Below are 115,343 nucleotides of genomic sequence, written 5' to 3'. Positions count from 1 at the left end.
TGTATGGCTTGAATGTTTTGAAATCCTTTTGCGTTCAATTCTTTTACTGCCTCTTCACCTTTCGCAAGATCACGTGTTCCTAAATAAACAAATAATCCTTTTTCTGAAAGCTGTTTGGCTATTTCTAAACCGATGCTTCTATTTGCGCCTGTAATAAGTGCTGTTTTCATTTTTTATCTTTTTAAAATTATCTGAAGCAAAGTTCAGTCTATAAAAAACAAAAACATTTGCCATATGACAAAAAGCGATTTTAACGGATGTTTTTTCTAATTCTGCTTAAAGAAGATTGTGTGATTCCGAGATAAGAAGCCAAATACGAAAGCGGCACTCGATTAATGACATTTGGGAACATTTTCATAAAAGACAAATAACGAGTAGTAGCATCTTCAGCAACCAAAGGACTTCTTCTGGCAACTTTTTGAATCAAAGCCTTAGAAATGATTTTATGAACAATAGTGTCCCAGCCAATAATAGTATCCAATAGTTCTTGCCAGTCTTTCTTTGAAAACACAATTATTTTACAATTTGTAACGGCTTGAACATAACAAGATGAACAAATTTCATTATCAAAACTTTCTAAATCTACGACTAGATTATTTTCTTCGATGAAATATTTTGTAATTTCTTCGCCTTTATTATCGTAATAGCAAACACGCATAATTCCGTCTATAATAAAACCGACTTCAACAGCAACTTTTCCAGCTTCTGCAAAATAATGCTCTTTACGAATTTCTCTTTCTTGGGCTTTTGAGGCAATTAAATCAATTTGCTGCTGATTTAAATTGCCAAACTGTAATATATAATTCACTAATTCTTTCATGTCCGAAAGTTAGGCATAAGTTTTTATTGAAAATTTGCCATATGGCAAAAAAGAATTAAACTTCCTAAACATTTTTATAGACATTCGGATTGTAAAGTTCCATGTAAACTTCTGGATTTGGGACATGTTTGAAACCATATTTTTTATACAGCCATTCTGCAGTAGAAGTTAATAAAATCCATCGCCTTAAGCCTTGTAAATTAGGATGTGACATAATGCAATCCATCATTTCTTTAGAAAGTCCTTTTCCGCGGTAATTATCCAAAATATAAACATCTCCTAAATAGGCAATAGTCGAAAAATCAGATATGATTCGAGCAAAACCAATTTGTTTTTCTCCATGAAAAAGTCCGAAATTTAACGAATTATCAATTGAGATTTTTACTTTTTCTAACGGAATATTATCGCTCCAACCTGAATCTTTAGATAGAAAATCATGTATTGCTGCAATGTCAAGTTTAGATTTATCTGTTGTAATAAGAAACTCTCCAAACGTGTGTTCTATTATTTGCATTATTTTGTTTTTTCAAATTAAATGTTTCGAATCAAATTACATTCCTGGCCAGTACAGAAAATTAAACTTATGTCCGTCTGGATCTGAAAAACCAAAAGTGTAGCCAACTTCAAAATTCTCTGGTTCTGAGAAAATGGTTCCGCCTATTTCTTTTATTTTTTTGTACCAAAGATCTACTTCTTCTACACTATTTGCCGACAAAGAAAATATAATTTCATTTTCGTTATTGGCATTTACAAGTTTTCCTTTAATAGCATCTTCTAATCTTTTGGGAGCGAAAAAGTTAATTACAAAATCATTTTCTCCAAAAACAAAACTTACCAATTCTTTCGTTTCTTGCCCGTTTTGCTTGAAACCCAAATTGGTATAGAATTGAATTGTTTTTTCTAAATCGTGAGAAACCAAGTTGCCCCATATCATTTTAGTTTTCATAAGCTTAGTTTTTATAGATAACTAAATTAAGCAATTAATTTGGGAAAACTTGGTTTCTTTAAATTGTTTTAAAAAGCAATTCCAAACTGGAAACCTACGGTAAAACTGGCAGGATGGTCATTTCCAAATCGAACAGGCAGCGGAACAGCAACATAGTAACTGCAACTGCTGCTTTTAATTATTGTTTTATTAAAAACGGGTGTAAAACCATATCTTCCGCTACTTTCAAAAGCGGCTCTACCTGCAAAAGTGTAACCTTTTCCTAGAGCAACTAAAACTCCGGGATGAAATAGCAAATTGGTTACTTTACTTGTGCCCTGATCGTCTTTTATATTGGGAACAACTTCAAAAGAGAATCCGATTTTTTCGTTTTTCCAGATATTAATACCTGTAGGGAAACCAACAGCATAATAATCTCTAAAATTTACTGTAGTTTCGTCTTTGTTAATAGTAACTATTGGATGCATTATACCAAAATATCCCGTTATTTTTGGATACGTGGTTTGAGAAAAAGCTGTAAAACCTGCAAGCAATACAGCAAAAAAGAAAGTGTGCTTCAATGACATTGTTTCTAGTTTTGATTAGTCTAACAAAACTAAAAATGTTCCCTTTTAAAAAATAGAACTCAATTTACCTTTTGTATCTGGTTTACTTTTTTGCCTTTTTTCTATAAGAGGAAGGATTTTTTCCTGTATGGAGCTTGAAAATTCGAGTAAAATGGCTTTGGTCTGAAAAGCCTGTCATGTAAGCTATTTCTGTTAGATTATGAGACGAGTTTTCAATAAGATGGATGGCTTTTTCAATGCGAAGTTTTCTAACATAATCGCCAAAATTTAAATCCTCAAAATGCTTTGAAAATTCTCGAGATAGATAAGACGGATTTAAATCTAATTCGTTTGAGATTTTCTTTAAATCAAAAGTAAACTGAGCATCAATCTGATCCTGAATGATATTTTTTAAATCCTTTACCCAAGAAGGCGTCTTGCCTGCAGATTTTTTATCTTTTAGAAACTTATTGTAAACCTCATGCAGCAGTTTCTCAAATGGACTATTCTGCAAATGGTTTTGCTGATACAAATGTGTTGCCCAGCTATATAAAGCGTCATACAAAATCATTCCCGTTTCAAGAAGCTCATAATCGTCTTTAATATTATGAGCCAATCCAGCCGAAATGGCCCAAAGTCCAGCCGATTCTTTGGCAATTTCGTGTCTGTCGGTATCTGCTCCACGCACAATTCCTGCGATAATTTTAACTGCAGGATCCTTGATTTCATATTTCTTGACAATATAATCAAAAGTACATTCCTCATTGTAATGCGTAAACTCAACCTCTGGAATATCAAATGGAATGGCGTCAAGCTCTTTTGCCTTTGTTAAGACATCATTAAAAGGAACATAAATGAATTCAGCTTCTCGGTCAACAAATTTTCGTATGAGCCATGGGCAAGCAATTCGGTCAATTTTTGGTCGTTCTCTGGTAATCCATTTCATTTGAAATACTTTTTGAGGAATGTTTCTGAAAATTTTAGCTAAACTACATCTATTTATGAGTTTTTCAAAAACCTGAATTTTAAAGTTTTGCGATTTGACTTCAAAATTTTAAAAATTAAATACTTCTGCTACGAAGATACTTTGTAAGGTTTTTCTAAATTAGCAAAAATAAAAATTTTTCACAGCCTCATGATCTTAGCTTTCGACACTTATTATTTTGACCAAAAAGCAAAAACAATCTGCCTTGAATTTGCAGAATGGGACGAAGACAAAAACTTTAAAATCCATTCTGAGACCATAGAAAATGTTGCGGAATATATTCCTGGAGAATTTTACAAAAGAGAATTGCCTTGTATTCTGAGTTTATTAAAGCAAATTGATTTATCTACAATTGAAACTATTGTTGTGGACGGATTTGTGTATTTAAATGATGAAAACAAATACGGTTTAGGCGGTTATTTATACGAAAAACTAAATAAAGAAATTCCGATTATTGGTGTTGCCAAAACTAATTTTGCTTCTATAGAAAAGAATAAAAAAGCGCTTTATAGAGGCGATAGCAAAAAACCGCTTTATATTACTTCTATCGGAATTGATTTGGATGACGCTTATAAAAAAGTAGAAAGTATGGCTGGAAAGTTTAGAATGCCTACTTTGCTGAAAGAATTGGATAGATTGACTAAAGAAAATTTAAATATTAGCTAAAAGAAAACATATGGAAGAAAATAAGAAAAGTCCTTTTGAAGGGTTTCAAGAAATTCTAGAACAGCAACACTCGAATGCAATTGGAAACATAAACAATGTTTTATATAATGATATATTTGAAACAGCTAAAATTGTAGAAAACAATAATGAAGAATTAGATTTAGGTGAAATTTTAGGAAATCTACGTGAAAGATTTAAAAATGAAGATCTAAATCAGGTTACAGAAATATTTATTTATTCTCAAAGTTTTTTATCGACTAATGAAGATCCATTACCAATGACTTCTCAATTGTGTATTTCAATTGGTAAGTTATTTACAAACAAGAATCTTCATTATACTGCAAGTAAAGTGTATAGTAAGGACGAAATTGAAGGTGGATGCGCACTTTCTTTTTTGGTTTATTTAGCGATGCATGAACAACACACTTCTTATATTCTTAGTTTTATTAAAGAAAATTTTGAAGGTTTTTCTCAAAATGAAAAGACGAAATGTGTGTTTCAACTTAGAGACGTACTCCCAGATAATGAAATTGCTGCCCAAATAGTTAAGAATAGTGGTATTACAAAATATGAACTTACCTTTAGTACAGAAGTAGAATCTATTTCAAGGCCAATTACATTCCAGATTGAAAACAGCCAAAACAACACAAAGGTTAAAGTTGAAGAACAAAATCTAAAAAATGAAGAGCCGATTATAAAAGTCGAAGAACCAAGCTTAAAGAAAAAGAATGTACTATCTGATGAAACAAAATCAAAGAAATGGTTTGAGTTTTGGAAATAGGAAAATTATTGATTTAATGTCTTTTAAATTAGTATAGAAGAAACTCCCCAATTTCTTGAGGAGTTTCTTCTATACTAATTGGTTTGCGCTAAGAAACCTATGATACTCTTTTATTTTAAGTTTCAATCTATTTGCCAAATATTCGTTTCCTTCTTTCAGTTCACCATGAATAATTTCTGCCTCTGCAATGTATTTCAGCTTTTTATCATCATTCCAATAAAAAGGTGGTTCGTAAAGGTTTGAGATTCTGTCGGCCATTTTTACTGCCCAAACTTCTACAGGCTGTTGTTTGATTCTTCTTAGACTATCCGTCATTTTTTCAGACGAATCTTCGATTTTATCATTTTTCGTTAAAGCAAGAACTCCAGACGCAACTTCACTGCCAAACAAGTCAATTACTTTTTCGTATTTCATTTCGGTGTCTTCAATTGTATCATGAAGCATAGCGCATTTAATGGCTAAATCGGCATTCATGTTTTCGGTATATCTGATAGCATTTAAAATCTCAAAAACAACACCTCCAATATGATTAAGATATTCTACTTTTTCACCTTCGTTAAATCCGCCATATTTTTGTCCATCATGAAGTTTTGAAACCAGTTGCCAAACATTCTGAATTTCATCTATTGACCAGTCTTTTTGCTGTTGCATAATTTTAATTTTGATTGGATGTAATTTATTGATTTTTTTAAAGACCTGCAAATATTTAAATTCTAAATTATCGTGGTTTTATTACATTAGCATAAAAAATAAATAAAAATTAAATCTGTTTTTAATGACTAAAACAATTATAGAGAACTTGAAGATTTTGTCAGAAAATTACAATCTTAAATTTGATGCTTTCTCAAACTCAGTTATTTTTATTAATGAAATAAATAAAATTAGAGTTCAGCTTGAAAATGACGTTAGTTTTAGAATTACATACAATTTTCATTTAGAAGAAAAAACGCTTTTAATACCAGAAGAAGCTGTGTATCATTTTTGTTTGGATTTATTTAAAAGAAAAAATGACGGTATTGAAGAGGCTTTTGTAGGCAAACGAATGAATATCAACAAATGGTTTAAAATTGAAGAAAAAGAATCATTAGATATTGTTAACGCCATTCAAAAAGAATTAGATTATAATCATAGATTAAAACATTTAGTTTTACAAAGCAATCGATTTGAAGTAACCTATTTTAACGGTCTGTTGATCTTAGAAGATAAAGAGAAAGAATATTTTTCTAATGTATTCAATTTTAGAAAAATAATAGATCACGATTATAAAGAAATCATATAAAATAAAGGGCATCATTCTGCCACAATATGAAAATGGTTTTATTTTAATTTAAACTTTATACTAAAATTAATTTCTGCAAGAAATACATAAATAGGATGTCTTAGCAGATTTAATAGCAATTAAAAAAAAACTCCAAAATCATAAGACTTTGGAGTTTTTTAAATTCTGTGGGCGATGAGGGGTTCGAACCCCCGACCCCCTCGGTGTAAACGAGGTGCTCTGAACCAGCTGAGCTAATCGCCCTATTTTACTAGACTGCTATCATTGTGATTGCGAGTGCAAATGTACAGCTAGATTTTATATTTACAAGCATATTTTGAAAAAAAATGAAATATTTTTTTTGATTTTCATTTACAAAGCTATTTTTCAAACGATTAAAAAGTAAAGATTTTTTATTCTTTTCTTATATTTTCGTTAAAAAGCCAATTTGAAAGTTCTAATTCTTAATATTCCTTTGTAGTGATTCGACTTAGTCATACATTTGCATACCTAAAATAGTATATCCTAATGGCACGATTTAAAGAAAATGATTTACCTAAATCAAAAATAACGGCTACTTCACTTAATAAAGCAAAAACAATTTTTACATACGCAGGACATCACAAATGGAAATTCTTCATTGGTCTGATTTTTCTTCTGCTTACTGGCGCCACTGCTTTGGCTTTTCCAAAATTGATGGGAATGCTTGTAGATTGCGTGAAGAATAAAGATAATGACCAAGCCAATCAAATTGCATTGGGACTCATTGTTATTCTTTTTTTACAGTCTTTCTTTTCTTTTTTCAGACTTTCATTGTTTGTAAACTTTACCGAAAATACATTAGCCAATTTACGTTTGGCTTTATATACCAATTTGGTAAAATTGCCTATGACATTCTTCTCTCAAAAAAGAGTTGGAGAATTAAACAGCAGAATTAGTGCCGATATTACCCAAATTCAAGATACGCTAACGACTACTATTGCAGAATTTTTACGCCAGTTTATCTTAATTATTGGAGGTGTTATTCTTTTGGCGACAGAAAGTTTTAAACTTACTTTATTAATGCTTTCTGTGGTTCCGTTAGTAGCTGTCGCAGCGGTGATCTTTGGTAGGTTTATTAGAAAATATTCTAAGAAAGTACAAGATCAGGTTGCCGAAAGTCAGGTAATTGTGGAAGAAACTATGCAGGGAATTAGTATTGTAAAGGCTTTCGCCAACGAATGGTACGAAATCGCTCGTTATAAAGGAAAAATTAGCGAAGTGGTAAAATTGGCGATTAAAGGCGGCAAATACCGTGGTTATTTTGCTTCGTTTATTATTTTCTGCCTCTTTGGAGCAATCGTCGCTGTAGTTTGGTACGGAGTTCGTCTAAGCATAGCTGGCGAAATGAGCGTTGGGCAACTAATTTCATTCGTATTGTATTCTACGTTTGTTGGAGCTTCTTTTGGAGGAATTGCCGAATTGTATGCACAGATTCAAAAAGCAATTGGGGCAACAGAGCGTGTTTTTGAATTGTTGGATGAAAAACCTGAAAAAATCAATTCAGATTCAAGTCAAAATCAAGAAAAAATTAAAGGAAATGTTACTTTCAAAAATGTAGCATTTAGTTATCCTACACGTCAAGAAATCCAAGTTTTAAAGGAAGTAAACTTTTCAGCAGAATATGGACAAAAAATTGCCATTGTTGGACCTAGCGGTGCCGGAAAATCAACTATTTCCTCTCTCCTGCTTCGTTTCTATGATATTACTTCTGGAGAAATTACCGTTGATGGGAAAAATATCTACGATTACGACCTGGAAAACCTTCGCGGTAATATGAGCATTGTCCCTCAAGATGTAATTTTATTTGGCGGAACAATTAGAGAAAACATTGCATACGGAAAACCAGATGCTACTGACGAAGAAATTATTCAGGCGGCGAAACAAGCCAACGCTTTTAATTTTGTGGATGGCTTTCCTGAGAAGTTCGAAACATTGGTTGGAGAACGAGGTGTTAAACTTTCTGGAGGTCAGCGTCAGCGTATTGCGATTGCTAGAGCATTGCTAAAAAATCCAAGTATTCTGATTTTAGACGAAGCCACTTCTTCTTTAGACAGCGAAAGCGAAAAATTAGTTCAGGAAGCTTTAGAAGTGCTAATGGAAGGAAGAACAAGCATTATAATTGCTCACCGTCTTTCTACCATTAGAAACGCAGATAAAATCTTAGTTTTAGATAATGGAAAAATTTCAGAAGAAGGAACGCATCAAGAATTAATAAACTTAGAAAACGGAATTTATAAAAACTTGAGTAATTTACAGTTTAGTAACTCTTAACTCAAATTCCAAAGTTTTAAAATTCCAAATTCCAATTAAAAACGATAGTTCAAACCCGACAGGTTTTAGAAACCTGTCGGGTTTTATTTTTAGCAACAAAAAAACTCCAATCAAAAAGATTGGAGTTTTTTTTATATCTGCAAACCGAGACAGAAAACTGAAAAACTAAAAAATTATTTTCCTTTTCTTCTCTTGCGTTCTGCTTTAATCATAGACAATTCGCGGCTTGTTTGTCCTGCAACCGAAGTATTTTCTTCTGCACGACGAATCAAGTACGGCATAACATCTTTTACAGGTCCGAACGGCAAGTATTTCGCAACATTATAGCCGTTATCTGCTAAGTTGTAGCTAATATTATCACTCATTCCGTATAATTGTCCGAACCAGATTCTAGGATCGTTTTTGGCGATTCCTTTCTGCGCCATCATTTCCATTAATTTATAAGAACTCAACTCATTGTGAGTTCCTGCAAAAATGGCCATTTTATCAATATGCTCCAACATATATTGTACAGCATTATCGTAGTTTACGTCTGTAGCTTCTTTAGAAACGCAGATTGGAGAAACATAACCTTTTTCTTCGGCTCTTTTGTTTTCTTTTTCCATGTAAGCACCACGAACCAATTTCATTCCGATATAAAAACCTTCCGCTTTTGCAACTTCGTGAAGTTTTTTCAAATAATCTAAACGATCCCAACGATACATCTGTAAAGTATTGAATACAATAGCTTTTTCTTTATTGTATTTACGCATCATATCTGTAACCAATTCATCGGCAGCATCTTGCATCCAGCTTTCTTCACCATCAATCAATAAAGCAACATCTTTTTTATGCGCTTCACCGCAAACTTTATCAAAACGAGCTACTACTCTATCCCATTCTGCTTGCTCGGCTGGATTAAGAGTTTGTTTTTCTCCTAATTTCTCGTACAATTCAAAACGACCTAAACCAGTTGGCTTGAAAACAGCAAACGGAATTGCCAAACGTTCTTTAGCAAAATCGATTGTTCTTAAAGTCATTTCTAAAGCGGCATCAAACTGCTCTTCTTCTTCTTTTCCTTCCACAGAATAATCCAAAACAGAAGAAACTCCTTTTGTAAACATCTTATCTACAACAGTAAGACAGTCGTTTTCGTTTACACCACCACAGAAATGGTCAAAAACAGTTGCACGAATTAGTCCTTCTACTGGTAAATGAGCTTTAATTGCAAAATTAGTCACAGCAGTTCCTATTCTAACAAGAGGCTCGCTGTCAATCATTTTGAAAAGGAAATAAGCTCTATCAAGCTCTGTGTCGCTTTTTAGTGAAAACGCAACTTGAAAATTGTCGAATATCTTTTCCATTAAGTTTATTTTTTATGCAAATATAGAGACTGTTTTGAATATTATTTATTAAACGGCATCATATTTTTATAAATTATTAATAAGAATGTCAAAAGCATTAATTTATGATGTAAATGTTTACTACTTAAAGCATTTTTGTCTTAATTTTAAAGAAGCAAACCTGCATTTTAAACAAATTAGCCCTAAAGTTTGAATATTATTAAGCTAAAAATGCCTTATTTTGCGCTTTCAATTAACTAAAGAACTATGCAATCTATTCAAGCCAATAATTATCTCGTACATTTTAATGAGAATGCTTACGAAGCTTTAAATAAACATTTAAGAGAAAGTAAATATTCAAATATTTTTATAATTGTTGATGATCAGACCAATGAGTATTGTTTATCTAAATTCATTCCGCTTTTAGAAACCGATTTAGCTATCGAAATCATTGAGTTTGAAGCTGGAGAAGCAAATAAAAATATTGAAACTTGTATTGAGATCTGGAATATTTTGACAGAGCTTGGAGCAGACAGAAAATCACTTATTATTAATTTAGGTGGCGGCGTTGTTACAGATTTAGGAGGTTTTGTTGCTTCTACTTTTAAAAGAGGTGTAGATTTCATTAATATCCCTACTACTCTATTATCTATGGTTGATGCTTCTGTTGGAGGAAAAACAGGTGTTGATTTAGGAAATCTAAAAAATCAGATCGGAGTAATCAATGTACCTCAAATGGTACTAATTGACACGCAATATCTAGAAACTTTACCGCAAAGCGAAATGCGTTCTGGTTTGGCAGAAATGCTAAAACATGGTTTAATATACGATGCTCCTTATTGGAGGCAGTTTTCAGATTTAAAATCAATAGTTTTTGACGAATTAGATCAGTTAATTTATCGTTCTGTTGAAATTAAAAATGAAATCGTAATCCAGGATCCAACGGAAAAAAACATTCGCAAAGCGTTAAATTTCGGGCATACTTTAGGACACGCTATTGAAGGATACTTCTTGGAAAGCGAAGAAAAAACTACACTACTTCACGGAGAAGCGATTGCAGTTGGAATGATTTTAGAAAGTTACATTTCGCTTCAAAAAGGATTAATCTCTCAAGAAGAATACAGAGAAATAAAAGCAGTAATAAAAGATATATATGATGATGTAGTTTTTGAGGAAAATGACATCGATCCGATCTTGGAATTGTTAATTCACGACAAAAAAAATGAATACGGTTTAATTCAATTTGCATTAATTGAAGGAATCGGAAAAATAAAAATTAACCAATCCGTTGAAAATAAATTGATTCTAGAAGCGTTTGAGGATTATAAATCTTAAACTTTTTTTAATCAAAAGCGTTGCATTTGGTATATATTATTTTTTACATTTGCCCCATGAAAACAAACAAGCAGCAAAGGCACTTCAGCTCTTACCGAAACAGACTCAACAGTTCTTTATTGAGAATACTGAATCGTTTCTATAATAGTAAAAGCCCTTTCTGTTTTGATGTCTTCCAATGTACAAAAGCGGAGCACGAAAAACTGCCTATTATATTTGCCAATATTAGAGTTTGAATTTAAGATTAAGTCCCCAAAAACCTAATTTAAATTATAATTACAATCTCTAAATATTGATACATAAATGAATACAAAATATTCTGATCTAATAAACCAAACATACTACTTTCCACAAGAGGAATTTAAACTAAACAAAGACAACCTATTGTTTCACAACATTGATTTGATGAAATTGGTTGAACAATATGGTACGCCATTAAAGTTTACTTACCTTCCTCAGATTTCTGAAAACATCAACAAAGCAAAAGCTTGGTTCAGAAAATCAATGGAAAAAAATAAATACGACGCAAAATACTACTATTGTTATTGTACAAAAAGCTCTCATTTTGAATATATTATGAATGAAGCTTTCAAGAATAACATTCACATTGAAACGTCATCTGCTTTTGACGTGAATATTGTGGAGAATTTGCTAGAAAACGGCAAAATCAACAAAAGCACGTATGTAATTTGCAACGGTTTTAAAAGAGACGAATACATTACTAATATTGGTAGGTTAATCAATAACGGACATAAAAATACGATTCCGATTATTGATAACTACGAAGAATTAGATTTACTTCAAGCAGAAATTAAAGGAAAATTCAAAATCGGAATCCGTATTGCTGCTGAAGAAGAACCTAAATTTGAGTTTTATACTTCTAGATTAGGTATTGGTTACAAAAACATAGTTTCTTTCTATAAAAAACAAATTCAGGAGAATGATAAATTAGAGCTGAAAATGCTTCACTTCTTTATCAATACCGGAATCAACGATACCTCATATTACTGGAACGAGCTTGTAAAATGTATTAAAGTTTACATCGCTCTTAAAAAAGAGTGCCCTACTCTAGACGGTTTGAACATTGGCGGTGGTTTCCCTATTAAAAACTCACTTGCCTTTGAATATGATTATCAATATATGATTGATGAAATTATCAATCAGATTAAAATTGCTTGTGATGAAGCTGAAGTTGATGTTCCAAATATTTTTACGGAATTTGGATCGTTTACAGTAGGCGAAAGCGGTGGCGCAATCTATCAGATTTTGTACCAAAAACAACAAAATGATAGAGAGAAATGGAATATGATCGACTCATCTTTCATTACCACTTTACCAGATACTTGGGCTATAAACAAACGTTTTATCATGCTGGCTATTAACCGTTGGAATGATACTTACGAGCGGGTTCTATTGGGAGGTCTGACTTGTGATAGTGACGACTATTACAACTCTGAGCAAAACATGAACGCAATTTATCTTCCTAAGTACAGCAAAGAAAAACCGTTATACATCGGATTTTTTAATACTGGCGCTTATCAAGAAACAATTGGAGGATACGGTGGCCTACACCACTGCTTGATTCCGCAGCCTAAACATATTTTAATAGATCGCGACGAAAACGGAATTCTGGCAACAGAAGTGTTCTCAGAACAACAGACTTCAGATGATGTTTTAAAGATTTTAGGCTACAAAAAAAAGTTATAAAAAAACGGCAGATTGAGTAAAAGAAAGTTATTTAAAATTCTTAATTTGCATTAACATCCAAAAAGGTTAAACTTTTTAATTCAAAAAAAACAAAAAAAATGAAAGGACCAATCAGTCAGTTTATTGAAAAACATTATTTGCATTTTAATTCTGCTTCGTTAGTGGATGCTGCAAAAGCATACGAGCAGCAATTAGCTGATGGTGCTAAGATGCTGGTAAGTATGGCTGGCGCAATGAGTACAGCAGAAATTGGTAAAATTTTTGCCGAAGTAATCAGACAAGACAAAGTGCATATCATTTCATGTACCGGAGCAAACTTAGAAGAAGATATCATGAATTTAGTAGCTCATTCTCATTACGAGAGAGTTCCTAACTACCGTGATTTGACACCAGAAGACGAATGGGCTTTATTAGAAAGAGGATTAAACCGTGTTACAGACACTTGTATTCCTGAGCATGAAGCTTTCCGTCGTTTACAAAAACACATTTACAAAATTTGGAAAGACGCAGACGACAAAGGTGAGCGTTACTTCCCACACGAATTTATGTATAAAATGTTGTTGTCTGGCGTTTTAGAAGAATATTACGAAATTGATCTAAAAGATAGCTGGATGTATGCGGCTGCAGAGAAAAACTTACCTATTATCGTTCCAGGATGGGAAGATAGCACAATGGGTAACATCTTTGCTTCATACGTAATTAAAGGAGACTTAAAAGCATCTACCATGAAATCTGGAATTGAATACATGACTTTCCTTGCAGATTGGTATTCTAAAAACAGTTCAAACGGAATTGGATTCTTCCAAATCGGTGGTGGTATCGCGGGTGACTTCCCTATCTGTGTAGTGCCAATGCTATACCAGGATATGGAAATGCATGATGTTCCATTTTGGAGCTATTTCTGTCAAATCTCAGATTCTACGACTAGTTATGGTTCGTACTCTGGGGCAGTTCCAAATGAAAAAATCACTTGGGGTAAATTAGATATTAAAACCCCGAAATTTATTATTGAGTCGGATGCTACAATTGTTGCTCCGTTAATTTTTGCATATTTATTAGATTTATAAAATAATTTATGAAAAGAGTTATAGTAGACTACGCCAAACTTACCAATGAAATTTTAAACCTTTTGGTTGAAAAATTTCCTGACGGTTATGATGATTCGGATGTTATCCGTTTTAGAAATGCTAAAAACGAATTGGTTGAAGCTGTAGAAGTTCGTACTGAAGATACAATTTACTTAGTAAAAATTAGTACTAAACTTGCTGACAGAATTGAAAACTACGATGAAGATGACGATTTAGATGTTGATGTAGATGCAATTGCACCAGTTAAAGGTATAGATCTTGATGATGATATTAGTGGAGATGATGATGAAGAGGATGATAATCTTGATAAACCAGATACAGATGGCGGCGATGATGACGATGAAGATGATGATGACAAAGCAGACACTGATTATGAAGATGACGAAGACGATGAAGATTAATTCATTTTCGTTTTAATAAATAAAAGGAACTCTAAAAATAGAGTTCCTTTTTTTATAGCAGACTATAAACTAAATGAATTTACATTTTTATTTTTATAGGATTATTTTTACTTTTAAAGCATAAACAAAAATACATGCCTATGACTTCCGAAATTTTACACGCAACTTTAAAAGAGAATTTTGGTTTTGAAAAATTTAGACCCAATCAAGAAACCATAATTAACACCATATTATCTGGACAAGATACGTTGGCTATTATGCCAACTGGAGGAGGAAAATCGATCTGTTTTCAGCTCCCAGCTTTAATACTGCCTGGAATCACTGTCGTAATATCTCCTTTGATTGCTTTAATGAAAGATCAGGTTGATAGTTTGAAAACCAATGGAATTTCAGCTTGTTTTATTAATAGCTCGCAATCATCTCAAGAGCAGCAATATTACATTGATAATTTAAAAACGAATAATTTCAAACTAGTTTATATAGCGCCCGAAAGTCTTTCTTATTTAGATATGGCTTTCAATGAGCTAAATATTAGTTTGATAGCAATAGACGAAGCGCATTGTATTTCGTCTTGGGGACATGATTTTAGACCGGCTTACACGAATTTAGGTTACCTAAAAAGCCGCTTCCCTTCTACTCCAATATTAGCACTGACTGCCACAGCAGACAAAGCAACGCGCACAGACATTTCTAAACAGCTTAATTTGAAGCATCCGAAAACTTTTGTAGCTTCTTTTGATCGTAAAAATTTAAGTTTAGAGGTTCGTCCTGCTTTAGATCGCGTAAAGCAGATCATTGATTTTATTGAAAACAAACCCAACGAATCGGGAATTATATATTGCTTAAGCCGCAAAACCACAGAAGAGCTAGCCGAAAAACTGAAAAAGAATGGCATTGAAGCCAAAGCGTATCATGCTGGTTTGGATAATGAAACTCGTGCAAAAACTCAAGATCAGTTTATCAACGACGATTGTCAGGTGGTTTGTGCCACCATTGCTTTCGGAATGGGAATCGATAAATCTAATGTGCGATGGGTAATTCATTACAATCTTCCAAAAAATATAGAAGGCTATTATCAAGAAATTGGACGTGCTGGCCGAGACGGACTTCCAGCTGAAACAGTTTTGTTTGAAAGCTACGCAGATGTAATTCAATTGCAGAAATTTGCATCAGAAGGCCTTAACTCTGACATACAGCTTGCAAAACTAGATCGCATGAAGCAATATGCAGATGCTGTAAGCTGCAGAAGGAAAATCTTGCTGTCTTATTTTGGTGAACTGGTGACGGAGAATTGCGGAAACTGCGATATTTGCAAAAATCCTCCAACTTTTTTCGACGGGACGATTCTCGCACAAAAAGCTTTGTCTGCAATTGTACGTTTAAAAGAATCTGAACCTTTGGCTGTGATTGTTGATTTTTTGAGGGGCTCGAGAAATGCATATATCTACGAAAAAAATTATCAAGAGCTAAAAACGTACGGAATTGGCGCTGATGTTTCTTGGTACGACTGGAATCAATACCTTATTCAGCTTATTAATTTAGGCTATTGTGAAATTGCCTTTCATCAGCATAATAAAATTCTCCTTACTCCTTTTGCGAAGAAAGTTTTGTTTGAAGGCGAAAAAGTAAAACTAACTACGGTTGTCAAAAAAGCAATTGATAAAACTGAGACTAAAGAAGCAAAACCGAAAGCTACCAAAAATTCTCTTTTTGAAACACTTCGAAAACTACGTTACGAAATTGCAAAGGAAGAAGAAGTTCCAGCTTATGTTATTTTTAGCGACGCTTCATTAAGGCAGATGGAAGTTTTACGACCAATGACCGATGAAGATTTTCTTGCAATTGAAGGTGTTGGAAAAGCCAAACTAGAAAAATATGGCGACGAATTCATAAAGGCCATAATTGAATTTCAAAGAAACAAATCGGTAGTAAAAAAGGAGAAAAAAGACAATACGTATAAAAAAACACTGGAGTTGTTTGAAAATGGAGTTTCAGTACAAGAAATTGCCGAACAGCGCGATTTGAGTGCAACTACAATTATTTCGCATTTAGCAAAATTATATGTTGATGGTCATGATTTAGATTTAAGCCAATTTGTTTCTGAAGATGAAATTTCTCAAATAGCAAAAGCACAAATTGAGTTAGAAAATCCAAATGCATTAAAACCGTATTTTGATTATTTTGAAGAAAAAATGTCTTATGATAAGATAAGGTTTGGTTTGGCTTTTATTGAGCGAAAAAATCAGACAGTATAAAAATGGGCTTCGACTCCGCTCAGCCTGACATACACACGAATTCATTATCCATTATTTATTGTCAGGCTGAGCGGAGTCGAAGCCCCGTTTCTAAAAGCAAAAAGCTGTACTTTGAAGTACAGCTTTTTTTTAAAGTATATTTTACAAATATCGTTCTGCAAAAACTTTTTGATGATGCTTTTGATGCCCAATCATTACAAAACCTAATGCACGAACTGAAATTTGAAGATTAGACGCTGTACCAATTCTTTTCAGCTGTTCGTCTGATAAACTTTTGTAAAATAATAAAGTCGAATGTCTTACAGCTGAAAATTCAGTAAGCAAATCTTGAATGCTTCTTCTGTTTGCATCAGTATTATTCGCATAATCGTTTTCTTCAAAACTTGGCAAAGGCGTTTTATCATTTCTTGAAAAGCGCAAAGCGCGATAAGCAAAAATTCGTTCTGTATCTATAACGTGCTGAATAATATCTTTAATCGTCCACTTTCCTTCTGCGTAGCGGTAATCAAATTTATCCATCGGAATGTCTTGTACAAATCTGATAAAACTGTGAAGTGAAATTTCCAATTCTTCAATTAAAATTCCGTCGCCAGCAGCTTTTACATAATTGCCAAAATTCCCAGCGTATTCATTGTCTAATAATTCTATTGCTCTCATCTTTTTATTTTAAGCTGAATTTCTGCTTGCATTAGTGTTTCCAAATAAAGATCTCGTTACGATTTTCTCATAAACTTTAATTAATTCCTCGTTAGGAGTCTGTTCTTTGTTCAGCTCATTAATTCTCAACAAAGCATATTGCTGAATGGTCAATAAAGGTAGAACAATACGCTCTCTAATTTGAATTGAGGCAATACCATCTGGATAATTCTCCATCAAAGTTTTATGGCCTGCAATTTTTAATAAAAGTCGTTTTGTCTCAGAGAATTCATTGTAAATAATCTGCCAGAATTCACCAAATTCAGGATCTTTGCTCATATAAGCGGTCAAAGGCAAGAATGATTTTGCTAATGACATCATACTATTTTCTAGTAAAGTTTTGAAAAATAATGAATTGTGATACAGATCGCTTACTTTATTCCACTGTCCAGTCTCTTCAAAATGTTTTAAAGCCGAACCTACTCCGAAGAATCCAGGAACGTTTTGCTTTAACTGGCTCCATGATCCTACAAACGGAATAGCTCTCAAATCTGCAAAATCTAAAGATTCAGATTTGCTTCTTTTTGAAGGACGGCTTCCAATGTTTGTTTTAGAATAATATTTCAGCGTACTCATTTTTTCTAAGTACGGAATAAACTTCGGATGGTTTTTGAAACTCAAATATTTCTCGTAACCTAAATTCGCTAAATCGGTCAAAATCTGAGTTTCTTCAGCAGTCAATTCGTTTTTTTCTTTACTAAATACTTGGTTGGTAACACCCGCACTCAATAAGTTTTCGATATTGTAACGGCAAGAATCCAAAGTTCCGAAATTAGAGCTAATGGTTTGACCTTGAACTGTAATCTGAATTTCGTTGTTTTCAATTTTTGGACCAAGAGAAGCGTAAAACTTATGCGTTTTTCCACCACCACGAGCAGGAGGTCCGCCACGTCCGTCAAAGAAAATTGCTTTAATTCCGTATTCTCTAGAGATTTTAGTCAGCGAAATTTTAGCTTGGTAAATACTCCAGTTTGCCATTAAATAGCCACCGTCTTTAGTTCCGTCAGAGAATCCAAGCATAATAGTTTGCTTGTTTCCTCTTGCTTTTAAATGTTTCGCATATTCTGGATTCGTGTACAATTGCTCCATAATTGTATGAGCATTTTGCAAATCATCTACAGATTCGAAAAGCGGGATAATATCAACCGTTGGTTTTTCCCAGTTATTCAAACGAATCATGGCAAAAGTCTCCATTACATTCAAAGCACTTTCGTTATTGCTAATGATATAACGATTTGCTCCTTCTTCACCATTATTCTGCTGAATCGTTTTAATTGCCTGAACAGATTCTAAAGTATATCTTGTAATTTCATTTTCAAAATCAGCTGGATTAAGATTTCCTTTTACATTCGATAAAACTCTGATTTTTTGATCTTCCGTTAAATCAAAGTAATTTTTAGGAAAAATGTCTGAACCAGAATTCAAATAGTAATTTACTACATCTTTGAAAACCGCATTATGAATTTTGCTATTCTGACGAATATCTAAAGTTGCAAAATGGAATCCAAATAAGTTGACTTTTACTAAAAGCGCCTCTAATTCGTCCAAATATAATGACTGATGTTTTTCTATAATTATAGCTCTAATTTTATTCAATTGAGTTAACAATTCTTCTAAAGTGATAAAAATATCTCCTTTAGAATAAAATACAGAACGATAAAGTTTATGTTCAAGATCTGCCACCAAAGTATCTACGCCTGAGAAAGTTAACTTACGTTTTAAGTTTCTCATTTCTACATAATAGCATTTTAAAATTGAAGTTCGTAATCGATCTGCAACTTTAAGCGTAATATCTGTAGTAACAAATGGATTTCCGTCACGGTCACCTCCCGGCCAGAAACCAAGTTTTATTAATTGATTCTGAATCGCATTTCCTTCTAGGATATTTTTTTGCAAATAATGAACAATTTCTCCTGCCGTAGCGTAAAATACATTTTCTAGATACCAAATTAAACTTACCGCTTCATCGTAAGGATTTGGTTTTTCTTTTTGGATAAAAGGTGTTTTTCCTAACTGAGCCAGCAATTGTTTAATTTGAAGTAAATCATTCTGACGAATTGCTTCTGTCAAATCATTTATAATTCCTAATACTGGGCCTGGATAAAACTGAGTTGGATGCGCGGTTAAAACGGTACGAACATTGAAGTTTTCAAGAAACTCAATCAATTCATCGTCTTTTTCTTTAGCATCAGATTTCTCTTTAATGTCACGAAGAGATCCACGCCCTTCCATGTTGTTAACCTCTGGAAAAGCAGCATCTTCAATCGCATCAAATAGTACAATTTGACGTTCTATATACTGAATAAATCGAAACATAAGATCGATCTTTTCAGCTTCAGAAGCATTACTTAAGAATTTATTGGAGAAGAAATCAACGATTTCTTTTGGGGTTTCTTCTTTTTTAAAGCCAGTTTCGCAAGTTTCTGTAAATAAAGGAAGTAAAACTCCCGTATTATCTATAGAATCAAAGGGTAATGTTATAAAAACACTATTATAAATGTGGTATTTTGAGAGAACGTCTTGATTAAAACGCTCAATTTTGGGCAACGTATACATAATCGTGTTATAGTTGGTTGGTTAATTAGTCATAAAAAAACCCCAAGAATAAACTTGAGGTTATATTTTAATATAGCATTCAAGAAAAGTTCTTACATATTTTTGAAAATAGTATGCATCAAACGCTTCTTATCGTTTATACTTTCCTCTAATGAAATCATTGTTTCAGTTCTGTAAACGCCATCAATATCGTCAATCATAAAGATAACTTCTTTTGCATGCTTAGTGTCTTTTGCTCTAATTTTGCAAAAGATGTTGAATTTTCCTGTAGTTACAGAAGCTACAGTTACGAATGGAATTTGATTGATTCTCTCTAATACAAATTTAGTTTGAGATGTATTATTAAGAAAAACCCCTACATAAGCAATAAATGAATAACCTAATTTATCGTAATCTAAGGCTAATGAAGATCCCATGATGATACCGGCATCCTCCATCTTTTTAACTCTAACGTGTACTGTACCAGCAGATATCAATAGTTTTTTTGCAATGTCAGTAAACGGAACTCTCGTATTGTCTATTAACATATCTAAAATCTGGTGATCTACTTCATCTAAACGAAATTTACTCATAATTGTTTAATTAATATTACTAATTGCTATTACAAAGTATAAAATTATATATAAAAAACAACAAATTCACATAAAAATTAACTTTTTATTAATCCGTTAACAAATTTAACATTTTTATTTAAATAAAAATTTGCCTTTTGACCCGTTTTTGGGAAATTTTCCAAATCGTCCGAATATTCTGCACCTTTTGCGTCGTATTCGTAATGACCGAAATAATTTTCCAAGTCGCCTACTTCAACAATGTAAGCGTTAAAATGAATCTTATTTTCGATTAATTCTTCTTTGTATTGTGCGACAAAATTCGTAATAATTTCGATACCATCATAATTTATTTTGACATTTTTATACATAAAATCATAAAAAACCACATTATTTTGTGAAATATTCAAATATTCGCCAAATCTATTGTTAACTAAATCGTTTTCGGAAATGAGTTTAAAGCTCACAATTAACGCGAAAAATATGAATTTCCTTGTGATTTCACGCTCATAATCGCCTGGAAAGTGTCCTGCTTCAAATAATATCGTAGGAACTCCTAAATATTGAAAAGTATCTCCTATGCAATTAATATTAAAGGAATCATCAAAGCGACCAACTTGTCCTGGAATATATTTTTGAAGCTCTTCATTGATTCCTGCAATAACATTTATAGCTTTTAATCTATTGTCGTTTACTTCTCTTTCTTCATTATACGAAGGAGCTAAAAAAGAAACCGTAGCTGGCTTTCCTGTTGTTCCTGCTCCAAATATCGTACGCTGATCATGAAGATTAAAACAGAAGTCAGGTTTAAACTTCTCAAATACTTCACGCAATACTTTACTTTCTGGTTGAGTTAAATCTAGAGAATCACGATTTAAATCTATTTCGTTTGCATTTGCCCTTGTATAAAGTCTTGCACCATCGGGATTAAGCATTGGAATGCAGTAAAAGGTGAAAGTTTCTAGCATTTGCTTTGCAAAATCAGTATCATCATTCAATAAATTAATGAAATCAAATAAAGCCTTTGTTGTGGTGCTTTCATTTCCGTGCATTTGTGACCATAGATAGGCACGAGTTTTTCCTGTTCCAATTTGGTAACTATATATAGGTTCGCCTAAAACAGATGTTCCAATAATCTCTACCTGACCATTAGTATTTAACTTATCCAAAAGTGGTTTAATGTGGTCTAGAGTAAGGTACCTTCCGGAGATAGACTGTTCTTTGTATTGTGTAAAAAGCTGTTCTAAATTCATTACGTTTCGATTAGTTTACAAAAGTAAACATCTTTATTTTTACAATTGTAAACTAAAAGAAAATTTAATAATTTAATATTGTAAACATGTTTATGCAATATATTGTTGTTTGAATTGCAAGTTCTTTTTACAAAGAGAATTATAACTATATCATAAATATAAAATAATATAATTCAATAAGTTAGTTATGTTTATGTAAATTTTAAATTTAACATAAATCTTAGCTATTCTTGTAAATACAACAAGTATCTTGTTGTAGAAAGTTTTTTTGTTTACATTTGTAAATATAGTAATCAAACATATTAATTTACAATGGTAAACATCGATGATTTTGTAAAAAGACTAGAAACGGTGCTAGATTATTATGGGTTAAATGCCTCTGCTTTTGCCGATAAAATTGGAGTACAGCGCTCTAGTATGTCGCATCTTTTGTCTGGAAGAAACAAACCAAGTTTAGATTTTGTAATGAAAATTCTAGAGGTTTTTCCAGATGTAGATTTATATTGGATTTTGATTGGAAAAGGAAGTTTTCCCAAAAATAACGAAGAACCTGTTGCTGAAAATTCAAATATCCAAACTCCTCCTCCATCGAATCAAAATGTTGGTGGTGATTTATTTTCTGCTATTGAAGTAAATGAAGAAGGAAAAAAAGAAATAAAAAAATCATCAGCTTCTCAAAATGTAAATTTTAGTTTGGAAGATGATGAAATTGAAAAAATCGTTCTATTTTATAAAAATGGCACTTTTAAAGCCTATTCTCCATAATGCAAAATTTAGAGCGTATTTGACTCCTTGGACAGAAAATTTTCAAATACGCGATTCTCACGCGTTTGAAAAAAAGCTCAGAAATTATAGTTTTACTCCATTTTCAGGAATTTTCCCCTCTACTCCTTCATAGTGTTTTTTCAAAACTTCAAAATCGGCTTCATAATTTCCAGTGGGATAAAAAGGTTCGCCTAGATTTACTTCTTTCTTTCCCCAATCAAAAGCTACGGGAACAATTGGCACATTCGCTTTAAGCGCTATAAAATAAAACCCGGTTTTTATTCCTTTTACCTCTTTTCTTGTTCCTTCTGGCGCAACGGCCAAACGAAAAATTTCTTTTCTGTCAAAAATCGCTGCAATAGAATCTACTTTATTCAATCCGCCAATGCGATCTAAAGGTTCTCCTCCAACATTTCTAAAATAATAACCAAACGGAAATCGAAACAATTCCTTCTTTCCTACCCAATTCATCTGCAGTCCCGAGATACCGCGAGTCAAAAGTCCGATATAAAAATCATGATTGCTAGTATGAGGCATTACCATCAATATACATTTTTTGACTTCAGCATTTTCGATTCCCACTATTTTCCAGCCCATTAGCTTAAAAAATATGAATTTGTATAATTGTTTTTTCATGAAAGATTCAATATTTCGTGCAAAATAAAAGATTTAATGGTAAATTTGAGTAAAAGCATAAAAAATGATTCGAAAATTTTTCAGTTACATAATTCCAATAAAAATATTTAAGAAAAAATCCGCTAGAAGCAAAATGATCGAAGTTACTTGGGCAAATGGCGAGTTAGTATTGGACACTGAAAACACAAATTATTCGTATGGAAGTCTGCAACGCATATTACGATATGGACTTCGAAATATCGGGTACGATAAAATTTTAGAAATGGAGCACATTCTGTTATTAGGCGTTGCTGGCGGAAGCGTTGTAAAAACATTAGTAAACGAGATTGAATACAAGGAAAAAATAACGGGAGTAGAAATAGATCCAGATATGATTCAGATTGCGAATGAGTATTTTAATCTTAACGAAATTAACCAATTAGAGGTTGTGATTGATGATGCGTTTGAGTTTGTTCTAAAAACAAAAGACAAATATGATCTTATAATAATCGATATTTTTGAAGATACCCATATGCCCAACTTTTTGTTTGAGAAGTTTTTTGTGGATAGAATCTGCACTATTTTAAAAGATGATGGTTTTGTTCTCTTTAATACAATGATATTAGACGAAGCGCATAATGTGAGAAATAGAAAATATGTTGCCGAAATGAATTCAAAATTGTTTCAGACAAAAATGCTTCCCCGAATTGAAGTACATAACGAATTAATAATTATAAACAAAGTAGCCTAAATTTTATGAAACCCCTTGCCTCTATCTTGAATTCCCTGCCGCCTGCTAAAGTTATTGATGCCTCAATTAATGTTTCTGAATATACGCCGTTAAATTTATCGGTTTCAAATCAAGAATTGGTAAGCCAAAAATTGGATACCTCAGAAGATTTTGAAAAATACATTTCAAATTTTCTAAAAGAAAACAATGCCAAAGTTGCGTTTGGCGGTTATATAGAAGGAAGATTTTTATACCAAAGAAGCCCTATTTTTTTGGATGCCACTAAGCCTGAACGTAATATTCATATAGGTTTAGATTTATGGGCAGAAGCTGGAACAGGCGTTTTAGCTGCTCTTGACGGAAAAGTACACAGCTTTAAAAACAACATTGGATTAGGCGATTATGGCCCAACTATTATATTAGAACACCAAGTAGAAAATGAAAAATTTTATACTTTATACGGACATTTATCGTTAGAAAGTATAGAAAATTTAAATATCGGAGACCAATTTAAGAAAGGCGAAAAGATTGCGACTTTAGGAACTGCCTCAGTAAATGGCGATTACGCACCTCATGTCCATTTTCAGATTATCCATAATATTGGCGATTATTGGGGAGACTATCCTGGTGTCTGCAACACAAAAGACCTAAACTTTTATATCGAAAATTGTCCCGATCCTAACTTATTATTAAAAATTACTTAAATAGTTATGAAGAAAGCAGGATTGATTATATGTTTGTTGTTATTATTAATTGGATGTAAATCTAAAACAGTAAGTAGAGATACAGAGGATTTAAAAATAAAAAAAGTTTCTAGTGCAGAAGTTAATGCAAATCAGCAGCGAAAAGCGTATGATTTAGGAAAGAGAGTTTTAGAAACTTGTAATACTTCAAAATTTAAACCTTTTAATGAAACAGAAGTAACTAAATCGGTTATGGAAAACACTACAGAAGAACGTTTAACCAAGACCTGCCAAAGATTTAGACAATACTACGGAAGTTTTATAGATTTAAAATTAGATGGAGTTTACAAAACCAAACAAGAAGTCATTTACCGCTATCATGCGTTGTACACTAAAAAAGTGGCCAATAAGGAATTGCGCATTTTTGTAAATGAAGATAATCTTATTTCTGCCATTAAATCTATGGATTGGGATGAGAAATTTGATGCCAAATTAGCCGATCAATAAATTACGATACCTATGAATTTTAAACTGCCACTACTTCTTTTATTATTTGTTTCAATCTTTGCATCAGCACAGCAAACTATTAGTGTAAAAGGATCTGCCCCTTATCCTGCAACACAAGAATATACTTTCATCTGCGAAAAATATGCGTACTCTGGCGAAATTAATGTGCAAATAGCGAAAACGGAAAAAGGTGGTGTTTTAAAACTAACCATATCTACAGCAAGCGATAAAGCCAAAATTGCTGGCGGCGTTTACGTAGATCTTACCAATGCCGATGTTATTGCCTGTACAGACAAAAATGTAAAAGAATCTGCAGACGGCAAAACAACAGCTTACTATTACTTTACACCTGCAGAATGGCAAAAGCTTAGAAAGACCGATATTTATGCAATAAGATTTATAATTGCTGGCGGACCCGATATTTCAGGAAACCTAACTGGACATTTTACAGCTTACAGTAAAACGAAATATTTCTCGACAGCATTTGATAAAAGCAAAAAAACATTTGATACAGCTAAAGAAATTAGTGCCTTATAATGATTTTTTAATATAATAAATCTTATATTTAACATAAATATCTTTTTATGAATTCAAATGAGGCTTTAATTACAAAATTTTATACTGCTTTTGCAAATGCAGATGCCAAAACAATGAGCGAATGCTACCATCCAAAAGTTCATTTTATTGATCCCGCTTTTGGTTTGCTAAAAGAAGAACAGGTTTCTAAAATGTGGGAAATGCTGCTTTTAAAAAGTAAAGGCAATTTGAAAGTTGAATTTTCAAATGTAAAAGCAGACGAGTCAACAGGATCAGCTAATTGGACTGCTACTTATAATTTCAGTAAAACAAATAGAAAAGTCATTAATACAATTTTGGCTGAATTTGTTTTCCAAGACGGATTAATTATCAAGCATACCGATAATTTTGATGTATGGAAATGGTCCAAACAAGCCTTTGGTATCACAGGCTATTTATTGGGTTGGACAGGATTTTTTCAGAAAAAAGTACAAACCCAAGCGCTATCAGCATTGAAACAATTTCAGGGTACTAAATAAAACTCTTATATCTGCCTCACGCTCGATTCTAATTATTTTGTTGCTTAGTTTTTACTAAAAGTGTTAATTCTAAATACTGATGAAAGAAATCGTACACAAAAAATTAAATCAATTACAGGCAACTGCTATTTGCGGAAACGATATAAGTTCTTCCTGTCTTTACGTTTCTGCTTTAACCATTTTATATGCAGGGCAATACGCTTGGATTTCGCTTCTAATTGTTGCTATAGTATTATTTCTTTTCAGGAAAATTTATGCAGAAGTTGTTGGAGCAATTCCTTTAAACGGAGGCGCTTATAATGTCTTGCTAAATACTTCTACAAAACGCTTGGCCTCTATTGCCGCAACGCTAACGGTTTTATCCTATATGGCTACCGCCGTAATTTCGGCTTCTGAAGGAATGCATTATCTGCACGGAATTTTTGAAGGCCTCAATGTGACTATCGCTACGGTAGTCGTTTTAATTTTGTTTACCGGTTTAGCTATTCTAGGAATCGGAGAATCGGCATTTGTGGCCGTCATTATTTTCGTGACACACATCGGCACTTTGGCATTGCTCGTTTTAGCATCGCTCTGGTTTGTTTTAATGCATGGTTTAGATACTTTTCATATCAATTGGCAAACTCCTATTGCATCGGGAAGTATACAAATGGCACTATTTCTTGGCTTTTCTGCTGCTATGTTAGGAATATCAGGATTTGAAAGCTCCGCCAATTTTGTTGAAGAGCAAGAACAAGGTGTTTTTCCTAAAACGCTTCGAAACATGTGGGGAATCGTAAGTTTCTTTAATCCCGTAATTGCTATATTGTTAATTAGCATTATTCCGCTTACAGAAGTGGGACAAAACAAAGAATCGCTTTTAGCGCATTTAGGACAAACCACAGGCGGATCATGGCTTGCCTGGCTCATTTCTATAGATGCCGTTATGGTGCTTTGCGGAGCCGTTTTAACTTCATTTGTTGGCGTTTCTGGACTTTTAAATCGTATGACACTAGACCGAATTCTCCCAAATTATTTCCTAAAACAAAATAAAAGAGGTTCTCATTACCGAATCGTTTTAAGCTTTTTAATTCTTTGTCTTTCTGTTCTCTTTGCTACAAAAGGGCATTTAGAATCCTTGGCTGGAGTTTATACTTTCTCTTTTCTTGCTGTTATGGCACTTTTCGGAATTGGAAATCTGCTTTTAAAATACAAACGCAGAAAACTTCCAAGACCAGAACGTGCAAATGGCTTAGCAGTTGTAATCGCTGTAGGTTTTGTGATTGCCGCTTTTTTTGGAAATATGTTTTTAAATATCAATTCGTTTTACACCTTTTTTAAATACATGATTCCAGCCTTAATTTTTATTGGAATCATGCTCAATCGCGTTATTTTAATACGCTTATTAATCGAAGCTCTAGAATATTTCTATCAGCCATTGCGTAAAATGGTGATTCTAAGCAATCGATATCTCGAAAATTTAAGTACCGAAATCAACTCTCAAGAGTTTGTTTTCTTTACAAAAGGTGACGACATAACAATTTTGAATAAAGTTTTACAATATGTTGAAGACAATGAAACAACTAAGAAATTAAAAATTGTTCACGTCAAAAAAGATACTGTAGACAACGAAGCCCTCAAAAAAGATCTAGAAGTTCTTGATCGTGCTTACGGCGGACTGGATATAGAATATATAGAAATAGAAGGCACATTCGGTCCAGAAATGATTGAAGAACTTTCCAAAAAATGGAAAATTCCAAAAAACTTCATGTTTATCGGTTCCCCTGGAAATAGATTCTCCTATCGAGTTGCCGATCTTGGTGGCGTACGCTTGATTATGTGATTTTTTAGAAGCAGAAATGTTCGTTTTTTTCAAGAACACCAGTCCCGCTATCCGCTATATCTTTTATGCTGAACCACAGCATAAAAGGATACCGCTCCTATCGGGGCTATACAACAAGTATATTTTTCATAACAAATATAAAATCAAATTTAAAAAACGAAACCCGACAGGTTTTAAAAACCTGTCGGGTTTAGTACAGTCAGTTTATCTTTGTCAAAGTTTAAAACTTTGCAAAGATTCTTTTATAAGTCAGCTCTGCGATCTCAACGGCAACTAATATTCCATTCAAAAAAACTTCCAATCTCTGCGAAAATCCTCAGCGAACTCCGCGCTAAAAATCAGCCACCTACTATAAAGATTAATATTGATTAACATATAACTCAGTTATCTATGTCAAAGTTTAAAACTTTGACATAGATTCTTTTATAAGTCAGCTCCGCGATCTCAATGGCAACTAATATTCCGCTTAAAAAAAAACTTCCAATCTCTGCGAAAATCCTCAGCGAACTCTGCGCTACAAAAAAAATAAAGCCACAAATTATAAAAATTAAAATCAGTGTTAATCCGTATAATCTGTGGCTAAAAAATCTTTAGAAACTATTTTTAAGACTTAAACCAGCTCTCAACCAATTCGTCTTCAAACGAAGTTGCATCTTTATGAATAAACTCATTCCGCTTTTTATCATAAGAATAATCCAAAGCCCAAGTTTTATGGTTTGCAGCTAACTCTTTTATACTCTTGCATACAAAAGCAATTTCTTCATCGGTAGTTGTTGGGTGAATCGACATTCTAATCCAGCCCGGTTTTTTGATTAAATCACCAATCGTAATTTCATTAACCAATTTATTAGAAGTCTCTTGGTCAACATGTAATAAATAGTGACCATAAGTTCCTGCACAGCTGCATCCACCTCTCGTCTGGATTCCAAAACGGTCATTTAAGATTTTAACACCTAAATTAAAATGAAGGTCATCAATAAAAAACGAAATCACTCCAAGACGTTCTTTATGCTGTCCGGCTAAAATTTTAATATTTTCAACTGGCTCTAACTCAGAAAAAACATAATCGACAATTTCGTGCTCACGCTCCATGATGTTTTCAATTCCCATTTCTTCTTTCAGCTCAATTGCCAATGCCGTTCTAATAACTTGCAGAAAACCAGGAGTTCCGCCATCTTCACGATCCTCGATATTATCAATGTATTTATGTTCACCCCACGGATTCGTCCAGCTTACTGTTCCTCCTCCCGGGCAATCAGGAATCATATTGTTGTATAATTTTTTATTGAAAATCAAGATACCAGAAGTTCCAGGTCCGCCTAAGAATTTATGTGGAGACATAAAAATGGCATCCAAATAAGCCTCTGGATCAGCTGGGTGCATGTCAATTTCAACATAAGGTCCCGAACAAGCAAAGTCAACAAAACAGACACCATTAAATTGATGCATTAATTTTGCCGCTTCATGAAAAGGAGTTCTTAAACCTGTAACATTTGAACATGCTGTAATAGAAGCAATTTTTATCGTTCTATCTTTATATTTCTCTAATAAAACTTCTAAATTTTCTAAATTGAAAAGTCCCTTCTCGCAAGACGGAATAATTTCAACATCTGCGATAGTCTCTAACCAAGAAGTTTGATTAGAATGGTGTTCCATGTGAGAGATAAAAACAATTGGTTTTTTCTCAGCAGGAACATTGGTAAAGCTTTTCAAGTTTTCGGGAATCTTCAAACCCAAAATACGCTGGAATTTATTGATAACCCCTGTCATTCCAGTTCCATCCGTAATTAAAACATCATCATTGTTTGCATTCACATGACGCTTAATAATGTGTCTAGCATGATGATATGCCTTTGTCATGGCAGTACCAGATACAGTAGTTTCAGTATGAGTATTGGCAACAAAAGGTCCAAATTGATTTAGCAGTTTTTCTTCAATTGGGCGATATAATCTTCCACTGGCAGTCCAGTCTGTGTAAATTATTGATTTTCTGCCATAAGGTGACGTAAATTCTTGATTTATACCGACAATATTCTGTCTAAATTCCTGGAAATAAGTTTCCAGTGTCATGGTACTATTTTTGCTATTCATTAGGTGTGCCTTGTGTTTGACTGCAAATATATAGTTTTTTTATAAAATTGCGAATTTATCAATACTAAACTTCAAACACTACATTACAGTTTGGTATTTTTAGTTAAAAGAACTTTTTTTTAATAAATTATCACAATATCCTATCGAATTAATAGGCATTAAATTTAAAGAAAGCATTATTTATGGGAAATTTATCAGTTGCTACCTTTGGTGGCGGATGTTTTTGGTGTATTGAAGCTGTAATTCAGCGTTTAAAAGGCGTAGAAGCAATAAAATCGGGTTATTCAGACGGATTTATAAAGAATCCTGCTTATCGTGAAGTGTGTACAGGAAGAACGGGACATGCAGAAGTGATTCAAGTGACTTTCAACCCTGACATAATTTCATACCATGACTTAATTTTCATATTCATGACAAGTCATGACCCGACAACTTTAAATCGTCAAGGCGGCGACAGCGGAACGCAGTATCGTTCTATTATTCTGTATCATAACGATGAGCAGAAAGAAATCGCTGAAAAAGTTTTTGAAGAAGTACAGCCTGCCTATTCAGATCCGATTGTGACGCAATTAAAACCTTTTGAAGTATTTTACGAAGCCGAAGATTATCATCAAAACTATTATAATGAAAATCAAGAAGCTGGATATTGCCAAGTTGTAATTGATCCGAAAATTCAGAAACTTAAAAAACTGTACGCTGATAAGTTAATCAGCTAAATTTAGTTTTAGCCACAGATTACAAAGGTTAAAAAGATTTCTGTATTATCTTTTTGCCACGAATTACGCGAATTTTCACGAATGTTTTTCTAACTAACCCTTAAAATTAATGGAAATTTGTGTAATTCGTGGCAAGCAAAAAAATCACTTTAATCTGTGTAATCTGTGGCAAATAGAAAGAAAACAAAATGAAAAATCTTAAAATAAACAATCGTTTTACTGCAGAATTACCAGCAGACCCAGATTTGACCAACGAAGTTCGTCAGGTTAAAAACACGCTGTTTTCGTATGTAAATCCGATTAAACCTTCAAATCCGAAATTGATTCATGCATCTGAAGAAGTCGCTGAATTGGTTGGGATTTCTAAAGATGAAATTCAGTCAGAAGAATTTCTAAATGTGTTTTCTGGAAAAGACATTCTTCCGGAAACTAAGCCGTATGCCATGTGTTATGCCGGACACCAATTTGGCAACTGGGCAGGGCAATTAGGCGATGGGCGTGCAATCAATTTGACAGAAGTTGAAAGCAATAATCAGTTCTATACGCTCCAATTAAAAGGCGCTGGAAAAACACCCTATTCGAGAACCGCAGATGGTTTAGCCGTTTTACGTTCGTCTGTAAGAGAGTATTTATGTGCCGAAGCCATGTATTATTTAGGCGTGCCCACTACCCGATCACTTTCGCTAATTCTTTCTGGAGATCAAGTTTTAAGAGATATTTTGTATAACGGAAACCCTGCTTATGAAAAAGGAGCTGTTGTTTGTCGTGTAGCTCCTTCATTTATTCGTTTTGGAAGCTATGAAATGCTAACGGCTAGAAACGAGCTTAAAAATTTGAAACAATTTGTAGAATATACCATTCAGCACTATTTTCCTGAAATAACAGGAGAACCAAAAGAACAATATTTGCAATTCTTCCAAAAAGTTGCCGATACCACACGTGAAATGATTTTGCATTGGCAACGCGTCGGATTTGTTCACGGCGTAATGAATACCGACAATATGTCGATTCACGGAATTACGATTGATTACGGTCCTTACGGATGGCTTGAAAATTACGATCCCGATTGGACGCCCAATACAACCGACAGCCAAAATAGAAGATACCGTTTCGGAAATCAGCCTCAAGTTGCACAATGGAATTTGTTTCAATTGGCCAATGCACTTTACCCTTTAGTTAACGAAGCAGCTCCACTAGAAAAAATCTTAGACTCGTTTATTTTGGATTTTGAAAAAGATTACAAAGAAATGTTTTTAAGTAAATTAGGTCTATTCACTTCAAGTGAAGCTGACGATAATATAATTAAAGGTCTGGAAGAAATTTTACAGCTATCTGAAACAGATATGACTATCTTTTTTAGAAATCTAAGTAAAGTAAACAAAGTAGATTCTGTTGAAGATGCCATTAAAAAAATAGAGTATGCATTTTACATTCCAGAAGAAATAAGAGAAAACATTCTGGAAGCTTGGCAAAAATGGTTTACGGTTTATTTGAAAAGATTGAGTGCAGAATCACTTTCAGACGAAGAAAGAGCTTCAAAAATGAATCAGATCAATCCAAAATATGTACTGCGAAATTACATGGCACAACTGGCTATTGATGCTGCAGACAAAGAAGATTATTCATTGGTTGATGAATTATTTCAGCTTTTGAAAAAACCATACGACGAACAGCCAGAATCTGAAAAATGGTTTGCAAAACGTCCAGATTGGGCAAGAACTAAGGTTGGTTGTTCGATGCTGTCTTGCAGTTCTTAAGTTTTTTTTAGCCACGAATTTCACTAATTGCCACAAATTTTAATTTTATTCGTGGCAATTAGTGAAATTCGTGGCTTATATTTTTTATTTTGAACTAATATAATCTACAATCATACTAGCGTGAACTCTTGAGTTTTCAATGAACCATTTGTGCGTTTGCATTACCCATAAACTACTCTTGCGGGAAATAAACCTTCAATATTCGTTTCCATGGTTTCTGGATTGTAAAAAGGGATTTTTAAGTCATCATCTTAAAGTTGAATTCCGAGTATATACAATAAAAGTTAAATAGTGATTATTCCTATATAGTTATAATACAAATTGTTCTTTCTGAGACTTAGCAAAAATAACTTTTATGGTAAGTTTATTTTTTAAAATAGCAGCTCTTTAAATAAATTCATATTACAAGAGACTTTTTTCTATTCCATACAAAATACAAATTTAAGTTCTGATTAAAAGCACAAAAAAAGACCTATTTTAATATAAAAATGCCTTACTGTGTAACAATCGAATATTCGTACTCGATATATTTGAAATAATCTCAAACTTACATTATGCCAGTAAAAAAAATCTATACATTAGGTATAGTACTTATAGTAATTTCAATTATTTTAGGCTGTTTATCATATTCAAAATTTTGCTGTAATTTTAATTTTAAAACACAATTAAAGGATAGCTGCATGGTGCCAGATTCAAATTTCTTTTCTATTAAAGGAACAAATTTTGAATTTCATACTACTACTAATTTTAATTTTGGGCATAATGGTGGTGAGATGATTATGCCAGTTCATGATTCCATCAATTTTGGTATTGAAAAACTTAAAAATTACTTTATTTCAAATACAAATAAAAAACTTGTTATAACTGGATTGCTCACTTGTGGTGAGGTTAATACATTAGAGTTTAAAAATCTTGGCTTAGCAAGAGCTCAGGCTGTTAAAAGATATTTTATTTCCAAGGGTTTACCAATTCTGCAATTGGAAACCAAAGGAGGAATAAGCCATGATTGGCGGACTGCTTCGGCTATTGTTTATGGACCGCTGACATTTCACTTCGAAAAAAGAGAAACAGATCTTTCACTAAACAGTGATTTGATTTTAATAAAAGAAAAGATCAATAAAGAGCCTTTAATCCTGTTTTTCAAAACAAATAAGTCAAATCGGCCTATCAATGAAACACTTGAAGGTACCAGAATTTTTTATATCAGAAGAGATAGCGAAATATTTGAAGATATAAAATTTTATATGGCAAATGTAAAAAATGCTTCCGTTTTAATTGTTGGACACGGCGATAGTATAGGCAGTAAAGAATATAATATGGTTCTAGCACAAAGACGTGCTGAGTACACTAAAAACTTTCTAATAAAAAATGGCATTGAAGCTTCAAGGATTACAACAGAATCGAAAGGTTCTGATGAACCGTTTGGTAGTAATAGAAGTGCTTATGAGAGGCCTTTAAACAGAAGATCTGTAATAACAATCAAGTAATAAATTGCATACTAAGAAAATGGTAAAATCTTCTTGATAGCTAAAAAGAATAAAAACTCAAAATAAGGAAAAAAGCTGACTCGTAGCCAGCTTTTTTCCTTATTCAAATGAAGTTATATAATTCAAAATCATACTAGCGTGAACTCTTGAGTTTTCAATAAACCATTTATGCGTCTGCATCCCTCCACATACTACACCAGCAAGAAATAAGCCTTCAACATTAGTTTCCATTGTTTCTGGATTATATAATGGAATTTTCAATTCATCATCAGAAAGATGAATTCCGATTTTCTCGAGAAAACTTAAATCTGGTTTGTAGCCTGTTAAAGCTAAAACGAAGTCATTTTCAATTGTAATCTTTCCGTTTGGAGTTTCAATTTCTACTTCATTTTCTCGAATTTCAGTGATATTGGATTGAAAATAAACTTTAATGCTTCCTTCGGCGATACGATTTTCAATATCGGGTTTGACCCAATATTTCACGCGGCTATTAATTTCTTTTTTACGAATTACCATTGTAACCTCCGCTCCTTTTCTCCAGCATTCTAATGCCGCATCAACAGACGAATTGTTGGCGCCTACAACTAGAACTTTTCTAAAAGCATATTCGTGAGCTTCTTTGTAATAATGGCGAACTTTCGGCAGATTTTCACCTAAAACATTCATTTCAATCGGAATGTCATAAAAACCAGTGGCGATTATAACATTCTTAGACTCATAATTTTGTTTATCCGTTTCAATTTTAAAAATTCCATTATTCTTTTGAACATTCAGCACTTTTTCAAATAAATTGATATTGAATTTAAAGTAGCGATGAATGTTTCTGTAGTATTCTAAAGCTTCCTGACGTCCTGGTTTTGGCGCCAAGCAGTTAAACGGAATCTCACCGATTTCTAATCTTTCTGCCGTTGAGAAAAAGGTCATGTACAATGGATAGTTGAAAATGCTATTAACAATTGCTCCTTTTTCTATAATTAAGTATTTTAATTTTTTCTTTTCAGCTTCTATTGCGCAGGCTAAACCAATTGGTCCGCCTCCTACAATAATAAGGTCGTATTTTGATTCTGTCATTTTATTTTTGCCAGTCTTTATAGGGATTTTTGCTTAAATAAGCGTTGTAATATCTTTCGTCGTTTGTTACTTCTTCACCAAGCCAATCTGGTTTTTCAAAAGTTTCGTCTTCAAAATTCAACTCAATTTCAGCCATTACCAGACCTTCGTTTTCGCCATAAAATTCATCGACTTCAAATATATGCTCTCCTGATTTTATTTCGTAACGCGTTTTTTCTATTTTACCTTTTTCGCATAATTTTAATAGTTCTTCAGCTTCATCAAGCGGAATCTCATTTTCCCACTCAAAACGAGACATACCGCCACTTTGGCTTATTCCTTTTATAGTTATAAAGCCTTTGTGCCCTTTAATTCTAACTCTTACAGTACGCTCTGGAGCCGAACTCAAATAGCCTTGAGCAATATTATTTTGGGCAAAAGCTTGTTTCTTAAAGTCATTAGATTTTACAAGAAACTTTCTTTCTATTTCGACCATTTTAAATGTAGATTATTTTTTATGCAAGTTACTCATTTTAATCAAGCCTTTAGACTTATAAAAAATGAAAAATAAGTTAATTTATTTTGTTTTATTACAAATCAAAGACATCAAAATAACTGACTGTTAACATGTTGCAATTGTTATTTTAAGTAATTTTGACAGATTCAAACTCCTCATTAAACATCTGGTTATGAATATAAAGGCAATATTTATAACTTAAAATAAACTACAATTTAAAATTCTAAAATATAGCGATCATGAATGTACCTTATGTTGTAATACCAATAGCACTAGGTGTAATCTGCGGAATTTTAGGTTACATACTAGGAAAAATTAACTTTAAGAATGATAATTTGCTTTCAGCATCACTTCAAGCCGATTTGGATGTCTGTAAAGCTCATGCGAAAAATTTAAATGCAAGAATCTTAAAATTAGAAACAGAACTTGCTGCGAAGAATAAAACAGCAACGACCACAATAATCCCTTTTGAACCTAGTGTAGCAGAAAATGCCTTAGGAAAAAAAATAAAAGAGAACGACTTGAAAATTGTAGAAGGAATTGGCCCTAAAATAGAGTCTTTATTTATTGAAGCAGGAATAAAAACATGGCAAAATCTTTCGCAAACTTCAACTGAAAAACTGCAGTCAATTTTGGATGCCGGAGGAGAAAACTACGCCATGCACAATCCCAGCACTTGGGCTAGACAAGCTTTAATGGCCTATCAAGGAAAATGGAAGGAATTAAAAGATTGCCAGGATAGTTTGTTGGGAGGGAAAGAGTGACTTCTTAAAGAGACAAAGTGACAGAGAAACAAAGTGCCAAAGCAGCAAAGATGAAATACTTTGAGCAAACCTTTGTCACTTTGTTTCTCTGTCACTTTGTTACTTTACCACGTCTTAGAAGAACTATACCATAACTGTCCATTTTTTACTTCTAGCGGGCAATCTATATTATTAGTATATAAAGAGCCAGTGCCAAGGCCTTGTGGCATATTTGAATTTAATGTAAATGTCCATTGAGCAATGGCATTTAGTCCGATATTGCTTTCTAGTGCTGATGTAATCCACCAGCCAATATTATATTTTTCAGCTAAGTCTATCCATTCTTGCGTGCCACGAAAACCACCGATAAAACTTGGTTTCAAGATGATGTATTGAGGTTTGATTTCTTGAAGCAATTTTTCTTTTGCTTCAAATGAAAACACTCCAATCAATTCTTCGTCTAAAGCAATTGGAAACGGTGTTTGTTTGCACAACTCAGCCATTTCTTTAATTTGACCTTTCTTAATTGGCTGTTCTATGCTATGAAGCTTAAATTGATTTAGTTGATTTAATTTATCTAAAGTTTCCGCTGAAGAAAAAGCACCATTGGCATCTACCCTGATTTCTATTTCTTCTGGAGAAAAATGGCTTCTAATAAATTGCAATAATTCTAATTCTTTATTGAAATCAATTGCTCCAATTTTAAGTTTTATGCAGTTAAAACCGTCAGCTAACTTCTCTTCTATTTGCTCTTTCATAAAAGAGGCTTCACCCATCCAAACTAACCCATTTATGGCTATAGAACTTGAATTTTTGGTGAAGTCTGATGGAAATAAAATATACGCATTTTCACTTTTAAGAGATAAAAAAGCCATTTCTATTCCGAATTGAATCGAAGGGAATTCTAATAATGCTTCCCAAAGCGCCTTTTCTCCTAAATGAATATTTTCGCATGCCCATTTTAGTTTTTCTTCGTAATCTGGGCGATCGTCTGCGCTTAAACCACGCAGTATTCCGCACTCTCCTATTCCTTTTTTTCCATTTTCTTCCAGCGTTATAAACCAAGTTTCTTTCTCGGTCATAATCCCTCTAGAAGTTCCAGATGGACGTTTAAATTCTAGTAAATATTTGTGATAGGATGCGTTCATTTTTTTTGAAGGTACTAAGATGCTAAGGTACTGAGGTGCTAAGTTTTCTAAATCTTTAAAAATGCTAGTGTCTTAGAAACTTAATTATATAATTTTAGGATTTTTTCGAAATCTTTTGAAGGTAAACCTGCTTTTTCAAAAGATTTAAAATCAAGTTTTGTTTTCTCAATCCAGCTCAAACTGTCTGTAACGTTTTGTGTTTGGTATTTTTTGTAAATCGCTTTGGCTGCGCTGTAATCGTCGCTCACTAAATAAACATGTGCTAAGTTTAATTTCACTTGCAATTCTGTGTCATCCAATTTTTCACCTTCTTGAAGCACTTTTAATGCTTTTGCATATTGTTTGGTTAGAATATAGCAGTAGCCTAACGAACTATAATCCAGAGCTGTTGCTTTTCCTTCATTAACAATAGTGTTCAATTTTGGAATCGCTTCGTTGTATTTTTGGGCTTTGATTAAGGAAGCGGTTTGCGTTCTTAAATCGTTGAAAACATTTTTTGAAATATCGGCATCTTTATAACAGCTGTTTCCGAAATCTTTATACACTTTTGTTTTTTCTACAGCCAATAATTTCTGAAACTCATCATAACGATATTGTTTCATGATTTTATTTAATATGCAAACGCAAAAATCATCTGAATTGGCCATTTTTTGAGCCATAGTAGAAGTTTTGCACAAACTTATAATTTCGTTCTTATTGTCTTGATTCCAACCACGATTAAGTTTTGTATCTACCCAAGGCACAACTTCTAAAACCACTTTCTGACTTAACAGCCAATTTTTACTTTCAAAACCAAACCAAATAGTGCTAATATTTTCTTTTAAACAAGAAGACTTACCAACAGATAAACGTTTGGCGTCTTTGCTTACTGGTTCTGCCTGAGTATAGCAAGCTTTATCTATTTTGCCATCAGCAACATATTTTTTGGCATTTTCGTTTGAGGTAAAAATCGAATAGGTGCATTCGTCATCACCTGAAATTTTCGACATCAGGAAAACAGCTCCTGCAGAGCCTTGGCTTACGCCTGTTGGATCTGAAATAGCTTTTAAAAGAGAGACCAAACTGTTGGCCATTTCTTGATTTTTGTCTAAAAGTGTGATTCTGTATACAATTTCTGTGGTTCCAACGGGTAAATCTTCTGTTGGTATAGAAATTCTATCGCGTGCCGGAACCATAATTTCTTTGGTTGTTGCTCGCTCTTTGTCCCAATAACCGTCTTTTTGTGCAAATGCGTTAAAGGAAACCGTAATAAGTAATGCTAAAATTATTTTGAAAGTTATACTTCGTGATGATGCTTTAACTGCCACGGATTTTATAGATTAAAATGATTTTTACTTTTAAAACTCAAATTTAAATTAACATAGATTATGCCAAATAACTTTCTTATGGAATTGAGTACATAGCCCCGATTACTTCACTTAGATTTTATTTTAATCGGAGTTCAGTGAACTTCGTTTGAGGCGGTATCCTTTTTAAGGCAATTTTTCTTTGCCTTAAAAAGATATAGCCGAAAGCGGGATTAGCTCCTTCGTTTTCGCTCAGGATGACAATTATAATTCAATAGATTCTCCGATTGGCAAAAGCATCAAATCTTTTCCTTTATCGAAAAACTTACGAATTGATTCCTCGTGATTGATTTCGATATAACCAAAAGTGTCGTAGTGATATCCTAAAACTTTATCACATTCTACAAAATCTGAAGCAATAATAGCATCTTCAACATCCATTGTAAAGTTGTTCCCGATCGGAAGAATTGCTAAATCCAGTTTTGTACGAAGCGGAATTAATTTCATGTCGTATGTTAAAGCAGTATCTCCAGCAATGTAGATATTTTTGTGTTCGCTTTCAATAACAAAACCTCCAGGGTTTCCTCCGTAAGTGCCGTCAGGAAAGCTGCTTGAGTGAATTGCGTTTACATATTTGACCTTTCCGAAATCGAATTTCCAGCTTCCTCCGTGATTCATTGGGTGCGAATTGAATCCTCTTTTTGCATAATAGCTTGCAATTTCAGCATTAGAAACGATAACTGCTTTTGTATTTTTTGCAATTGCTTCAACATCCAAAACGTGATCGGAGTGTGCATGCGTCAGTAAAATATAATCGGCTTTTATGGTGCTAAGATTGATTGCTGCAGCTTGTGGATTTCCGGTAATAAATGGATCCACAATAATGTGTTTTCCTCCTACTTCAATTCCTAATGAAGCGTGTCCGTAGTATGTAATTTTCATTTTGTTACCTTTTTAAGTTAAACGTTGTTTTATCTTCCTCCTAAAAAGAGGTTTACAATAATGTCTGAAATTAGCGAAATCATACATACTGTAAGTAATATAGAAAGCAAAAATGTGCTTAATGCCAGTTTTTTCAATTCTGGATCTAGCAATTTTGGATCTTGGTTTTTGTAAACTGTAATTAAATGTTTTGTCAACGGAATATAGGCCAGTAAAAACAGATATTGGTCGAAGTTGTAATCGCTTAAAATAGCAAAAACAACTACCAAAATCATTGCAGTAATGATTAAGAAAAAGTGATAATTTTTAGCTCTTTTAGCTCCAAGTTGCACTACAATGGTGTTTTTGCCTGATTTTTTATCTGATTCCTGATCGCGCATATTATTTAGGTTTAAAACCCCAACGCTCAATAATCCGATTGCTACTGCTGGAAGAATCAAAAGCGGATGTACTTCTTTTGCATACAAAAAGTTTACGCCCAAAGTGCTTACCAATCCAAAGAAAATGAACACGAATAAATCTCCTAATCCTCTGTAGCCATAAGCTGAATTACCTACAGTATATTTAATTGCAGATACGATAGCCGCAATTCCTAATAATAGAAAAAAGATTGAGTATCCGAAATTGTCTTTTCCAAAAGCAAAATAAATTAATATTATCGCAGACAATAAAGTCAAAAACGAAGTGATAATAATAGCTTTTTTCATTGCCTGAGGCGTAATAGCTCCGCTCTGAATAGCACGCTGAGGCCCAACTCGGTCTGCGTTGTCGGTACCTTTTACTCCGTCTCCATAATCGTTTGCAAAATTGGATAAAACCTGTAATCCTAATGTTGTCAATAAAGAAAAACCAAAAATTTTCCAGCTGAATACTTCTGTTGGAGTGTTAATAGTTTCTGTTGGATTTGACAATGCATAAATGCTTCCAACTATAATTCCGGAAACTGATAAAGGTAATGTGCGCAGTCTTGCGGCTTCAATCCAATGTTTCATTATTTTAAATTTAGTTTTTTTTGTTTCAGGTTTCAAGTTTCAGGTTTTCAACTTGGAACCTGAAACTTGCAACTTTATAACTTTTTAAATTATGGTAACCATTTATTTTCGCCGAAGTTCGGTTTTCTTTTTTCTAAGAAAGCGTTTCTTCCTTCTTTGGCTTCTTCGGTCATGTAAGCCAAACGGGTTGCTTCTCCTGCAAAAACTTGTTGTCCGACCATTCCGTCGTCTGTTAAGTTCATTGCAAATTTCAGCATTTTTATAGATGTTGGTGATTTTTGAAGAATTTCCTGCGCCCACTCGTAAGCAGTTGCTTCCAGTTCGTCGTGCGGAATTACAGCATTTACCATTCCCATTTCGAAAGCTTCTTGAGCAGAATAATTTCTACCTAAAAAGAAAATTTCACGAGCTTTTTTCTGTCCTACCATTTTAGCCAAATATGCCGATCCGTAACCACCGTCAAAGCTTGTTACGTCTGCATCTGTCTGTTTAAAAATAGCGTGTTCTTTACTCGCTAGCGTCATATCGCAAACTACATGCAAACTATGTCCGCCACCTACAGCCCAACCAGGAACTACAGCAATAACCACTTTTGGCATAAAGCGAATTAAACGCTGTACTTCTAAAATATTTAAACGGTGCTGACCATCGTCGCCAACATATCCTTGATGTCCGCGCGCGTTTTGATCTCCACCACTGCAGAAAGAATAAACTCCGTCTTTTGTTGAAGGCCCTTCAGCAGAAAGCAAAACAACTCCAATTGAAGTATCTTCTTGTGCATCGTAAAAAGCTTGGTATAATTCTGAAGTAGTTTTAGGACGGAATGCATTTCTAACATTAGGTCTGTTAAAGGCTATTCTCGCTACTCCGTTGCATTTTTTATAAGTTATATCTTCAAATTCTCTGGCTGTAATCCAATCCATTTTGATTTTTTGTTTAAATAATTATACGGTAAAAATAAAGCATTTTTACTACTTTACCTACTCAATCTGCCTTAAGTCTTTGCTAAATTGACGCGTAATGTTAACAATTAGTATTTACTTACAAAAAATAACATTTTTTAACATTAGTTTAGAAAAATAATAATTAATTTTACACCCTAGAAATCAATAAGATACAAATTATTTCAAAGATTTCAGATTGATTTTCTTTCACTGATTTATTAACCTAAAAAATGATTTTTTTGAGAAAATTTAAAAAATTTGTCGCTCATTTTTTTAGGGTTTTAAGTAACAAACCTCAATTAAAGGAGCAAATGATTTATGTGTTTGTCGAAACTTCAAAAAGAAAAAAGTAACACCTAAGGTTAAATGTTAGAATTGTCTATTAATTAGTATAGAAATGATAACGAAAAGAGGAAAAAAGTACTAATTCACCACTTTCTAAAAGTTATATTATAAAACCAATGGATGAGCCGTGAAATTCTCTTTTTTGCTTTTAAGATAGGTGCATTAATTATTTAAAAGACATACCATCAATGGTACAATTTCTAAAATTCGTAAAGCTATTGTTCTGAGATGGATTCGAATTATTTTATTTCTGTTTTTTTTTAATTACAATTTTTTTTAAAACTGAATAAAAAGCGAAAGGCTGCTTGTAATGAGCAGCCTTTTGTGTTACAATGATTTTGCTTACGCAAAATAAAATTTTAATTTTTTTAAATTCCAAACTTCAATTGGAATTTGGAATTTAAAATATTGGGATTTATACAATTTTATTCTTTCACAAGATAGATTCCATCATCTTTAATCTCGATTAGTTTTTCTTTATACAAAGATCCAATTGCTTTTTTAAATGATTTTTTACTCATTTTCAAAACAGTTTTAATGTCTTCTGGATGAGAGTTATCGTTTAAACGAAGAAAACCTCTGCTGGCTCTTAGTTCGCTTAATATTTTTTCTGCATTTGGTTCAATGCTTTCAAAACCCTGGGCCTGAAGTGCTACATCAATTTTGTGATCTGGACGAATGTTTTTGATATAACCGCGCATTCTATCTCCAGTTCTTATCGCATCGTCGTAAACTTCGTCTTTATATAAAAGGCCTTTGTGGCGCTCGTTTATAATCACATTAATTCCCATATCGGTAATATGCGAAACAATTAGATCTACTTCTTCCCCTTTCTCAACCGTTAGCTCATCATTGCTCAAAAACTGATTGGTTTTACTTGAAGCCACCAAACGATTGGTTTGTTTGTCTAAGTATAGATAAACCAAATAGCGTTTTCCTTTTTCCATTGGGCGCGCCTGCTCTTTAAACGGTACAAGAATATCTTTTTCCATTCCCCAATCCATAAAAGCGCCGACATTATTAATGTAATTTACTCTTAAAAGTGCAAATTCATTCAATAAAATGTAAGGCACCAAAGTAGTTGCTACAGGTCTTTGTTCGTGATCTAAGTAAACAAAAACGATTAATTCTTCTCCAATTTCAAATACCTTTGGTACGTATTTGTTTGGAAGCAAAACATCGTGAACGCCATCTGGATCATTTTCAGGATCTCCTAAAAACAAACCAACTTTAGTGTCACGTAATATAGTTAGAGTATTGTATTTTCCTATTTCTAGCATTATGATATATTTCTAAGCAGTAGAACTGCTAAGTTTCTGAGAGGCAAAGGTACGAAGTTTGGCTCGGTAGAAAGAAATTAATTTTAACAAAACTTAATTTGTAGGTAAAAAATAGAAAATCCCTTTATAATCAGATGTTATAAAGGGATTTTTAAGTTGCATCAAATTCAAATTATTTGAAGATGCTTTCTTTTTTAAAGTGTACAGTCAATAAATAATATACTACTGCTCTATATTTATGTTTATTTGATTTTCCGTATTTTTCCATAACGGCATCAATTCCTTTGTCTAAATCTGGACCATCTTTCAAACCTAATTTCTTGATTAGAAAGTTGTTTTTTACGGTATTCAATTCTGATGGCTGCGAAGAAGCTACTGTAGAAGCATCATCATTATAAATTGACGGACCACAAGCAATTGTAACTTTTGTCAATAAATCTGCATTGGCTGTAATGCCACATTTTTCTTTTAAATCGGCTGTGTACTTTTTGATTAATTCTTCTCTTTTGCTCATAACTATAAAATGTATTGGTGAATAATACACCAAAGCTATAGTTAAAGAAGCAATTAATCAAAATATTTAACAAATATTTTCTTTCAAAATCAATGCAAGTATTTGAAATACTGTTTTAAGATTTGATCATTCTCATATGTTGGCGTGAAAACTTCCAAAATAGCGGGAACATCGTTAGCGATATATAAAGAAGCTATACCATTCTCTAACGACTGCTCATCATGAGCTGCGAAATAATTCAATCCGTACATTTTTGCCAAATGTTCGGCTGTCAGGTTATGCGACGTTTCGAAATAGGTGTTAAAAACAGGTTTTTCCTGATGTCCTGGCAGGATTCTAAAGATTCCTCCTCCTCCATTATTAATCAAAATAATCTTGAAGTTTTTCGGAATGTATGAATTCCATAGCGCATTGCTATCGTATAAAAAACCGATATCTCCAGTAACACAAATGGTTTGTTTTTTGTTTCCAACCGCTGCACCAATTGCGGTAGAAGTACTTCCATCGATACCACTTGTTCCTCGATTGCAAAAAACTTCAATAGAATTATCTATATCAATTAATTGTGCATAGCGAATTGCAGAACTGTTGCTGATTTGAAGCAAGGTATTTTTAGGCAATGATTCGATTACTTTCTCGAAAACTTTGAAATCTGAAAACCCTATTTGGCTCAAATATTCTTTTCTTCTCTCTAATCTTGTTTTATAAACCGTATCGATGTTCTTAAAATAATTGCTTTTTACAAAAGTTGTTTTTGAAAGCAAGTCTTTAAAGAAATCATTAGGCTGCATTTCAAAATGTTTTGTCAATGCGCCAAACGTATCATAAGCACGTAAAGTATCAATATGCCAATGGTGTTTTGGTTTGTATTTTCGTAAAAAACCTTTGATTCTTTTTGAAACCACCATTCCGCCAAAAGTAATTAAGACTTCAGGATTAAATTGCTTAAAATCAAAATCATCAAAAGGAGTAATTAAAGTATCTATTGAATTGATGAAATTTTCATGATGAAGGTTTGAAGTCGTTTCTGTAAGCACAACAACTGACGGATCTGAAGCTAATTTTTCGATAACTTCCTTGTCAATGCTATTGGCTTCATTTACTCCAACCAAAACCAATTTTCGCTTTGCATTATTCCATACAGAAACAAACTCTTCACTATTTTCTATCGTTTTAGGATATTTTTCGGGTTCTGGATTTGTGATTTTAGACTTTACAGAAAGTTCTTCTGTTGTCTCGTAAAGAGGTTCTTCAAAAGGTGCGTTGATGTGAACAGGACCTTTTTTTAGAATAGCGGTTTCAATTGCCAAATTGATTTTCAAATCGTTTTCTTCTGATGCTTCTTCAGTCAAATTAGCATTGAAAACAGAATGATTAGCAAAAACATTTTCCTGACGAATAGTTTGTCCGTCACCAATATCGATTTTACTCTGCGGACGATCGGCAGAAATAACAATTAACGGAATCTGGCTATAAAATGCTTCTGCCAGAGCTGGATAATAATTCAATAAAGCTGATCCTGAAGTACAGACAATTGCAGTTGGCTGTTTGGTTTGCTGCGCAATTCCTAAAGCAAAAAAAGCGGCACATCGCTCGTCTGCAATACTGTAACAGGTAAAGTTTGGGTTTTGAGCAAATCCGATCGTTAACGGTGCGTTTCTAGATCCTGGAGAAATTATAATATTAACAATGCCTTTGGCAGATAAAATTTCGATAATGCTTTGTGCAAGCGCTATTTTGGGGTAAATCATTCCGGTCGTGTATTACTATTTTTAAAGAAAATCCTTCTATTTGATTTTTCTTCATCTTGCTTACAAAGTTACAAACTTCGCACTTGATTTATGTTATAATTAGGAATATATTAAGGCTCTTTCTCAAAAAAGGGAATATATTTGTAAAATCGAATAATTAATAAAGCCTAGCTCAATATGCGTTTCTTATTTATACTTTTTTTATCGTTTACTTTTCAAAGCATAACTTCTCAGAATCAATTTGTTCCTGTTGATGTTCCTTATAAAACAGCTTTAGAAAATGCTAAAAAAGAAGGAAAACCGCTTTTTGTTATGCTTTATGCAGATTGGTGTCCGCATTGCAATTTAATGAAGGCAGAAGTTTTAAGTGATCCAGCTGTAATCGATTTTTTGAATAAAAATTTTGTCTGCACTTACAAGAATATTGAAAAAGGAGAAGGTATTGCTTTAAAAGATAAATTTAATACCAAATCACTTCCTACTTTTTTGTTTATAGACAGTAACGAAACTTTAATTTATGCTTTAAAAGGCGAAATGAAAAAGCCTGAATTTCAGAACGAGCTCAGTAATGTTTTAAATCCTAAAATGCAGTTGCCTTATTTAGAAAAACAGTTTCTTGCCGATCCTAGCAATTCGGATAAATTTTTTATTTATTTGAATACTTTGAGGAAAGGAAAAGACAGAACAGAATTATCTGTACCAACGCATATTTACCTGAATACACAAACAGATAAACAGCTGGTTAGCGAATTGAACTGGAGAGTTATTGCCAATGGGGTTACCGATATTAAATCTAGAGAGTTTCAATATGTCTTAAATCATCAGAAAGAATTTGCAGCTGTAGCCTCTCAAAGTCGTGTTGAACGCAAAATTGAAAGTATTGTAAATGAATTGCTTCGCCCTTTGGTTGATAATTTAGACACTATAAACTATTACAAACAAAGAGAAATTGCCAAATCGATTCGATTGCAAAAAACCGATTCTTTGGTCTTTAAATATGATTTAACATTAGCTGAAAGAACCGAAAAATGGAGTTTTTATAAAAAAATTACTCTTGAAGACACTCAGAAATTAGTTTGGAATGATGCGAGTTTCTTAAAAGATATTGGAAATACCTATTTCAAACATATTGAAGATGCTGAAAGCTTAAAAAAGGCTATTTTTTGGGTAGATCGTTCTTTAGAATTAAGTGATTCATATGATGGTAATTTGCTCGAAGCCAAACTTTATAATAAAATAAAAAATAAAAAGAAAGCTTTGGAATATGCTAAAAATGCGAAAGCCATAGCAAAAGAAATGGATTGGAATTCCAAAGAAGCAGACACTTTATTAGCTGAACTAAATACCAAATAAACTGCAACAAATTACTAATGAGTATTATTTTAAGACCTGCAACGACAAACGATTTACAAAAGATTCTTGAAATTGTAAATCATTCTATTTTATATACGACTGCCAACTATAGTTACGAAACTCAGACATTAGAAGTTCAGACTAAATGGTTTGAGGATAAAATGGCCAAGAATCTTCCTGTAATTGTAGCCGATTTAGATGGTGAAGTGGTTGGTTTTGGAAGTTATGGTCAGTTTAGAGAGAAAATAGGCTATCAATATACTGTAGAACATTCGGTTTATGTGGTTGATAGTATTATAGGAAAAGGAATTGGCTCTAAACTTCTCACAGAATTAATTCGTTTGGCCAAAGAACAAGGTTATCACGTGATGATTGGCGCCATTGATGCAGATAATGCAGGAAGCATTGCTTTTCATGAAAAATTCGGATTTGTGGCTACAGGTACAATTCGTGAAGTGGGCTACAAATTTGACCATTGGCTGGATTTGGTTTTTATGCAGCTTATTTTAGTTTAACCGCAAAGAACGCTAAGAATTACGCAAAGTTCGCAAAGTATTTAAAACTCTGTCCCTTTGTATCTTTGCAGCTTTGGAACTTAAAAAAAAACTCAAATTTGAATATTCAAATTTGAGTTTTTTTTTATTTTTTTAGCTTTTAATCCAATTGATTACTTCTGGATCTGTTGGTAAAGTTTTTGGTTTAATTACTTTTACTAATTCTCCTTTTTCATTGATTAGATATTTTTGAAAGTTCCATTCTACTTCAGAATCTTGCAAACCGTTTCTGGATTTTTCAGTTAAGAATTTGTAAACCTCGCACATGTCACTTCCTTTCACAGAAACTTTATTCATCATCGGAAAAGTTACACCGTAGTTTTGCTGGCAGAAAGTTTCGATTTCTTTAGCTGTACCTGGCTCTTGTGAGGCAAAGTTGTTTGCTGGGAAACCAACAATTACAAAACCTTTATCTTTATATTCTTTGTAAATCGCTTCTAAATCTTTGTATTGAGGTGTTAAACCACATTTTGAAGCTGTGTTGACAATCATTATTTTTTTGCCTTTTAAAGAAGCAAAGTCAAAAGTGTCTCCTGATAAATCTTCTACTTTAAATTGATAAATAGTTTCTTTTGCCATGGCTTTATCTTTTTTAGATAATTTGTTTGTACTGGTTTGAGCATTTAATCCTGTCGCCGACAAAATAGCTGCTCCAAATAGTATAAATAGTATTTTTTTCATCGTTTAATTTTTTATAAAATTAGCTAAAATACATTTCACAAAAACTATTTTAAGTCTTTAATTTTTGCCAATCAAAAGTTAAATAAAAAATGAAGCCTAACGTTAATCAGACGTTAGGCTTCCCCCCATACAAACAAATCAAACCATGAATTAATTATTATGTAATCTTTTATAAAATATAGTTGATGACTCGGTTATGTTGAAAATCTCTTCAATCCCACATGTCAAACGTCTTTTCAAAAAATCTTTTAATGGCTTGTATTGATGTAAACTTAAATCTTAAAATAATCGAGTGACATCTTAAAAAAATCTCCTTTTTGGAAGTCCGAGTACATCAACTATTTAGTGTTTTCACTATCATATTTCATAGTACTTCCTAAAGCATCTTTCAAAAAATCTTTTTCAGTAAAACTAATTAGTGTCAAAACTGTTGTTAATCCAACTATTAATATCTTGACTATTATTTTGCTATCCATAAGTCTTTTAATATTTAAATAACAACAGTTTTTAAAATTCTCTAAGAACTGTATTTCAGATCTTTTCGATCCTTTAAAATACATTTACGTAATCGGATTGTTTTTGGTTTTAAAAAAAGACAAAAAAAACTCACTTTTTTTCTTACCCCTTATTTTCTTAGGTTTTAGGCTGTTAAAAAAAAATAAAAAATGAGAGAAAAATAAATTAACTTTATAAAAAGTTAATAAGGAATGCATTAACTTCTAATCTTTAAACTTAAAAATCCCAATCTATGAGTCAAGAAGAACTTCTGGTTTTAATTTACAAAAAGGATGAAAAAGCTTTTACACATTTGTACGACATGTATTCAAAAAGCTTATTTTCTGTTATTCATGTACTAATAAAGAATCGCGAAGAAGCCGAAGATGTGCTTCAGGATGTTTTTGTCAAAATCTGGAAAAACATTGATTCTTATAATGAAAGTAAAGGACGATTTTATACCTGGATTCTAAATATTGCACGAAACACCTCTATCGATAAACTTCGTTCTAAAGATTATAACAACAGCCAAAAAAACCTTTCATCAGATAATTTCGTAAATCTCTTAGATGAGAGCAATAAATTGAGCCATAAACTGGATGCGATTGGAATTCAGGAATTTGTAAAAAAACTGAAACCTAAATGTATTGAGATAATCAATTTACTGTTCTTTAAAGGATATACTCAGCAAGAAGCGTCAGAAGAACTGGCTCTGCCGCTGGGAACTATAAAAACGCAAAACAGAAACTGTATTAACGATTTACGTAATTATTTGAAAATATAATGGAAGCACAAGAATATATAGAATCAGGAATTTTAGAGCTGTACGTTTACGGCTTGTTAAGTGAAAAAGAAAACTTGGAAATTGCCGAATTGGCAAAAAACAATCCTGAGGTAGATCAAGAAATTATTTCAATAGAAAAAGCTATAATTGCCCTTTCGTCGAGCTTCTCTCCTTTCCATTCTGTGGAAAACTTTGAAAAAATTAAAGCTCGACTTGAACTTAAACATGGCAAAGTAGTCGACATGAAACCAGCATCAAACTGGTCTCAATATGTGGGCTGGGCAGCGGCAGTTCTTTTATTGCTTGGTTTAGGATACCAAACTTTAGAATTGACAAAAACCAAAGAGGCCATCTCTACCGTTGGAAATGAGAAAAACAAAATTCAAAGAGAATATGCTTTTTTAGATCAGCAGAATAAGCAAACGGAGAAAAATTTAAAAATTGTAAGAGATATCAAGAATACTGGAGTTACACTTGGTGGACAAGCAGTATCACCAACATCTTTTGCAAAAGTATATTGGAACCAACAAACTAAGACGACTTATATAGATGCGGCTGGTTTGCCAACTCCTCCAAAAGGAATGGTTTATCAGGTTTGGTCTTTAAAATTAAGCCCCGTTCTTACGCCAACAAGTATTGGTTTATTGGATAATTTTGAAGGAAATGCTCAGAAAATTTTCGCGGTAAGCCAAACCGATTCTGCAGAAGCATTCGGAATTACGTTAGAGCCAGCTGGCGGAAGCCCTACTCCAACTATGACACAGCTTTATACTTTAGGAAAAGTTTAAAAATTAATATTTCATAAAAATTGAAAACGCATATTAGATTTAATATGCGTTTTTTATTACTTTTAATTTAACAAATCCAAAAACAAATCATGTCCGGAACCTTTCTTTTAAGAATAGCAGTCGCCATAATTCTGCTCACTCATTCCGTATTTGGAATGTTTAATAATGGTATTAATGATTTTGGAAATTTATTTTTAAACCAAATCGGTTTTGCTCCTTTTGGTGTTTTTCTGGCTTGGAGCATCAAATTATCTCATGTTGCTGCCGCAATTCTTCTTATCAGTAACAAATACGTAAAATTAGCTGGATTTGTAACCATTTTTATTCTCATCATGGGAATTATTTTAGTTCATTTTAAAGAAGGCTGGTTTGTGGTTGGTGGCGGAAGAAATGGCGTTGAATACAATTTCCTTTTGATAGTGGTTTTGTTTGCAATAATGTATCCAAACGGTTTTAGAAAAAATCAACAAAATACTAATCTTTAATTCGATTTTAAAAATGGAGATAATGTGTAAAAACTGCCATCAGATTTTTAAGGGGCATTATTGCAACAACTGTGGCCAGTCTGCGGAGACGCATAAAATAAATGCTCATTTTTTGTGGCATGATATCCAGCATGGCTTGTTGCATTTTGATAAAGGTATTTTATTCTCCTTAAAACAATTATTTACCAGACCTGGAGATTCTGTACGTGAATTTATTGAAGGAAAAAGAGTCCGCCATTTTAAACCGTTATCATTGGTCGTTGTTTTGGCGGCGCTGTATGGCGTTTTATATCATTTCTTTCATATCAACATGTTTCCTAAAGCAGATAATGAATTAATAGATTATAATGAGTTTAACGAATGGATGGCAACTCATTATTCTTGGACTACCATTGCAGCTATTCCGATTTACACGATCGGAACTTATGTCGTTTTTAGAAAGCAAGGTTATAATTATTTTGAGCTTTTTATATTAAATACATTTAAAGCATCCCAACGCCTTTTTGTTCAGATTCTAACATTTCCAGTGCTTTTTTATTTAAATGGTACACCTCACATTCAAAAATTTTCGACTGTGGCTTATATTATTGGGCTTGTATTGATTTTTTGGACAAATATTCAGTTTTTTAATAAGATGTCTAAAACAAAGGCTTTTTTCTTTAGTATCTTAAGCCACATCATATTTTTAATCTGTTACTTTATAATTGCAGTCATAATACTTGCTATTTTAGGAAAACTTCCAGAATAAAAAATAAACAAATTGTATAAAAAAAGGGTTCAACATTGTGTTGAACCCTTTCTGTTTTGAATCAATAATTATTGTGAATTATTATTTCTTTACTTTTTTTGTTTTATAGTACTTGCGATATTTTGGATATGTTACCGCTCCAATTATAGAAATTGTAATCAAGCAATAGTAAATCCAGTTTAATGAATGCGCTTCTCCGCTTGCGTAAGAGTGTAAACCTACTAAGTGGAAGTTTACTCCATAATAGGTAAACAAGATCGAAACAAAAGCATACATACTCATTAAGTTAAAGAACCATTTTCCTCTTAAAGCGGGTACAAAGCGAGCGTGAATTACAAACGCATACACCATAATAGAAATTAAAGCCCAAGTTTCTTTTGGATCCCATCCCCAGTAGCGTCCCCAACTTTCGTTTGCCCATTGCCCTCCTAGGAAGTTTCCAATAGTCAACATAATAAGACCAATTGTCAAAGCCATTTCATTAATGTAACTTACTTCTTTAATATGTAAGTCCATTTTGGCTTTGTTTTTATCATTCGTAAAGAAAATCAAGATTAAAGCAACAAAACCTAAAATCATTCCTAAAGCAGTTGGACCATAACTTGCTACAATTACGGCAACGTGAATCATTAACCAATATGAATTAAGAACTGGCTGAAGATTTGCAATTTCTGGATCGATCCAGTTCATGTAAGCTGCCATTAAAATCATTGCTGTAACGAATGCTGATGAAGCTACAGTAAGTTTTGATTTTCTATCAAAAGCCAATCCGAAAAACATCGTCGACCAAGCAACATAAACGATAGATTCGTAAGCGTTACTCCATGGCGCGTGACCAGAAATATACCAACGCGCAATTAATCCTAAGGTATGGAGCACAAATAGTAAACCTACCAAAACATGGAAAACATTTACGGTAATACGAATCCATTTTTTCTCAAAGAAAATATTTAGAATCGTAAACATAAGCATCAAAATTGCTACTGTAATGTACCAATATGGCAATACTTTGAAAACATCGTATTTGTTATAAGCAATCTCAGCATCGATTTTTTCTTCGCTTGGTCTTACTTTTGCTCCAAATTTCTTCTGAAAACCATTAATGCTTTCCACTAAGTTATCAGCAGTACTAAAGTTTTTCTCAATAGAACCATTGTTTAAAGCACTAAAGTACAATGGCAGGATTTGCTGCACATAAGTAGAATCCATTCCTTTAAAACCAGCATTATCGCGCTCTAGATAAGAAACCCATTTATTATTTATATCGTTTGGAACAGGGAAAATTTTCAAAATCCTTCCGCTCAAAGCCGATTCCATTAAGTTTACTTTTTTATCAGTCTCAACAAAATCTTTCTCAAAATTATTCGGATTTGCAGCTTTATAAGCTCCATCTAAATAAGGCGATAATTTATAATTTCCTTGTTCATCAAAGAATTTTACAAACGGAGCATATTGATCTTTAGAATCAATTCCGATAATTTTACGAATACTGTCATTTCCAGATTTGATATAAATCAAAGGAATCTGAATCCAAACCTGAGCATATTGCGTCATAGATAAGAAAACCTGATCAGAATTCATCCCGTTATAAGTATCACTATGGCTTACTTTACGAAGTAATTCAGATGAAAAAGTATTAATAGGCTTCATTCTACCTCCTGCATCTTGAATAATCAAACGGCCAAATTTGGCTGCGTGTGCTTCTGGTACTTTATAAATAGTCAATAAAGAATCTAATTGTTTCTTGCTTGGTGGAGCTGTAACGTGATTCGCATGATCATTTGGATCTGCAGAATGCGCGTGATCGTGTGAATGAACATGAGGCGTTTGCTGAGCAAAACCATTTAACCCAATTAATAAAACTAAAATTGTAATTAGTTTTTCTTTCTTCTTTTGAATGGCGTCTAATTTCTTTTTCAAATCGCCAAAACGAGAATGTTTAGTAAACATAATTGCCATTAAACCAATGTATAACAGAAAATAACCTAAATAAGTAATGTTAGTTCCCCAAAAGTCATGATTTACAGATAAAACAGTTCCTTTTTCGTCTGGATCAAATGAAGATTGAAAGAAACGGTATCCTTTGTAATCTAAAACATGGTTCATAAAAATATCTGCATCAAACGTTTCTGTAGAATCTTGAACGGTTACTTTACTTTTAAAAGCTGAATAACTTTTTTCTGATCCAGGATATTTATCAGCGATAAAATCATTTAAACGAATTTTAAATGGCAAAACATAAGCTTTACTTCCATAGAATAAAGAATACTCGATATTACCAATTTTAACTGTTTTAGCTTCTCCAACTTGGCCTTTATTACCAAAAACCATTACTTCTTTCTCCTGTCCTTCGGCTTTTACTTTTACAACCAAAGCATCTTTATGAGATTTTGCTTTATAGTCATTATTAGATTCATATGCTACTTTTCCTTTCATTGGCGGATCTGGAAATACAATTCTAATATCTCCAATGCTGTATAACGAACGCATCATTAAAGGCTGTACATTATCTTTAGTAACTTTTCCTTTAAACTGATCTGCCATTCGCATAAATTCACCTTCAAAAGGCGTCTGAATCGTATATTCTTTTCCAGTTGTGTTGATGTTAATTGCACCATCTGTCTGTTTGTTTAAAGCAAATAACACATTATGAATATTCTGAACTTCACCTTCTTTCAAGTAATGTTCTTCTCTTCCGCCCGCTCCAGCTTCAACTAATTTTAAATATAAAGTGCCGCTTGGGTCTGGTTTAACTACTTCTTTGGCTCCCATGATGTAGTTTGAATAGGTAACTTCAAAAGGAGTTTCGTCAAATTTTCCTGAAATGCTGAAATCATTATCGGTAGCAGGAGAAAGTAAAAGGCTTTTCTCGAAAACCCTTCTTTTCATTTCGCCTTTATATTCGCCATCAACAAAAACAGTCAAGAAAGTTTTATCTGAATACACTTGGTTTTCTGCCGCGCCTTCGCGAATTGGCATCATTCCTTCGTAACTGATATATCTTGTAATAAAAGCTCCTAAAATGATAAAAACAAAGGCAAGGTGTAGTAAAAGTGTTGCCCATTTTTCTTTTTTATGCAGTTGGTATCTTTTAATATTTCCGAAGAAATTAATCATAAAGATGGCCATAATTGCCTCAAACCACCAAGTATTGTAAATTAGTATTCTAGCCGTATCGGTATTGTATTTACTTTCGATAAAAGTTCCAACACCCATTGCAATTGCAAATGTTAAAAAAAGAACGGCCATTAATCGTGTAGAAAACAAAAAAGAGAATATTTTTTTATCCATTTCTTAGGAATTACATTGTATAAAAGTGCGACAAAAGTACTTAAAAATGTTGATTAGCAGGCTTTGGCTTTTGTTAATAAAAACCAAAAATAAGGACTATTTTTCAAACAAATTGATAATATAGAAAGTTTAAACTTACAAAACAGATAGGATATTTTTTAATTATCTCTTTTCTAAAAAATGTGTTAGAATTCTAACAAAAACAGCAAAGCAATAAAATCCTCAAAAAAGCATTATCAATGGCCAGTACACTCTTTCATTAAAAAAATAATACTAATTTTGCTTTCATGATTCAGATAACAATAATTGGTTCCGGCAACGTTGCGCAGCATTTGATAAAGGCTCTTTCTGCCAGCAAAATTGTTGAAATTAAACAGGTTTTTTCACGAAAGAAAGAAACCCTACTTCATTTAATTGATTCTGAAAAGATTGTAACCGATCTTAAGGCATTAGAACCTGCTGATCTGCATATTATTTCAGTTTCAGACAATGCGATTACAGAAGTTTCAGATGAGCTTCCTTTTAATAATCAATTAGTAGTTCATACTTCTGGAACATCTTCAATAGAACTTCTAAATCAAAAAAATAGACGTGGCGTTTTTTACCCGCTTCAGACATTTTCTAAAAGTAAAGAATTAGACTATTCTGTTATTCCTTTTTGCTTGGAAGCAGAAAATACAGCCGATTTCAAGCTTTTGGAAACCGTAGCAAAAAGTGTTTCAACTGCCGTCTATTCTATAAGTTCGGAACAACGTAAAGCACTGCATGTGGCAGCTGTTTTTGTTAGCAATTTTACGAATCATTTATACCAAATGGGACATGAAATTTGTGAAGAAAATCAAGTTCCTTTTGCTGTTTTAAAACCTTTAATTCAGGAAACCGCAGACAAAATCAATACACTCGATCCTATTGATGCACAAACAGGTCCGGCAATTCGCCACGACTCTATTACTACCGATGCGCACATGGCCTTTTTACAAGACGAAAACAAAAAAAATATCTATAAAATTTTAACACAATCTATACAGCATAATGGCAAAAAGTTATAAAGAAATAATGAATGACATCACAACATTTGTTTTTGATGTAGACGGCGTACTTACAGACGGTTCTGTTTTTGTAACCAATGAAGGCGAAATGTTAAGAACAATGAATATACGTGATGGTTATGCAATGAAAGCAGCTATTGAAAGCGGTTATCATGTTTGCATTATTTCTGGAGGAAGCAATGAAGGAGTTCGTATTCGTCTGAAAAATCTAGGCGTTAATGACATTCATTTGGGCACGCCTGATAAAGTAAAAACGTTTACAGCTTATTGTGAAACCCATAATATCAAACCTGAAAATGTATTATATATGGGAGACGATATTCCAGATTTTCATGTTATGAAATTAGTCGGACTTCCAACTTGTCCACAAGATGCGAGTCCAGAAATCAAAACTCTTTGCCGTTATATTTCGCATGTAAAAGGCGGACGCGGAGCCGTAAGAGACGTTATCGAGCAAGTAATGAAAGTACAAGGAAAATGGATGGATTATTTTAACGGAAAACATGATTAATTAATTGTAAATTGTTAATTATAAATTGTTAACTGAAAAAAACTTAGCATCTTAGAATCTTAGCCCCTTAGAACCTTAGAAAAAAATGAAATTCTTAAAACTTATTCGTTACAAAAACCTATTAATGCTTGCTTTTATGCAGCTCTTATTCCGTTATGCTTTTTTAAAACAACAGCAAGTTCCATTGGCATTGGCTGACTGGCAATACGGTTTATTAGTTTTAAGTACTGTTTTATTGGCTGCTGCAGGTTATGTAATCAATAACATTTATGATGTAGGAACCGATAGCATTAACAAACCAAATAATGTTGTGGTTGGAAAAGGAATCACGGAAACCGCTGCCTACAATATTTATATAGCGCTGAATATTTCGGGAGTTGCAATTGGTTTTATTCTTTCGAATATTATCATGAGACCAACTTTTGCTTCGCTTTTTATTTTAATTGCTTCGCTTCTTTATTTTTATGCAACTAGCCTAAAACAAATAATGATCTTGGGCAATTTTGTAGTCGCATTGCTTTTAGCTGCAAGCGTGTTAATTATTGGTGTTTTTGATCTTTTTCCTGCTACTACGGGTGAAAATCAAGCGCAAATGGCAAGCCTTTTTTCTATTCTAACCGATTATGCCTTATTTGCTTTTATGATTAATTTTATTCGCGAAATTGTAAAAGATATCGAAGATGTAAATGGCGATTACAATATGGGAATGAACACTTTGCCTGTTGCCATTGGAATAAATAGAGCAGCAAAAATCGCCTTAGGTTTTGCCATTGTTGCCTTTATTATGTGTGCGCTTTATTGTAATACTTATTTCATGCAAAACAAGCTTTATATCTCGGTATTTTATGCTTTTGCAACTGTATTGGCGCCTTTGCTTTATTTTATTGTCAAAATATTTAGTGCCAAATCGCAAAAAGAATTTCATCATTTGAGCAGCATTTTAAAACTTATTTTATTCTTCGGGATTTTATCAATCTTGGTTATCGCCTTAAATATCAAATACAATGCTTAAAGAAAAACTAAAAAAGTATAAAATCATTTTAGCTTCGGGTTCGCCTCGAAGACAGCAATTTTTTAAGGATTTAGATCTTGATTTTGAAATTCGCTTAAAAGATGTGGAAGAAATTTATCCTCCAGAATTAAAAGCTGTTGAAATCACAGATTATCTTGCAGAATTAAAGGCAAGTGCTTTTGAGGGCGAATTGGCAGCAGATGAAATCTTGGTTACTAGCGACACTATTGTTTGGCATCAGAACAAAGCTTTAGGAAAACCAAAAAGTGCCGAGGAAGCTTTTGCAATGATTAAATCGATGTCTAATACAACACATGACGTCATTACTTCAGTTTGTTTTAAAACGAAAGACTCTTCTACCCTTTTGCACGATATTACCAAAGTAACTTTTAATGATTTGTCTGACGAAGCTATTTTATATTATATCGAAAACTACAAACCTTACGACAAAGCTGGCGCCTATGGCATTCAGGAATGGTTTGGTTTTATGGCAGTTGCAAAAGTTGAAGGTTCTTATACCAATGTTATGGGACTTCCGACAGCCAAAGTTTATGAATTTTTGACTACATTAGTGTAAAAATTTATTTATGTTTTCTTTTAAAGAGTATAGCCGTGAAATAATTGCAACAATCGTTCTTATTGCCATTTTGATTGTACTGCGAATATTAATCGCCAAATTAATAAGACGATTTGCTTATACAAGCCAATTATTTGAGCACCGAACCAATTTGGTCATCAAGTATATTAATATTTTGATGAACATTCTTGTGGTAACAAGTTTAATCGTAATCTGGGGCGTTCAAACCGAGGATATTTTTATTACTATTTCTTCTATTGCAACCGTAATTGGTGTTGCCATGTTTGCGCAATGGTCTATTTTAAGCAATATTACTTCTGGAATGGTTTTATTCTTTTCATTTCCTTTTAGAATTGGAGATACAATTAAAATACACGACAAAGATTTCCCTATCGAAGCTGAAATTGAAGACATTAACACCTTTCACGTAAGTTTAAAAACAAAAGAAGGAGAGAAAATTGTTTTCCCAAACAATTTGTTGCTTCAAAAAGGAATTTCGATTATTCCTGCAAAGTATGAAGAACGCGAGTTTTTCGACTAAATTGTAATGGGAATTTTATAACGGGCGCAAAAAAAGCTGGAACGTAAAAAGACAAATAAAGAGTAATATTTGTTATATAAATTCAGCTAAATAAAAATATAAATGACTCGGCCCATAACATTACCCTTTTATGCAAAACTTTCTTTTATTCTTGTTACTCTAATTTGTTTTGCATTTATTTTTTGCATCGGAAAAGATATTCTTACGCCAATTTTAATGGCATTCCTTTTTGCCGTTTTACTGCTTCCGATTTTTACCTTTTTAAACAAAAGACTTAAATTTCCAAGGCATCTTGCAGCGATAATCTGTCTTGTCATTTTTATCTCCGTCATTGCTGCCGTTCTGGTCTTTATTTCTTATCAAGTCACCTATATGGCAAATGATTTTGATACGATAAAGAAAAATGCAAATTCCTTTATTCTTGAAATTCATAAATTTATCCGCGAAAATTTCCAAGTCAGTATAGGCGAACAAAAGAAATATCTGGATTCGGTTACCAAAGATTCTGTTAAAACAGGTCAGGCAAAATTGGGTTCGTTTATCGTTTCTATTAGTGATGTTCTTTTAGACAGCACCATTATGGTGGTTTACACCTTTCTATTTTTGATTTATAAGGAACATTTCAAACTATTTTTTGCCAAATTAATCAAACAAGAAAATCACGACGTTTTACAGGATATTCTGTCTCAGATAAAAGTTTCGATCAATAATTACATTGTAAGCTTAATAATTGAAATGATTGTAGTTTCGGTATTGACCAGTTTGGGCTTATGGATAATCGACGTAAAATATTTTGTTCTTCTCGGGTTAATTACAGGAATTCTGAATCTAATTCCTTATATCGGAATTTTTATTGCCGGAGTTATTACGGTTCTCGCATCACTAACAGGATCTGGTGAAATTTCAGTAATTCTCGGAATACTTATTGTGAATATTATTGTTCAGTTTATTGACAATAACCTTCTTGTGCCTTTAATTATCAATTCAAAAGTAGAAATAAATGCTTTTGTTTCTATTATGGGAATCATAGTTGGAGGCGCTGCTGCTGGTATAGCCGGAATGTTTTTAGCGATTCCGCTTTTAGCCATTCTTAAAATTATTTTTGATCGAATTGACTCGCTTTCTGCTTGGGGATATCTCATGGGAAATCATGTTCCAAGAAAATTTGCCTGGAGAAAAAGAAAAATTACAACAGAAGCTTAAAAAAAGCGTTATGCTAGCATAGCATTTATTATTTCCTTATATTCATAAAGCTTAAAACTATTAGAAGAAAACTACCGAATGTCTTTATATAAAAAAATACTATTTCTTATTTTGCTGTGCTTCTGTTTGCAAAACGGATATGCACAGGTAAATCAAAATAAGAAAGAACCCAAACCTCAAAAAGACACTACGGAAATCTATACCAAAATTAGAAATTACTCTAAGAAGAATAAATTTACGCAGGCCATGCATAAATTATTTTTCAGATCTAAAAAGCCAAAGAAAAAAGACGAATTGCTTGTTCCTATTGATTCGACCAACTACGAAGGGAAAATTATTCGAAAAATCAATATTATTACTTTAGATCCTTTTGGGTATTCTGTCGCCGACACTACTCAACAGCCTAAAAATTGGGGAGAAAGAATGGGTAATAGGCTTCATTTGAAAACAAAAAAAATAGCGATTTACAATCTTTTGCTTTTTAAGAAAAATACGCCTTATAATACCTATAAGGTGCTCGAGTCTGAGCGTTTGATTCGTGCGCAGCGTTATGTTACTGCAGTTCGAATTTCGAATCAGAGCGTAGGTCAAGCTTCAGATTCTGTAGATGTTACCATACGTGTTTTAGATTCCTGGAGCACCATTCCAAGGTTTTCCATTTCGAGCAATCAAGTTTCGGTTGGTTTTAAGGAAAAAGATTTCTTTGGAAGCGGCCAGCAGCTAGAATATCGTTTTACCAATCGTTTTAGTGATGGCCAAAATGGTAATGAAGTCACCTATACTGTTCCTAATATTAAAAATACATATATAGGAACTGTGTTTCATTATAATATGGATTTAGACAATAATTATATTAAAAGTATAGATATTGAACGAGATTTCTACTCTCCTCTGACAAAATGGGCTGGCGGATTCTATATTGACGAAAGTTTTAGAAAAGATACGCTTCAAGCACCAGATTCGACATTTGCCTATCAGCCCAAAAAATACACCTCGCAAGATATGTGGGTCGGACGTGCTTTTAAAATGTATGAAGACCAAAATAAAGCGATTACGAATTTAATAGTAACAGCTCGTTTTTTGAATATCAATTACAGTGAAACGCCTACAGAACTATATGATCCGAATCATTTTTATTCTTCTGAGAAGCTAATTCTGAGCGGAATTGGATTGAATACTCGAAAATTTATAAAAGACAGCTATATTTTTAGAAACGGGCAGACCGAAGATGTCCCTATAGGTCGGATTTATGGTGTCACTTTTGGTTATCAATATAAAAATACGTTTTGGAGGCCCTATGTTGGAGCACAATTTTCTTTTGGAAATTATTATCGATTGGGCTTTCTCAGTATGAATTTTGAAGCAGGGACTTTTTTTCATCAATCGAAAACCTATCAAACCTCGTTTTTGTTTGAATCCAATTATTTTACCAAATTATTTAGTGTTGGAAATTGGAAAATTAGACAATTCGTAAACCCAAAAGTTGTACTCGGAATAAATCGAGATGATATTATTGGCGATCAATTAGACATTAATAATAAAAACGGATTGGCGGGTTTTAATACCTACTTGTACGGCACAAGCAAAGCTGTTTTATCGTTGCAGACACAGACCTATTCTCCGCATGCCTTGTTGGGTTTTCGTTTAAATCCGTTTTTCAATTACTCGATTGCGGTTTTAGGAAGTCCAGAAATAGCAATGACAAAAAATAAACCTTATTCCAAACTGACAGTGGGATTGCTAATTAGCAATGACTATTTGGTTTTCAGTTCATTCCAGCTTTCACTTTCGTATTATCCTAGTATTCCGCAACAAGGAGATAATGTTTTCAAAACAAATACTTTTGAAACTACCGATTATGGTCTTCAAAGTTTTGAACTTGCAAAGCCAAGAGTGGTCAATTACAAATAATTTTTTTTACTTTTTTTGAAAAAAATACAAAACCCAACAAAACGTTAAAAACCAATAGATTAAGCACCTTGCAAGGTTTTACATACTCGTTGAAATGCATTTTTATCCGACAAAACGCATCTGTTTTAATTTTTTGGCACAGTATATGAATATCCCTATTCAAGATTAACATTATAAAATTAAAAAAAGATGAAAACGATAAAATTAGCAATCGCCGGATTATTTCTTTTGGTTGCAAACGCCACACAAGCCCAAGTATCGGTTAATGTAAATATAGGTACGCCTCCAGCTTGGGGACCTGTAGGATATTCTGATATGGAATATTATTATCTTCCAGATATTGAAGCTTACTACGATGTTCGTGCTGCTCAATTTATCTATTACGGAGGAGGAGGATGGGTAAGAGCAACTTACTTGCCAAGACAATATAGAAACTACGATTTGTATGGAGGTTACAAAGTAGTTTTAACAGATTACCACGGTAGAACTCCTTATGCTTATTTTGACCGTCATAAAGTTAAATATTACAGAGGATACCACGGTGAACCACAAAGACCTTATAGACCTAGACCTGTTTACGGTTACAATGATCGTCGTTATTATGATCGTAAAGAGTACAAACATTACGAAAAACACAATAAACACCACGATCATGATGATCATGACGATGATCGTGGACGTGGACATGGTCACGGAAGAAGATAATGCTAAATCACTAACAATCAATACAAGAGAGTATCAAAAAAATGATACTCTCTTTTTTTTATGGCATTTTAGTTTGGAAATTTTGTTAAAAACATGTGTTTTAAACATAAATAACTGAAAAACAGATTGTTCAAAAAATTTAACCATTGTTTAATGTGAGTATGATATATCTTTGCACCGAATTTTAAAATCCAAAAAAGAAATTTATGAAAAAGAATGTTTATTTGCTTTCATTTTTAGCCTTGTCACTGTTAATAGGCTGTGACGATAACAATGACAATAAAAACGATGGACAATCGTCAAATAACATTAACATTACCTCAGATCAATCTACTTTAAACCAAAGACTTGATTTAACTAATTCTGGGGTAATCTCGATCGAAAATGGCTCCCTAACAGGAAAAGCTGCAGAAACAGCTAGTACTACTTTTCCTTTAGTGCAAATTGCCGAAGTAAAACCGCCGGTTGACGCCAATGGGAGAACATTACAAGCTAGTCACGTTACAGTAAACGGAAATTATGCTTACGTTTCTTATATCATGAGAGGCGATGTGTATTCTGGAGCTATTGACGTGATTGATGTTTCCGATCCTTATAAACCAAAATTGGTTACTTCTGCCCTAATTCCTAATACAGATATCACATCGCTGACTTTCTCGGGATCAAATTTAATTATCGGAGCAGCAAAAGATGTAGATAAAGATGCTCAGCTTGCAGGAAATCCGGCAGTTGTATTTAACATGGAGCTTAGTTCTGGATTGCTTTCAGATAAACTAAAGGCAAATTACTTAGAAAGCAGAGTTACTACAGATGTTGCAGCTAATGCTTCTAATTACTTTGCAGTAACGGGAGACAATGGTAGCTTATTCAAAATAAACAGTTCTACAAAAGCAATTGCTGGAAAAGTAGCTATGGCCGATTTACGTTCTATTGCCTTAACAAGCGATAAAGTGGTGACTTTAAGCGGAAATAAAGGAGTTAATATTTACAACCAATCGACTCTTGCGCTGCAAAAAAGCTTTATCACTTCTTCAGATGCTAGCGGTGCTAAAAGAACAATGGATATAGACGGAACAAAACTTTTTGTTTCTGAAGGTCCAAATGGTCTTGGAGTTTATGACGTGAATAGCGGGTCGAAATTGCAAACTATCGGAATTGCAACTGCTGGCGAAGATAACGTAACAAATGCTGTTTCTTTTAATGATGGTTATGCCTTTGTTGCAAACGGTGCATTAGGACTTAATGTTTACCAATCTGCAACGCAGCTTAATTTATTAGGTTCTGTTGGAATTGCAGGTTCATCAAATTATGTAAAATCAAGCGGCAATTACATTTATGTAGCAAGTGGAACAGGCGGTTTGAAAATCATTAAAATGGAAAAACCTAATACCACTTTTGCGAGCTGTCTTACATATGGCACTTATAACCAAGGCAGAGATTTGATTTTAAATTCTAATGAAATAAAATCGTACCAAGGAGCAACAGCCATAAATTCAGCAATTGTTAATTCTGGTGCTGTTTTAACTCATTGCGGTTCTATCACAATTCTTAATAATTTGACTTTAAACAGCGGTGGTACTTTTAATATGAGAGGAAGTTTATCTCAAGGTAAATACCAGCAATCGTCTCCAACAGAATTAATTATAAACAATAATGCGGTATTGCAAATTGAAGGTTCTGTCGTAATTTGGGGAGATCTACGATTAAACAACGGTGCTAAAATCAATTTTATCGGAAATGATTCTTCTATAACTATCTATGGTAAAGTTACCAAAGGAAGCAATGTAACGATTTCAGGAACTTACAAAGACACTGAGAATAAACTGAAATAGAGTCTTAAAAAAAATAATAAAAAGCTGTTAGATTGGGTTCTAACAGCTTTTTTTGTTTTATCATTTTAAAGAAAGGTATAATTATTGAGCGTTAACATTTCATTTAAATAATCTTCCATAAAATAATTACTATTTTTGGAATAATTTCAAAACATCTAACACTCACCATGCGAAAAATACAGATTCAAATCTTTATTCTATTTTTTATAGGTTTTCAAATTTCATTTGCACAGCAGCCACAAAAATTAAGTTCAGTTGAAATTTATAATCAAATCAAAAAATTAAACTTTTTAGGTTCTGTATTGTATGTTGCAGCGCATCCTGATGATGAAAATACTAGAATGATTTCATATTTGGCCAATGAAATGAATGCCAGAACGGGGTATTTATCGCTTACTCGTGGCGATGGCGGACAAAATTTAATTGGCCCTCAATTGCGCGAACTACTTGGTGTTATTAGAACACAAGAATTAATTGAAGCTCGAAAAATAGATGGCGGAGAACAATTCTTTTCAAGAGCAAACGATTTTGGTTTTTCAAAAAATCCATCAGAGACTTTAGATATCTGGGACAAAGACAAAGTTTTGGCTGATGTGGTTTGGACCATTAGAAAATTCCAACCAGACATTATCATCAATAGATTTGATCATCGTTCGCCAGGCACAACACATGGTCACCATACTTCTTCTGCCATGTTGAGTGTTGAAAGCTTCAATCTAACAAACGATGCAAAAGTTTATCCTGAACAATTAAAATATGTTACTCCTTGGCAGGTAAAACGCCAGTTCTTCAATCCTTCTTGGTGGTTTTATGGAAGCCAAGAAAAGTTTGATGCAGCCAATAAATCTAAATTTACGAAGCTAGAAACTGGAGTTTACTACACTGGACTTGGAAAATCGAATCAAGAAATTGCCGCTTTGAGCCGAAGCCGCCACCAGTCGCAAGGATTTGGAAGCACAGGTGTTCGCGGTGAAGAAACCGAATATTTAGAGCTAATTAATGGTGAAAATCCAAAAGAACGTGACAATTTATTTGACGGAATTGACACGAGCTGGAACCGCGTTAAAAACGGAAAACCTGTTGGCGATTTAATTGCAACCATTATCTCTAAATACGATTTCAGCAATCCTTCGGCAAGTATTCCTGATTTGGTTAAGGCTTATTCTATGATTCAAGCTTTAGATGACATACATTGGAAAACGATTAAACTTGCTGCCCTAAAAAACATTATTGCATCTTGCTCTGGTTTATATCTTGAAGCCGTTGCCAATGAGCAAGAAGCAACTCCAGGAAGTACAATTCAACTAAGCCTAGAAGCCATTAACAGATGTGCTTTAGGAATGCAGTTGGTTAGCGTAACAACACTTCCTGACAATCAAACTACGGCTCAAAATATTGTTTTAAAAAACAACAATGACCAGAAAATAAATCTCCAGCTGAAGCTTCCAGACAATATTGAATATACACAGCCTTATTGGTTAAAAGAAAAAGCTACTGTCGGAATGTACACGGTTTCTAATCAGGAAATCATTGGTATTCCTGATATTATAAGAGACACAAAAGTGATCTTTAATGTAAAAATCAACGATGTCGAAATTCCATTTGAGCGCACTGTAGTCTATAAATACAATGATGGTGTAAAAGGTGAAATGTATAATTTCCTAGATATTGTACCAGACGTAACCACTTCTATTCTAGAAAAAGTTCTGGTTTTTGGAAACACCAAAAGTAAAATGGTTCCTGTGAAAGTTCGTGCTGGAAAAGACAATGTAAAAGGAAATCTGCAATTAGAACTTCCAAAAAGCTGGTCGGTTTCTCCAAAAGAAATTCCCTTTGCTTTAGACAAAAAAGGCAACGAACAAATCTTTTATTTTGAAGTAACTCCACCTGTTAATCCAGAAGAAGTTACAGCAAAAAGCGTTGCTATTGTTGACAATAAACGTTTTGATAAAGATCAAACCAACATAGAATTCAGCCATATTACCAAACAAATGGTCTTAAAACCAGCAGAATCCAGATGCATTCGAATTGATTTGAAAATTTCTGGAGATGCTATTGCTTACATCATGGGAGCTGGAGACGAAGTTCCTGAGAGTTTGACACAAATGGGATATAAAGTCTCAATCTTAAAACCTGAAGAAATTACACCCGAAAAATTAGATTCATTTAGCACCGTTATCACAGGAATTCGTGCCTACAACACAGTAAATGCTTTAGCAAACAAACAAAATATACTTTTCAATTTTGTAAAAAACGGCAAAAATATGATTGTGCAGTATAATACAAATGGAAAATTAGTAACCGATAAAATTGCTCCTTATCCGTTAAAACTGTCAAACGATCGTGTGACAGAAGAAAATGCCAAAATTACGTTCTTAGCGCCAAATCATCCTGTTTTAAACACACCGAACAAAATCTCCGAAAAAGATTTTCAAGGCTGGACGCAAGAACAAGGTTTATATTATCCAAACGAATATGATCCTGCCTTCACTCCTATTATTTCGTCGCATGACAAAGGAGAATCTGCTAAAGATGGAGCTTTACTTGTCGCACCATACGGAAAAGGATATTATATTTACACAGGTTTGAGTTTCTTTAGAGAATTGCCAGAAGGTGTTGCTGGAGCATATCGATTATTATCGAATATTATTTCTCTAAAACAGCCAATTGAAGCTCCTAAACAAGACTTAAAGCAATAAAATTATGGAAGCTAAAAAGACAAAAAAATGGAAAAAAAGCTATACTTACGTTTTGGTAGCCAATGCAATTTATATTGCTATTTTTTTCTTAATCATGCAATTATACTCATAACCTATGCAGCTATTTGACTGGATCGTACTTATTGTCACCTTATTATTCATTGTTGGATACGGTTCTTGGAAAACCCGAGGAAGTAAAAACGTGGAAGATTTTATTCTAGGAAATAATGAAACGCCTTGGTATACTGTCGGACTTTCTGTAATGGCAACACAAGCCAGCGCCATTACATTTTTATCTACGCCTGGACAGGCCTATCACGACGGAATGGGGTTTGTGCAATTCTATTTTGGTCTGCCAATTGCAATGATTGTCATTTGCTTGACTTTTATTCCATTATATCACAAAAGCAAAGTTTTTACAGCTTATGAATTTCTAGAGAGAAGATTTGACGTAAAAACACGTTCGCTAGCTGCCATCTTGTTTCTAGTGCAAAGAGGTTTAGGAACCGGTCTAACCATTTATGCGCCAGCCATTATTTTGTCTGCTCTTTTAGGATGGAATTTGACTGTAATGAATATTATAATTGGAGTTTTAGTAATCATTTATACCTTTTCCGGAGGAACAAAAGCGGTAAACGTAACGCAAAAACAGCAGATGTTTGTAATTATGTCAGGCATGTTTATAACCTTTTTCCTGATTCTCCATTATCTGCCAAACGATATGACTTTCAACAGTGCGCTGCATATTGCTGGCGCCAATGATAAAATGAATATTGTAGACTTCTCTTTTGATCCTGAAGAAAAATATACTTTTTGGAGCGGTATTACAGGAGGTTTCTTTTTGGCTCTTGCCTATTTTGGTACAGACCAATCTCAAGTTGGACGTTACTTATCTGGAAAATCAATTCGCGAAAGTCAGATGGGATTAATCATGAATGCACTTCTAAAAGTCCCTATGCAGTTCTTTATTCTGTTGACAGGAGTTATGGTTTTTGTATTTTTTCAATTCAATCCAGTACCACTAAATTTTAACCCGAATAACAAAACAGCGATTGAAAAATCGGTATATAAGGAAGAGTATCATGTTTTAGAAGAAAAGCTCGTTAAGCTTTCGGAAGATAAAAAGGTGATTAATTTGTTGTATATCGATCAGCTGAATCAAGATTACGACAATCCGATTTTACGTAAAGAATTGGTTGCTTTATCAAATAAAGAAAAAGATCTTCGCGATAAGGCCAAAGAGATCATTTCGAGAGCCGACAGCAATTCTGAAACCAATGATAAAGATTATGTCTTTTTCCATTTTATTCTGCATTATTTGCCAAAAGGCCTTATCGGATTGTTGTTGGCCGTTATACTTTCGGCGGCAATGTCTTCTACAGCTTCGGGATTAACGGCATTGGCTTCTACAACGGCAATTGATATTTACAAACGAAATCAGAAAGAAGAAAAATCAGAGAAGCATTATTTGCACGTTACTAAATTCTTCACTCTTTTCTGGGGAGTTGTAGCAATACTTTTTGCGTGTGTTGGAACTTTGTTCGAAAACTTAATTCAGCTTGTAAATATTATTGGCTCTATCTTTTATGGAACCGTTTTAGGAATATTTCTTGTTGGTTTTTACACCAAAAGAGTTCAAGCAAAACCAATGTTTATTAGCGCTATTATCAGTCAGCTCACCATTTTTGTGATCTATTATTTCATGATTTACAGACAAGAAAAACTAGGTTATTTATGGCTAAATTTTATTGGAGCTATTTTGACCATTGTATTGGCGCTTTTGCTTCAGTTTTTGTTTTTTAAAGGAAGATCAGATGATAATGAATTGATTGTTGAGTAAAAGATAAATTTCTCGAATGAAACCTAATGCCCTAGCCCTGATGGAAGCGGCATCCTTTTGTGGTGGGGTTCACCACAAAAGATAGAGCGGACAGCAGGATTAGCTCCTGAAAATTTAGACAAAAATCGGCTTCTCTCTATTCTAATTAAAAATAGTATTTTAGTATATTGTACAAAGGCTATTTTAATTTCAAAAAAATCATGATTATGGGAGATTCAAAAAAATACAGCAACAAAACCAAAGCTGCTTTTATTCTGTTAATCGTGATGTTGATTATTTTACTTGGAAACTTTAATACACTTCGAAACTCCAAAAACGTCAACGACAATATAAATGCGATTTACAAAGATAGATTGGTCGTGGCACATTATATTTTTCAATACGCTAAAGAACTTCATTTTATAAAAGCGGAAGCTGAAAAACTAAATCTAAGTGATAAGATTAAGAAAGATGAAATCATTCATACATTAGATATTATTCATAATATCGATGATTTGTACGCTAAAACAGTTCTCACCAATAAAGAGAAACAATATTTTGATACATTTTTAATTTCGTGCAAAGAAATTAATGAGCAGGTTGAAAGCAAAAGCTGGGAGAAAATTGCCAATTCTAGTGCCAATGCTCTAAAAACGCTTGAATCTCTTTCTCAAATTCAGATTGAAGAAGGAAAAGCAAAACTAGCCGCAGCAAATGCAATGTATAATCGCAACAATGTGCTTGGCCAGCTTCAAATTGCATTACTGATTATTTTAGGCGGAATTACATTTTATTTGTTAATTGTAAAAAAATTAAAAAGGACGGTAAAGATTCCTGAACCGCCCTCTATGAATTAAATTTATTATAATTTTCTTTCTTCTTCTTTTATCGAAAGATCATTTATGCTGGCAAAACGCTTTTGCATCAATCCATTTGAATCAAATTCCCAGTTTTCATTTCCGTACGCTCTAAACCAATTTCCATCAAGATCTTGATATTCATACTCAAATCGAACTGCAATTCTATTTTCTGTATGCGCCCAGTATTCTTTTTTAAGTTTATAATTTTTCTCCTTTTTCCATTTTTGACTTAAGAACTGTACAATTTCTTCTCTACCATTCACAAACTGATTCCTATTCCTCCACTCACTGTCGATGGTATAGGCTTTTGAAACTCTTTCTGGATCTTGACTGTTCCAAGCATCTTCTGCTAATTGAATCTTCTCTATTGCTGTTTCGTATGAGAAAGGCGGCAATGGCAATTTCTGTTCCATAATTATTAAATTAAAGTTTGAATTATTTTTTTTGTTTGCTCAATGAGCAGATTTGATTTAAAAAGTTGGCTTTCTATAATGCAACTCTCAAAAAGTAAATACACATGATCAGATAAAAGTTTGTCTTTTAAGATTTCAGTAAAGAAGGCGCGCAAATCGGCTTTATGGCTTTGAATTACTGCCAAAATCTTAACATTATCTGATTGAATTTCTGATAAAATATTTAGAAAACTACAACCTCTGAAATTTTCATTTTTATTCATATAAATTAAGAAATCAAATGAAGACAAAACTTTCAGTTTCGTATCCTCTCCCTTTGCTGTAAATTTTTGCAATTCATCAAACCAAAACGAATGCCGCTGATTTAAAAAGGCAACGCACAAATCCTCTTTAGATTTAAAATGCTGATAAAAACTTGCTTTCGCAACTTTTGCTTCTTCAATAATTTGATTGATTCCAGTAGCATTATAACCTTGTCTGTGGAATAAATTAAATGTTTTCTCTAATATTCTTTCTTTTGGCAACATCACGCTATAATTTATATCTGCAAATATATAACATTTTTTAATACAAACAGACAAGTCTGTCTGTATTTTTGAATAAAAAAAATTCCAAAACCCGAAAGCTTTGGAATTTGATATTTTAAAAATTGAAATTTATTCAAAGAACTATCTACTCCACTCTGCGATACTGTCTTTGTTTAATTTTACGTAATCAGAGTTGTTTGCAGCCTCTGCAGATGCTAAAGAAGCTTTTGCTGTTTCGATTGCTCCTTTTTTATCACCTTGTTTCGCTTGAATCAAAGATTTTAATCTTGACAAATAATAAGGTTTATCAGAACTCATCTCCAATGCTTTATCTACGTAAGTTCTAGCCGTTTCGATATTTCCGTTTGATTGGAATAAGTATTGAGATGCTGCATAGTAATCATTCCAAGTTGGTCCTGCCAAAGTTTTATCGATACTTGCCGTAGCAATTTTAGCAGTTGGCACTTCAAATTTTAAAGCTACATGAGAGTTTTCCCAAGAGATGTCTAAATAACCAAAATTTGGGTCTAAACCGTTAATACCAATTGTAAATGTTTCAACAGGAGTTGGAAGCGCATCTTCTTTTACAGTAGTTTTTAAAGCTACATAAGCATCGCTCCAGTTTTCTGGCAATCCCCAATTGTCTGTTGAAAGATAGAAAATGATATCCCAGCTTTCGATTCTTGGAATTGTATAAATCGCATATTTACCTTTCTTTAGCGTTTTTCCGTCGATTACCACATCGTCGCTAAAGTTAATGATTGTATTTTCGTTAGCTCCTGTTCTCCATAGTTTCCCAAACGGAACTAAATTTCCGAACACAGCTCTTCCTCTTGCTCCAGGTCTTGAATAGGTAACTTCAACATCGGTTAAACCAACAGTTTGTTTTATATAACCTTTTGGACTTGCCTGCGGTGTTTTTACTTGTGCTTCTGATGCTAATGGTGCTAAGATCAGGGCTAAAGCAATAAGTAGTTTTTTCATTATTTTAAGTTTTATTTTTTTCAAATTTACAAATTCAATCAGCTAACGAATGTTAAATTTTATATAATTCAAGGCTTTAGCTGTGATATTTTTTCTGCATTTAATTCGCTAAAATGATCGATAACCAAGTCCGCCTCTGATAGATCCTGAAGATGCGAATGTTCACTTTTGTATCCTACGCAATAAATTCCTGCACCTTTTGCTGCTTTTACGCCATTTGTGCTGTCTTCAATAATAATGCACTCTTCTTTTGGAGCAACCGATAATGAAGCTGCATGAATAAATATTGCTGGATTTGGTTTTGACTGCGGAAAATCTTCTCCGCTTACAATATGCGAAAAATACTGGTGCAGATTGAATCTGGTAAATACGCGATCGATAGTTACTTTTGAAGCCGAAGAAGCTAGAATCAACTGTATTCCGTTGTTGTACAAATCTTTAATTAAATCTTCGACACCATCCAAAAGATGCAAATCTTCTTTAGTATCAAAAGCGTCATTAAAAATAGTTCTTTTTCGCTGAATCAAATCTTCCACTTCTTGTTCTACAGTCGGGAAATAGCTTTTTAATGTTTGAAATGTATTTCGCGTCGAAAATCCTGTAAATGTTGTGTACATTTCCTCAGGAACTTCGATATTCAATTCTGAAAATTGCAAATAATAGGCATAACGATGAACAGGCTCTGTGTCAACAATTACGCCGTCCATATCAAAAATTACTGTTTTAATCATTTTTTTTAAGATGCTAAGGTTCTGAGATGCTGAGATGCTAAGTTTTTTATTCTTTTGTGTTTAGCTTTGTCAAAGTTTAGAACTTTGACAAAGCTGTTTTTTTAAAGTTTTAGAAAATTAAGATTCCGAGTTTCATCCGCTAAAAACTTAGCGCCTCAGAATCTTAGTATCTTAGAACCTTATTTTTTAAGCAAATGTCTAATCACTGTTTCTGCAGCGTGTAAGCCAAATAATCCTGGCATATAGCTATTTGTTCCGTAGAAAGATTTTTTGAAGTTTTTTCCGTCTGTCAATTTTAAACTTTTTTCGTCTTGAATTTCAGAAGAGAAAACTACTTTCAATTTATTGATTTTTGCTTCTTTTAAACGCTTGCGAATGGTTTTAGAAAAATAACAGTTGATGGTTTTAGAAATATCTGTCACTTTTACTTTAGAAGCCAGCATTTTTCCGCCTGCACCCATACTGCTGATGATTTTTACTCTTTTTCGTTTTGCTGCAATAATCAGATTTAATTTTGGAGTAATACTGTCAATGCAGTCTAAAACATAATCAAATTCTGGAGAAACGATCTCAAAAGCACGCTCCGGAGACAGAAATTCTTGGACACGAGTTAAATTTAACTCTGGATTAATATCCATTAAGCGATCGCCTACAATTTTAATTTTTGGCTGACCAACTGTTGAATGCAAAGCTGGCAATTGACGGTTGATGTTGGTAATATCTACAACGTCTCCGTCAACAATTGTCATGTTCCCTACTCCTGCTCTTGCTAAAAATTCTGCTGCAAAAGATCCAACTCCTCCTAGTCCAACGACCAAAACATTCGATTTTTGTAAATTTTCTAATCCTTCTTTAGTAAACAAAAGCTCAGCTCTTTCTGTCCATTCTGCCATTATATTCTTTTTTTGTTGTTTTTAGTTTTTAATTTTTTTTGTTTCAAGTTTCAAGTTTCATGTTTAATGTTTTTGCCGTTTGTCACCCTGAGCGGAGTCGAAGGGCGTTCCAATTGGAATCGGGCTTCGACTTCACTCAGCCTGACATTCAACATTTCACATTTTACTTTTCACATTTCATTATCCAAATACACTTCTATAATTACTTGAAATAACACTTTGTAATTCTTTTATATCTAATTTTTTATATCCTGCTGCTAACTGATAAACTTGCTGAATTGATTCTTCAATTGTATCGGTTTCTAAGAAAAAACGATCATTTGGAACATTCTGAAAAACCGTTTTTAAATCTGGATTTTTCAATAAATATTTTCCGAATGAAAGATAAAAACCAGCAGCAATCAATTGTTCTGCCAACTGATTATTTTTCGAAAAACCATGAATAATCATAGGAACAGTAATTTTCATTTTTTTCTTAATTGCCATTACTTCCTGAAAGGCAGCCACACAATGGATAACCACAGGCTTCTTGAATTTTTCTGCTAATTGCAATTGTTTTTCAAAAACTGAAATCTGAACATCCAACAGAACTTCAATTCTTTTATCTAAACCGCATTCGCCAATTGCCAAGCAATTTTGAGTTTGCAGTTTTTCTTCTATAATTTTCAAATCTTCATCAATTCTACTTTCATCAATATACCAAGGATGAATTCCGATAGAATAAAACGGAATCGCTGCATCAAAATCTTTTGGATACTGATTAACCAGTTCTAAAACATAAGAGTTATTAGTAAATTGATGGGTATGAAGATTGAAATATTCCATTAATGAAAAGCTTTTACTCCTGCTTTGATTTCGATTTTTAAATCGTTTTCCTGTGGCACAAGCGGGCAAGAATATTTATAGTTATAAGCGCAATAAGGATTATAAGCTTGGTTAAAATCGATTGCTATTGTATTTCCTTTCGGAACTTCTAAGTCAATATAACGACCGCCAATATAACTTTGTTTTCCGCTCGTTAAATCTGAAAAAGGCAAGAAAAGATGATTTTTATATTTTTCTTGCACCAAAAGTTCTAAACTTTGATAAACTGCAAGCTTAAAAGCTTTACCGTTTATTTTAAAGCTTAAAGTTCCATATTTAGTATATTTTGATTTATAACTTCCCGAAGTTTTCATTTCAAAAACTTTTCCTCCTTTGGCTTTCTCCAAAGTAGCATTTACAAAATACGCTTCAGAAATAGGAAAAAAATCTAAGCTTTTGAATGTCTTTAAATCTTCCGGCAACAACGGACTCGTCTTAGGATCAGCAAATTCCGCGTTGATTTTCCTCTGGAATTTTTGAGCGTCGGCTTTATTGAACTTTTTTTGAGCAAAGCCAAAATTAAATACCAACAATAAAGCAAGGGCATTTATAGTTTTCATCTTAGAAATTTTCTGCAAAAATAGTTCAAAAGTAACAAAACAACAACCACTTAACGAGACAAAGTTTGCTAACTTTGTGACGATAATTTATCACTCAAAATGCTTAAAAACGCCCTAACCCACTACATTAACAACTTTCGAGGTTTTACCAGAGAAGTTTGGATTCTTGCCATCATTACTTTTATTAACCGCGCTGGGACAATGGTTCTTCCTTTTTTATCCAAATATTTAAAAGAAGACTTACATTTTACTTACAATCAAGTTGGATGGATTATGGTGGCTTTTGGTTTTGGATCGATGTTGGGTTCTTGGCTTGGAGGTAAATTATCAGATAAAATCGGATTTTATAAAATCATGATTTTTAGTTTGTTTACCAGTGGAATTGCGCTATTTTTTGTGCAATATATCACCACTTTCTGGCATCTTTGCATTGCCATGTTTTTACTTATGACCATTGCAGATATGTTTCGTCCAGCCATGTTTGTGTCATTAGGCGCTTATGCCAAACCAGAAAATCGTACTCGCGCCCTTACACTTGTTCGTCTGGCTGTAAATTTAGGTTTTGCCACAGGACCAGCGCTTGGAGGTTTAATTATTATGGGAATAGGATATTCTGGACTTTTCTGGGTTGACGGAGCTTCTTGTATTATTTCTATTTCGATTTTTGCTTTATTGGTAAAAGAAAAGAAAAAAGCAACTCATGGCGATAAAACAGAAAGCGCATCAGATGTAAAATCGGTATTTCATGATCGAATTTTCTGGGTTTTCTTGTTCGTAAGCTTTATCACGGCAATGATTTTCTTCCAGCTATTTACCACTCTTCCTTTATATCATAATGAAAAATTTGGCTTAAGCGAATTCCAAACAGGTCTTTTAATGACTTTAAACGGTCTTTTAATCTTTACACTAGAAATGCCAACAGTTGGATTTTTGGAACGAAAAGCTTTTCCAAAGATTCGAATCATTATCGTTGGATCTTTTGTTATGGCGAGCAGCTTCTTTTTGCTTCTTATTAATTTTTGGGCAGGAATCCTGGTTGTGAGTATGATTTGCATTTCTATTGGAGAAGTCCTTACTTTCCCCTTTTCTAATGCATTTGCCTTAAGTCGAGCACCTCGCGGGCAAGAAGGCCGATACATGGCGCTTTATACCATGAGTTTTAGTCTTGCCCATATTATCAGTTCTAAATTGGGATTTGAAATCATTACTAGATTTGGTTACCAAATCAACTGGCTTTTTATGGCTTGTATTGGCGTGGTTGCAACAGGATGCTGCATTTGGATTAGGAATGCTCTACTAAACGAGAAGATTTCCTAAAGAAAACTTTTAACTTTTAAAACCTTATAATTCAATTTATTACATTTAAATTTGAATAGCATTTCTGCGCCTAAAAGCGAATTCAAACTTAATTTTTAGTTAAATAACTATTTTTATAGTTGTGTAACTAAAAAAATAGTTGTAGGTTTGAATTAAAATTAGAGAAGATGCAGAAGTTAACAAACAAAGAAGAAGAAATCATGATGATTTTATGGAAGCTTAAAAAAGCTTTTGTAAAAGAAATTCAAGCCGAAATCACAGAAGATCAGCCACATTACAACACATTATCGACTATCGTGCGTAATCTGGAAGAAAAAGGATACGTTGGGCACAATGCTTTCGGAAATACACATCAATACTTTCCGATTGTGCCGATTGAAGATTACAGAAAAGGATTTATGAAAACCGCAATTGATAATTACTTTAATAGTTCTTATAAAAGCATGGTTTCCTTTTTTGCCAAAGAAGAAAAAATTTCAGCAGACGAATTGCGTGAGATTTTATCAATGATCGAAAATAAAAACGAAAAAAAATAATCGGTTATGGAAGCTGTTTTCATTTATATCGCCAAATCAAGCAGTTTAATGCTTATGTTTTACTGCGCTTATTTCTTTTTACTGCGCAAGGAAACATTTTTCAACAGCAACAGATGGTTTTTGCTGTCGGGTTTGGTTGTATCGGTAATTTTACCATTACTGACTTATACTAAAGTAATATGGATTAACGCTTCTACCGACTTTAATTCCAATATCCAAACTTCCTTAATAAATGATGCACAACAAGAATCAGCAGATTTTAATTGGAATTATTTTATTCTTGGGCTTTATGGCATCGGACTTATAATATTTGCTATAAAACTAGCAATTGATTTTTACAGTTTAAATTCTATTATAAAAGGAAAAAAGATCAAACAGCAAGCCGATTTTAAATTTATAGACATAAACGAAAACATTGCTCCTTTCTCCTATTTTGAATATATCGTGTACAACTCATCACTTTACACCGCTTCAGAATTGGAAAACATTTTGGAACATGAAAAAGTGCACAGTGATCAAAACCATACTTTAGATGTTTTGATTTCGAGAATATTTAGCATTATTTTCTGGTTCAACCCAATCGTTTGGCTTTACAAAAAAGCAATTACTCAGAATCTTGAGTTTATTGCCGACAGCGAGGCCGCTAAAAAACTTTTAGACAAAAAAGCCTATCAATACACGCTTTTAAAAATAACAACACACGAAAATTGTGTTGCAATCACCAATCATTTTTATCAATCATTAATCAAAAAACGAATCGTCATGTTAAACAAAAATCAATCAAAAAAGAGGAATTCCTGGAAGTATTATGCTGTAATTCCAGCTTTAGCAGCTTTTGTATTATTATTTCAAATTGAAGTAATTGCAAAAGAGAGACAGAACAAGAATGCAAAAGCAGTTTCAAAAGAAATGGAGTCTGTTGATGTATACAAAATCACCAAAAACTCTACAGATGCAGATTTAAAAGAGCTTAAAGAGAACTTAAAATCAATTCATCATATTGATATTAAAGTTTCTGACATCAAAAGAAACTCAGAAAACGAATTAACTTCTATTAAAGTTGATGTAATTAATGGAAAAGATAAATCTCAATCTATACAAATTGGAGACAAAACCATTAAAGATTTTGGAATAATTGTCATTACAGATAAAGATGGAAAGAAGAAAGCAGGCATTCAGACTACTGATGAAAAAATAGTGGTTCGCAAAAAACTAACCTTAAATGACAACACTACAAAAATTAAAAACGCAACTACTAATACAGAAACCCATGTTAACACTAATTCTATTACTAGTACAAAAACTAACAGTGATACTAGCGCAAATACTAGCACTACTGTAATTGTAAACACTGATAATAACACTAAAGTTATTACGACTGATGGAGGTTCAAGAGTCGCTGTTTCAAATGGCGCAAAAACGAATATAAAAATTAGCTCTTCACTTGTAATTGTAAACGGAGAAGAAATGCCCGCAGGTTTTGATGTAAAAAGTATTCCAAATGATAATATCGAATCTGTTAGTATTTTTACAGGAACTAATGCAACTGGAAAATACGGAAGCAAAGCCGCAAATGGAGTAATTGAAATTGAAACTAAAAACTAAACCATTTTATATAAATAAAAATGCAAAAGCTAACCAATAAAGAAGAAGAAATCATGCATATTTTATGGAAGCTAAAAAAAGCTTTTGTAAAAGAAATTCAAGCAGAGATTTTAGAAGATCAGCCACATTATAACACTTTGTCTACCATTGTTCGTAATCTGGAAGAAAAAGGTTATGTCGCGCACAATGCTTTCGGAAATACACACCAGTATTATCCAGCTGTTAGCATCGAAGATTACAGAAAAGGTTTTATGAGCACTGCGATCGACAATTATTTCAATAGTTCGTACAAAAGCATGGTTTCTTTTTTTGCTAAAGAAGAAAAAATCTCAGCAGATGAATTGCGTGAAATCTTAGACATGATCGAAAATCCAAAAGCAGGTAAATAATCAAAATAGTTATGGAAGCACTTTTCATTTTTATCCTAAAATCAAGCGGATTGTTGGCAATGTTTTATTTTGCTTACATTTTTTTACTTCGCAAAGAGACTTTTTTCAACAGCAGCCGCTGGTTTTTAATTGCGGGATTAATCACTTCTGTAGTGCTGCCTTTTGTAGTGTACACAAAAGTGATTTGGGTAGAAGCACCACCTGCTCCTGCTTCAGATCCGATAATTACAACTACGACAGCTAATTTAGAGAGTATTCCAACTTCAAATTATGATGTTGCAGCTTACAAAACTCACTATACACCTACAACTGTATCTGTTGTTGAAGAAGAAAATTTTGAAATCAATTGGAATTTAGTTTTGGTTGCAGTTTACGGAATTGGTTTCTTAGCTTTTATGATCAAATTCGCGCTTGATTTTTACAGTCTAAATGCTGTTTTGAAAGGAAAGAAAATTGAACAGCAAGAAGATTTTAAATTTATTGATGTTAATGAAAATATCGCTCCTTTTTCTTATTTCGATTACATTGTATACAACTCATCACTTTATACAGCAGCGGAATTAGAAAACATTTTGGAACACGAAAAAGTGCATAGTGACCAAAAACATACTGTAGATGTTTTGATTTCTAGAATTTTCTGTATCCTATTTTGGTTTAATCCAATTGTATGGCTTTATAAAAAAGCTATTTTACAAAACCTTGAATTTATTGCAGACAGGGAGGCTTCTAAAAAAATTGCCGACAAAAAAGCGTATCAATACACGCTTTTAAAAATAACAACACATGAAACTTGTGTTGCAATCACCAATCATTTTTATCAATCATTAATCAAAAAACGAATTGTCATGTTAAACAAAAATCAATCAAAGAAAAGAAACTACTGGAAATATTTGGCAGTGATTCCTGCTCTAGGCGCTTTTGTCCTTTTATTTCAAATAAAAACCATTGCTCAAGAAAAGAAACAAGCTGAAGTTGCTTCTATTCAAAGAGATACTATTAAAGATACCGAGGAAACCATCAAAATAACAAAAAACACTACTGACAAGGAATTAAATGAATTGCCAGGAAAATTAAAAACAAAGCACAATCTTGACGTCGAAATTTCGGATGTAAAAAGAAATACCAAAGAAGAATTGACTGCGATTCAAATTAAAGTAAAATCGGATTCTGGTAAAAAACAAACGATCAAAATTGATGGAGACCAAGCTATAAAAGATTGCGAATTGGCAATTGGAACTGATGAAAACGGTACAAAAGCGATTGTAATTAGTACCGATAGAAATGTAAAAATGCCAATGATCATTAGAAACGAAAGAGTTATCGTGCGTAATCCTGGAGATACTGATGTTGCGCCTCCTGCACCTCCAGCTCCACCAGTATTCCCTGCCGGACCAATGCCTCCTGTTCCAGCAATTGATATGTCAAAAATGCCAAAACCTCCTGTTGCTCCAAAAAATCCATCAGACAAAGTAGCAATGGCTAAATTTGAAAAAGACATGGAAGCTTTCGGGAAACATATGGAAGCATTTGAACCGCAAATGAAAGCTTACGAAAAACAGGTTGAAGCTATCATGTCGCAAAGAGCTGATGTATATGAAAAAGAAATGGAAAAGTATCAAATTGCGATGGAGAAATTCAGTGCTAACATGGAAAAGTTCAGTTATGATTTTAAGTTTGATTTTGATACTGATTCTAAAGATTACGAAAACAGCATGAAGCAATACGAGCAAGATATGAAGCAATATGAGCTTGATATGAAACAGCATGCAAAAGACATGAAACAACATGCAAAGGATATGAAACAGCATGAGAAAGACATGAAGCAGCATGAAAAAGATATGAAAGAAATGGAAAAGCAAAATAAGAAAGCTTAATAATAATATTTTGAAATATTAAAAACCAGTGCTAAAAACACTGGTTTTTCTATTTTACTCATCACTTAAAATCTACAATCATGAAGAAAAATATTTCACTTTTTGTTTTGTGCATCAGTTTCTCAATTTCAGCTCAAAAAAACACTGTAGAAAAAAGTATTTTCATTGCCATGGATAAAACTGCTTCTATTCTTTCCCAGAAATCAAAAGCCAATTCAATTTCTATAGGCGTTATCAAAAACGGAAAAACCTACACGAGACATTATGGTGAAATTGATAAAGGAAAAGAAAATATTGCCAACAACAATACTATTTTTGAGGTTGCCTCTATAACCAAATTATTTACTGGTTTACTAACGGCTCAAGCAGTTTTAGAAGGAAAATTAAATCCTGACGATGATATTAGAAAATACCTTACTGGTTCTTATCCGAACTTAGAATACAACGGAACACCAATTACAATTAAAGATTTGGTCTCTTTTAGGACAGGTTTTAGTAAAGATTTGCCAGATACTGACGAATTACGAAAAAATCGAAACGACAGCAGTTATTTAGCATTCAAAAAAGTAGACGAAACGTACAGCAGAGAAAAGTTTTTTGAAGATCTAAAAAGTATGAAATTAGATACTTTGCCTGGAACTAAATTCAAATACAGCAACGGAAGCCTTAATCTTACGGCTCATATCTTGGAAAATGTTTATCAAAAAAGCTATGAATCGCTTTTGAAAGAAAACATTTTTTCTAAACTCGATATGAAGTCCAGCGGAATCAATTTGAGTCCAAATATTGCTATTGCACATGGTTACAACTTAAAAGGAGTTTTAATGCCAACCATTTCAGACAATCTTTGGGGAGCCGCAGGAATGCTAAAATCTACTTTAGGTGACTTGACCAAATTTATTGCTTATGAACTAAATACAAAAAGTAAAATTGTTCAAGAATCGCAGCGAAATCTCTTAGATAGTCCAACAACATGGAACGGATATTTTTGGGACTATATCCAAGTTGATGAAAACGGAAAGAACTGCTGGAAGCATGGTGGCGCATTTGGAACCCAAAACATGCTTATAATTTATCCTGAACGCCAATTAGGAATTTCAATTATTGTTAATATCAGTGACGAAAATACAGGCAACGCATTAGGCGAAGCGATTGTAAGGCTTTCTAACGACTTATTGAGCGAAAACAAAAAGCAAACTGGTATTTATGGCTATAAAATTGTCGGAAATAATGTTGTCTTTACTTACGAACACGATAAAAATTTAAATCCTAGTTTAGTCAAAAGCGTCTCAATAGCTGGCTCGTTTGATGAATGGAATCCAAATGACCAAAACTATCAAATGATTCAGAAAAACAAAAATACATTTGAGCTATCTGTTCCTAAATCGAAATTTGAAAAAGACAAAACTTACCTTTTCAAGTTTGTAATCAATAAAACAGGCTGGATGGAAGCTCCTAAAAAGGTCATAAATCGTGAAAACGATAACAACGAAAATCTGATTCTCAGAATTTAAGATACTTTTACATTTTACTGCTCAAAAGACTTTGTTTCAAACACAAAGTCTTTTTTGTTTATCTTTGTCTAAACAAATATACCATGTATAAATTATTAGCTAAACTAAATAAACTACTTTTGCCGAGCTTTACCAAACAAGGTTTAGATATTTCGAAAGCAAAGAAATGGCAAATGGCAATTATTGGTTATCGTGCCTATGTTACCAAAAGAGCTTTAGGCAATTAATTAAGAATACATTTATTTATTCGACAGAAATATATTTTATAATTCTGTCTCATTTTTTATGAAAAACAGAGAAAGCGGTCTACCTCCTGTTCCAGCAGTATTATTAGCGATTATCAGCGTGCAATGTGGAGCTGCAATTGCAAAAACTTTATTTCCTGAAATTGGAGCAGCTGGCACAGCATCTATTCGTATTGGAGTTTCAGCTTTAATTTTAGCATTGGCTTATCGCCCTAATCCAAAAACCGTAACTGCGCAGCAATGGAAAATTGTAATTCCTTATGGTTTGGCTTTGGGCGCTATGAATTTGATTTTCTATTTTGCAATAGAAAGAATTCCAATTGGTTTAGCTGTTACTTTAGAATTTGTTGGGCCTTTAGTCTTGGCTATAGCAGGTTCAAAACGTTTGGTCGATTATTGTTGGGTTTTATTGGCTGCAATTGGCATTTTATTAATTGCTCCTTGGACAAATGATCGATTAGATCCTATTGGAATTTTATGTGCGCTTTTGGCAGGAGCTTTTTGGAGCGCTTATATTGTTTTAGGGGGCAAGATCTCTAAAATAATGAATGATGGTTATGCTGTTTCAACAGGAATGCTATTTGCCGCACTTTTAGTATTGCCATTTGGTTTTCTAGAAAACGGATTAAATCATCTTACTCCAAAATTATTCGGAATGGGCGTTGCTTTAGCCCTTTTGTCTAGTGCAATTCCGTTTACTTTAGAAATGAAAGCTTTAGGAAAACTTCCACCTCGCACTTTTAGCATTTTAATGAGCTTAGAGCCGGCAGCTGCATGCATTTGTGCTTTTATATTTCTTCATGAGAACTTAAGTTTCCACGAAATTCTTGCTGTTATTTGTGTTGTAATAGCTTCTGCGGGAAGTACGTTGACTGCTAAAAAATAATCTGAAGAATCTCAAAATAAAAATTCCAAATTCCAAGCTTAAATTGGAATTTGGAATTTTTAAAATTTGGAACTTCTATTATATTTAGTTTTTTGGAAGCAAAACAGCATCTACAACGTGAATCACTCCATTAGATTGATTAACATCAGCAATTGTAACTTTTGCTTTATTGCCATTTTCGTCAGTAATATACAAATCTTTACCTTTCATCCAAGCTGTTAATGTTCCGCCACTAACTGTTTTAAAAGATGCTTTCCCTTTACCTTCCTTAATTGCCTTTGCAATATCTGATGAATTTAATTTTCCGGCAACAACGTGGTAAGTCAGGATAGTTTGCAATTTCTTTTTGTTCTCTGGTTTCAATAAAGTTTCTACAGTACCTTTTGGCAATTTATCAAATGCCGCGTTTGTTGGAGCAAATACAGTAAACGGGCCAGCTCCTTTAAGCGTTTCAACTAAATCTGCCGCTTTTACTGCAGCGACCAAAGTGGTATGGTCTTTCGAATTGACAGCATTTTCAATAATGTTTTTATTCGGATACATTGCTGCACCACCAACCATTACTGTTTTTTGAGCATTTGATGTAAATGCAAATCCTAAAGCTAAAACTGCAAGAGCTAAAAATTTTCTAGTTTTCATGTTTAAATGATTTTAAGTTATAAGCTCATTTACGCAGATAAAATTGTTTTGGTTTTAAACTAAAAATATTTTCCTCCAAAAAACATTTGTTTGACATATCAATATTCAACAAAATCAAGACTTTAGAATATTATATTTTTTTGTAAAAATTTTAAAAATATTTAATCTTCGCTTCTGTTTTATTGTTAAATTTAAATACAAAAATCATCAATTATGAAAAATTTAGCTCAAAAAGTCAGAGATAAAAAATCAAATTCAGGAGTTGATTTAACTGCAATGGTAAGTATTTCTTTTTTACTAGTTGCGTTTTTTATGATTGCTAGCGAATTATCACTCCCTAAAAAGAACCTTTATTTACCCGAAAAATATGCGTGCATAGAAAATATTGGATGTGTCAAAGTCGGTCAGCTATTTACAATATTGTTAGATAAAAACGGAAAGGTAATTACTTATTCAGGCTTGTTAGAATTTCCGATGGAAAAACCAAAAGAATTTAAATTTCAAGAAAATGAAATAAGACAAGAAGTATTCCGCAAAAAGAAAGAAGTTCGCGATTATATGATTTCTGAAGGAAGACCAATGAGCGGAGTAGTCGTTATTATAAAACCGAGTAAACACTCAAACTATGGCAGTTTAGTAAATATAGTGGATGAAATGAAAATTGCTAAAATTGAAAACTATTCAATAGTTGACGATTTTACTGTAGAAGAATCAAAATTACTAGCCTCTAATTAATCGAAATTGTATCTAAATCAAAAGTGTATGAAAAACTTACCAAAGAAAGTCAGAAGCAAAAAACTAAGTTTAAGAGTAGACTTAACCGCAATGGTCAGTGTTTCATTTTTGTTGATTATATTTTTTATGGTTGTTGGGGAATTATCTAAGCCGAAACTTATGGAACTATATTCTGGAAGAGGAGGTTGCGGTCCTGAGCCTGAATGTAATAAATCTGACGAAAATATTGTTTTAACTTTATTACTTGATAAAAACGACAAAATAATAACTTACCATGGATTACTAGCATTTCCTATACAAGCCCCTAAAGAAGTTAATTATGGGAAAAATGGAATACGAAAAGAGCTAATGGAGAAAAATAAAAGGGTTTTAGAATATTCAGCAAGACTTGGCAAACCAGGAAGAGGAGTTACGGTCATTATAAAACCAACAGAAAAATCTAACTATGGAAATCTTGTTGATATATTAGATGAGATAAAAATGGCTAATATAAGCTCTTATGCAATTGTCCCTCAGTTTACACCAGAAGAATCAAAATTACTAACCTCAAATTAAATATAAAGTTTATGAAAAATTTACCTCAAAAAATCAGAAGCAAGAAGTTAAGTTCAAGAGTAGATTTAACTGCAATGGTGAGTGTTTCTTTTCTGCTGATTATATTTTTTATGATTACAATAGAATTGAGAAAATCTAAAGTTATGGATTTAAGTTTACCAGATTATGATGCCTACACCTGTGGATGGACAGGCGGTTGTGGAGAAAACATATCTTACACCATTTTACTTGGAGGAGACAACAAAATAGTATCTTATATGGGATTATTAGAAATACCAAAAGTTGCTCCGAAAAAGTTAGAATACGGAAAAGATGGAATCAGGAAAGAGCTTTCTAAGCAAAATAAAAATATGCTAGATTACTCTGCTCGATTAGGAAGACCAGGAAGAGGAATGGTGGTAATTATTAAACCTAGCAAAAAAAGCAATTTTAAAAATCTAGTTGACATTTTAGACGAGATGGCAATTGCAAAAATTGACACTTATGCTATTGTCAATGAATTTTCTCCCGAAGAATCAAAATTATTAGCTTCAAAGTAATTTCAACATACAATAAATAAAAAAAATCTTTGCGTCATTGTGTCTTCGCGGCAAAACTAACTAACAAAAAAGTCCCACATCTCTGTGGGACATTTTATTTAATTCTTAATGAATTTCATACTTGAGCTTCCTTTGTCTGATTTTACTTTTATAAAATAATTGCCAGTTCTAAGCTTTGAAATATCAATATTAGAAGTTGTTTTTGCGTTTGGAACTGCAATTACTAATTGACCTAAAATGTCATAAATTTCAAATGATTGTATCTCGATACTGTCGTTCTGCGAAATATTCAAAACTTGACTTGCTGGATTTGGATACAAATTCAAATATCTAGAGAAATTAAAATCCTCAGTTGATAAAACAGTTTTAAATGTCGAAGTCGCCTTATTAGTCAAAATCGGAAAATTATAATCAAAATAAATATTTGCGTCGTTAGTAAACGAATCTCCAACTACTAAAGTTGGTTTTGTCTTTATTTTAAAGGCTATATAACCATCATTGGTAGCATCATCAAAAGGCAGATTTATATTTTCGAATATAAATTCTACTTTATTTCCTTCTGAAATTTTAGTTACAAAAGAATGGCTCGAACTTGTTGGAATTAAAGTTGAAATATCAAATTTAGATAAATCAATCATATCTTTTACTACTATGTTTTGCGCTTGATAAGTTCCTGTATTTTCAAAACGAATCATATAATGTACATATTCACCAATTAAACTTGGTGTTATAACTGTTCCTTCTAAACAGGTTTTATCGTTTGGATCATAAGAACCTACCACAGTCTGATTTAGCGTAAAAGTATTATCAAAAGGCGTTTCATCCATATCTGGTGATGAAATTATGGCCGTAAATTTTAAAATATCTCCATTATTAACGGCTGGGATTTCTGTTGGTTTGTTTAATTTTAGCGTTAAAGTAATTTCTTTGCTTTCAAAAGGCCTTAAATTAATAAAATCCCAAGTAATCTGATCACCATTCTGATTACTCGTAGTTGTATTAGAAAACACATAATTTAGGATTTTACTATTAAAATTTAAATTAACAGATCCCGATTTTACTTTATTTCCTTTATTTTTAAATACAATTTTATATGTGGAATCAAAACCAGGTACAGCACTTGAAATTGGCAACAATGTAATTTCTAGGTCAGAATGATTACCCACAGATGTAAGGCAAAAGTTTTGTATAGATGGACTTGTCTGACTAGGAAAACTAACATTAAACTGACTAGGGGAAACTAAAAAGTAGCTTGGATTTTCAATTACAGGGACTACAGAATAATCACCTGGAGTTAGAGAAATAGAATAATTTCCAAAAAGATTTGAAATGAATTTTTCTGTAACATTTTTTGCAGATACAACTCTTAACTGAAAGTTAGGGTAACTAAAATCAGACAAATCGCATCCATTGTTATCACTATCAAATCTTGCATTCCCTTTCATTTCATAATTATCACCTCCGCTCAAAAACGAACAATAAGAGTTGACTACAATCTTACTTTTATCTCCAATATCTACCGCGTGATCTATTGCGTTTCCTATAAAAACGTCAAAATTTCTCTTTCCTTCTTCAATACAAACGTATTTTAAGTTTGGATTGTGATCTAAATTAACATTCCATCCCATTTCCAGTCCATTTTTGAAAAACAATGAAGTCAACTTATTATATGAACAATCAACTATATTGAGTTTAGTATTTGAAGAAATATCTAACGTAAGCAACTGGTTATTTCTACAATTTAAAGCAGACAACTTTTTTAGTTTGCTTAAGTCTAAGCTTTCAATTTTATTCTCGAGACAGTAAAGACCGTCAAGATTTGATAAATCTTGTAGATTAAGCGTTCTGATCAAATTTCTGCTAAAAGAAAGAATTTCAAGATTTATAAGTCCAGAAAAATCTATCGTTTCTATTTGATTATCATCAAAATATAGTTCTTTTAATTTTGATAAATTAGAAACTTTAAGTGATTTTAATTCATTATTAGTACAAATAATTCTTTCAAGTTCTGTTAAATTTGTAAAATCATATGAAGTAAATTTATTATATGCGCCATTTATTTCTTTTAGTTTAGATAATCCACTATAATTAAATGATGAAAGGTTTAAATTATTTGTGAAAGCTAAATTTTCAAGATTAGATAATCCGTGTATTTCAAGTGAAAGTAGTTCTTTGTTCTTGTCGCAGGTAAATTTAATAAGATTTGGAAGGTCTCTTAGATTTATACTAGTCATTTTACTTTCTTTTATTGTCAAATTTTTCAATGATTTGAAATTTGAAATACCTTCAATAGATAAAAAATCTGTAGATGCTAAATACAAAGAAGTAATATTTGAAATTTCACTCATTTCAATTTCTCCATCATTATTCGCATCAATTTTAATATAATTACCATTATCATCACTTGCTATAGTAGCTCCATAACTTGTAAGTAATAACCACCATTTAAATTTAGGATCAGGAAAATTAATTATTTGAGATTGTAAATGATTAAAAAAGCATAAAGCTATAAGCAAAAAGTAAAGTTTCTTCATAAGTGGTATTTTCATACAAAAATAACTTTTTGAGGTAATAACACAACTTTATTTGTTAAAACTTCTTAAAATATAAAAATATAAAACAAAAAAAGTCCCACATCGCTGTGGGACTCTCTTTTTATAGGAATCTAAGAATTATTTTTTCTCAGTTTTTTCCATTTTAGCTTTTAAAGCAGCTAATACATCATTGTTATCTCCTAAAGTCGCAGCTGGTGCGTTAGTAGATGCAGATGTAGTAGTTTCAGCAGCAGCTTTCACGTTTTTCTCTTCTTCTTCTCTGAAGATAGCAGTGTGAGAAGCAACTACTCTTTTGAATTCTTTGTTGAATTCAATTACTTTGAAATCAGCTGTATCACCTTTTTTCAATTTCTTTCCGTCTTCTTTTTCAAGGTGACGAGTAGGAATGAAAGCAACGATATCATCTCCGAATTCTACAGTAGCTCCTTTGTCAACGATTTCAGAAATCTCACCATTGTGGATAGTTCCTACAGCGAAAGAATCTTCGTATTGATCCCAAGGATTAGCAGTAGTTTGTTTGTGACCTAAAGATAATTTACGTCCTTCAACATCTAATTCTAATACAACAACATCAAGTTTTTCACCAACGTTTACAAACTCAGATGGGTGTTTAATTTTCTTAGTCCAAGATAAGTCAGAGATGTAGATTAATCCATCAATTCCTTCTTCTAATTCTACGAAAATACCAAAGTTTGTGAAGTTTCTAACGATACCTGTATGTTTAGAACCTACTGGGTATTTAGAAGTAATGTCAGTCCATGGATCTTGAGTCAATTGTTTGATACCTAATGACATCTTACGATCGTCTCTGTCTAGAGTTAAGATAACTGCTTCAACAACGTCTCCAACTTTCACGAAGTCCTGAGCAGAACGTAAGTGAGTTGACCATGACATTTCAGAAACGTGAATTAAACCTTCAACACCTTCAGCAACTTCGATAAATGCACCGTAATCAGCGATTACAACTACTTTACCTTTAACTTTATCACCAACAGTTAAGTTAGCATCTAAAGCATCCCATGGGTGAGCGTTTAATTGTTTCAATCCTAATTGAATTCTTGTTTTCTCATCATCGAAATCAAGGATTACAACGTTTAATTTTTGGTCTAATTCAAGAACTTCACTTGGGTGGTTGATTCTACTCCAAGAAAGGTCAGTAATGTGAATTAATCCGTCAACACCACCTAAGTCAATGAACACACCATAAGAAGTAATGTTTTTAACAACACCTTCTAATACTTGTCCTTTTTGTAATTGACCGATGATCTCTTTTTTCTGTACTTCAATATCAGCCTCGATAAGAGCTTTATGAGATACAACAACGTTTTTGAATTCGTGGTTGATTTTTACCACTTTGAATTCCATCATTTTGTTTACATATACATCGTAGTCTCTAATTGGCTTAACGTCAATTTGAGATCCAGGTAAGAACGCTTCGATTCCGAATACGTCAACAATCATACCTCCTTTAGTTCTACATTTAACAAAACCGTTAACGATTTCTCCAGTTTCATTAGCTGCAATAACTCTATCCCAAGATTTGATAGTACGTGCTTTTCTGTGAGATAATACTAATTGACCTGTTTTATCCTCACGGATGTCGATTAATACTTCTACTTTGTCACCTACTTTTAAGTTTGGGTTGTAACGGAATTCGTTTAAAGAAATAACACCTTCAGATTTAGCATTGATATCAACGATAACGTCTCTATCTGTAATTCTAACTACAACTCCTTCAACTACTTCTTCTTGATCTGTAGCGATGAAAGTTTTAGATACTAGTTCTTCAAACTCTTGCAAGTTTTTCTCATCAACTGCATCGATTCCTTCTTGGAAGTTGTGCCAGTTAAAATTTGCTAAAAACTCTTCTTGTGATTTTAATTGTTCAGACATGCTGATAAAAAAATTTGTATTCTGTTTTTCTCGAGTTTCTCTATGCGATAGAAAATACAGAAGTTGTTTTACATAAATGGTTGATTCCTAATGGAAACTCTTCTCTGCCAAAAGGACTGCAAAATTAATACATTTTTCTGAATTAACAAAACAAAACCGATATGATTATCAATATGATAAATTAGAAGCCAGAGAATTTCGATTTTTAAAGAACTTTAGTCCCGCTATCCGTTACAATCTTTTATGGTGAACCCCACCATAAAAGGATTTCCACTTCTATCGGGGCTATCTTAGAAAGTTTTGTTTTTCATAAGACCTTAAAAACGAAACCCGACAGGTTTAAAATATCTGTCAGGTTTACTATGTGTAACTATCTTTACGAAACTTGCAGGCTCTGATTTTCAATTTTAACATTAAAACTTATCTCTGCTTTTAATGCTTTAAAAACTTTTATAACCGTATCTATTGTTGCACTATTGGCACTACTCTCCAATTTTGAAATTTGTGATTTTTTCACTCCTATTAATTCCCCAAGCTGATTCTGAGTCAGATTTCTTTCTTTCCTAGCAGTTTTAATCATTCTACCCAGTAACTCCATATTAAGTTCATATTCATACTGATCTCTTTCAGGAGTTCCAATTTTCCCAATAACTTCATCTTTCATTTCAGTAAGCGAATACATCTTCATTTCTTTCTTTGCCATAACTAATCTATTTTATTTTCAAAGTATTTCATTCTAATTTTGTTAGCTTTTTCAATTTCATTTCCAGCGACTTTATGAACCTTTTTTATGAAGCCATGAGTTGCAATAACCAAAGTTTGCTTGTTATTAGTTTTATCCCAAAAAGCCAAAAGCCTAATTTGAATCCTAGCATATCTAATTCTAAATTCCCAAATATTATCATTAAGCTTCTTAAACAATCTCGGATCTTGCTTTTTTTTCCGCTAAATCAATATTATACAAAATCTTTTCGCTAATTTTTTTATCTAGCTTTAATATAAATTCTCGTGCTTCCTCCAAAAATTTAGTTTCAAAATGTTTCATTCAATTTGCACATAACAAAAATACCACAAAAGTTTCTATAAATAGAAACTTTTGTGGTATTTTAAATTTTAGTTTATTTTACTTCTTCAACCTTTGAACGTCAAAAAAGATCAAATATTATTTTAATGACTCAAATTCTCAATCTCCTTCGGATCATGTTTATGTTTAAACAAAACAGCAAAAGCAATTGCAATTACTAAAGCATAAGCTGCGAAAGACAACCAGATTGTATGCCAATCTTTCATTAAAACAGGATTTGTGAATATTCCGTCAGTAGAAATTGAATTCCCTTGGCTTTTTACAAATTCTACCATTTTCTCATTACTAGCATCGGTTTGCAAAAATCCAGCTAATTCAGTTGTACTATGAAACGATTTTGTAAAGAATCTATCTATTGCCCAACCAGAAGTTAAACTTCCTAAAACCGCTCCTACTCCATTGGTCATCATCATAAACAAACCTTGCGCAGAAGAACGAATTTTAGAATCAGTATTGCTCTCTACGAATAAAGAACCAGAAATATTAAAGAAATCAAATGCCATTCCGTAAACGATACAAGACAAAATAATCATCCACAAACCATTTATAGGATCTCCAAAAGCGAATAATCCGAAACGAAGCACCCACGCCAGCATACTAATCAACATCACTTGTTTGATTCCAAAACGTCTTAAGAAAAACGGAATCGCCAAAATAAATAATGTTTCAGAAACCTGAGAAATCGACATAATAATAGTCGAATATTTAATTACGAATGAATCTGCATATTTTGGAAAGTGTTTAAACTCATCTAAGAATACATCTCCGTAAGCATTTGTCAGTTGAAGCGCTCCTCCTAAGAACATAGAAAATACAAAAAACAAAGCCATTTTGTAGTTTCCAAATAATTTGAAAGATTCAAGACCGAAAGTTTCTGTCCAAGTTGCATTTTCTTTAATCAAACGTTGCGGCTCACATTTTGGCAGAGTAAAAGCATAAATTCCAAGAATTAGAGCGCCAACTCCAGCAATATAAAACTGATATTCAGTTGCTTTACTTCCACTTAAATTCGTAATCCACATGGCCACAATAAAACCAATTGTTCCCCAAACACGAATTGGCGGAAAATCTTTTACAATGTTTTTATTATTTAATTTAAGCGAAGTATAAGATATTGAATTACTTAAAGCGATTGTTGGCATATAACAGCACATTGCTAAAAGCATTACAATAATAAAAGTGTCTGGTGTAGTTACTTGTGCAATTCCGAATAAAACTGCTGCATAAAGAATATGGAGCGCACCGTATAATTTTTCGGCATTAATCCATCTGTCAGCAATAATACCTGTAAGTGTAGGCATAAAAAGAGAAGCGATTCCCATGGTTCCGAAAACTAGTCCGAATTGAGTTCCTTCCCAGTTTTTTGTACCAAACCAATAATTTCCAATTGTTATAAGCCAGGCTCCCCAAACAAAAAATTGAAGAAAGCTCATTAAAATCAATCTGTTTTTAATCCCCATATGATAAAAATTGTTCTTTAGTAAAAATGAAGCGGTAAAACTACCATTTAAAATAATATCTGCAAAAAATTATGCTGTTTTAACAACATCATTCACTAATTCTAGAACTGCAGCAAATTGTTCCTCTTTATTTAAGTAAGAATTATCAATCTCAATTGCATCATCGGCAATTACCAAAGGAGAATCTTCACGATGCGTGTCCATATAATCTCTTTCCATCACATTTTTCAAAACTTCTTCATAAGAAACATTATCGCCTTTTTGCTGCAACTCATCAAAACGTCTTTGAGCACGCGTTTCTGCACTTGCAGTCATAAAGATTTTCAATTCAGCATTCGGGAAAACCACAGTTCCAATATCTCTTCCATCCATTACAATCGCTTTGTTGGTTCCCATTTCCTGCTGTTGTTCTACCAGTTTAGCACGAACTTCAGAAACTGCTGCGACTTTACTAACAAAATTAGAAACTTCGATTGTTCTAATTTGTTTCTCCACATTCTCACCGTTCAAATACATTTCAGCAAAACCCAAGTCTGAATTAAACCTAAATTCTAATTTAATATCAGACAATGCTTCAATCAAAGCTTCTTTCTTAAAAAAATCAGTTCCTATCAGATTATGCTGCATAGCAAAATAAGCTACGGCGCGGTACATCGCCCCCGTATCTACATAAACATATTCCAATTCTTTTGCCAATTGTTTTGCAAGAGTGCTTTTACCTGTAGATGAAAATCCGTCGATAGCAATGGTAATTTTTTTCAATTTTTTATTTTTAAATTTTTATTCTTTTAATGACAATTGGTTTTTAATAATAAATACTCATTAAAATATCCGATTCAGAACTATCAATTAATCGCGATATTCTATCAAAGTATTTTTTATTAACCATAGGACAGCCAAAACTATTGCAAATGTAGCCATCTTTCTCTTCATATGGAACATCATAATAGTAATGAAAAACAATATCTCGTTTAAAAGCATTACTATTGGTTGTATCTAATCCATACAACTTATATGCTTTGCCAAACTTTCCGTAATAATGCTTTCCGATATAATATTTCCCTAACGAAGTACTTAATGAATTGGGAACGTTGCTAAAACGAAGTTTTCCTTTAATTCCAGTTTCAGAACCAGAACCGTGAGCAACCAAACCTTTATCGATAATTTTATTTGCTTTTAAATCATAAACGAAAAAGCGATTCTCTCCTGAGCGAATCTTCATATCAATAAAAAAAGCAATTTTATTATTGTATTGATGATTTTTACTGATCAGCTTTTTCACATCAGCAATTTGAGATTCAATTCTTTTATTTTCAGAAGACAATGAAGCAATTTCTTTACCATCAGATAACAGCAAATACCCCACAAAAAATGCGAGAATAAAAAGGAATACGATAATTACTTTTTTCATTGATATTATGTGATTGAGAAAAACTTTTATTATTGAAAACTAAATTATTCGACAATAAAAGTTTAATGTACTTACTGAAAGTTTAAAGTTAGACCAAAAAGACTCGTATTGGCTGCCAATGTATATCTAGAATAGGAATAGTTAAACTTCAGTTTATTCATCTTTAAGCCAAAACCTAATGAGACTCCAGAGAAGTTGCGCTGCTCTTCCACTCTTAGTTCTTCTCCTCTTCTAAAATTATATCCTATACGCAAATTGAATGCTCTTTTTGGAAAAAATTCCACACCAAAAGCCACATGCCTTAAAGCATTGTTTACAAAAGAAACTTTCTCTGGACTTGTAGATCCGTCAATGTTGGTTTCTCCACGAACAGGATTCGAAAAAGAAATATTCCATTGCTGCAGGTTTTCTACTGAAAGATGCCAGCGAATGGGTACATGTTCTAATTCCTGTGAAATACCTGCCACAATTTCGAACGGAAGATTTTCTTTAATCCCTGAATATGTCGTAAACTGTGTTCCCATGTTTCTAAATACAAGGGCAAAATTTAAATCGTTTTTTTCATTCACATATAAAAATCCGACATCGACCGCACCGCCTATCGAATTATAGCTCTCTAATGAAGACGTTATCAATTTAGCACTTGCACCAATATAAAAATCGGTAAATGGAACATTGTAGGCATATCCAAACGATAATGCCCCTTCACTTCCTGTAAAATTTGAAGTTGCCTGACCGTTTTCGTCATATCCTTCAAATGTACCGTAATTCACATAAGTTACTCCAGCATAAAAAGTCTGGACATGCCTATCGTAAGTATAAGCATACGACGCTGTTCCATAAGAGGCTTCACCGTAATAACTTCCGTAATTTAATGCCAAATGATTGTCCATGTCTGCATTTATAAGAGCAGGATTTGACATGGCTTGATTAACGTCATCGTCATATATCGTGATCACATCTCCTCCCAATGCAGCTTGTCTTGGCGAAGTGGTTAAGTTTAAAAATTGATAAGTGTAGCGCCCTCCAACTTGTCCGAAAGAATGCGAACAAATTAAGATTATAAAAAATAAAACCACTTTTTTAAGCATTTGTTTTTGGCGCACCTAATGGGAATAACGCAAATGCAAATATAAAATTATATAACACTAAAAGTGAAATACAATAAAAAAATTCCAAACCCCAATAAGAAAATTGGAATTTGGAATTTTATAATTTGAAGTTTTTAAAACTTATTTCAGCTCCTTAGCGTTTTTAACTTTCTGATCTGTTAATGCTACTGCTAGAACTTCGCTCATTTCTTTCACATAATGAAAACTCAAGCCTTCTAAATATTCTGCTTTAATTTCATCAATATCGCTTTTGTTTTCGTGGCAAAGAATAATTTCTTTAATTCCGGCTCTTTTTGCCGCTAAGATTTTTTCTTTGATACCGCCCACTGGCAATACTTTTCCGCGAAGCGTGATTTCACCCGTCATAGCAAGGCTTTTCTTCACTTTTTTCTGCGTTAAAAGAGAAACCAAAGAGGTAAGCATCGCAATACCAGCACTTGGTCCGTCTTTTGGAGTTGCTCCTTCTGGCACGTGCAAGTGAATATTGTATTTCTGGAAAAGCTCTGTGCTAATACCTAATTTCTTAGCATTTGCTTTAATATATTCTAATGCAATTGTTGCAGATTCTTTCATTACAGTTCCAAGATTTCCTGTAATGCTCAATGATCCTTTTCCTTCAGAAATCAAAGATTCGATAAATAAAATATCTCCACCAACACTTGTCCAAGCCAAACCTGTTACTACACCAGCAACATCGTTGTTTTCGTATTTATCGCGCTCTAATCTTGGCACTCCCAAAATTGCTACAATATCTTCATCAGTAACTTTTTTGTTATACTCCTCTTCCATTGCAACAGATTTTGCTGCATTTCTAATTACCTGAGCAATTTTAGTTTCTAAGTTACGAACACCAGATTCTCTTGTATAACCTTCAATGATTTTTTCTAATTGCTTTTTGCCAATAGTCAAATCTTTTGCCGTTAGACCGTGCGCTTCTAGTTGTTTTGGAAATAAATGTCTTTTGGCAATTTCAACCTTTTCTTCGATTGTATACCCTGACATTTTGATTACTTCCATTCTGTCACGCAAAGCAGGTTGAATTGCCGCCATATTGTTTGATGTTGCAATAAACATCACTTTAGATAAATCATAACCCATCTCAAGGAAATTATCATAAAAAGCATTGTTTTGCTCTGGATCTAAAACTTCTAATAAAGCTGAAGACGGATCACCGCTATTTCCATTTGACAATTTATCGATCTCATCCAAAATAAATACTGGATTTGATGTCCCTGCCTTTTTCAAACTCTGAATAATACGTCCTGGCATTGCTCCAATATAGGTTTTTCTATGACCGCGAATCTCCGCTTCGTCACGTAAACCACCTAAAGAAATACGAACATATTCTCTTCCTAAAGCTTCAGCCACAGAACGACCAATTGAAGTTTTACCAACTCCTGGAGGCCCTGTTAAACATATAATTGGTGATTTCATGTCATTTCGCAATTTTAAAACTGCCAAATGCTCAATCATTCTTTTCTTCACTTCATCAAGTCCAAAATGATCTTTATCTAAGACTTTCTGTGCATGCTTTAAATCGAATTTATCTTTAGAATATTCGCCCCAAGGCAATTCTAAAAACAATTCTAAATAATTTCTTTGAATTCCAAAATCAGGAGACTGCGGATTCATGCGACGCATTTTTGACAATTCTTTTTCGAAATGTTTCTGCGTTTTTTCGTCCCATTTTTTGGTTTTAGCCTTCTGCCCCATTTCGTCCATTTCCTCTTCTTGCGAAACGCCGCCCAATTCTTCTTGAATGGTTTTCATTTGCTGGTGAAGGAAATATTCTCTTTGCTGCTGGTCTAAATCAAAACGAACTTTTGACTGAATATCGTTCTTCAACTCTAATTTTTGAAGTTCAACATTCATATAACGTAACGTTTCTAAAGCGCGTTCTTTCAATCCGTTTATCGATAAAAGGCCTTGTTTTTCTTTTACAGATAAATTCATATTAGAAGAAACAAAATTGATCAAGAACGATTGGCTTTCAATGTTTTTGATTGCAAATGTTGCCTCAGAAGGAATATTTGGACTTTCTTTTATAATTTGGATAGCTAATTCTTTTACTGAATCTAGAATCGCAGTAAACTCAGAATCATTTTCATCTGGACGCTCTTCCGCAACTTCTTTAATAGTCGCTGTCATGTATGGTTCTTCTAAAACTACTTCGTCAATTTCGAAGCGTTTTTTTCCTTGAAGGATAACCGTTACATTTCCGTCAGGCATTTTTAGCACACGTAAAATACGCGCTACCGTTCCTATTTTATGAATATCATCTTTCGACGGATCTTCGTCTTCTTCATTAATTTGAGAAACTACACCAATGATTTTTCCGCCTGCATTGGCATCATTAATTAGTTTAATAGACTTATCTCTCCCAGCAGAAATTGGAATAACAACTCCAGGAAACAAAACAGTATTACGTAATGGTAAAATTGGAAGCGAAATAGGAAGTTCTTCGTTATTCATTTCCTCTTCGTCTTCTGGCGTCAACAATGGAATTAATTCTGCCTCTGAGTCAAATTCTTGAAGTGACAGATTGTCAATAGTAAGTATTTTATGGTTTGACATAATAAAATATAAGTCGTTTTGTCATTAATTTTTCTGTGCTATCTGTAAAAAGAGTATTGCTTATTGAAGTTTTTACTGAAAACAAGTTCTGTTTTTCAATTACAAGATAGGGCATAAAAATAGACAATCATTATGCCAAAACAAATTTAAAGCTTAAATAATTCTAATTAACTAACTTTAAAATACAATCGATTGTAAAGTTTAAAAAATAAAAAACCCGAAAAAGAATTTTCGGGTTTTTAAACATTTTATTTCTGATATTATTTCAAAGAGTAAGAAACAAGTTCTGAAGTAGTCCCTGACGATTCTAATTTTACAATTCCAACATCTTTTGCAATCCAGTAAAACGTATCAGACGAAGAACTTTGCCCTTGAGTGCTAGCCTCAAGATGTAGTTTAAACTTAATCACATTATTATAAGTAACCTCTTTCACTTTTATGCTTGTGCCTTTTTCTAAAATAGTTCCTGTATAGTTTACGTTCATTTTAAGAGCAGGAAAATTAGGTATGTTAAAAACCGTTTCTTGAGAATAACTTCCGGTCCAAGTTTGATTTACATCTAAATAATCTTTAAAAAGAATAAATTCATAACCTGTCATTTTACCAGTTATTCCTTCAGAACTGTAATTAAGTTCATCCATAACGATGTAATAATCTCCTTTTACTTTTTTTAGCGAAGCACCAGCTGTTGCAGAAACTCCGTCAGTTGCTCCAAATAGCTGATTAAATTTATAATAGGTATTACCATCTTTATCAGATGAACTTTGAATTTTCACTGTGCTTTCAGAACCATCTTGATTGAAAACCCATTGATTGCCCACTTTAGAAGGCCAATAATCTCCTGTTGATTCTCCGACACCCTCGTCAGAGCTATCATTGCTACACGATGTTAGCATAAATCCTGTCATAACAAACAGAATTGCAAAGCATTTGTTTAATTTTCTCATGATTATTTTTGTTTTTGGTATTGAAATTTTATGTGAAATTATAATAATGAATGTATTATACCTTACGACATTACGTAAAATCAAAAAATATTTTTTATTTTTTTTATCAAAACTGTAACAAACAAAAAAAAGTGCCGTCCTTATAAAAAACCAAAAGCCACTACTTGAATAGAAACAACCAAAATATCGAAGAACTAATTGCGCTTTGCAAAAACAAAAATCAAAAAGCGCAATTTGAAATATACAATCGCTATTGTAAAGCGATGTATAACGTGGCTTTTCGTATTGTAAAAGATGAACATTTTGCACAAGACGTCATGCAGGAAGGATTCTTAAAAGCTTTTACAAAAATCAATGACTATAAACAAGAGGTGGCTTTTGGTGCATGGTTAAAAAAAATAATCATCAATTGTAGTATCGATTTCTACAAGAAAAATAACTCTTTTCAAATCGAAGATTTAAGTAAACAGCTTTATAAAATTGAAGAAAATGACGGAATTATTTCTGACAATATTGACTTAAACTCTTTAAGGGTAAAACAGGTTTTGGATGCCATTCTGCAGCTGAAAGATAATTACAGAATGGTACTCACGCTTTTTTACATTGAAGGTTACGATCAAGAGGAAATCTGCGAAATTTTGAATATCACATACGCAAATTGCAGAACAACTTTGAGCAGAGCCAAAGACAGTTTGAGAAAAAACTTGGAAGAAATATAAAATGAATTGGAATTATGAAAAATGAAAAAGACAATTTAGACGAATTATTCAACAGATTTGAAAACCAATGGGATATTCAGGAATTAAATTCTGACCATCAAATGGATTTTCTGCAAAAACTTAACAAAAAAGAGCCTAAGAAAAAGTATTGGTTTGCAACTGCTATTGCCGCCTCGATCGTATTAATGCTTGGGATATCTCTTTTTTATAAGAATGAAAAACCTAAAGAATTCAAATTTGCCTCGAAAGAAACTAAGCGTACTGATTCTATTTTCAATATTCTAATTGACAACGAACTGGTTAAACTTAAAGAGAAAAACTCACCAGAAAATCAGCAGATTATTGATGATGCGATGAAACAGATGAAAACTTTTGACGCTGATTATCAAAAAATCATAAATGAACTGCAAAAAAATGGTGAAAACAAGCAAATTATTTATGCCATGATTAATAACCTCCAAACCCGCATTTCTTTTTTGCAAACTGTTTTGAAAAGAATAGAAGACAACGAAAAACTAAAAAACAACTCTAATGAAAAAACACTATAACTTACTTATCTTATTTCTTTTGATACCTTTATTAGGATTTTCAAATGATGACACTTATGTTACCAAACAAAAAAATATTAAAAAAACATACATCGTAAACTCCAATGCTGGGATTGATGTTGATAATAAATTCGGAAATATTACTGTTACCACTTGGGACGAAGATAAAATTGATCTAGATATTACTATAAAAGTAAATGGGCCAAATGAAAATTGGGTAAACGAACGATTAAATAGTATAGATGTCGATATTACAGCGCTTAAAGGATTGGTTTCTGCTGTAACGAAACTTGGAAATTCTAATGTTAAAAGCAAAGGAAGCAACAACAGTTTTGAGATCAATTATGTGATTAAAATTCCAAAAAATGGATCTATCAAACTGGTTAATAAATACGGAAATATTTCTGTTCCAAATGCCGAATCTTCTACGGATATAGACTGCAAATACGGAAAAGTGTCTTTAGGAAAATTAAACGGTTCTAGCAATCAAATCTCCATTCAATATTGCCAAAATTCAAGCATAGAATATATAAAAGCAGGAAATATTGATGCTAAATATTCTAATCTTAAGATTAATGATTCTGGTAATTTAAATCTAAGTGCCAACTATACCGATGTTAATCTTAATGATGGGCAAAATATTAAAGCCGATTGCAACTACGGAACATTTAAATTTCAAAAAATCAATTCTTTGAGCGGTTCAGGAAATTACTTAACTTTTATTATTGGAGAAATCTCAAGCAACTTTAGCTACGATACCAATTACAGCAAAATTAGCATTGGAACGGTGACTGAAAAAGCTGGAAATATTACAATAAACTCTGGATATACTGATATTTCAATTGGTTACGTACCAAATTATGCTTTCGACTTTGATATTTCTGCAAGATATTCAAACATTAAACATGATAATTCTTTAGAAATTTCTGTTTCTGAAGTAAAAAGCAATAACAAAAGAATTGCAGGTTTCTACAAGAGAAAAGGCCAGAATAAAATCAATATTAATTCCAATTATGGAAATATTTCACTAACAAAAAATTAATCATCTTAAAAATCAAAACAATGAAAAAGTCAATTTTACTTATTGCATTAAGCTTATTTCTAACCACAGCAAATTCTAATGCTCAAACAAAAATAAGCGGAAATGGTAATGTTATTACCGAAACAAGAACAACTGGAGATTATGACGGTATAAAAATCGCAGGATTCTTTGATGTCGACTTAGTGGCTGGAAAAGAAGGGAAAATTATCCTTAAAGGAGAAGAAAACCTACTCTCATCAATTAAAGTTGAAGTTGAAGGAAACGAATTGAAAGTTTATGTTGAAAAAGGGATCCAAATTCGTACTAGCTCAGGAAAAAAAATCGAGTTGACAATTCCATTTGAAAAAATCTCATCTGTAAGTTTATCAGGTTCAGGTGATATTAAAACAAAAAATAAAATCAATAACGATAGCTTTTCTGCAAAACTTTCAGGGTCAGGAAATTTCGATTTAGATGTTGATTCTAAAAATCTTGATTTAGCTTTAAGCGGATCTGGCGATATTGTTTTAAAAGGAAAGGCAGATTCTTTTACAAGCAAAGTATCAGGATCAGGAAATGTTAACGCTTCTAATTTAAAATCGCAAACTGTAGATGTTACGGTATCTGGTTCGGGAAATAGCGTAGTAACTTGTGAAACAAGTATTACCGGAAGAGTTTCTGGTTCTGGAAATATTAAATATCTAGGAAATCCAGAAAAAAGAGATGTAAAAGTTTCTGGTTCTGGAAAAATTTACAAAGGTTAATTTTTCAAAAAAAATATCACGAATTACAAAAAATCATCAATCAAAATAATCTTTGCAATTCGTGATATTAGTTATTCTAAAGACGTTTTAATTAATTTGAAACGTCTTTTTTATGTACTCTTCTTAATAAAAATATCGCTGTAATAAAGAAAATTGCTAAAATTACAATTGCCGCACGCGGACTTCCTGTAATTTGATCTATAATTCCGTAAACGCACATCCCGATTACAATTCCGATTTTTTCTGCAACATCATAGAAACTAAAAAACGATGCTGTATCTTCTGTTTCTGGAAGTAATTTCGAATATGTTGAACGAGACAAAGCTTGGATTCCTCCCATTACCAAACCAATTACTGCGGCCATTGCATAAAAATGAATTGGAAGTGTGATGAAATAAGCCAAAGCACAGAAAACCGCCCATAAACTGTTAATTACAATTAAAGTTGGAATATTACCCCATTTAGCTGAAGCACGTGAAGTTAAAATAGCTCCAACAACAGCAACCAACTGGATCAATAAAATGCAAATAATCAACCCTGTTGTGCTTTCTTCTTTTGAAGTCCATTTTATTTCTTGAGCTCCAAAATAAGTTGCTACTAACATAACTGTTTGAACAGCCATACTTGAGACAAAAAAACCTCCTAAATAACGTTTTAAAGGAGTGATATTCTGTAAGGCTGCCCAGACTTTCTTTAACTCTCTAAAACCATTAAAAACTACATTTCTTGTCAATTTTTGCCCCTGCTCTTTACTTCCTTTTGGCAAGTAATAATAGGTGTATTGGCTAAAAAGAATCCACCAAACTCCTACCATTATAAATGAATAACGCATAGCTTTCATTGCTGCCTCACCATTTGTTCCTGTGATTCCGAAAAGTTTTGGTTTCATAATCATAGCTAAATTGATAATCAGCAATACAACACTTCCAATATAACCTAAAGAATAGCCTTTAGCGCTAATCTTATCTTGCTGATCCTCAAAAGCAATATCTGGAAGATAGGAATTATAAAAAACCAAACTTCCCCAGAAACCAATTAATCCTAAAAAGTAAAATAATAATCCAACATAAATATTATCCAAATCAAACCAATACAAGCCCATGCAAGACACAGCTCCCATATAGCAGAAAAATTTCATGAATGATTTTTTGTTTCCAACATAATCGGCGATTCCAGATAATAAAGGCGAAATGAAAGAAACTACTAAAAATGCTGCCGCAGTAGTAAAACTAATTAAGGCTGAGTTTTTAAGATGTAATCCAAAAACATCAATATAATGATCTCGATCGCTAAATAAAGCTTCATAAAAAATCGGAAATACTGCAGATGCAATGGTCAAGGTATAAACTGAATTTGCCCAGTCATAAAACGCCCAAGCATTTAAAAGTTTCTTATCTCCTTTTGGTAGGTTTTTCATAGAAATGGTTTTGTTAAATAGATTACGAATTTATCTAATTATTATCATATTCAAAGCTATTTTATCAAAAATGATATATTAAGAAATTGATGCCTGCCAAGAACTCTTATTTGATTCTTTGATAATATTTGCTCACTAATTTTTAAGTCTTATTCTCTTGTTTTTATTGGCTTTTAGAAGCAATTCTATTTTTATAAACGTACTATACTTGTTCAAATTTTTAAAAATTTAAAGTATATGAAAAAAGTATTATTTTTTTTAGGTGCAACTATACTGTCATTCAGTTCTTGTACAAATGATTTTAATGATTCACCTCATGAAGCAGCTGCTAATCACGTTGCCAAAGACAGATTAATAAATAGATCAGGATCTGCAGATGGAGTTACATATAACTTACATAACTTAACTGTCAATCCTAATTTGATCAAAATTTCTTCTGAAAACTCAATTATTATGAGTTCCACAGCAGATCTAGAAAATGGGAAATTGAAGATGAAAGTTGCTTCCCCTGAGATAACACAAAAAATAGTGCCTGGAAATCTTATCTACTTAACTACCGACGATTCTAAAGTCTATTTCAGAAAAATCGAAAAAGTAAATCAGGATTCAGATTTTTATAGTATTGAAACTACAGATTCTTATATCGGGGACTTGTTTACTAGCGGATCAATTGAACTTAAATTGGATATACAACAAAATGAACAAGCATTACAATCCAAAAAATCCTCACTTTTAACAGCAAAAGGAAGTTACAATAACACTTTTACTTACGATATATTTAATTTTATAAAAGATTACAAATCTGATTATTTTGCATTAAGCCCTAATACTTCTGTAAAATCAACTTTTAATGTGAAAATTGGATTTGGAGCTTCTAAAATGCTTCCAAACGAAATGGAAGTATATTATCAAATTGATTCAAATATAAATCCTTTCTTTACCTTCAATGGAGCTGTCAATAAAAAGTATTCGTATAACTTAATTGATAATGCGCCAGCAAATCTCTTAGATTTACTAAAAAAAGTAGAAATTGATGTTACGCTTCCAGGAGGAGACTTGTTGGGAGAGATTCCTGCAAAAATCAGCATTGATGAAATTTCTTTTCCGATGGAAGTTGAAGCTAACGTTTCTAAAGCATCTCATTTTGCTATAAATTCTAGCGGGACATTCAAAATTGGCTTTGCTAATTATGTTAATGTACCAGGAAAAACAAGCCATTTCATATACGAAAACACTATTACTACTGCAAAGGTAACCGAATCTGATTTAGTTGGGGAAGTTATTTCAAACATGAAAATTTCTATTAAACCAAAAATTAAGTTACTTGACAACAGCATTTTGGATGTTAAAGGAAAAATTGTATTTGGAATAAACAGCTTTACTATAGGTAACGGAAGCATGACTAATTCTTCTGCCTTTGCCTCTAAAGGAAATTTCTATTCTCAGGCTACTTTCGGTTTTGGTGCACTTGGGATTACTTTATATACTACAGACTTATTTAAAGAAAATAAAGAATTATGGAATGTAGGTAATTTTAACAAAACAATGACTTTTTCTAACTTTAGAAATTCAAAAACTTCTGCATTGCCTTGTAGTGGTTTATACTCTTACAGCTATGATGTAACGCTTGACTATAAATATCCAATTTCAGGAAAAATTTTATCAGGAGATTTAGAAGTAAAGTACGATGTCTATTCTGATTCAGGAACAATACTTGAAGCAGGTAAAACGGTAAAAATTTCTCCAAAAGATATCACTGCAAATAGTTTAAAAATTAATCTATGCATTCCGTTTAGAAAGATCAACATTCTTAGTGTGGCAAAAACAAGCTATATTAAAAATATTAGTATAACAGATACAAATGGTTATTTAGCAAACGGAATTATCAATCCAGCAACAAATAATCTTTACCCGCAACTTGTATTTACCAGATAACTATAATAAAAAAAGATTGGCCAAAAAGCCAATCTTTTTATTGAATGATATTTTATTGCAATATAGCCACTATTTGATAGTTCCCACTTTAAGCGCAATTGCTTTTGCTTCTGGAATTAAAGCTTTGATATTGGCAATACGAGTAGCATCAGAAGGGTGTGTGCTCATAAATTCTGGAGAACTTGCACCTCCCGATTTGGCAGCCATTCTACTCCAAAACGCTACGGCATCTTCAGGATTATAACCTGCAATTGCCATTAAAGTCAAACCAATTTTGTCAGCTTCACTTTCATTGCTTCTGCTAAATGGAAGCATTACTCCTACCTCAGAACCAATTCCGTAAGCTTGTGCAAATATCTGTTGAGTCGCTTCAGATTTTCCGCTAGTTGCAGCGCCTAAAGCCGCTCCTCCTATTTGCTGTAATTGTGCTGCAGACATTCTTTGTGCACCGTGATTTGCTAGAGCATGAGAAACCTCATGTCCCATTACAGTTGCTAAACCAGATTCATTTTGCGTGATTGGCAGGATTCCAGAATAAACCACAATTTTACCTCCAGGGAGACACCATGCATTTACTTCTTTATTATCAACCAATTTATATTCCCAGCGATAATCTTTTAAATACTGTGTCTGACCTAAATAGTTTAAATATCTTTCTGCAGCTGCCTTTATTTTAAATCCGACAGTTTCAACAAGTTTTGCATCTGCTGTTCCTGTAATAACTTTGTTCTCGGTTAAAAACTGACTGTATTGCTGAAAAGAAGATGGAAATAATTCGCTATTAGAAACAAAATTTAAGTTCTGTTTCCCAGTAATCGGATTTGTTGCGCAAGCCACCATAAGTGCTCCAAAAATCCCTAAAAACACATATTTTTTCATAATTCGAGCTATTTTTCTAACAAAAATACGATTAAAAAAAATAAAATATTTTACACAATAAGCCAAAAAAATATCAAAATTTAACTACTCTCCAATAATATGGAGTTCATTAAACTCTTTATCAACGATTAAGAAGTTATTTTGTTCGAAACTAATTTCATCAAATTCAATTATTTCATTGTCAATTTCGATCTCTTTAACTTTAAATGGCAATCCGATTAGATTAATTTTATATTTACTGTATGGAGTCTCGTATTTTCCCTCTTTATGCAACTGGATAATAAGTTCTTTTTCTTTTCCAATATTTCGCAACGACAAATAGCTATAACGTCCTTTTTTATAATCGTAGCCATCTTGAGCATCTTCATAAACAGCCGACTGCTCTTTACCGTTTTTATAATAAACATCAAGCGTTAATTCATCAAACTCCAATTCGCCAACATATTGTTGAACTGGGTATTTTGGAATAATGGCTCCTGCTTTCACAAACACTGGAATCTCATCAAATTTAGTATCAATCCAGATTTCTCTGCCTCCAACAAACAATTCATTTGTCCAATAGTTATACCACTCTCCTCTAGGAATATACATACGTCTACCTACAGCATTAGGTTCAAGTATTGGGCAAACTAAAATTTGATTTCCAAAAATAAATTCGTCATTTCGATAATGTGTCTGAGTATCATCTTGATCAAAATAAACCAATGGTTTCAGCATCGGAATTCCTTCTTCAATATACTGCCAAAACATAGTATATAAATAAGGTAATAATTGATAGCGCAGACTCACAAACTTTCTTGTGATACTGATTACTTCTTCATCAAAAGCCCAAGGCTCTTGATTTCCGTGATCTCCAGAAGAGTGTGTTCTACAGAAAGGATGAAAAACACCTAACTGAATCCAACGTGCATATAACTCACCAGTTGGCTGTTCTGCAAAACCCCCTATATCAGAACCTGTAAATCCCATTCCTGAAATAGACAATCGCTGAACCTGAATATTAGCAATCCATAAATGTTCCCAAGTTGCTACGTTATCTCCTGTCCATGACGAGGTATAACGTTGTGCTCCAGAGTATGCCGATCTTGTAATTACAAATGGACGTTTTGGATACGCAAATCGTTTTACACCATGATAAGTTGCCCTTGCCATTTGTGTTCCATAAATATTATGCGCTTTTCTATGGCTGCAAGGATTTCCGTCATAAATATGGCGAACGTCCATCGGAAAAGTTTTATTTGGAACTTCCATAACCGCTGGCTCATTCATATCATTCCAAACTCCTTTTACCCCAATATCTGCAACTAGTTCTTTAAATAGTCCAGCCCACCATTCTCTAACTACGGGATTTGTATAATCAGGAAAATTACATTCTCCTGGCCAAACTTTTCCTTTCATGTAAGGTCCATCGGCTCTCTTGCAGAAATAATCTTTCTCTAAAGCTTCTTTGTAAACCCAGTAATCTTTATCGATTTTAATTCCAGGATCAATGATTACAATGGTTTTAAAACCATCTTCGGCCAGTTCAGAAACCATTCTTTTCGGATCTGGAAAATAGTTTTTGTTCCAAGTAAAACATCTAAAACCATCCATATAATCAATATCCAGATAAATGGCATCGCAAGGAATCTGAAGCTCTCTAAATTTTGAAGTAATTTCTTTTACTTTACTTTCAGGATAATAACTCCATTTGCATTGATGATAGCCCAAAACCCAAAGAGGCGGGAGTTCTGGCTTGCCCGTTAAATCGGTATAAGTGGTAACGACATCTTGCATTTGTGGGCCATAAACGAAATAATAATTCATCTCGCCACCTTCTGCCCAGAAACTCGTTACATTTCTTCTTTCCTGACAAAAATCAAAAAAAGTTCTAAAAGTATTATCGAAAAATATACCGTACGATTGTTTATTATGAAGACCAATATAAAAAGGAACCACTTTATACAAAGGCTCCTGATCTTTCTGGTAAGCGTATTGATCTGTCGCAAAATTTTCTACTCTTTTGCCTTTAAGATTCATTTGAGTAGCTTTATCGCCAAGTCCGTAATAGCATTCTCCATCCTTAGCATATTTGCTCATTTTAACGATATTTCCGCCATATTCATAGCTTTCTTCCCAATGAAAACCAAGTTCGTCTTCAAGAATTAGAAAATCATTCAAATCATAAATCGAAAGACGAAGATCTGCTTTCTGAATTTTACATTTTACCTTGCTAGTTCTAATCTGAAAGTATGCTTCTTCTTCAGTAACTTCCAAAAAATTATAACCGTGAAGCTGTGTTTTATCAATGGCATACGAAAAGTCGTTGCTGAAATAGCCTTTTGTAGTAAAACGAAATCGGATTAAACTATCACGAAGAACAGTGACTTTTAAAATTACTTTGTTGTCTGTATTAAAGAAAATAGAATCTCCTTCATGTTCATAAGAGACAATTTTTGATGGATATAAATCGCCTTTGTATTCTAATGATGTATTTGTAATCATATCTCCAATGAGTTAATTTATGACATTTTCTTCTACTCAAACATACAAAAAAAGTTTATAACACCCTATGAATAAAAGGTTTATTAACGAAAACGTTTTTTCTGAATGAGTTTTAAATTACAAAACAAAAAATCGACAATTTGATAATTTTGAAACGATATAATGACAAAATCTTACTTCTAGATTTTTACACCAAAGTATAAACTGTAACACTCAATGGAGGTAAAACTAGTTCAGCAGAAAAATCTCTGCCATCATAAGATATAGATTCAATTTTTAAGGCTTTAGAGTTTTCAACGCCGCTTCCACCGTATATTTTAGCATCACTATTAAAAATCTCAACTAATTTACCTTTTCGAGGAATTCCAATTCTATATTTCTCACGAATAACTTGAGTAAAATTGCAGACAACAATTAAACTTTCATCTGGATTATTCCCTTTTCGGATATAAGATAAAATAGCATTTTGATGGTCTGAATAATTAATCCATTCGAAACCATCTCCTCTAAATTGCTTTTCGTACAACGCTGGCTGTGCTTTGTACAAATGATTTAAATCTGTAACCAGTCTTTTTATTCCAGAATGAAAATCATATTGCAGCAAATGCCAGTCTAAACTCTGCTCAAAATTCCACTCGTTTGTTTGCCCAAACTCAGCGCCCATAAACAGAAGTTTTGTTCCTGGATGCGTAAACATATATCCGTACAACAATCTCAGATTAGCAAAACGCTGCCATTCGTCACCCGGCATTTTATAAATGAGTGAATTTTTACCGTAAACAACTTCGTCATGAGAAAACGGAAGCATGAAATTTTCGGTAAACGCATAGGTCATTGAAAAGGTCAGCTCGTTCTGATGGTATTTTCTATAAACGGTTTCTTTTTGAAAGTACTTTAAAGTATCGTGCATCCAGCCCATCATCCATTTCATTCCAAAACCCAAGCCTCCAAAAGAGGTTGGTCGGGAAACCATAGGAAACGATGTGCTTTCTTCTGCAATAGTTTGAACTCCAATAAAGTTAGAGTAGATTACTTCGTTAAATTCTTTAAGAAAACTAATGGAATCAAGATTTTCTCTTCCTCCAAAAATGTTAGCCTCCCACTCGCCATCTTTTCTAGAATAGTCCAAATAAAGCATTGAAGCTACAGCATCAACGCGAAGTCCGTCGATATGATAATTTTGAAGCCAGAAAACAGCGTTGCTTATCAAAAAAGCACGAACTTCATTTCTTCCATAATTAAAAACAAGACTTTTCCAGTCTGGATGATACCCTTTTCTTCGATCTGGATGTTCGTATAAATGAGAGCCATCAAAAAATCCTAAACCATGCGAATCATCTGGAAAATGCGACGGAACCCAATCTAGAATCACTCCAATTCCTTCCTGATGCAGCTTGTCTACCAAAACCATAAAATCCTGAGGTTTCCCAAAGCGAGAAGTTGGAGCAAAATACCCTGTTAATTGATATCCCCACGAAGGATCGTACGGATATTCCATAATAGGCATAAACTCCACATGCGTAAAACTCATTTCTTTTACATATTTTACCAAATCGTCTGCAAGCTCCAAATAGGTCAAAAAACGATTATGCTCGCCACGTCTCCAAGAACCTAAGTGTACTTCATAAACAGAATAAGGCTTATCTAAAGAATTAAAATCCTGACGATTTTGCATCCAGCTTTCATCTTTCCACTTATAATCCAGATCCCAAACTACAGAAGCAGTATGTGGTGGCTTTTCGCAATAAAGCGCAAAGGGATCGGCTTTTTCGGTAATTACACCGTTTACATTAGATTGAATTTTGTATTTATAAAACGATCCTTTCGAAATATCAGGAATAAATCCCTCCCAAATTCCAGAAGAATCCCAGCGAACATTTAGAACATGTTCCCCTTGTGTCCAATAATTAAAATCGCCCACAACAGAAACAGAATGTGCTGTAGGAGCCCAAACTGCAAAATAAACACCTTTTACACCATTAACTTCAACCAAATGCGCGCCTAATTTTTCATATAATCTGAAATGCTTTCCTGCTTTGAATAAATCTATATCAAAATCAGTAAAAAGAGAATGTGGAATTACTTTACTCATATCGGTTTGGGAAATAATGGATTTGGAATTTAGCTTTAAGAAAAACTTGGAATTTAGATTTTAAATATTGGAATTTCTATAAAGTATTACTCAATTCTGAAGTTATCTGAAAGCGTAACTCCTTTTTTGATAACCACAATTCCGTCTTTTATACTATATAATTCATTGGTAAAATTGTCTAAATGTTTTCCACCGCTGATGTGCACATTGTTTCCAATTCGTACATTTTTATCTACTAAAGCATTTTTAATAAAACAGTTTTCACCAATACCAACATGTATTTTATTGATACTGCTTTCGTAGTTTAATTCGTCAAGATCTTGATAGAAATCATTTCCCATAACGTAGCAATTTTCCAAAACAGTTCCTTCGCCAACTCTAGAACGGATACCAATTACAGAGCTTTTAATTTCTTTGGCATTAATAATACAGCCTTCAGAAATCAAAGATTGATTGATTATTGAATTTCTAAATTTCGATGGTGGCAATAATCTTGGTCTGGTAAAGATTTTATTTTCATTATCAAATAAATTAAACTCTGGAATATCAGCCGTTAAACCAATATTTGCTTCAAAAAATGATTCGATATTCCCAATATCTGTCCAATATCCTTCATATTGATAACTCAAAATTTTATGTTTCCCAACTGATTGCGGAATAATCTCTTTACCAAAATCTTTTGTTTCCGGATCAGCCATCAACTCTTCCAATAGTGATTTATTAAAAATATAAATTCCCATAGAAGCTAGATATTTTTTGCCTTTTTCTTGCATCTGTTCGCTAACCTCAGATTCCCAATCAGGCAGTAATGAAGCATGCGGTTTTTCAATAAAGGCCTCTATAACACTTTCATGATTTGTCTTTAGAATTCCAAACTCTGGAGCGTCTTTCGCATTAACTGGCAAAGTGGCAATAGAAATTTCGGCATTGGCAGCGATATGCGCTTCGAGCATTTCATTAAAATCCATTTGATATAGTTGATCGCCAGAAAGAATTAAAGCATGATCGAAATCGTGTTTTAAAAAATGTGACATACATTGTCTTACGGCATCAGCAGTTCCTTGAAACCATGTTGGATTGTCAGGAGTCTGCTCAGCGGCCAAAATATCAACAAATGACTGACTAAAAATGCTAAAATTAAAAGTATTTTTAATGTGAGCGTTTAGAGAAGCTGAATTAAATTGCGTCAAAACGAATATTTTAAAAATATCAGAATTGATGCAATTAGAAATCGGAATATCGACTAAACGGTACTTTCCTCCAATCGGAACTGCTGGTTTTGATCTTGTTTCTGTCAATGGAAATAAGCGTGAACCTTGTCCACCTCCTAAAATAATGGCAACGACATTTTTCTTTTTAAATTTCATTTTGCTGAATTATTAAGTTGTATATTTCGATATATTCTTGGCAAACACTTTCCCAGGAATGATCTGCAGACATTCCTTTCTTTAAAACTCTATTAAAACTAATTTTATCTTCATACAACCTAACCGCACGATTTATTGAATAGCATATATCTGCTACAGAAGCTTGGTCATGGCAAACGCCATTTCCATCATCTCCAAAATCAACAACCGTATCTCTTAGCCCACCAGTTCTCCTAACGATCGGAATTGTTCCGTAACGCATCGCATACATCTGATTTAATCCGCATGGCTCAACTCTCGAAGGCATTAGAATAAAATCTGAACCTGCATAAATCAAATGCGCTAAATCTTCATTATAACCTATAAACACATTGTAATTTCCTTTATAATCATTTCGCAACTGAATCAATTGCGATTCAATTTCTGCATTTCCTGATCCTAAAATTAGAATATTGATTTCTTCAAAATTCTCAGACAATGCCAAAGCAGAAGCATGCGGAAGCAAATCGCCTCCTTTTTCTTCAAACAATCGACCTATAAAACTAAATAGCGGTTTTGAAGGGTCTAATTCAAATTGTTCGCAAAGCTTTTCTTTATTTTTTCTTTTTCCAGTTTCAAAATCTTCAATCGAATAATTTTCTGCAATCATTTGATCTTTTATCGGATTCCAAACTTCAATATCAATTCCATTTAAAATTCCTTTAGATTTATTTCGCACAGAATTAAATAAAGATTCCAAACCATTTGCCGAAATATTAATTTCATTTAAATAACTTGGAGAAACTGTGGTTACAGCATTAGCACATTTAATGCCTACCGCCAAAGAATTGATCGAATTGCTCCATTCTAAAAATCCAACATGTTTTAAATCAAACTCTGGCAAGTAATATAGTTTATCAAAACCAAACCAGCCCTGATATAAACCATTATGTATTGTAATAACCGTTTTTACATTTTTTAGACTCTCATATTTATAAGCAAACTGAAGTAAAAATGGAATAACGCCTGTATGATGATCGTGACAATTAATGATTTCTGGAATTTTATTGCGCGCTATAATCCAATCAAGTGTGGCAATCTGAAAAGATAAGAACCTCTCAATATCATCTTCATAACCATATACATTTGGGCGATTAAACAATTCATTAATTTCTATTAAGTAAAGTTCAAAACCAAGCTTGTTTGTTGTCTCTTTAAGAACACTAAACGGAAAATTAAAACTACCTAACTTAACTGTCCCCCAATGCACGCATTCAAAGTCATTTTCCTTTCTAAATTTTGTATCATAACAAGGAATTACAACTCTAACATCATGGCCAGCAGATTGTTGATATTTAGGTAAGGCGCCAACCACATCGCCCAAGCCTCCAACTTTTGCAACAGGATAACATTCTGCACTAATATGAAATATTTCCATTCCAGAAATTAATTTATGATTATCACAAAAAGCAATTATTTATATTACATTTATGTTTTTTAAATTTAGAAAAAAAAAAGCAGAATCTTTCCTTTAAATAAGTTTTATTGAAATGGCAAAAAAGGCAACTAATCCTACTAAATCATTAAAAATTCCCAAGATTATTATACTTTCTGCGAAGATTTGCACATTTATATCAACAAAATTAGTTACAAAATTTGCTGCAAGACTTTTTACAACACCAATAAAGCATAAAGTTCCGAAACGAGAATTGGAAATGGATGCTAAAAGTATTCAAGAATTACTATACGTTCCTGCAATAGATAAAAGTGTAGTTACTTATGCTTATGGACAAAGTCTACGTAAAGTATTATTGGTTCACGGCTGGTCTGGAAGAGGAACCCAACTGTTTAAAATTGCAGACGAACTTCTGCCAAATGGTTATTCAACAGTTAGTTTTGATGCGCCTGCACACGGTAAGTCTAAAGGAAAAACAACTATAATGTCGGAGTTTATAGCCTCAATCTTAGAAATTGAAAAGCAATTTGGACCTTTTGAAATTGCAATCGGACACTCTTTAGGTGGAATGTCGGTTCTAAACGCAATTAAAGATGGGCTTAAAGTAGAAAAAGCGGTTATAATAGGAAGTGGAGACATCATTCAAGATATTTTAGAGGAATTTATTTTCAAATTAGGTTTAAGAAAAGAGATCAGCAATCATTTAAGGAAAGCTTTTGAAGATCAATATAAAGTCAAAATGGATGATTTTTCGGCTTACAGGGCAGCTCAAAAAGTAAAAATTCCCGTTTTAGTAATGCACGATAAAGACGACCCAGAAGTTCTTGTAAAAGCTGGAATACATATTAATGAAAATCTAGAAAAGGGAACTTTGTATTTGACAGAAGGACTTGGCCATCGAAAAATACTTGGAAACCAAAATGTTATTAAAAACATTCTAGAATTCATTAAAATCAGTTAACTTTATAATTAACTATTTCAATATCAACATTAAAGAAAATCAAAAATGGATTTATTTGGAGAAGCATCAGATTGGGAAACTAAATTAAAACCCATTTTAAAAAAGTACAAAGGACGAAAACATCCGTTAGATTATCAAAACCCGTATCAGTTATTGGTTATGGTTGTTTTATCTGCACAAGATTCTGATGCTAATATCAATTCAATTTCACCGGCATTATTTGAAAATTTCCCTACACTTAAGAGCCTATCAAAAGCTGATTTGGAAACTTTTGTACCATACATAACTAAAGTTCGAAACCACGGAACCAAAGCGCAATGGCTTCTGGATATTGCCAAGACGATAAAAGATGACAAAGATATTCCTTTAACAATGTCAGGGCTCACTGCATTAAAAGGAATTGGAAGAAAATCTGCCAACGTAATTTTACGAGAAACAGGGCAACCAGCTGAAGGAATCATTGCTGACTTACACGTTATAAGAGTCGCTCCCAGAATTGGGATAATAAAAGAGTCTAAAGACGGTAATAAAGTAGAAAAGGATTTAATGCAAGTTTTACCTAAAAATATTTGGTCAGAAATTGGAATGGCAATTTCATTTTTGGGCCGCGAAATCTGCAGGCCTAAACCAAAATGTCCAGAATGTCTTTTAAAAGATATTTGCTTGTATTATAATACTGTATTTCTTAAAAATTAATTATTTTCTTCTCGTATCAATCAGATAAATAATTTTCCACAAATCTTTTTCTTTAAATAAAGTAAAAGTATTTACTCCCGAATGACTGAATTTATCATTTAAATAAAATTCATAAGGCGCCCAAACATGGGCCATTGTTCCATCTATTTGAATATTATAACTCAGTATTTTTTCCTGAAATTTCATATTTGAAGGAATTGATGCAATAGATTTATAAAATTCTTTTGCATTTTCATTAGATAGTTTATTTCCTTTAGTTGTGCTTTCGCTAATAGATTGTAATATCATATTATCAGAGCAAACTAGTTTAATTTTTGTAGAGTCCTTTTGATGAAATCCTTCAAAGAATAATTCAATGCATTTTTGAACTTCTTGTTTTTGGGCGCTAGAAGATATTCCTAATAGTAGAAAAAAGATGATGATGTAAACTCTCATAGCAGAAAAATTATTTAAACTCCAAATTGTGAAAAATGATGATCTAAATGCTTTGCAAACATATTATTCCACTCTTTAGATGATAGTTTACCAAAAGAAATAGATTCTTTTCCTTCAAAATTGTCTTTTCCTAATTCTAAAGTTTTATTGATATAATTGATAAGTCTTTCTTTTTCAAGCTCAAAATCACAATTCCCTTTAATGATAAATTGTGGAGCGGTAGCAAGATTTCTAGGATAAGGAGTTTCGTTTACAACCTTATTTTTAGCTAGGAACTTTAAAATGAGTTTCATAAAAGCATTAGGTTTAGGATGAATATCATCATAAACCATTTCGTACGTAACGTTACAATGAGCCAGCATTTGATCAACAGACATTTTACCCCAAAGAGGCTGTGTATTTGATTTAAGCCGATTAATTCTATTTATAAATTGATCACAATCTTCTTTAAGAAAAACGTTTTGCATAATTAAAAATATTTTAGTGAGATAAATAGTCCAGTAAAAATATAAAATTTACTAAGTGATCTCAATTTTGAGCAAAAAAAAAACTTCAATTAACAAAAGTTAATTGAAGTTTTAGTACTCAGAGCGGGACTTGAACCCGCACGAACATTGCTGTTCACTGGATTT

General features: G+C 32.9%; 107 protein-coding genes, 1 tRNA gene and 2 pseudogenes (1 of these 110 running past the window's edge). 56 read left to right on the top strand and 54 right to left on the bottom strand.

What is annotated here, in order from left to right; all coding sequences use genetic code 11:
• The 6 genes from J7574_RS10785 to J7574_RS10760 all read right to left on the bottom strand — a co-directional run.
• Nucleotides 1-170, bottom strand: partial view of an SDR family oxidoreductase gene (locus J7574_RS10785; protein WP_290968001.1) — the beginning only. 568 nt of this gene lie to the left of the window's left edge; 170 of the gene's 738 nt are visible here — the first part of the coding sequence; its start codon is at nt 168-170; its stop codon lies beyond the left edge, outside the window.
• 80 nt (nt 171-250) lie between these two features.
• On the bottom strand, nt 251-820 hold the full coding sequence (locus J7574_RS10780) for a Crp/Fnr family transcriptional regulator (protein ID WP_290967998.1): 570 nt from the start codon (nt 818-820) through the stop codon (nt 251-253).
• Between the two features lie 64 nt (nt 821-884).
• On the bottom strand, nt 885-1,334 hold the full coding sequence (locus J7574_RS10775) for a GNAT family N-acetyltransferase (protein ID WP_290967996.1): 450 nt from the start codon (nt 1,332-1,334) through the stop codon (nt 885-887).
• Nucleotides 1,335-1,370: 36 nt separating this feature from the next.
• Nucleotides 1,371-1,766: a VOC family protein gene (locus J7574_RS10770; protein ID WP_290967993.1), complete on the bottom strand. Its 396-nt coding sequence runs from the start codon at nt 1,764-1,766 to the stop codon at nt 1,371-1,373.
• A 68-nt stretch (nt 1,767-1,834) separates the two neighbouring features.
• On the bottom strand, nt 1,835-2,332 hold the full coding sequence (locus J7574_RS10765; protein WP_290967991.1) for a hypothetical protein: 498 nt from the start codon (nt 2,330-2,332) through the stop codon (nt 1,835-1,837).
• Nucleotides 2,333-2,414: 82 nt separating this feature from the next.
• Nucleotides 2,415-3,257 carry a chromate resistance protein ChrB domain-containing protein gene (locus J7574_RS10760; protein WP_290967988.1) on the bottom strand — a complete coding sequence of 281 codons (843 nt, stop codon included), beginning with the start codon at nt 3,255-3,257 and terminating at the stop codon, nt 2,415-2,417.
• 189 nt (nt 3,258-3,446) lie between these two features.
• Here J7574_RS10760 and J7574_RS10755 point away from each other — a divergent pair, with 189 nt between their 5' ends.
• Together J7574_RS10755 and J7574_RS10750 are read left to right on the top strand one after the other, a co-directional pair.
• On the top strand, nt 3,447-3,962 hold the full coding sequence (locus tag J7574_RS10755) for an endonuclease V (protein ID WP_290967987.1): 516 nt from the start codon (nt 3,447-3,449) through the stop codon (nt 3,960-3,962).
• Between the two features lie 10 nt (nt 3,963-3,972).
• Nucleotides 3,973-4,743 (top strand): hypothetical protein, encoded by a 771-nt coding sequence (locus J7574_RS10750; protein WP_290967984.1) that lies wholly within the window; start codon nt 3,973-3,975, stop codon nt 4,741-4,743.
• 69 nt (nt 4,744-4,812) lie between these two features.
• Here the strand turns inward: J7574_RS10750 and J7574_RS10745 are convergent, their stop codons facing one another.
• The gene (locus J7574_RS10745) at nt 4,813-5,394 is read right to left on the bottom strand and encodes an HD domain-containing protein (RefSeq protein WP_290967982.1); all 582 of its coding nucleotides are present in this window, start codon (nt 5,392-5,394) and stop codon (nt 4,813-4,815) included.
• Between the two features lie 124 nt (nt 5,395-5,518).
• Here J7574_RS10745 and J7574_RS10740 point away from each other — a divergent pair, with 124 nt between their 5' ends.
• Nucleotides 5,519-6,022 carry a hypothetical protein gene (locus J7574_RS10740; RefSeq protein WP_290967980.1) on the top strand — a complete coding sequence of 168 codons (504 nt, stop codon included), beginning with the start codon at nt 5,519-5,521 and terminating at the stop codon, nt 6,020-6,022.
• 168 nt (nt 6,023-6,190) lie between these two features.
• On the opposite strand, the gene J7574_RS10735 is transcribed toward J7574_RS10740, so the two are convergent.
• Nucleotides 6,191-6,265, bottom strand: a tRNA-Val gene (locus J7574_RS10735).
• A gap of 264 nt (nt 6,266-6,529) precedes the next feature.
• Between J7574_RS10735 and J7574_RS10730 the strand changes: the two genes are divergently transcribed.
• Entirely contained in the window at nt 6,530-8,314 is a 1,785-nt protein-coding gene (locus J7574_RS10730) for an ABC transporter transmembrane domain-containing protein (protein ID WP_290967978.1), read from the top strand.
• Between the two features lie 173 nt (nt 8,315-8,487).
• Here J7574_RS10730 and J7574_RS10725 read toward each other — a convergent pair whose 3' ends face one another.
• Nucleotides 8,488-9,657 carry a proline dehydrogenase family protein gene (locus tag J7574_RS10725; RefSeq protein ID WP_290967976.1) on the bottom strand — a complete coding sequence of 390 codons (1,170 nt, stop codon included), beginning with the start codon at nt 9,655-9,657 and terminating at the stop codon, nt 8,488-8,490.
• A gap of 246 nt (nt 9,658-9,903) precedes the next feature.
• On the opposite strand from J7574_RS10725, the gene aroB reads away from it, so the two are divergent.
• The 5 genes from aroB (at nt 9,904) to recQ (ending at nt 16,422) form a co-directional block, all read left to right on the top strand.
• A complete protein-coding gene (gene aroB / locus J7574_RS10720) occupies nt 9,904-10,971 on the top strand; it encodes a 3-dehydroquinate synthase (protein WP_290967974.1) in 1,068 nt (355 codons plus the stop codon).
• 303 nt (nt 10,972-11,274) lie between these two features.
• Nucleotides 11,275-12,678: an arginine decarboxylase gene (locus tag J7574_RS10715; RefSeq protein WP_290967972.1), complete on the top strand. Its 1,404-nt coding sequence runs from the start codon at nt 11,275-11,277 to the stop codon at nt 12,676-12,678.
• Between the two features lie 98 nt (nt 12,679-12,776).
• Nucleotides 12,777-13,745, top strand: coding sequence for a deoxyhypusine synthase family protein (locus J7574_RS10710; protein ID WP_057117936.1), 969 nt, complete (start codon nt 12,777-12,779; stop codon nt 13,743-13,745).
• Nucleotides 13,746-13,753: 8 nt separating this feature from the next.
• The gene (locus J7574_RS10705) at nt 13,754-14,167 is read left to right on the top strand and encodes a DNA primase (protein WP_290967970.1); all 414 of its coding nucleotides are present in this window, start codon (nt 13,754-13,756) and stop codon (nt 14,165-14,167) included.
• Between the two features lie 140 nt (nt 14,168-14,307).
• Nucleotides 14,308-16,422: a DNA helicase RecQ gene (recQ, locus tag J7574_RS10700; RefSeq protein ID WP_290967969.1), complete on the top strand. Its 2,115-nt coding sequence runs from the start codon at nt 14,308-14,310 to the stop codon at nt 16,420-16,422.
• Between the two features lie 141 nt (nt 16,423-16,563).
• Here the strand turns inward: recQ and J7574_RS10695 are convergent, their stop codons facing one another.
• The 4 genes from J7574_RS10695 to J7574_RS10680 all read right to left on the bottom strand — a co-directional run bounded on the left by J7574_RS10695 (nt 16,564) and on the right by J7574_RS10680 (nt 21,478).
• Nucleotides 16,564-17,079, bottom strand: coding sequence for a DinB family protein (locus J7574_RS10695; RefSeq protein WP_290967967.1), 516 nt, complete (start codon nt 17,077-17,079; stop codon nt 16,564-16,566).
• Between the two features lie 9 nt (nt 17,080-17,088).
• Nucleotides 17,089-19,674 (bottom strand): phosphoenolpyruvate carboxylase, encoded by a 2,586-nt coding sequence (locus J7574_RS10690; RefSeq protein ID WP_290967964.1) that lies wholly within the window; start codon nt 19,672-19,674, stop codon nt 17,089-17,091.
• Nucleotides 19,675-19,766: 92 nt separating this feature from the next.
• Nucleotides 19,767-20,246, bottom strand: a complete 480-nt coding sequence (locus tag J7574_RS10685) for a winged helix-turn-helix transcriptional regulator (protein WP_008468989.1) — start codon at nt 20,244-20,246, stop codon at nt 19,767-19,769.
• Between the two features lie 77 nt (nt 20,247-20,323).
• Nucleotides 20,324-21,478 carry a M14 metallopeptidase family protein gene (locus J7574_RS10680; RefSeq protein ID WP_290967929.1) on the bottom strand — a complete coding sequence of 385 codons (1,155 nt, stop codon included), beginning with the start codon at nt 21,476-21,478 and terminating at the stop codon, nt 20,324-20,326.
• A gap of 312 nt (nt 21,479-21,790) precedes the next feature.
• Here J7574_RS10680 and J7574_RS10675 point away from each other — a divergent pair, with 312 nt between their 5' ends.
• Nucleotides 21,791-22,243, top strand: a complete 453-nt coding sequence (locus tag J7574_RS10675) for a helix-turn-helix transcriptional regulator (RefSeq protein ID WP_290967926.1) — start codon at nt 21,791-21,793, stop codon at nt 22,241-22,243.
• Between the two features lie 84 nt (nt 22,244-22,327).
• Here J7574_RS10675 and J7574_RS10670 read toward each other — a convergent pair whose 3' ends face one another.
• Nucleotides 22,328-22,879 (bottom strand): 1-acyl-sn-glycerol-3-phosphate acyltransferase, encoded by a 552-nt coding sequence (locus J7574_RS10670; RefSeq protein ID WP_290967923.1) that lies wholly within the window; start codon nt 22,877-22,879, stop codon nt 22,328-22,330.
• Between the two features lie 64 nt (nt 22,880-22,943).
• Between J7574_RS10670 and J7574_RS10665 the strand changes: the two genes are divergently transcribed.
• The 6 genes from J7574_RS10665 to J7574_RS10640 all read left to right on the top strand — a co-directional run bounded on the left by J7574_RS10665 (nt 22,944) and on the right by J7574_RS10640 (nt 27,655).
• Nucleotides 22,944-23,609, top strand: a complete 666-nt coding sequence (locus tag J7574_RS10665) for a spermidine synthase (protein WP_290967920.1) — start codon at nt 22,944-22,946, stop codon at nt 23,607-23,609.
• A 5-nt stretch (nt 23,610-23,614) separates the two neighbouring features.
• A complete protein-coding gene (locus J7574_RS10660) occupies nt 23,615-24,292 on the top strand; it encodes a peptidoglycan DD-metalloendopeptidase family protein (protein WP_290967917.1) in 678 nt (225 codons plus the stop codon).
• Between the two features lie 6 nt (nt 24,293-24,298).
• Complete coding sequence (locus J7574_RS10655; RefSeq protein ID WP_290967915.1) at nt 24,299-24,778, top strand: hypothetical protein; 480 nt, start codon at nt 24,299-24,301, stop codon at nt 24,776-24,778.
• A gap of 12 nt (nt 24,779-24,790) precedes the next feature.
• The gene (locus J7574_RS10650) at nt 24,791-25,315 is read left to right on the top strand and encodes a hypothetical protein (RefSeq protein WP_290967912.1); all 525 of its coding nucleotides are present in this window, start codon (nt 24,791-24,793) and stop codon (nt 25,313-25,315) included.
• Between the two features lie 47 nt (nt 25,316-25,362).
• Complete coding sequence (locus J7574_RS10645; protein ID WP_290967910.1) at nt 25,363-25,833, top strand: nuclear transport factor 2 family protein; 471 nt, start codon at nt 25,363-25,365, stop codon at nt 25,831-25,833.
• Between the two features lie 79 nt (nt 25,834-25,912).
• Nucleotides 25,913-27,655, top strand: coding sequence for an APC family permease (locus tag J7574_RS10640; RefSeq protein ID WP_290967907.1), 1,743 nt, complete (start codon nt 25,913-25,915; stop codon nt 27,653-27,655).
• A 603-nt stretch (nt 27,656-28,258) separates the two neighbouring features.
• Here the strand turns inward: J7574_RS10640 and J7574_RS10635 are convergent.
• Nucleotides 28,259-29,746 carry an aminotransferase class V-fold PLP-dependent enzyme gene (locus J7574_RS10635; RefSeq protein WP_290967905.1) on the bottom strand — a complete coding sequence of 496 codons (1,488 nt, stop codon included), beginning with the start codon at nt 29,744-29,746 and terminating at the stop codon, nt 28,259-28,261.
• 182 nt (nt 29,747-29,928) lie between these two features.
• Between J7574_RS10635 and msrA the strand changes: the two genes are divergently transcribed.
• Nucleotides 29,929-30,462 carry a peptide-methionine (S)-S-oxide reductase MsrA gene (gene msrA / locus J7574_RS10630; protein WP_290967902.1) on the top strand — a complete coding sequence of 178 codons (534 nt, stop codon included), beginning with the start codon at nt 29,929-29,931 and terminating at the stop codon, nt 30,460-30,462.
• Nucleotides 30,463-30,650: 188 nt separating this feature from the next.
• Nucleotides 30,651-32,219, top strand: a complete 1,569-nt coding sequence (locus tag J7574_RS10625) for a YdiU family protein (protein WP_290967900.1) — start codon at nt 30,651-30,653, stop codon at nt 32,217-32,219.
• An 84-nt stretch (nt 32,220-32,303) separates the two neighbouring features.
• On the opposite strand, the pseudogene J7574_RS10620 reads toward J7574_RS10625, so the two are convergent.
• Nucleotides 32,304-32,488, bottom strand: a pseudogene (locus J7574_RS10620) (hypothetical protein); the annotation flags it as partial.
• Nucleotides 32,489-32,773: 285 nt separating this feature from the next.
• Here J7574_RS10620 and J7574_RS10615 point away from each other — a divergent pair.
• Nucleotides 32,774-33,706, top strand: coding sequence for an OmpA family protein (locus J7574_RS10615; RefSeq protein WP_290967897.1), 933 nt, complete (start codon nt 32,774-32,776; stop codon nt 33,704-33,706).
• Between the two features lie 99 nt (nt 33,707-33,805).
• Here J7574_RS10615 and J7574_RS10610 read toward each other — a convergent pair whose 3' ends face one another.
• Nucleotides 33,806-34,777: a YpdA family putative bacillithiol disulfide reductase gene (locus J7574_RS10610; protein ID WP_290967894.1), complete on the bottom strand. Its 972-nt coding sequence runs from the start codon at nt 34,775-34,777 to the stop codon at nt 33,806-33,808.
• 1 nt (nt 34,778) lies between these two features.
• Entirely contained in the window at nt 34,779-35,252 is a 474-nt protein-coding gene (locus J7574_RS10605; RefSeq protein ID WP_290967891.1) for a CYTH domain-containing protein, read from the bottom strand.
• 260 nt (nt 35,253-35,512) lie between these two features.
• Between J7574_RS10605 and J7574_RS10600 the strand changes: the two genes are divergently transcribed.
• Nucleotides 35,513-36,037, top strand: coding sequence for a hypothetical protein (locus J7574_RS10600; protein ID WP_290967888.1), 525 nt, complete (start codon nt 35,513-35,515; stop codon nt 36,035-36,037).
• 104 nt (nt 36,038-36,141) lie between these two features.
• Here the strand turns inward: J7574_RS10600 and J7574_RS10595 are convergent, their stop codons facing one another.
• The 8 genes from J7574_RS10595 to menD form a co-directional block, all read right to left on the bottom strand.
• Nucleotides 36,142-37,164: an o-succinylbenzoate synthase gene (locus tag J7574_RS10595; RefSeq protein ID WP_290967886.1), complete on the bottom strand. Its 1,023-nt coding sequence runs from the start codon at nt 37,162-37,164 to the stop codon at nt 36,142-36,144.
• An 80-nt stretch (nt 37,165-37,244) separates the two neighbouring features.
• Nucleotides 37,245-38,480, bottom strand: a complete 1,236-nt coding sequence (locus J7574_RS10590; protein ID WP_290971134.1) for a M48 family metallopeptidase — start codon at nt 38,478-38,480, stop codon at nt 37,245-37,247.
• Between the two features lie 234 nt (nt 38,481-38,714).
• Nucleotides 38,715-39,392 (bottom strand): metal-dependent hydrolase, encoded by a 678-nt coding sequence (locus J7574_RS10585; protein ID WP_290967883.1) that lies wholly within the window; start codon nt 39,390-39,392, stop codon nt 38,715-38,717.
• Between the two features lie 29 nt (nt 39,393-39,421).
• A complete protein-coding gene (gene menA / locus J7574_RS10580; protein WP_290967880.1) occupies nt 39,422-40,384 on the bottom strand; it encodes a 1,4-dihydroxy-2-naphthoate octaprenyltransferase in 963 nt (320 codons plus the stop codon).
• 89 nt (nt 40,385-40,473) lie between these two features.
• Nucleotides 40,474-41,307, bottom strand: coding sequence for a 1,4-dihydroxy-2-naphthoyl-CoA synthase (locus tag J7574_RS10575; RefSeq protein ID WP_012024845.1), 834 nt, complete (start codon nt 41,305-41,307; stop codon nt 40,474-40,476).
• A gap of 791 nt (nt 41,308-42,098) precedes the next feature.
• The gene (locus J7574_RS10570) at nt 42,099-42,953 is read right to left on the bottom strand and encodes a S1-like domain-containing RNA-binding protein (RefSeq protein ID WP_290967869.1); all 855 of its coding nucleotides are present in this window, start codon (nt 42,951-42,953) and stop codon (nt 42,099-42,101) included.
• 172 nt (nt 42,954-43,125) lie between these two features.
• On the bottom strand, nt 43,126-43,467 hold the full coding sequence (locus J7574_RS10565) for a DUF2853 family protein (protein ID WP_290967867.1): 342 nt from the start codon (nt 43,465-43,467) through the stop codon (nt 43,126-43,128).
• Between the two features lie 89 nt (nt 43,468-43,556).
• Entirely contained in the window at nt 43,557-45,218 is a 1,662-nt protein-coding gene (gene menD / locus J7574_RS10560) for a 2-succinyl-5-enolpyruvyl-6-hydroxy-3-cyclohexene-1-carboxylic-acid synthase (RefSeq protein WP_290967865.1), read from the bottom strand.
• Between the two features lie 177 nt (nt 45,219-45,395).
• Between menD and J7574_RS10555 the strand changes: the two genes are divergently transcribed.
• Both J7574_RS10555 and J7574_RS10550 read left to right on the top strand, forming a co-directional pair.
• The gene (locus J7574_RS10555) at nt 45,396-46,571 is read left to right on the top strand and encodes a thioredoxin fold domain-containing protein (protein ID WP_290967863.1); all 1,176 of its coding nucleotides are present in this window, start codon (nt 45,396-45,398) and stop codon (nt 46,569-46,571) included.
• 17 nt (nt 46,572-46,588) lie between these two features.
• Complete coding sequence (locus J7574_RS10550; protein WP_290967861.1) at nt 46,589-47,086, top strand: GNAT family N-acetyltransferase; 498 nt, start codon at nt 46,589-46,591, stop codon at nt 47,084-47,086.
• Nucleotides 47,087-47,218: 132 nt separating this feature from the next.
• Here J7574_RS10550 and J7574_RS10545 read toward each other — a convergent pair whose 3' ends face one another.
• Nucleotides 47,219-47,806: a glutathione peroxidase gene (locus J7574_RS10545; RefSeq protein WP_290967858.1), complete on the bottom strand. Its 588-nt coding sequence runs from the start codon at nt 47,804-47,806 to the stop codon at nt 47,219-47,221.
• A 748-nt stretch (nt 47,807-48,554) separates the two neighbouring features.
• Between J7574_RS10545 and J7574_RS10540 the strand changes: the two genes are divergently transcribed.
• From J7574_RS10540 to J7574_RS10525, 4 genes are all read left to right on the top strand, one after another.
• Entirely contained in the window at nt 48,555-49,085 is a 531-nt protein-coding gene (locus J7574_RS10540; protein ID WP_111369022.1) for a sigma-70 family RNA polymerase sigma factor, read from the top strand.
• Nucleotides 49,085-49,873 carry an anti-sigma factor gene (locus tag J7574_RS10535; RefSeq protein ID WP_290967851.1) on the top strand — a complete coding sequence of 263 codons (789 nt, stop codon included), beginning with the start codon at nt 49,085-49,087 and terminating at the stop codon, nt 49,871-49,873. Before J7574_RS10540 ends, J7574_RS10535 begins: the two co-directional genes overlap by 1 nt.
• An 89-nt stretch (nt 49,874-49,962) precedes the next feature.
• The gene (locus tag J7574_RS10530; protein WP_290967848.1) at nt 49,963-50,358 is read left to right on the top strand and encodes a DoxX family protein; all 396 of its coding nucleotides are present in this window, start codon (nt 49,963-49,965) and stop codon (nt 50,356-50,358) included.
• Nucleotides 50,359-50,380: 22 nt separating this feature from the next.
• On the top strand, nt 50,381-51,106 hold the full coding sequence (locus J7574_RS10525; RefSeq protein WP_290967846.1) for a DUF3667 domain-containing protein: 726 nt from the start codon (nt 50,381-50,383) through the stop codon (nt 51,104-51,106).
• An 81-nt stretch (nt 51,107-51,187) separates the two neighbouring features.
• Here J7574_RS10525 and ccsA read toward each other — a convergent pair whose 3' ends face one another.
• Nucleotides 51,188-54,397, bottom strand: a complete 3,210-nt coding sequence (gene ccsA / locus J7574_RS10520; protein ID WP_290967844.1) for a cytochrome c biogenesis protein CcsA — start codon at nt 54,395-54,397, stop codon at nt 51,188-51,190.
• Between the two features lie 287 nt (nt 54,398-54,684).
• Here ccsA and J7574_RS10515 point away from each other — a divergent pair, with 287 nt between their 5' ends.
• The 12 genes from J7574_RS10515 to J7574_RS10460 all read left to right on the top strand — a co-directional run bounded on the left by J7574_RS10515 (nt 54,685) and on the right by J7574_RS10460 (nt 69,113).
• A complete protein-coding gene (locus J7574_RS10515; RefSeq protein ID WP_290967842.1) occupies nt 54,685-55,446 on the top strand; it encodes a Rossmann-like and DUF2520 domain-containing protein in 762 nt (253 codons plus the stop codon).
• Nucleotides 55,430-55,957: an HAD family hydrolase gene (locus J7574_RS10510; protein ID WP_290967839.1), complete on the top strand. Its 528-nt coding sequence runs from the start codon at nt 55,430-55,432 to the stop codon at nt 55,955-55,957. Before J7574_RS10515 ends, J7574_RS10510 begins: the two co-directional genes overlap by 17 nt.
• A gap of 85 nt (nt 55,958-56,042) precedes the next feature.
• Entirely contained in the window at nt 56,043-56,969 is a 927-nt protein-coding gene (locus tag J7574_RS10505; RefSeq protein ID WP_290967835.1) for a geranylgeranylglycerol-phosphate geranylgeranyltransferase, read from the top strand.
• Entirely contained in the window at nt 56,962-57,546 is a 585-nt protein-coding gene (locus J7574_RS10500) for a Maf-like protein (protein WP_290967833.1), read from the top strand. The genes J7574_RS10505 and J7574_RS10500 overlap by 8 nt, the downstream gene beginning before the upstream one ends.
• A gap of 10 nt (nt 57,547-57,556) precedes the next feature.
• The gene (locus J7574_RS10495) at nt 57,557-58,087 is read left to right on the top strand and encodes a mechanosensitive ion channel domain-containing protein (protein ID WP_290967830.1); all 531 of its coding nucleotides are present in this window, start codon (nt 57,557-57,559) and stop codon (nt 58,085-58,087) included.
• A 102-nt stretch (nt 58,088-58,189) separates the two neighbouring features.
• Entirely contained in the window at nt 58,190-59,290 is a 1,101-nt protein-coding gene (locus tag J7574_RS10490; RefSeq protein WP_290967827.1) for an AI-2E family transporter, read from the top strand.
• A gap of 78 nt (nt 59,291-59,368) precedes the next feature.
• Nucleotides 59,369-61,201, top strand: a complete 1,833-nt coding sequence (locus tag J7574_RS10485; RefSeq protein ID WP_290967826.1) for a hypothetical protein — start codon at nt 59,369-59,371, stop codon at nt 61,199-61,201.
• Between the two features lie 189 nt (nt 61,202-61,390).
• Nucleotides 61,391-61,906 (top strand): hypothetical protein, encoded by a 516-nt coding sequence (locus J7574_RS10480; protein ID WP_290967824.1) that lies wholly within the window; start codon nt 61,391-61,393, stop codon nt 61,904-61,906.
• A gap of 206 nt (nt 61,907-62,112) precedes the next feature.
• Complete coding sequence (locus J7574_RS10475) at nt 62,113-63,738, top strand: hypothetical protein (protein ID WP_290967821.1); 1,626 nt, start codon at nt 62,113-62,115, stop codon at nt 63,736-63,738.
• A 167-nt stretch (nt 63,739-63,905) separates the two neighbouring features.
• Nucleotides 63,906-66,437 (top strand): PIG-L family deacetylase, encoded by a 2,532-nt coding sequence (locus J7574_RS10470; protein ID WP_290967819.1) that lies wholly within the window; start codon nt 63,906-63,908, stop codon nt 66,435-66,437.
• Nucleotides 66,438-66,552: 115 nt separating this feature from the next.
• Nucleotides 66,553-68,277 (top strand): sodium:solute symporter, encoded by a 1,725-nt coding sequence (locus J7574_RS10465; protein WP_290967817.1) that lies wholly within the window; start codon nt 66,553-66,555, stop codon nt 68,275-68,277.
• A gap of 206 nt (nt 68,278-68,483) precedes the next feature.
• A complete protein-coding gene (locus J7574_RS10460) occupies nt 68,484-69,113 on the top strand; it encodes an MCP four helix bundle domain-containing protein (protein WP_290967816.1) in 630 nt (209 codons plus the stop codon).
• A gap of 5 nt (nt 69,114-69,118) precedes the next feature.
• Here J7574_RS10460 and J7574_RS10455 read toward each other — a convergent pair whose 3' ends face one another.
• The 7 genes from J7574_RS10455 to J7574_RS10425 form a co-directional block, all read right to left on the bottom strand.
• Entirely contained in the window at nt 69,119-69,529 is a 411-nt protein-coding gene (locus J7574_RS10455) for a nuclear transport factor 2 family protein (protein WP_290967813.1), read from the bottom strand.
• Nucleotides 69,530-69,534: 5 nt separating this feature from the next.
• The gene (locus tag J7574_RS10450; protein WP_290967811.1) at nt 69,535-70,056 is read right to left on the bottom strand and encodes a TetR/AcrR family transcriptional regulator; all 522 of its coding nucleotides are present in this window, start codon (nt 70,054-70,056) and stop codon (nt 69,535-69,537) included.
• A gap of 141 nt (nt 70,057-70,197) precedes the next feature.
• On the bottom strand, nt 70,198-71,040 hold the full coding sequence (locus J7574_RS10445; protein WP_290967809.1) for a DUF2911 domain-containing protein: 843 nt from the start codon (nt 71,038-71,040) through the stop codon (nt 70,198-70,200).
• A 68-nt stretch (nt 71,041-71,108) separates the two neighbouring features.
• Entirely contained in the window at nt 71,109-71,771 is a 663-nt protein-coding gene (locus tag J7574_RS10440) for an HAD family phosphatase (RefSeq protein ID WP_290967807.1), read from the bottom strand.
• 179 nt (nt 71,772-71,950) lie between these two features.
• Complete coding sequence (locus J7574_RS10435) at nt 71,951-72,664, bottom strand: tRNA threonylcarbamoyladenosine dehydratase (protein ID WP_263523034.1); 714 nt, start codon at nt 72,662-72,664, stop codon at nt 71,951-71,953.
• Between the two features lie 180 nt (nt 72,665-72,844).
• Entirely contained in the window at nt 72,845-73,489 is a 645-nt protein-coding gene (locus J7574_RS10430) for a TatD family hydrolase (RefSeq protein ID WP_290967802.1), read from the bottom strand.
• A complete protein-coding gene (locus J7574_RS10425; RefSeq protein ID WP_290967799.1) occupies nt 73,489-74,088 on the bottom strand; it encodes a DUF1684 domain-containing protein in 600 nt (199 codons plus the stop codon). The genes J7574_RS10430 and J7574_RS10425 overlap by 1 nt, the downstream gene beginning before the upstream one ends.
• Before the next feature lie 99 nt (nt 74,089-74,187).
• Between J7574_RS10425 and J7574_RS10420 the strand changes: the two genes are divergently transcribed.
• The 8 genes from J7574_RS10420 to J7574_RS10385 all read left to right on the top strand — a co-directional run bounded on the left by J7574_RS10420 (nt 74,188) and on the right by J7574_RS10385 (nt 82,454).
• Nucleotides 74,188-75,405 carry an MFS transporter gene (locus J7574_RS10420; RefSeq protein WP_290967768.1) on the top strand — a complete coding sequence of 406 codons (1,218 nt, stop codon included), beginning with the start codon at nt 74,188-74,190 and terminating at the stop codon, nt 75,403-75,405.
• 167 nt (nt 75,406-75,572) lie between these two features.
• Complete coding sequence (locus tag J7574_RS10415; RefSeq protein WP_290967766.1) at nt 75,573-75,941, top strand: BlaI/MecI/CopY family transcriptional regulator; 369 nt, start codon at nt 75,573-75,575, stop codon at nt 75,939-75,941.
• Nucleotides 75,942-75,947: 6 nt separating this feature from the next.
• Nucleotides 75,948-77,546 (top strand): M56 family metallopeptidase, encoded by a 1,599-nt coding sequence (locus J7574_RS10410; RefSeq protein WP_290967763.1) that lies wholly within the window; start codon nt 75,948-75,950, stop codon nt 77,544-77,546.
• A gap of 20 nt (nt 77,547-77,566) precedes the next feature.
• On the top strand, nt 77,567-77,935 hold the full coding sequence (locus J7574_RS10405; RefSeq protein ID WP_095931144.1) for a BlaI/MecI/CopY family transcriptional regulator: 369 nt from the start codon (nt 77,567-77,569) through the stop codon (nt 77,933-77,935).
• A gap of 11 nt (nt 77,936-77,946) precedes the next feature.
• The gene (locus tag J7574_RS10400; RefSeq protein WP_290967757.1) at nt 77,947-79,809 is read left to right on the top strand and encodes a M56 family metallopeptidase; all 1,863 of its coding nucleotides are present in this window, start codon (nt 77,947-77,949) and stop codon (nt 79,807-79,809) included.
• An 80-nt stretch (nt 79,810-79,889) separates the two neighbouring features.
• On the top strand, nt 79,890-81,323 hold the full coding sequence (locus tag J7574_RS10395; RefSeq protein WP_290967754.1) for a serine hydrolase: 1,434 nt from the start codon (nt 79,890-79,892) through the stop codon (nt 81,321-81,323).
• 83 nt (nt 81,324-81,406) lie between these two features.
• Entirely contained in the window at nt 81,407-81,550 is a 144-nt protein-coding gene (locus J7574_RS10390) for a hypothetical protein (RefSeq protein ID WP_008468909.1), read from the top strand.
• Nucleotides 81,551-81,608: 58 nt separating this feature from the next.
• Nucleotides 81,609-82,454 (top strand): DMT family transporter, encoded by an 846-nt coding sequence (locus tag J7574_RS10385; RefSeq protein WP_290967749.1) that lies wholly within the window; start codon nt 81,609-81,611, stop codon nt 82,452-82,454.
• 84 nt (nt 82,455-82,538) lie between these two features.
• Here J7574_RS10385 and J7574_RS10380 read toward each other — a convergent pair whose 3' ends face one another.
• Nucleotides 82,539-83,093 (bottom strand): fasciclin domain-containing protein, encoded by a 555-nt coding sequence (locus tag J7574_RS10380; RefSeq protein WP_290967747.1) that lies wholly within the window; start codon nt 83,091-83,093, stop codon nt 82,539-82,541.
• Nucleotides 83,094-83,306: 213 nt separating this feature from the next.
• Here J7574_RS10380 and J7574_RS10375 point away from each other — a divergent pair, with 213 nt between their 5' ends.
• Genes J7574_RS10375 through J7574_RS10365 form a run of 3 tightly spaced genes read left to right on the top strand, consistent with a single transcriptional unit; the run spans nt 83,307 to nt 84,922 of the window.
• Complete coding sequence (locus J7574_RS10375; protein ID WP_290967745.1) at nt 83,307-83,828, top strand: biopolymer transporter ExbD; 522 nt, start codon at nt 83,307-83,309, stop codon at nt 83,826-83,828.
• A gap of 27 nt (nt 83,829-83,855) precedes the next feature.
• The gene (locus J7574_RS10370; protein ID WP_290967743.1) at nt 83,856-84,383 is read left to right on the top strand and encodes a biopolymer transporter ExbD; all 528 of its coding nucleotides are present in this window, start codon (nt 83,856-83,858) and stop codon (nt 84,381-84,383) included.
• A gap of 11 nt (nt 84,384-84,394) precedes the next feature.
• Entirely contained in the window at nt 84,395-84,922 is a 528-nt protein-coding gene (locus tag J7574_RS10365) for a biopolymer transporter ExbD (protein ID WP_290967741.1), read from the top strand.
• A 98-nt stretch (nt 84,923-85,020) separates the two neighbouring features.
• Here the strand turns inward: J7574_RS10365 and J7574_RS10360 are convergent, their stop codons facing one another.
• The 10 genes and pseudogenes from J7574_RS10360 to J7574_RS10315 form a co-directional block, all read right to left on the bottom strand.
• Entirely contained in the window at nt 85,021-87,471 is a 2,451-nt protein-coding gene (locus J7574_RS10360) for a T9SS type A sorting domain-containing protein (protein ID WP_290967740.1), read from the bottom strand.
• Between the two features lie 123 nt (nt 87,472-87,594).
• Entirely contained in the window at nt 87,595-89,370 is a 1,776-nt protein-coding gene (gene rpsA / locus J7574_RS10355) for a 30S ribosomal protein S1 (RefSeq protein ID WP_144212501.1), read from the bottom strand.
• Between the two features lie 376 nt (nt 89,371-89,746).
• The gene (locus tag J7574_RS10350) at nt 89,747-90,073 is read right to left on the bottom strand and encodes a helix-turn-helix transcriptional regulator (protein WP_290967736.1); all 327 of its coding nucleotides are present in this window, start codon (nt 90,071-90,073) and stop codon (nt 89,747-89,749) included.
• Nucleotides 90,074-90,075: 2 nt separating this feature from the next.
• Nucleotides 90,076-90,415: pseudogene (locus J7574_RS10345) on the bottom strand (type II toxin-antitoxin system RelE/ParE family toxin).
• A 122-nt stretch (nt 90,416-90,537) separates the two neighbouring features.
• Nucleotides 90,538-91,914 carry a nucleoside permease gene (locus J7574_RS10340; protein ID WP_290967734.1) on the bottom strand — a complete coding sequence of 459 codons (1,377 nt, stop codon included), beginning with the start codon at nt 91,912-91,914 and terminating at the stop codon, nt 90,538-90,540.
• Nucleotides 91,915-91,983: 69 nt separating this feature from the next.
• Nucleotides 91,984-92,676, bottom strand: coding sequence for a (d)CMP kinase (gene cmk / locus J7574_RS10335; protein ID WP_290967731.1), 693 nt, complete (start codon nt 92,674-92,676; stop codon nt 91,984-91,986).
• Between the two features lie 43 nt (nt 92,677-92,719).
• The gene (locus J7574_RS10330) at nt 92,720-93,325 is read right to left on the bottom strand and encodes a murein L,D-transpeptidase catalytic domain-containing protein (RefSeq protein WP_290967729.1); all 606 of its coding nucleotides are present in this window, start codon (nt 93,323-93,325) and stop codon (nt 92,720-92,722) included.
• A 71-nt stretch (nt 93,326-93,396) separates the two neighbouring features.
• Nucleotides 93,397-94,416 carry a type IX secretion system protein PorQ gene (porQ, locus tag J7574_RS10325; protein ID WP_290967726.1) on the bottom strand — a complete coding sequence of 340 codons (1,020 nt, stop codon included), beginning with the start codon at nt 94,414-94,416 and terminating at the stop codon, nt 93,397-93,399.
• 141 nt (nt 94,417-94,557) lie between these two features.
• The gene (gene lon / locus J7574_RS10320) at nt 94,558-97,011 is read right to left on the bottom strand and encodes an endopeptidase La (RefSeq protein ID WP_290967724.1); all 2,454 of its coding nucleotides are present in this window, start codon (nt 97,009-97,011) and stop codon (nt 94,558-94,560) included.
• A 260-nt stretch (nt 97,012-97,271) separates the two neighbouring features.
• Nucleotides 97,272-97,958 (bottom strand): hypothetical protein, encoded by a 687-nt coding sequence (locus J7574_RS10315; protein WP_290967721.1) that lies wholly within the window; start codon nt 97,956-97,958, stop codon nt 97,272-97,274.
• Nucleotides 97,959-98,122: 164 nt separating this feature from the next.
• Between J7574_RS10315 and J7574_RS10310 the strand changes: the two genes are divergently transcribed.
• The 4 genes from J7574_RS10310 to J7574_RS10295 are packed head-to-tail and all read left to right on the top strand — an operon-like array spanning nt 98,123 to nt 101,010.
• On the top strand, nt 98,123-98,677 hold the full coding sequence (locus tag J7574_RS10310; RefSeq protein WP_290967719.1) for a sigma-70 family RNA polymerase sigma factor: 555 nt from the start codon (nt 98,123-98,125) through the stop codon (nt 98,675-98,677).
• A 14-nt stretch (nt 98,678-98,691) separates the two neighbouring features.
• The gene (locus J7574_RS10305; RefSeq protein ID WP_290967716.1) at nt 98,692-99,225 is read left to right on the top strand and encodes an anti-sigma factor; all 534 of its coding nucleotides are present in this window, start codon (nt 98,692-98,694) and stop codon (nt 99,223-99,225) included.
• On the top strand, nt 99,209-100,267 hold the full coding sequence (locus tag J7574_RS10300) for a hypothetical protein (protein WP_290967714.1): 1,059 nt from the start codon (nt 99,209-99,211) through the stop codon (nt 100,265-100,267). The genes J7574_RS10305 and J7574_RS10300 overlap by 17 nt, the downstream gene beginning before the upstream one ends.
• Before the next feature lie 20 nt (nt 100,268-100,287).
• Complete coding sequence (locus J7574_RS10295) at nt 100,288-101,010, top strand: head GIN domain-containing protein (protein ID WP_290967712.1); 723 nt, start codon at nt 100,288-100,290, stop codon at nt 101,008-101,010.
• Nucleotides 101,011-101,101: 91 nt separating this feature from the next.
• On the opposite strand, the gene J7574_RS10290 is transcribed toward J7574_RS10295, so the two are convergent.
• Complete coding sequence (locus J7574_RS10290; RefSeq protein ID WP_290967710.1) at nt 101,102-102,427, bottom strand: MFS transporter; 1,326 nt, start codon at nt 102,425-102,427, stop codon at nt 101,102-101,104.
• Nucleotides 102,428-102,664: 237 nt separating this feature from the next.
• On the opposite strand from J7574_RS10290, the gene J7574_RS10285 reads away from it, so the two are divergent.
• Complete coding sequence (locus J7574_RS10285; RefSeq protein ID WP_290967707.1) at nt 102,665-104,362, top strand: hypothetical protein; 1,698 nt, start codon at nt 102,665-102,667, stop codon at nt 104,360-104,362.
• 69 nt (nt 104,363-104,431) lie between these two features.
• Here J7574_RS10285 and J7574_RS10280 read toward each other — a convergent pair whose 3' ends face one another.
• The 5 genes from J7574_RS10280 to J7574_RS10260 form a co-directional block, all read right to left on the bottom strand.
• Nucleotides 104,432-105,241: a M48 family metallopeptidase gene (locus J7574_RS10280; protein WP_290967704.1), complete on the bottom strand. Its 810-nt coding sequence runs from the start codon at nt 105,239-105,241 to the stop codon at nt 104,432-104,434.
• 84 nt (nt 105,242-105,325) lie between these two features.
• A complete protein-coding gene (locus tag J7574_RS10275; RefSeq protein WP_290967701.1) occupies nt 105,326-107,725 on the bottom strand; it encodes a glycoside hydrolase family 31 protein in 2,400 nt (799 codons plus the stop codon).
• Nucleotides 107,726-107,912: 187 nt separating this feature from the next.
• Nucleotides 107,913-109,817: a 1,4-alpha-glucan branching protein GlgB gene (gene glgB, locus J7574_RS10270; protein WP_290967698.1), complete on the bottom strand. Its 1,905-nt coding sequence runs from the start codon at nt 109,815-109,817 to the stop codon at nt 107,913-107,915.
• Between the two features lie 86 nt (nt 109,818-109,903).
• The gene (locus J7574_RS10265) at nt 109,904-111,184 is read right to left on the bottom strand and encodes a glucose-1-phosphate adenylyltransferase (protein WP_290967695.1); all 1,281 of its coding nucleotides are present in this window, start codon (nt 111,182-111,184) and stop codon (nt 109,904-109,906) included.
• The gene (locus tag J7574_RS10260) at nt 111,174-112,601 is read right to left on the bottom strand and encodes a glycogen synthase (RefSeq protein ID WP_290967693.1); all 1,428 of its coding nucleotides are present in this window, start codon (nt 112,599-112,601) and stop codon (nt 111,174-111,176) included. Before J7574_RS10260 ends, J7574_RS10265 begins: the two co-directional genes overlap by 11 nt.
• 112 nt (nt 112,602-112,713) lie before the next feature.
• Here J7574_RS10260 and J7574_RS10255 point away from each other — a divergent pair, with 112 nt between their 5' ends.
• Together J7574_RS10255 and nth are read left to right on the top strand one after the other, a co-directional pair.
• Nucleotides 112,714-113,580, top strand: a complete 867-nt coding sequence (locus J7574_RS10255; RefSeq protein ID WP_290967690.1) for an alpha/beta hydrolase — start codon at nt 112,714-112,716, stop codon at nt 113,578-113,580.
• 45 nt (nt 113,581-113,625) lie between these two features.
• Entirely contained in the window at nt 113,626-114,276 is a 651-nt protein-coding gene (gene nth / locus J7574_RS10250; RefSeq protein ID WP_290967687.1) for an endonuclease III, read from the top strand.
• Here the strand turns inward: nth and J7574_RS10245 are convergent, their stop codons facing one another.
• Nucleotides 114,277-114,711 carry a nuclear transport factor 2 family protein gene (locus tag J7574_RS10245; protein ID WP_290967685.1) on the bottom strand — a complete coding sequence of 145 codons (435 nt, stop codon included), beginning with the start codon at nt 114,709-114,711 and terminating at the stop codon, nt 114,277-114,279. It lies immediately after the preceding gene.
• Nucleotides 114,712-114,725: 14 nt separating this feature from the next.
• Complete coding sequence (locus tag J7574_RS10240; protein WP_290967682.1) at nt 114,726-115,178, bottom strand: DUF1569 domain-containing protein; 453 nt, start codon at nt 115,176-115,178, stop codon at nt 114,726-114,728.
• Nucleotides 115,179-115,343: the final 165 nt, after the last annotated feature.

Source organism: Flavobacterium sp. (assembly GCF_017744675.1).
Classification (GTDB): domain Bacteria; phylum Bacteroidota; class Bacteroidia; order Flavobacteriales; family Flavobacteriaceae; genus Flavobacterium.
Note: the sequence above shows the minus strand (reverse complement) of the source record. Positions and strands in the feature narration are given on the sequence as shown.

What these genes read in the sequence shown, in the direction of transcription:
- J7574_RS10780 (WP_290967998.1), bottom strand. Translation starts at nt 820, where the DNA reads ATGAAAGAATTAGTGAATTATATATTACAGTTTGGCAATTTAAATCAG.
- J7574_RS10775 (WP_290967996.1), bottom strand. Translation starts at nt 1,334, where the DNA reads ATGCAAATAATAGAACACACGTTTGGAGAGTTTCTTATTACAACAGAT.
- J7574_RS10770 (WP_290967993.1), bottom strand. Translation starts at nt 1,766, where the DNA reads ATGAAAACTAAAATGATATGGGGCAACTTGGTTTCTCACGATTTAGAA.
- J7574_RS10765 (WP_290967991.1), bottom strand. Translation starts at nt 2,332, where the DNA reads ATGTCATTGAAGCACACTTTCTTTTTTGCTGTATTGCTTGCAGGTTTT.
- J7574_RS10760 (WP_290967988.1), bottom strand. Translation starts at nt 3,257, where the DNA reads ATGAAATGGATTACCAGAGAACGACCAAAAATTGACCGAATTGCTTGC.
- J7574_RS10755 (WP_290967987.1), top strand. Translation starts at nt 3,447, where the DNA reads ATGATCTTAGCTTTCGACACTTATTATTTTGACCAAAAAGCAAAAACA.
- J7574_RS10750 (WP_290967984.1), top strand. Translation starts at nt 3,973, where the DNA reads ATGGAAGAAAATAAGAAAAGTCCTTTTGAAGGGTTTCAAGAAATTCTA.
- J7574_RS10745 (WP_290967982.1), bottom strand. Translation starts at nt 5,394, where the DNA reads ATGCAACAGCAAAAAGACTGGTCAATAGATGAAATTCAGAATGTTTGG.
- J7574_RS10740 (WP_290967980.1), top strand. Translation starts at nt 5,519, where the DNA reads ATGACTAAAACAATTATAGAGAACTTGAAGATTTTGTCAGAAAATTAC.
- J7574_RS10730 (WP_290967978.1), top strand. Translation starts at nt 6,530, where the DNA reads ATGGCACGATTTAAAGAAAATGATTTACCTAAATCAAAAATAACGGCT.
- J7574_RS10725 (WP_290967976.1), bottom strand. Translation starts at nt 9,657, where the DNA reads ATGGAAAAGATATTCGACAATTTTCAAGTTGCGTTTTCACTAAAAAGC.
- aroB (WP_290967974.1), top strand. Translation starts at nt 9,904, where the DNA reads ATGCAATCTATTCAAGCCAATAATTATCTCGTACATTTTAATGAGAAT.
- J7574_RS10715 (WP_290967972.1), top strand. Translation starts at nt 11,275, where the DNA reads ATGAATACAAAATATTCTGATCTAATAAACCAAACATACTACTTTCCA.
- J7574_RS10710 (WP_057117936.1), top strand. Translation starts at nt 12,777, where the DNA reads ATGAAAGGACCAATCAGTCAGTTTATTGAAAAACATTATTTGCATTTT.
- J7574_RS10705 (WP_290967970.1), top strand. Translation starts at nt 13,754, where the DNA reads ATGAAAAGAGTTATAGTAGACTACGCCAAACTTACCAATGAAATTTTA.
- recQ (WP_290967969.1), top strand. Translation starts at nt 14,308, where the DNA reads ATGACTTCCGAAATTTTACACGCAACTTTAAAAGAGAATTTTGGTTTT.
- J7574_RS10695 (WP_290967967.1), bottom strand. Translation starts at nt 17,079, where the DNA reads ATGAGAGCAATAGAATTATTAGACAATGAATACGCTGGGAATTTTGGC.
- J7574_RS10690 (WP_290967964.1), bottom strand. Translation starts at nt 19,674, where the DNA reads ATGTATACGTTGCCCAAAATTGAGCGTTTTAATCAAGACGTTCTCTCA.
- J7574_RS10685 (WP_008468989.1), bottom strand. Translation starts at nt 20,246, where the DNA reads ATGAGTAAATTTCGTTTAGATGAAGTAGATCACCAGATTTTAGATATG.
- J7574_RS10680 (WP_290967929.1), bottom strand. Translation starts at nt 21,478, where the DNA reads ATGAATTTAGAACAGCTTTTTACACAATACAAAGAACAGTCTATCTCC.
- J7574_RS10675 (WP_290967926.1), top strand. Translation starts at nt 21,791, where the DNA reads ATGGTAAACATCGATGATTTTGTAAAAAGACTAGAAACGGTGCTAGAT.
- J7574_RS10670 (WP_290967923.1), bottom strand. Translation starts at nt 22,879, where the DNA reads ATGAAAAAACAATTATACAAATTCATATTTTTTAAGCTAATGGGCTGG.
- J7574_RS10665 (WP_290967920.1), top strand. Translation starts at nt 22,944, where the DNA reads ATGATTCGAAAATTTTTCAGTTACATAATTCCAATAAAAATATTTAAG.
- J7574_RS10660 (WP_290967917.1), top strand. Translation starts at nt 23,615, where the DNA reads ATGAAACCCCTTGCCTCTATCTTGAATTCCCTGCCGCCTGCTAAAGTT.
- J7574_RS10655 (WP_290967915.1), top strand. Translation starts at nt 24,299, where the DNA reads ATGAAGAAAGCAGGATTGATTATATGTTTGTTGTTATTATTAATTGGA.
- J7574_RS10650 (WP_290967912.1), top strand. Translation starts at nt 24,791, where the DNA reads ATGAATTTTAAACTGCCACTACTTCTTTTATTATTTGTTTCAATCTTT.
- J7574_RS10645 (WP_290967910.1), top strand. Translation starts at nt 25,363, where the DNA reads ATGAATTCAAATGAGGCTTTAATTACAAAATTTTATACTGCTTTTGCA.
- J7574_RS10640 (WP_290967907.1), top strand. Translation starts at nt 25,913, where the DNA reads ATGAAAGAAATCGTACACAAAAAATTAAATCAATTACAGGCAACTGCT.
- J7574_RS10635 (WP_290967905.1), bottom strand. Translation starts at nt 29,746, where the DNA reads ATGAATAGCAAAAATAGTACCATGACACTGGAAACTTATTTCCAGGAA.
- msrA (WP_290967902.1), top strand. Translation starts at nt 29,929, where the DNA reads ATGGGAAATTTATCAGTTGCTACCTTTGGTGGCGGATGTTTTTGGTGT.
- J7574_RS10625 (WP_290967900.1), top strand. Translation starts at nt 30,651, where the DNA reads ATGAAAAATCTTAAAATAAACAATCGTTTTACTGCAGAATTACCAGCA.
- J7574_RS10615 (WP_290967897.1), top strand. Translation starts at nt 32,774, where the DNA reads ATGCCAGTAAAAAAAATCTATACATTAGGTATAGTACTTATAGTAATT.
- J7574_RS10610 (WP_290967894.1), bottom strand. Translation starts at nt 34,777, where the DNA reads ATGACAGAATCAAAATACGACCTTATTATTGTAGGAGGCGGACCAATT.
- J7574_RS10605 (WP_290967891.1), bottom strand. Translation starts at nt 35,252, where the DNA reads ATGGTCGAAATAGAAAGAAAGTTTCTTGTAAAATCTAATGACTTTAAG.
- J7574_RS10600 (WP_290967888.1), top strand. Translation starts at nt 35,513, where the DNA reads ATGAATGTACCTTATGTTGTAATACCAATAGCACTAGGTGTAATCTGC.
- J7574_RS10595 (WP_290967886.1), bottom strand. Translation starts at nt 37,164, where the DNA reads ATGAACGCATCCTATCACAAATATTTACTAGAATTTAAACGTCCATCT.
- J7574_RS10585 (WP_290967883.1), bottom strand. Translation starts at nt 39,392, where the DNA reads ATGAAAATTACATACTACGGACACGCTTCATTAGGAATTGAAGTAGGA.
- menA (WP_290967880.1), bottom strand. Translation starts at nt 40,384, where the DNA reads ATGAAACATTGGATTGAAGCCGCAAGACTGCGCACATTACCTTTATCA.
- J7574_RS10575 (WP_012024845.1), bottom strand. Translation starts at nt 41,307, where the DNA reads ATGGATTGGATTACAGCCAGAGAATTTGAAGATATAACTTATAAAAAA.
- J7574_RS10570 (WP_290967869.1), bottom strand. Translation starts at nt 42,953, where the DNA reads ATGCTAGAAATAGGAAAATACAATACTCTAACTATATTACGTGACACT.
- J7574_RS10565 (WP_290967867.1), bottom strand. Translation starts at nt 43,467, where the DNA reads ATGAGCAAAAGAGAAGAATTAATCAAAAAGTACACAGCCGATTTAAAA.
- menD (WP_290967865.1), bottom strand. Translation starts at nt 45,218, where the DNA reads ATGATTTACCCCAAAATAGCGCTTGCACAAAGCATTATCGAAATTTTA.
- J7574_RS10555 (WP_290967863.1), top strand. Translation starts at nt 45,396, where the DNA reads ATGCGTTTCTTATTTATACTTTTTTTATCGTTTACTTTTCAAAGCATA.
- J7574_RS10550 (WP_290967861.1), top strand. Translation starts at nt 46,589, where the DNA reads ATGAGTATTATTTTAAGACCTGCAACGACAAACGATTTACAAAAGATT.
- J7574_RS10545 (WP_290967858.1), bottom strand. Translation starts at nt 47,806, where the DNA reads ATGAAAAAAATACTATTTATACTATTTGGAGCAGCTATTTTGTCGGCG.
- J7574_RS10540 (WP_111369022.1), top strand. Translation starts at nt 48,555, where the DNA reads ATGAGTCAAGAAGAACTTCTGGTTTTAATTTACAAAAAGGATGAAAAA.
- J7574_RS10535 (WP_290967851.1), top strand. Translation starts at nt 49,085, where the DNA reads ATGGAAGCACAAGAATATATAGAATCAGGAATTTTAGAGCTGTACGTT.
- J7574_RS10530 (WP_290967848.1), top strand. Translation starts at nt 49,963, where the DNA reads ATGTCCGGAACCTTTCTTTTAAGAATAGCAGTCGCCATAATTCTGCTC.
- J7574_RS10525 (WP_290967846.1), top strand. Translation starts at nt 50,381, where the DNA reads ATGTGTAAAAACTGCCATCAGATTTTTAAGGGGCATTATTGCAACAAC.
- ccsA (WP_290967844.1), bottom strand. Translation starts at nt 54,397, where the DNA reads ATGGATAAAAAAATATTCTCTTTTTTGTTTTCTACACGATTAATGGCC.
- J7574_RS10515 (WP_290967842.1), top strand. Translation starts at nt 54,685, where the DNA reads ATGATTCAGATAACAATAATTGGTTCCGGCAACGTTGCGCAGCATTTG.
- J7574_RS10510 (WP_290967839.1), top strand. Translation starts at nt 55,430, where the DNA reads ATGGCAAAAAGTTATAAAGAAATAATGAATGACATCACAACATTTGTT.
- J7574_RS10505 (WP_290967835.1), top strand. Translation starts at nt 56,043, where the DNA reads ATGAAATTCTTAAAACTTATTCGTTACAAAAACCTATTAATGCTTGCT.
- J7574_RS10500 (WP_290967833.1), top strand. Translation starts at nt 56,962, where the DNA reads ATGCTTAAAGAAAAACTAAAAAAGTATAAAATCATTTTAGCTTCGGGT.
- J7574_RS10495 (WP_290967830.1), top strand. Translation starts at nt 57,557, where the DNA reads ATGTTTTCTTTTAAAGAGTATAGCCGTGAAATAATTGCAACAATCGTT.
- J7574_RS10490 (WP_290967827.1), top strand. Translation starts at nt 58,190, where the DNA reads ATGACTCGGCCCATAACATTACCCTTTTATGCAAAACTTTCTTTTATT.
- J7574_RS10485 (WP_290967826.1), top strand. Translation starts at nt 59,369, where the DNA reads ATGTCTTTATATAAAAAAATACTATTTCTTATTTTGCTGTGCTTCTGT.
- J7574_RS10480 (WP_290967824.1), top strand. Translation starts at nt 61,391, where the DNA reads ATGAAAACGATAAAATTAGCAATCGCCGGATTATTTCTTTTGGTTGCA.
- J7574_RS10475 (WP_290967821.1), top strand. Translation starts at nt 62,113, where the DNA reads ATGAAAAAGAATGTTTATTTGCTTTCATTTTTAGCCTTGTCACTGTTA.
- J7574_RS10470 (WP_290967819.1), top strand. Translation starts at nt 63,906, where the DNA reads ATGCGAAAAATACAGATTCAAATCTTTATTCTATTTTTTATAGGTTTT.
- J7574_RS10465 (WP_290967817.1), top strand. Translation starts at nt 66,553, where the DNA reads ATGCAGCTATTTGACTGGATCGTACTTATTGTCACCTTATTATTCATT.
- J7574_RS10460 (WP_290967816.1), top strand. Translation starts at nt 68,484, where the DNA reads ATGGGAGATTCAAAAAAATACAGCAACAAAACCAAAGCTGCTTTTATT.
- J7574_RS10455 (WP_290967813.1), bottom strand. Translation starts at nt 69,529, where the DNA reads ATGGAACAGAAATTGCCATTGCCGCCTTTCTCATACGAAACAGCAATA.
- J7574_RS10450 (WP_290967811.1), bottom strand. Translation starts at nt 70,056, where the DNA reads ATGTTGCCAAAAGAAAGAATATTAGAGAAAACATTTAATTTATTCCAC.
- J7574_RS10445 (WP_290967809.1), bottom strand. Translation starts at nt 71,040, where the DNA reads ATGAAAAAACTACTTATTGCTTTAGCCCTGATCTTAGCACCATTAGCA.
- J7574_RS10440 (WP_290967807.1), bottom strand. Translation starts at nt 71,771, where the DNA reads ATGATTAAAACAGTAATTTTTGATATGGACGGCGTAATTGTTGACACA.
- J7574_RS10435 (WP_263523034.1), bottom strand. Translation starts at nt 72,664, where the DNA reads ATGGCAGAATGGACAGAAAGAGCTGAGCTTTTGTTTACTAAAGAAGGA.
- J7574_RS10430 (WP_290967802.1), bottom strand. Translation starts at nt 73,489, where the DNA reads ATGGAATATTTCAATCTTCATACCCATCAATTTACTAATAACTCTTAT.
- J7574_RS10425 (WP_290967799.1), bottom strand. Translation starts at nt 74,088, where the DNA reads ATGAAAACTATAAATGCCCTTGCTTTATTGTTGGTATTTAATTTTGGC.
- J7574_RS10420 (WP_290967768.1), top strand. Translation starts at nt 74,188, where the DNA reads ATGCTTAAAAACGCCCTAACCCACTACATTAACAACTTTCGAGGTTTT.
- J7574_RS10415 (WP_290967766.1), top strand. Translation starts at nt 75,573, where the DNA reads ATGCAGAAGTTAACAAACAAAGAAGAAGAAATCATGATGATTTTATGG.
- J7574_RS10410 (WP_290967763.1), top strand. Translation starts at nt 75,948, where the DNA reads ATGGAAGCTGTTTTCATTTATATCGCCAAATCAAGCAGTTTAATGCTT.
- J7574_RS10405 (WP_095931144.1), top strand. Translation starts at nt 77,567, where the DNA reads ATGCAAAAGCTAACCAATAAAGAAGAAGAAATCATGCATATTTTATGG.
- J7574_RS10400 (WP_290967757.1), top strand. Translation starts at nt 77,947, where the DNA reads ATGGAAGCACTTTTCATTTTTATCCTAAAATCAAGCGGATTGTTGGCA.
- J7574_RS10395 (WP_290967754.1), top strand. Translation starts at nt 79,890, where the DNA reads ATGAAGAAAAATATTTCACTTTTTGTTTTGTGCATCAGTTTCTCAATT.
- J7574_RS10390 (WP_008468909.1), top strand. Translation starts at nt 81,407, where the DNA reads ATGTATAAATTATTAGCTAAACTAAATAAACTACTTTTGCCGAGCTTT.
- J7574_RS10385 (WP_290967749.1), top strand. Translation starts at nt 81,609, where the DNA reads ATGAAAAACAGAGAAAGCGGTCTACCTCCTGTTCCAGCAGTATTATTA.
- J7574_RS10380 (WP_290967747.1), bottom strand. Translation starts at nt 83,093, where the DNA reads ATGAAAACTAGAAAATTTTTAGCTCTTGCAGTTTTAGCTTTAGGATTT.
- J7574_RS10375 (WP_290967745.1), top strand. Translation starts at nt 83,307, where the DNA reads ATGAAAAATTTAGCTCAAAAAGTCAGAGATAAAAAATCAAATTCAGGA.
- J7574_RS10370 (WP_290967743.1), top strand. Translation starts at nt 83,856, where the DNA reads ATGAAAAACTTACCAAAGAAAGTCAGAAGCAAAAAACTAAGTTTAAGA.
- J7574_RS10365 (WP_290967741.1), top strand. Translation starts at nt 84,395, where the DNA reads ATGAAAAATTTACCTCAAAAAATCAGAAGCAAGAAGTTAAGTTCAAGA.
- J7574_RS10360 (WP_290967740.1), bottom strand. Translation starts at nt 87,471, where the DNA reads ATGAAAATACCACTTATGAAGAAACTTTACTTTTTGCTTATAGCTTTA.
- rpsA (WP_144212501.1), bottom strand. Translation starts at nt 89,370, where the DNA reads ATGTCTGAACAATTAAAATCACAAGAAGAGTTTTTAGCAAATTTTAAC.
- J7574_RS10350 (WP_290967736.1), bottom strand. Translation starts at nt 90,073, where the DNA reads ATGGCAAAGAAAGAAATGAAGATGTATTCGCTTACTGAAATGAAAGAT.
- J7574_RS10340 (WP_290967734.1), bottom strand. Translation starts at nt 91,914, where the DNA reads ATGGGGATTAAAAACAGATTGATTTTAATGAGCTTTCTTCAATTTTTT.
- J7574_RS10330 (WP_290967729.1), bottom strand. Translation starts at nt 93,325, where the DNA reads ATGAAAAAAGTAATTATCGTATTCCTTTTTATTCTCGCATTTTTTGTG.
- porQ (WP_290967726.1), bottom strand. Translation starts at nt 94,416, where the DNA reads ATGCTTAAAAAAGTGGTTTTATTTTTTATAATCTTAATTTGTTCGCAT.
- lon (WP_290967724.1), bottom strand. Translation starts at nt 97,011, where the DNA reads ATGTCAAACCATAAAATACTTACTATTGACAATCTGTCACTTCAAGAA.
- J7574_RS10315 (WP_290967721.1), bottom strand. Translation starts at nt 97,958, where the DNA reads ATGAGAAAATTAAACAAATGCTTTGCAATTCTGTTTGTTATGACAGGA.
- J7574_RS10305 (WP_290967716.1), top strand. Translation starts at nt 98,692, where the DNA reads ATGAAAAATGAAAAAGACAATTTAGACGAATTATTCAACAGATTTGAA.
- J7574_RS10300 (WP_290967714.1), top strand. Translation starts at nt 99,209, where the DNA reads ATGAAAAAACACTATAACTTACTTATCTTATTTCTTTTGATACCTTTA.
- J7574_RS10295 (WP_290967712.1), top strand. Translation starts at nt 100,288, where the DNA reads ATGAAAAAGTCAATTTTACTTATTGCATTAAGCTTATTTCTAACCACA.
- J7574_RS10290 (WP_290967710.1), bottom strand. Translation starts at nt 102,427, where the DNA reads ATGAAAAACCTACCAAAAGGAGATAAGAAACTTTTAAATGCTTGGGCG.
- J7574_RS10285 (WP_290967707.1), top strand. Translation starts at nt 102,665, where the DNA reads ATGAAAAAAGTATTATTTTTTTTAGGTGCAACTATACTGTCATTCAGT.
- J7574_RS10280 (WP_290967704.1), bottom strand. Translation starts at nt 105,241, where the DNA reads ATGAAAAAATATGTGTTTTTAGGGATTTTTGGAGCACTTATGGTGGCT.
- J7574_RS10275 (WP_290967701.1), bottom strand. Translation starts at nt 107,725, where the DNA reads ATGATTACAAATACATCATTAGAATACAAAGGCGATTTATATCCATCA.
- glgB (WP_290967698.1), bottom strand. Translation starts at nt 109,817, where the DNA reads ATGAGTAAAGTAATTCCACATTCTCTTTTTACTGATTTTGATATAGAT.
- J7574_RS10265 (WP_290967695.1), bottom strand. Translation starts at nt 111,184, where the DNA reads ATGAAATTTAAAAAGAAAAATGTCGTTGCCATTATTTTAGGAGGTGGA.
- J7574_RS10260 (WP_290967693.1), bottom strand. Translation starts at nt 112,601, where the DNA reads ATGGAAATATTTCATATTAGTGCAGAATGTTATCCTGTTGCAAAAGTT.
- J7574_RS10255 (WP_290967690.1), top strand. Translation starts at nt 112,714, where the DNA reads ATGGCAAAAAAGGCAACTAATCCTACTAAATCATTAAAAATTCCCAAG.
- nth (WP_290967687.1), top strand. Translation starts at nt 113,626, where the DNA reads ATGGATTTATTTGGAGAAGCATCAGATTGGGAAACTAAATTAAAACCC.
- J7574_RS10245 (WP_290967685.1), bottom strand. Translation starts at nt 114,711, where the DNA reads ATGAGAGTTTACATCATCATCTTTTTTCTACTATTAGGAATATCTTCT.
- J7574_RS10240 (WP_290967682.1), bottom strand. Translation starts at nt 115,178, where the DNA reads ATGCAAAACGTTTTTCTTAAAGAAGATTGTGATCAATTTATAAATAGA.